The organism is Algibacter sp. AS12, assembly GCF_046736315.1.
Classification (GTDB): domain Bacteria; phylum Bacteroidota; class Bacteroidia; order Flavobacteriales; family Flavobacteriaceae; genus Algibacter_B; species Algibacter_B amylolyticus.
Genome location: NZ_CP151841.1, coordinates 590,858 through 706,200, shown reverse-complemented (window position 1 = coordinate 706,200; position 115,343 = coordinate 590,858). Strand labels below are relative to the sequence as shown.

Annotated in this window: 112 protein-coding genes, 1 other RNA gene and 2 pseudogenes (2 of these 115 running past the window's edge); 44 read left to right on the top strand and 71 right to left on the bottom strand. The window is 32.5% G+C overall.

Features of this window, described 5'->3' with window-relative positions:
• The 3 genes from AAFN75_RS03040 to AAFN75_RS03030 all read left to right on the top strand — a co-directional run.
• Positions 1-1,215: the 3' portion of a M1 family metallopeptidase gene (locus AAFN75_RS03040; protein ID WP_411808173.1), read on the top strand. The gene continues 1,050 nt to the left of window position 1, outside the view; only the last 1,215 of its 2,265 coding nucleotides appear in the window; its start codon lies off the left edge, out of view; its stop codon occupies positions 1,213-1,215.
• Between the two features lie 99 nt (positions 1,216-1,314).
• Complete coding sequence (locus tag AAFN75_RS03035) at positions 1,315-1,602, top strand: twin-arginine translocase TatA/TatE family subunit (protein WP_144116739.1); 288 nt, start codon at positions 1,315-1,317, stop codon at positions 1,600-1,602.
• Positions 1,603-1,721: 119 nt separating this feature from the next.
• Complete coding sequence (locus tag AAFN75_RS03030; protein ID WP_411808172.1) at positions 1,722-4,016, top strand: response regulator; 2,295 nt, start codon at positions 1,722-1,724, stop codon at positions 4,014-4,016.
• A 71-nt stretch (positions 4,017-4,087) separates the two neighbouring features.
• Here AAFN75_RS03030 and AAFN75_RS03025 read toward each other — a convergent pair whose 3' ends face one another.
• The 9 genes from AAFN75_RS03025 to AAFN75_RS02985 form a co-directional block, all read right to left on the bottom strand.
• Entirely contained in the window at positions 4,088-4,732 is a 645-nt protein-coding gene (locus tag AAFN75_RS03025) for an O-methyltransferase (protein ID WP_411808171.1), read from the bottom strand.
• Positions 4,732-5,814 carry an amidohydrolase family protein gene (locus AAFN75_RS03020; protein WP_144116734.1) on the bottom strand — a complete coding sequence of 361 codons (1,083 nt, stop codon included), beginning with the start codon at positions 5,812-5,814 and terminating at the stop codon, positions 4,732-4,734. Before AAFN75_RS03020 ends, AAFN75_RS03025 begins: the two co-directional genes overlap by 1 nt.
• A 43-nt stretch (positions 5,815-5,857) precedes the next feature.
• Positions 5,858-6,391: a 3-hydroxyanthranilate 3,4-dioxygenase gene (locus AAFN75_RS03015; protein ID WP_411808170.1), complete on the bottom strand. Its 534-nt coding sequence runs from the start codon at positions 6,389-6,391 to the stop codon at positions 5,858-5,860.
• A gap of 222 nt (positions 6,392-6,613) precedes the next feature.
• On the bottom strand, positions 6,614-7,396 hold the full coding sequence (locus AAFN75_RS03010; protein ID WP_411808169.1) for an SDR family oxidoreductase: 783 nt from the start codon (positions 7,394-7,396) through the stop codon (positions 6,614-6,616).
• Positions 7,397-7,427: 31 nt separating this feature from the next.
• Positions 7,428-8,867 (bottom strand): aldehyde dehydrogenase, encoded by a 1,440-nt coding sequence (locus AAFN75_RS03005; protein ID WP_411808168.1) that lies wholly within the window; start codon positions 8,865-8,867, stop codon positions 7,428-7,430.
• Positions 8,868-9,266, bottom strand: coding sequence for a RidA family protein (locus tag AAFN75_RS03000; RefSeq protein WP_411808167.1), 399 nt, complete (start codon positions 9,264-9,266; stop codon positions 8,868-8,870). It lies immediately after the preceding gene.
• A 111-nt stretch (positions 9,267-9,377) separates the two neighbouring features.
• Positions 9,378-10,778 carry an FAD-dependent oxidoreductase gene (locus tag AAFN75_RS02995; RefSeq protein ID WP_411808166.1) on the bottom strand — a complete coding sequence of 467 codons (1,401 nt, stop codon included), beginning with the start codon at positions 10,776-10,778 and terminating at the stop codon, positions 9,378-9,380.
• A gap of 99 nt (positions 10,779-10,877) precedes the next feature.
• The gene (kynU, locus tag AAFN75_RS02990; protein WP_411808165.1) at positions 10,878-12,143 is read right to left on the bottom strand and encodes a kynureninase; all 1,266 of its coding nucleotides are present in this window, start codon (positions 12,141-12,143) and stop codon (positions 10,878-10,880) included.
• A 216-nt stretch (positions 12,144-12,359) separates the two neighbouring features.
• Positions 12,360-13,001: a hypothetical protein gene (locus tag AAFN75_RS02985; RefSeq protein WP_411808164.1), complete on the bottom strand. Its 642-nt coding sequence runs from the start codon at positions 12,999-13,001 to the stop codon at positions 12,360-12,362.
• A gap of 33 nt (positions 13,002-13,034) precedes the next feature.
• Here AAFN75_RS02985 and AAFN75_RS02980 point away from each other — a divergent pair, with 33 nt between their 5' ends.
• Complete coding sequence (locus AAFN75_RS02980; protein ID WP_411808163.1) at positions 13,035-13,835, top strand: class I SAM-dependent methyltransferase; 801 nt, start codon at positions 13,035-13,037, stop codon at positions 13,833-13,835.
• Positions 13,836-13,916: 81 nt separating this feature from the next.
• Here AAFN75_RS02980 and msrA read toward each other — a convergent pair whose 3' ends face one another.
• From msrA to AAFN75_RS02965, 3 genes are all read right to left on the bottom strand, one after another.
• On the bottom strand, positions 13,917-14,573 hold the full coding sequence (gene msrA, locus AAFN75_RS02975) for a peptide-methionine (S)-S-oxide reductase MsrA (protein WP_411808162.1): 657 nt from the start codon (positions 14,571-14,573) through the stop codon (positions 13,917-13,919).
• 279 nt (positions 14,574-14,852) lie between these two features.
• Positions 14,853-15,632 (bottom strand): zinc ribbon domain-containing protein, encoded by a 780-nt coding sequence (locus AAFN75_RS02970; RefSeq protein ID WP_411808161.1) that lies wholly within the window; start codon positions 15,630-15,632, stop codon positions 14,853-14,855.
• A gap of 3 nt (positions 15,633-15,635) precedes the next feature.
• Positions 15,636-16,730: a Nif3-like dinuclear metal center hexameric protein gene (locus AAFN75_RS02965; RefSeq protein ID WP_411808160.1), complete on the bottom strand. Its 1,095-nt coding sequence runs from the start codon at positions 16,728-16,730 to the stop codon at positions 15,636-15,638.
• Between the two features lie 125 nt (positions 16,731-16,855).
• Here AAFN75_RS02965 and lpxK point away from each other — a divergent pair, with 125 nt between their 5' ends.
• Complete coding sequence (lpxK, locus tag AAFN75_RS02960) at positions 16,856-17,854, top strand: tetraacyldisaccharide 4'-kinase (protein WP_411808159.1); 999 nt, start codon at positions 16,856-16,858, stop codon at positions 17,852-17,854.
• On the opposite strand, the gene AAFN75_RS02955 is transcribed toward lpxK, so the two are convergent.
• The 6 genes from AAFN75_RS02955 to AAFN75_RS02930 all read right to left on the bottom strand — a co-directional run bounded on the left by AAFN75_RS02955 (position 17,844) and on the right by AAFN75_RS02930 (position 24,038).
• Positions 17,844-20,084, bottom strand: a complete 2,241-nt coding sequence (locus tag AAFN75_RS02955; RefSeq protein ID WP_411808158.1) for an ATP-binding protein — start codon at positions 20,082-20,084, stop codon at positions 17,844-17,846. The two genes, lpxK and AAFN75_RS02955, sit on opposite strands and share 11 nt — an antisense overlap.
• Before the next feature lie 28 nt (positions 20,085-20,112).
• Complete coding sequence (gap, locus tag AAFN75_RS02950; protein WP_144116720.1) at positions 20,113-21,129, bottom strand: type I glyceraldehyde-3-phosphate dehydrogenase; 1,017 nt, start codon at positions 21,127-21,129, stop codon at positions 20,113-20,115.
• Between the two features lie 3 nt (positions 21,130-21,132).
• On the bottom strand, positions 21,133-22,011 hold the full coding sequence (lipA, locus tag AAFN75_RS02945; protein WP_411808157.1) for a lipoyl synthase: 879 nt from the start codon (positions 22,009-22,011) through the stop codon (positions 21,133-21,135).
• A gap of 168 nt (positions 22,012-22,179) precedes the next feature.
• A complete protein-coding gene (locus tag AAFN75_RS02940) occupies positions 22,180-22,725 on the bottom strand; it encodes an RNA polymerase sigma factor (protein ID WP_411808156.1) in 546 nt (181 codons plus the stop codon).
• Complete coding sequence (locus tag AAFN75_RS02935; RefSeq protein ID WP_411808155.1) at positions 22,716-23,828, bottom strand: glycosyltransferase; 1,113 nt, start codon at positions 23,826-23,828, stop codon at positions 22,716-22,718. Before AAFN75_RS02935 ends, AAFN75_RS02940 begins: the two co-directional genes overlap by 10 nt.
• A 6-nt stretch (positions 23,829-23,834) precedes the next feature.
• On the bottom strand, positions 23,835-24,038 hold the full coding sequence (locus tag AAFN75_RS02930) for a membrane or secreted protein (RefSeq protein WP_144116716.1): 204 nt from the start codon (positions 24,036-24,038) through the stop codon (positions 23,835-23,837).
• Positions 24,039-24,190: 152 nt separating this feature from the next.
• On the opposite strand from AAFN75_RS02930, the gene aqpZ reads away from it, so the two are divergent.
• Positions 24,191-24,877 (top strand): aquaporin Z, encoded by a 687-nt coding sequence (gene aqpZ / locus AAFN75_RS02925; protein ID WP_411808154.1) that lies wholly within the window; start codon positions 24,191-24,193, stop codon positions 24,875-24,877.
• 86 nt (positions 24,878-24,963) lie between these two features.
• On the opposite strand, the gene AAFN75_RS02920 is transcribed toward aqpZ, so the two are convergent.
• From AAFN75_RS02920 to AAFN75_RS02905, 4 genes are all read right to left on the bottom strand, one after another.
• Positions 24,964-25,752 (bottom strand): anti-sigma factor domain-containing protein, encoded by a 789-nt coding sequence (locus AAFN75_RS02920; protein WP_411808153.1) that lies wholly within the window; start codon positions 25,750-25,752, stop codon positions 24,964-24,966.
• Positions 25,753-25,760: 8 nt separating this feature from the next.
• Entirely contained in the window at positions 25,761-26,294 is a 534-nt protein-coding gene (locus AAFN75_RS02915) for an RNA polymerase sigma factor (RefSeq protein WP_411808152.1), read from the bottom strand.
• A gap of 68 nt (positions 26,295-26,362) precedes the next feature.
• Positions 26,363-27,376, bottom strand: a complete 1,014-nt coding sequence (gene murB / locus AAFN75_RS02910) for a UDP-N-acetylmuramate dehydrogenase (RefSeq protein WP_411808151.1) — start codon at positions 27,374-27,376, stop codon at positions 26,363-26,365.
• Positions 27,376-28,566 (bottom strand): pyridoxal phosphate-dependent aminotransferase, encoded by a 1,191-nt coding sequence (locus tag AAFN75_RS02905; RefSeq protein WP_144116711.1) that lies wholly within the window; start codon positions 28,564-28,566, stop codon positions 27,376-27,378. Before AAFN75_RS02905 ends, murB begins: the two co-directional genes overlap by 1 nt.
• 118 nt (positions 28,567-28,684) lie before the next feature.
• Between AAFN75_RS02905 and AAFN75_RS02900 the strand changes: the two genes are divergently transcribed.
• Entirely contained in the window at positions 28,685-30,013 is a 1,329-nt protein-coding gene (locus AAFN75_RS02900; RefSeq protein WP_411808150.1) for an aspartyl protease family protein, read from the top strand.
• A 56-nt stretch (positions 30,014-30,069) separates the two neighbouring features.
• Here AAFN75_RS02900 and AAFN75_RS02895 read toward each other — a convergent pair whose 3' ends face one another.
• The gene (locus tag AAFN75_RS02895) at positions 30,070-30,486 is read right to left on the bottom strand and encodes a DUF1573 domain-containing protein (RefSeq protein ID WP_411808149.1); all 417 of its coding nucleotides are present in this window, start codon (positions 30,484-30,486) and stop codon (positions 30,070-30,072) included.
• A gap of 306 nt (positions 30,487-30,792) precedes the next feature.
• Here AAFN75_RS02895 and AAFN75_RS02890 point away from each other — a divergent pair, with 306 nt between their 5' ends.
• Positions 30,793-33,426, top strand: a complete 2,634-nt coding sequence (locus AAFN75_RS02890) for a valine--tRNA ligase (RefSeq protein WP_411808148.1) — start codon at positions 30,793-30,795, stop codon at positions 33,424-33,426.
• Between the two features lie 75 nt (positions 33,427-33,501).
• On the opposite strand, the gene AAFN75_RS02885 is transcribed toward AAFN75_RS02890, so the two are convergent.
• From AAFN75_RS02885 to rsfS, 7 genes are all read right to left on the bottom strand, one after another.
• Positions 33,502-34,599, bottom strand: a complete 1,098-nt coding sequence (locus AAFN75_RS02885; protein ID WP_411808147.1) for a hypothetical protein — start codon at positions 34,597-34,599, stop codon at positions 33,502-33,504.
• Between the two features lie 70 nt (positions 34,600-34,669).
• Positions 34,670-34,936, bottom strand: coding sequence for an acyl-CoA-binding protein (locus AAFN75_RS02880; protein WP_144116707.1), 267 nt, complete (start codon positions 34,934-34,936; stop codon positions 34,670-34,672).
• Positions 34,929-35,585 (bottom strand): phosphatidylserine decarboxylase family protein, encoded by a 657-nt coding sequence (locus AAFN75_RS02875; RefSeq protein WP_411808146.1) that lies wholly within the window; start codon positions 35,583-35,585, stop codon positions 34,929-34,931. Before AAFN75_RS02875 ends, AAFN75_RS02880 begins: the two co-directional genes overlap by 8 nt.
• Entirely contained in the window at positions 35,575-36,396 is an 822-nt protein-coding gene (locus tag AAFN75_RS02870; protein ID WP_144116705.1) for a phosphatidate cytidylyltransferase, read from the bottom strand. The genes AAFN75_RS02875 and AAFN75_RS02870 overlap by 11 nt, the downstream gene beginning before the upstream one ends.
• 1 nt (position 36,397) lies before the next feature.
• Positions 36,398-37,006 carry an LUD domain-containing protein gene (locus AAFN75_RS02865; protein ID WP_144116704.1) on the bottom strand — a complete coding sequence of 203 codons (609 nt, stop codon included), beginning with the start codon at positions 37,004-37,006 and terminating at the stop codon, positions 36,398-36,400.
• A 121-nt stretch (positions 37,007-37,127) separates the two neighbouring features.
• Complete coding sequence (gene ftsH / locus AAFN75_RS02860) at positions 37,128-39,092, bottom strand: ATP-dependent zinc metalloprotease FtsH (protein WP_411808145.1); 1,965 nt, start codon at positions 39,090-39,092, stop codon at positions 37,128-37,130.
• Positions 39,093-39,101: 9 nt separating this feature from the next.
• Positions 39,102-39,473 (bottom strand): ribosome silencing factor, encoded by a 372-nt coding sequence (rsfS, locus tag AAFN75_RS02855; protein WP_092851508.1) that lies wholly within the window; start codon positions 39,471-39,473, stop codon positions 39,102-39,104.
• A 94-nt stretch (positions 39,474-39,567) separates the two neighbouring features.
• On the opposite strand from rsfS, the gene AAFN75_RS02850 reads away from it, so the two are divergent.
• Entirely contained in the window at positions 39,568-40,299 is a 732-nt protein-coding gene (locus AAFN75_RS02850; RefSeq protein WP_411808144.1) for a biotin--[acetyl-CoA-carboxylase] ligase, read from the top strand.
• Here AAFN75_RS02850 and AAFN75_RS02845 read toward each other — a convergent pair.
• Together AAFN75_RS02845 and pyrE are read right to left on the bottom strand one after the other, a co-directional pair.
• The gene (locus AAFN75_RS02845) at positions 40,296-40,691 is read right to left on the bottom strand and encodes an SRPBCC family protein (RefSeq protein WP_411808143.1); all 396 of its coding nucleotides are present in this window, start codon (positions 40,689-40,691) and stop codon (positions 40,296-40,298) included. The genes AAFN75_RS02850 and AAFN75_RS02845 overlap by 4 nt on opposite strands.
• 72 nt (positions 40,692-40,763) lie before the next feature.
• Positions 40,764-41,408: an orotate phosphoribosyltransferase gene (pyrE, locus tag AAFN75_RS02840; RefSeq protein WP_411808142.1), complete on the bottom strand. Its 645-nt coding sequence runs from the start codon at positions 41,406-41,408 to the stop codon at positions 40,764-40,766.
• A gap of 132 nt (positions 41,409-41,540) precedes the next feature.
• Between pyrE and AAFN75_RS02835 the strand changes: the two genes are divergently transcribed.
• The 4 genes from AAFN75_RS02835 to AAFN75_RS02820 all read left to right on the top strand — a co-directional run bounded on the left by AAFN75_RS02835 (position 41,541) and on the right by AAFN75_RS02820 (position 45,322).
• Positions 41,541-42,122: an NUDIX hydrolase gene (locus AAFN75_RS02835; RefSeq protein ID WP_411808141.1), complete on the top strand. Its 582-nt coding sequence runs from the start codon at positions 41,541-41,543 to the stop codon at positions 42,120-42,122.
• Between the two features lie 124 nt (positions 42,123-42,246).
• The gene (locus AAFN75_RS02830; RefSeq protein WP_411808140.1) at positions 42,247-42,618 is read left to right on the top strand and encodes a hypothetical protein; all 372 of its coding nucleotides are present in this window, start codon (positions 42,247-42,249) and stop codon (positions 42,616-42,618) included.
• Between the two features lie 99 nt (positions 42,619-42,717).
• Positions 42,718-44,382: a SulP family inorganic anion transporter gene (locus tag AAFN75_RS02825; RefSeq protein WP_144116696.1), complete on the top strand. Its 1,665-nt coding sequence runs from the start codon at positions 42,718-42,720 to the stop codon at positions 44,380-44,382.
• 313 nt (positions 44,383-44,695) lie between these two features.
• Complete coding sequence (locus tag AAFN75_RS02820) at positions 44,696-45,322, top strand: LysE family transporter (protein ID WP_411808139.1); 627 nt, start codon at positions 44,696-44,698, stop codon at positions 45,320-45,322.
• Between the two features lie 96 nt (positions 45,323-45,418).
• Here the strand turns inward: AAFN75_RS02820 and AAFN75_RS02815 are convergent, their stop codons facing one another.
• The 5 genes from AAFN75_RS02815 to AAFN75_RS02795 form a co-directional block, all read right to left on the bottom strand.
• On the bottom strand, positions 45,419-45,865 hold the full coding sequence (locus AAFN75_RS02815) for a HEAT repeat domain-containing protein (protein WP_411808138.1): 447 nt from the start codon (positions 45,863-45,865) through the stop codon (positions 45,419-45,421).
• A 195-nt stretch (positions 45,866-46,060) separates the two neighbouring features.
• Positions 46,061-47,599, bottom strand: coding sequence for a phospholipase D family protein (locus tag AAFN75_RS02810; RefSeq protein WP_411808137.1), 1,539 nt, complete (start codon positions 47,597-47,599; stop codon positions 46,061-46,063).
• Between the two features lie 8 nt (positions 47,600-47,607).
• Positions 47,608-48,066, bottom strand: a complete 459-nt coding sequence (gene coaD, locus AAFN75_RS02805; RefSeq protein ID WP_411808136.1) for a pantetheine-phosphate adenylyltransferase — start codon at positions 48,064-48,066, stop codon at positions 47,608-47,610.
• Positions 48,067-48,106: 40 nt separating this feature from the next.
• The gene (locus AAFN75_RS02800) at positions 48,107-48,712 is read right to left on the bottom strand and encodes a hypothetical protein (protein ID WP_411808135.1); all 606 of its coding nucleotides are present in this window, start codon (positions 48,710-48,712) and stop codon (positions 48,107-48,109) included.
• Positions 48,713-48,770: 58 nt separating this feature from the next.
• Entirely contained in the window at positions 48,771-49,751 is a 981-nt protein-coding gene (locus tag AAFN75_RS02795; RefSeq protein ID WP_411808134.1) for a D-alanine--D-alanine ligase, read from the bottom strand.
• A gap of 432 nt (positions 49,752-50,183) precedes the next feature.
• Between AAFN75_RS02795 and AAFN75_RS02790 the strand changes: the two genes are divergently transcribed.
• Positions 50,184-50,741, top strand: coding sequence for a PASTA domain-containing protein (locus AAFN75_RS02790; protein WP_411808133.1), 558 nt, complete (start codon positions 50,184-50,186; stop codon positions 50,739-50,741).
• Positions 50,742-50,743: 2 nt separating this feature from the next.
• Positions 50,744-51,778 (top strand): RluA family pseudouridine synthase, encoded by a 1,035-nt coding sequence (locus tag AAFN75_RS02785; protein ID WP_411808132.1) that lies wholly within the window; start codon positions 50,744-50,746, stop codon positions 51,776-51,778.
• A gap of 340 nt (positions 51,779-52,118) precedes the next feature.
• On the opposite strand, the gene AAFN75_RS02780 is transcribed toward AAFN75_RS02785, so the two are convergent.
• From AAFN75_RS02780 to AAFN75_RS02765, 4 genes are read right to left on the bottom strand one after another with little or no spacing between them, the layout of a single operon-like run.
• Entirely contained in the window at positions 52,119-53,087 is a 969-nt protein-coding gene (locus AAFN75_RS02780; RefSeq protein WP_411808131.1) for a serine hydrolase domain-containing protein, read from the bottom strand.
• Positions 53,056-53,298, bottom strand: coding sequence for a hypothetical protein (locus AAFN75_RS02775; RefSeq protein WP_411808130.1), 243 nt, complete (start codon positions 53,296-53,298; stop codon positions 53,056-53,058). The genes AAFN75_RS02780 and AAFN75_RS02775 overlap by 32 nt, the downstream gene beginning before the upstream one ends.
• A gap of 22 nt (positions 53,299-53,320) precedes the next feature.
• A complete protein-coding gene (locus AAFN75_RS02770) occupies positions 53,321-53,755 on the bottom strand; it encodes an RbsD/FucU domain-containing protein (RefSeq protein ID WP_411808129.1) in 435 nt (144 codons plus the stop codon).
• Between the two features lie 59 nt (positions 53,756-53,814).
• Positions 53,815-54,531, bottom strand: a complete 717-nt coding sequence (locus tag AAFN75_RS02765; RefSeq protein ID WP_411808128.1) for a 3-ketoacyl-ACP reductase — start codon at positions 54,529-54,531, stop codon at positions 53,815-53,817.
• Positions 54,532-54,699: 168 nt separating this feature from the next.
• On the opposite strand from AAFN75_RS02765, the gene yaaA reads away from it, so the two are divergent.
• Complete coding sequence (gene yaaA, locus AAFN75_RS02760; protein WP_411808127.1) at positions 54,700-55,458, top strand: peroxide stress protein YaaA; 759 nt, start codon at positions 54,700-54,702, stop codon at positions 55,456-55,458.
• 51 nt (positions 55,459-55,509) lie between these two features.
• Positions 55,510-56,235, top strand: coding sequence for a hypothetical protein (locus AAFN75_RS02755; RefSeq protein WP_411808126.1), 726 nt, complete (start codon positions 55,510-55,512; stop codon positions 56,233-56,235).
• Between the two features lie 103 nt (positions 56,236-56,338).
• Here AAFN75_RS02755 and AAFN75_RS02750 read toward each other — a convergent pair whose 3' ends face one another.
• Positions 56,339-59,044, bottom strand: coding sequence for a chondroitinase-B domain-containing protein (locus AAFN75_RS02750; RefSeq protein WP_411808125.1), 2,706 nt, complete (start codon positions 59,042-59,044; stop codon positions 56,339-56,341).
• Between the two features lie 134 nt (positions 59,045-59,178).
• Positions 59,179-59,313: a 30S ribosomal protein THX gene (locus AAFN75_RS02745; RefSeq protein WP_144116681.1), complete on the bottom strand. Its 135-nt coding sequence runs from the start codon at positions 59,311-59,313 to the stop codon at positions 59,179-59,181.
• Between the two features lie 102 nt (positions 59,314-59,415).
• Here AAFN75_RS02745 and AAFN75_RS02740 point away from each other — a divergent pair.
• The 4 genes and pseudogenes from AAFN75_RS02740 (at position 59,416) to AAFN75_RS02725 (ending at position 61,939) form a co-directional block, all read left to right on the top strand.
• Positions 59,416-60,096 (top strand): annotated as a pseudogene (locus tag AAFN75_RS02740) (uracil-DNA glycosylase family protein).
• Between the two features lie 126 nt (positions 60,097-60,222).
• Complete coding sequence (locus tag AAFN75_RS02735; protein ID WP_411808124.1) at positions 60,223-61,494, top strand: DEAD/DEAH box helicase; 1,272 nt, start codon at positions 60,223-60,225, stop codon at positions 61,492-61,494.
• A gap of 5 nt (positions 61,495-61,499) precedes the next feature.
• The gene (locus AAFN75_RS02730; protein ID WP_144116677.1) at positions 61,500-61,715 is read left to right on the top strand and encodes a DUF6500 family protein; all 216 of its coding nucleotides are present in this window, start codon (positions 61,500-61,502) and stop codon (positions 61,713-61,715) included.
• On the top strand, positions 61,715-61,939 hold the full coding sequence (locus AAFN75_RS02725) for a VF530 family DNA-binding protein (protein ID WP_411808123.1): 225 nt from the start codon (positions 61,715-61,717) through the stop codon (positions 61,937-61,939). The genes AAFN75_RS02730 and AAFN75_RS02725 overlap by 1 nt, the downstream gene beginning before the upstream one ends.
• 1 nt (position 61,940) lies before the next feature.
• On the opposite strand, the gene AAFN75_RS02720 is transcribed toward AAFN75_RS02725, so the two are convergent.
• The 12 genes and pseudogenes from AAFN75_RS02720 to AAFN75_RS02665 all read right to left on the bottom strand — a co-directional run bounded on the left by AAFN75_RS02720 (position 61,941) and on the right by AAFN75_RS02665 (position 72,197).
• The gene (locus AAFN75_RS02720) at positions 61,941-62,603 is read right to left on the bottom strand and encodes a hypothetical protein (RefSeq protein ID WP_411808122.1); all 663 of its coding nucleotides are present in this window, start codon (positions 62,601-62,603) and stop codon (positions 61,941-61,943) included.
• Positions 62,604-62,716: 113 nt separating this feature from the next.
• Positions 62,717-63,037, bottom strand: coding sequence for a hypothetical protein (locus tag AAFN75_RS02715; protein ID WP_411808121.1), 321 nt, complete (start codon positions 63,035-63,037; stop codon positions 62,717-62,719).
• Positions 63,038-63,115: 78 nt separating this feature from the next.
• On the bottom strand, positions 63,116-63,565 hold the full coding sequence (locus AAFN75_RS02710; protein WP_411808120.1) for a tRNA (cytidine(34)-2'-O)-methyltransferase: 450 nt from the start codon (positions 63,563-63,565) through the stop codon (positions 63,116-63,118).
• Positions 63,565-64,851 carry an NAD(P)/FAD-dependent oxidoreductase gene (locus AAFN75_RS02705; protein WP_411808119.1) on the bottom strand — a complete coding sequence of 429 codons (1,287 nt, stop codon included), beginning with the start codon at positions 64,849-64,851 and terminating at the stop codon, positions 63,565-63,567. Before AAFN75_RS02705 ends, AAFN75_RS02710 begins: the two co-directional genes overlap by 1 nt.
• Before the next feature lie 96 nt (positions 64,852-64,947).
• Entirely contained in the window at positions 64,948-65,169 is a 222-nt protein-coding gene (locus AAFN75_RS02700; protein ID WP_411808118.1) for a hypothetical protein, read from the bottom strand.
• 6 nt (positions 65,170-65,175) lie between these two features.
• The gene (gene trpA, locus AAFN75_RS02695) at positions 65,176-65,940 is read right to left on the bottom strand and encodes a tryptophan synthase subunit alpha (protein ID WP_411808117.1); all 765 of its coding nucleotides are present in this window, start codon (positions 65,938-65,940) and stop codon (positions 65,176-65,178) included.
• A 119-nt stretch (positions 65,941-66,059) separates the two neighbouring features.
• Positions 66,060-67,241 carry a tryptophan synthase subunit beta gene (trpB, locus tag AAFN75_RS02690; protein ID WP_411809265.1) on the bottom strand — a complete coding sequence of 394 codons (1,182 nt, stop codon included), beginning with the start codon at positions 67,239-67,241 and terminating at the stop codon, positions 66,060-66,062.
• Positions 67,242-67,292: 51 nt separating this feature from the next.
• Positions 67,293-67,868 (bottom strand): annotated as a pseudogene (locus tag AAFN75_RS02685) (phosphoribosylanthranilate isomerase); the annotation flags it as partial.
• 17 nt (positions 67,869-67,885) lie between these two features.
• Positions 67,886-68,671: an indole-3-glycerol phosphate synthase TrpC gene (gene trpC, locus AAFN75_RS02680; protein WP_411808116.1), complete on the bottom strand. Its 786-nt coding sequence runs from the start codon at positions 68,669-68,671 to the stop codon at positions 67,886-67,888.
• Between the two features lie 76 nt (positions 68,672-68,747).
• Positions 68,748-69,740: an anthranilate phosphoribosyltransferase gene (gene trpD / locus AAFN75_RS02675; protein WP_411808115.1), complete on the bottom strand. Its 993-nt coding sequence runs from the start codon at positions 69,738-69,740 to the stop codon at positions 68,748-68,750.
• A gap of 77 nt (positions 69,741-69,817) precedes the next feature.
• Positions 69,818-70,384 carry an anthranilate synthase component II gene (locus AAFN75_RS02670; RefSeq protein ID WP_411808114.1) on the bottom strand — a complete coding sequence of 189 codons (567 nt, stop codon included), beginning with the start codon at positions 70,382-70,384 and terminating at the stop codon, positions 69,818-69,820.
• A 406-nt stretch (positions 70,385-70,790) separates the two neighbouring features.
• Positions 70,791-72,197 carry an anthranilate synthase component I family protein gene (locus tag AAFN75_RS02665; RefSeq protein WP_411808113.1) on the bottom strand — a complete coding sequence of 469 codons (1,407 nt, stop codon included), beginning with the start codon at positions 72,195-72,197 and terminating at the stop codon, positions 70,791-70,793.
• 264 nt (positions 72,198-72,461) lie between these two features.
• Between AAFN75_RS02665 and AAFN75_RS02660 the strand changes: the two genes are divergently transcribed.
• The 7 genes from AAFN75_RS02660 (at position 72,462) to AAFN75_RS02630 (ending at position 76,643) form a co-directional block, all read left to right on the top strand.
• Positions 72,462-73,007, top strand: coding sequence for a TlpA disulfide reductase family protein (locus tag AAFN75_RS02660; protein WP_411808112.1), 546 nt, complete (start codon positions 72,462-72,464; stop codon positions 73,005-73,007).
• Positions 73,008-73,015: 8 nt separating this feature from the next.
• Complete coding sequence (locus AAFN75_RS02655; protein WP_411808111.1) at positions 73,016-73,633, top strand: thioredoxin family protein; 618 nt, start codon at positions 73,016-73,018, stop codon at positions 73,631-73,633.
• Positions 73,634-73,738: 105 nt separating this feature from the next.
• On the top strand, positions 73,739-74,053 hold the full coding sequence (locus AAFN75_RS02650) for a rhodanese-like domain-containing protein (protein ID WP_411808110.1): 315 nt from the start codon (positions 73,739-73,741) through the stop codon (positions 74,051-74,053).
• Positions 74,054-74,068: 15 nt separating this feature from the next.
• Positions 74,069-74,461 (top strand): rhodanese-like domain-containing protein, encoded by a 393-nt coding sequence (locus AAFN75_RS02645; RefSeq protein WP_411808109.1) that lies wholly within the window; start codon positions 74,069-74,071, stop codon positions 74,459-74,461.
• Positions 74,462-74,630: 169 nt separating this feature from the next.
• A complete protein-coding gene (locus AAFN75_RS02640) occupies positions 74,631-74,900 on the top strand; it encodes a hypothetical protein (protein ID WP_144116661.1) in 270 nt (89 codons plus the stop codon).
• Positions 74,901-75,024: 124 nt separating this feature from the next.
• Positions 75,025-76,053 carry an XdhC family protein gene (locus AAFN75_RS02635; protein WP_411808108.1) on the top strand — a complete coding sequence of 343 codons (1,029 nt, stop codon included), beginning with the start codon at positions 75,025-75,027 and terminating at the stop codon, positions 76,051-76,053.
• Complete coding sequence (locus AAFN75_RS02630) at positions 76,053-76,643, top strand: NTP transferase domain-containing protein (protein WP_411808107.1); 591 nt, start codon at positions 76,053-76,055, stop codon at positions 76,641-76,643. The genes AAFN75_RS02635 and AAFN75_RS02630 overlap by 1 nt, the downstream gene beginning before the upstream one ends.
• A 20-nt stretch (positions 76,644-76,663) precedes the next feature.
• Here the strand turns inward: AAFN75_RS02630 and AAFN75_RS02625 are convergent, their stop codons facing one another.
• The 4 genes from AAFN75_RS02625 to AAFN75_RS02610 are packed head-to-tail and all read right to left on the bottom strand — an operon-like array spanning position 76,664 to position 79,854.
• Entirely contained in the window at positions 76,664-78,178 is a 1,515-nt protein-coding gene (locus AAFN75_RS02625) for an ATP-binding protein (protein ID WP_411808106.1), read from the bottom strand.
• 5 nt (positions 78,179-78,183) lie between these two features.
• A complete protein-coding gene (locus AAFN75_RS02620; RefSeq protein ID WP_411808105.1) occupies positions 78,184-78,672 on the bottom strand; it encodes a Rab family GTPase in 489 nt (162 codons plus the stop codon).
• Positions 78,659-79,477 carry a cell envelope biogenesis protein OmpA gene (locus AAFN75_RS02615; RefSeq protein ID WP_411808104.1) on the bottom strand — a complete coding sequence of 273 codons (819 nt, stop codon included), beginning with the start codon at positions 79,475-79,477 and terminating at the stop codon, positions 78,659-78,661. Before AAFN75_RS02615 ends, AAFN75_RS02620 begins: the two co-directional genes overlap by 14 nt.
• Before the next feature lie 14 nt (positions 79,478-79,491).
• Entirely contained in the window at positions 79,492-79,854 is a 363-nt protein-coding gene (locus tag AAFN75_RS02610) for a fructose 1,6-bisphosphatase (protein ID WP_411808103.1), read from the bottom strand.
• Between the two features lie 411 nt (positions 79,855-80,265).
• Here AAFN75_RS02610 and AAFN75_RS02605 point away from each other — a divergent pair, with 411 nt between their 5' ends.
• From AAFN75_RS02605 to AAFN75_RS02560, 10 genes are all read left to right on the top strand, one after another.
• On the top strand, positions 80,266-81,534 hold the full coding sequence (locus AAFN75_RS02605; protein ID WP_411808102.1) for a tyrosine-type recombinase/integrase: 1,269 nt from the start codon (positions 80,266-80,268) through the stop codon (positions 81,532-81,534).
• 1 nt (position 81,535) lies between these two features.
• On the top strand, positions 81,536-82,582 hold the full coding sequence (locus tag AAFN75_RS02600) for a hypothetical protein (protein ID WP_411808101.1): 1,047 nt from the start codon (positions 81,536-81,538) through the stop codon (positions 82,580-82,582).
• Positions 82,583-82,691: 109 nt separating this feature from the next.
• Entirely contained in the window at positions 82,692-82,976 is a 285-nt protein-coding gene (locus AAFN75_RS02595) for a helix-turn-helix domain-containing protein (protein ID WP_411808100.1), read from the top strand.
• A 74-nt stretch (positions 82,977-83,050) separates the two neighbouring features.
• Positions 83,051-84,532, top strand: a complete 1,482-nt coding sequence (locus AAFN75_RS02590) for a hypothetical protein (protein WP_411808099.1) — start codon at positions 83,051-83,053, stop codon at positions 84,530-84,532.
• 132 nt (positions 84,533-84,664) lie between these two features.
• Positions 84,665-85,003, top strand: a complete 339-nt coding sequence (locus AAFN75_RS02585; RefSeq protein ID WP_411808098.1) for a hypothetical protein — start codon at positions 84,665-84,667, stop codon at positions 85,001-85,003.
• Positions 85,004-85,018: 15 nt separating this feature from the next.
• Positions 85,019-85,243: a hypothetical protein gene (locus AAFN75_RS02580; RefSeq protein ID WP_411808097.1), complete on the top strand. Its 225-nt coding sequence runs from the start codon at positions 85,019-85,021 to the stop codon at positions 85,241-85,243.
• Positions 85,244-85,855: 612 nt separating this feature from the next.
• Positions 85,856-88,711 (top strand): DEAD/DEAH box helicase family protein, encoded by a 2,856-nt coding sequence (locus AAFN75_RS02575; RefSeq protein ID WP_411808096.1) that lies wholly within the window; start codon positions 85,856-85,858, stop codon positions 88,709-88,711.
• A complete protein-coding gene (locus tag AAFN75_RS02570) occupies positions 88,711-90,231 on the top strand; it encodes a restriction endonuclease subunit S (RefSeq protein ID WP_411808095.1) in 1,521 nt (506 codons plus the stop codon). The genes AAFN75_RS02575 and AAFN75_RS02570 overlap by 1 nt, the downstream gene beginning before the upstream one ends.
• Positions 90,228-93,596: an SMEK domain-containing protein gene (locus AAFN75_RS02565; protein WP_411808094.1), complete on the top strand. Its 3,369-nt coding sequence runs from the start codon at positions 90,228-90,230 to the stop codon at positions 93,594-93,596. Before AAFN75_RS02570 ends, AAFN75_RS02565 begins: the two co-directional genes overlap by 4 nt.
• Positions 93,597-95,120, top strand: a complete 1,524-nt coding sequence (locus tag AAFN75_RS02560) for an N-6 DNA methylase (RefSeq protein ID WP_411808093.1) — start codon at positions 93,597-93,599, stop codon at positions 95,118-95,120. It begins immediately after the preceding gene.
• 95 nt (positions 95,121-95,215) lie between these two features.
• Here the strand turns inward: AAFN75_RS02560 and avs4 are convergent, their stop codons facing one another.
• The 3 genes from avs4 to ssrA form a co-directional block, all read right to left on the bottom strand.
• Positions 95,216-99,904 carry an AVAST type 4 anti-phage nuclease Avs4 gene (gene avs4 / locus AAFN75_RS02555; protein WP_411808092.1) on the bottom strand — a complete coding sequence of 1,563 codons (4,689 nt, stop codon included), beginning with the start codon at positions 99,902-99,904 and terminating at the stop codon, positions 95,216-95,218.
• Between the two features lie 158 nt (positions 99,905-100,062).
• The gene (locus AAFN75_RS02550) at positions 100,063-101,082 is read right to left on the bottom strand and encodes a hypothetical protein (RefSeq protein ID WP_411808091.1); all 1,020 of its coding nucleotides are present in this window, start codon (positions 101,080-101,082) and stop codon (positions 100,063-100,065) included.
• A 569-nt stretch (positions 101,083-101,651) separates the two neighbouring features.
• Positions 101,652-102,046, bottom strand: a transfer-messenger RNA (tmRNA) gene (ssrA, locus tag AAFN75_RS02545).
• A 277-nt stretch (positions 102,047-102,323) separates the two neighbouring features.
• Between ssrA and AAFN75_RS02540 the strand changes: the two genes are divergently transcribed.
• Positions 102,324-103,529 carry an NAD(P)-dependent oxidoreductase gene (locus tag AAFN75_RS02540; protein WP_411809264.1) on the top strand — a complete coding sequence of 402 codons (1,206 nt, stop codon included), beginning with the start codon at positions 102,324-102,326 and terminating at the stop codon, positions 103,527-103,529.
• Here the strand turns inward: AAFN75_RS02540 and AAFN75_RS02535 are convergent.
• From AAFN75_RS02535 to AAFN75_RS02515, 5 genes are all read right to left on the bottom strand, one after another.
• On the bottom strand, positions 103,508-104,077 hold the full coding sequence (locus tag AAFN75_RS02535; RefSeq protein ID WP_411808090.1) for a DUF1361 domain-containing protein: 570 nt from the start codon (positions 104,075-104,077) through the stop codon (positions 103,508-103,510). The two genes, AAFN75_RS02540 and AAFN75_RS02535, sit on opposite strands and share 22 nt — an antisense overlap.
• 83 nt (positions 104,078-104,160) lie before the next feature.
• Entirely contained in the window at positions 104,161-104,538 is a 378-nt protein-coding gene (locus AAFN75_RS02530; RefSeq protein WP_411808089.1) for a DUF2809 domain-containing protein, read from the bottom strand.
• Positions 104,539-104,970: 432 nt separating this feature from the next.
• On the bottom strand, positions 104,971-106,341 hold the full coding sequence (gene creD / locus AAFN75_RS02525) for a cell envelope integrity protein CreD (protein ID WP_411808088.1): 1,371 nt from the start codon (positions 106,339-106,341) through the stop codon (positions 104,971-104,973).
• 53 nt (positions 106,342-106,394) lie between these two features.
• Positions 106,395-106,688 carry a winged helix-turn-helix domain-containing protein gene (locus AAFN75_RS02520; RefSeq protein ID WP_411808087.1) on the bottom strand — a complete coding sequence of 98 codons (294 nt, stop codon included), beginning with the start codon at positions 106,686-106,688 and terminating at the stop codon, positions 106,395-106,397.
• Between the two features lie 73 nt (positions 106,689-106,761).
• A complete protein-coding gene (locus tag AAFN75_RS02515) occupies positions 106,762-107,373 on the bottom strand; it encodes a hypothetical protein (protein ID WP_411808086.1) in 612 nt (203 codons plus the stop codon).
• 91 nt (positions 107,374-107,464) lie between these two features.
• Here AAFN75_RS02515 and AAFN75_RS02510 point away from each other — a divergent pair, with 91 nt between their 5' ends.
• Entirely contained in the window at positions 107,465-107,833 is a 369-nt protein-coding gene (locus AAFN75_RS02510; protein ID WP_411808085.1) for a DUF1801 domain-containing protein, read from the top strand.
• Positions 107,834-107,906: 73 nt separating this feature from the next.
• A complete protein-coding gene (locus AAFN75_RS02505; protein ID WP_411808084.1) occupies positions 107,907-108,374 on the top strand; it encodes a hypothetical protein in 468 nt (155 codons plus the stop codon).
• Between the two features lie 129 nt (positions 108,375-108,503).
• Here the strand turns inward: AAFN75_RS02505 and AAFN75_RS02500 are convergent, their stop codons facing one another.
• From AAFN75_RS02500 to AAFN75_RS02485, 4 genes are all read right to left on the bottom strand, one after another.
• The gene (locus tag AAFN75_RS02500; RefSeq protein ID WP_411808083.1) at positions 108,504-108,698 is read right to left on the bottom strand and encodes a CDGSH iron-sulfur domain-containing protein; all 195 of its coding nucleotides are present in this window, start codon (positions 108,696-108,698) and stop codon (positions 108,504-108,506) included.
• A 135-nt stretch (positions 108,699-108,833) separates the two neighbouring features.
• Positions 108,834-109,694: a hypothetical protein gene (locus tag AAFN75_RS02495; RefSeq protein WP_411808082.1), complete on the bottom strand. Its 861-nt coding sequence runs from the start codon at positions 109,692-109,694 to the stop codon at positions 108,834-108,836.
• Positions 109,695-109,707: 13 nt separating this feature from the next.
• Entirely contained in the window at positions 109,708-110,526 is an 819-nt protein-coding gene (kdsA, locus tag AAFN75_RS02490; protein ID WP_411808081.1) for a 3-deoxy-8-phosphooctulonate synthase, read from the bottom strand.
• A 206-nt stretch (positions 110,527-110,732) separates the two neighbouring features.
• Positions 110,733-111,092, bottom strand: a complete 360-nt coding sequence (locus AAFN75_RS02485; RefSeq protein WP_411808080.1) for a hypothetical protein — start codon at positions 111,090-111,092, stop codon at positions 110,733-110,735.
• A gap of 175 nt (positions 111,093-111,267) precedes the next feature.
• Between AAFN75_RS02485 and typA the strand changes: the two genes are divergently transcribed.
• From typA to AAFN75_RS02470, 3 genes are all read left to right on the top strand, one after another.
• Positions 111,268-113,067 (top strand): translational GTPase TypA, encoded by a 1,800-nt coding sequence (typA, locus tag AAFN75_RS02480; RefSeq protein WP_411808079.1) that lies wholly within the window; start codon positions 111,268-111,270, stop codon positions 113,065-113,067.
• A 368-nt stretch (positions 113,068-113,435) separates the two neighbouring features.
• Positions 113,436-114,737: an O-antigen translocase gene (locus AAFN75_RS02475; RefSeq protein ID WP_411808078.1), complete on the top strand. Its 1,302-nt coding sequence runs from the start codon at positions 113,436-113,438 to the stop codon at positions 114,735-114,737.
• Between the two features lie 50 nt (positions 114,738-114,787).
• On the top strand, positions 114,788-115,343 hold the beginning of the coding sequence (locus tag AAFN75_RS02470; RefSeq protein ID WP_411808077.1) for an O-antigen translocase. The gene runs 752 nt beyond the window's last position; 556 of the gene's 1,308 nt are visible here — the first part of the coding sequence; the start codon lies at positions 114,788-114,790; the stop codon falls past the right edge of the window.

Here is a 115,343-nt window from a genome sequence, read left to right as displayed (position 1 = left end):
ATTTCGCTTTATCCAAAAGAAGGAAACCCATTATGGGAGGAGCATTCTACACGTGTGGTTGCTAATACTTTAGAAGAGTATTCCAAACTAACTTTCGATTATCCTTATAGTAAAGCTATATCTGTACATTCAGAAAGACAAGGTATGGAATATCCAATGATTTGTTTTAACTACGGAAGACCAGATCCTGATGGAAGTTATTCTGAACGATTAAAAAGAGGTATGATAGGTGTTATTACTCATGAGGTAGGACACAACTTCTTTCCTATGATTGTAAATAGTGATGAGCGCCAATGGACTTGGATGGACGAAGGTTTAAATTCGTTTGTTGAAACGCTTGCAGAATTAGATTACGATCCTAATTTTATAACAGGAAACCTACCTAAAGATATTGTAGATTACATGGGAGGAGATCAAAGTCATATTTCTCCAATAATGTCTCATGGCGATTATGTATATCAATTTGGTCCAAATGCCTATACTAAACCGGCAGCAGGTTTATACATGTTAAGACAAACTATAATGGGGCCAGAATTGTTCGATTATGCTTTTAGAACCTATTCGCAACGTTGGATGTTTAAACACCCAACACCTGCAGATTTTTTCAGAACCATGGAAGATGCTTCGGCAATGGATTTAGATTGGTTTTGGAGAGGTTGGTTCTACACTACAGATTATACAGATATTGGAGTTAAAGAAGTTAAGCAGTTTTACTTAACCGATAAGCCAACAGAAACGGCTAAAGAAACAGCTAAAAAGTATAATATGAATCTAGACGATTTTAAAGATCGTTTAGTGTATTATGCAGAAGCTGAAAATGGAGATATACCTCAAGATGCAAAAGGCGTATCGGATTTTAAATTTTTAACAGACTATATTGCTAGCTTGCCAGAAGCTGAAAAAGCAAAGTTGAATTCAGCAGCACCTAAGTATTTTTACGAAGTTGTGTTTGAGAAACCAGGAGGGTTAGTAATGCCTATTATTTTAAATATTACTTATGAAGATGGAACAACCGAAAGAAAAACGTATCCTGCACAAATTTGGAGGTATAATGATAAGGAGGTTAGTAAAGTGTTTAAAACAAACAAGCGTATTACGGGCTTAGCTATTGATCCAGACCTAGAAACGGCGGATGTTGATACATCTAATAATTCTTGGCCTAGAAAAGCTGAGGATAATAAATTTGATGCTTTTAAGAATAAAGTAAATAATTAATAGAAATTAATTTTTGTGTAAGCCGATTTTTTTTAAAATCGGCTTTTTTATTCCATAAATTTTAAATGGAATAATAAAACAACTTAGTATATTTGTGCTGTGATATTACAAGTAACATTCTTATTTATTAGCGGCGGGGAAATAGCATTTATCCTGTTTATCGCCATTATGGTTTTTGGGGCAGATAAGTTGCCCGAAATAGCTCGTGGCTTAGGTCAAGGTATGCGAACCCTTAAGGATGCCACTAACGATATAAAGCATGAAATAACAAAAACAGCGGAAAAAAGCGGAATCGACACAAGTATTACTAAGGATGTTAAAAAGGAATTGGATAAAGTCAAAGAAGATTTAGAAGATTTTACAGGTTCAGTAAAACGAAAATTTTAGTATTTTGTCGATTAGGAGCACGCGTTTCATCGTGTTTTATTGTTGGTTTAACGAGTTTTTAAGCTATATGGTACATTTAGGGGTATCTTGAAAATCCCAAATCGTTAATGTATTTGAAAATGAAAAAAAGCCTATTATTGTTTTTTTGTTCGCTTACTTTTTTGACGTATAGTCAAAATGAAAGGGAGGCTATAAAGCAAATTGACAGTATTAACTCTTCAGCTTTAAAATCTTATAATGAAAGTAAAATAGTTAAAGCGTTTAACGGCTTTAATATAGCAAAAAAGATAGCAGATTCCATTAACGATAATTATGGTATAGCCATTTCTAATTTAAATTTAGGAAATATATACCGCTTAATGCATGAAAATGCAAATGCTAAAGATTCTTACTCGTCTATGTTAAAAGCCGCTAAGGCTATAAAAGACAACTATTTAATAGCCAACGCTTATTTAAATTTGGCTACACTTACCAAAGATGAAAACGAATCGCAAACAACTATTGATTTATTTAAAAATGCTTTAGACCATATCTCTAAAAACCAATATTTGGCTAATGAGAATTATAACCTAAGTCAATATGAAAACTTATTGGTTAAAATACGAATAGGTCTAGCCGAATTCTACATAGAAAATGATTTCCTAGAGGAAGCCCAAGTCAATCTTTTACGTGCTGAGGATATTATTAATAAGGAGACGTTTTCTAATAATTATCAAACAGGTTACTTCAATTACATTTACGGCGTTCATTTTTTTAAAAAGGAACTTTATAATAATGCGAACGAAAAGTTTAACAAAGCCATTGATTTTCTAAACAGTGAGCATGCTACGAACGATGATACTTCGTTGCTTTTAAGTAAGATTTATAAAAGTTTATCACTTTCGTATTTCGCCACAGATAGCGAAGAACAAGCGTATTTAGCATTGTTAAAATATGATGAGTTTAAAGATGAGTTTTTAAATAAAGAAAAAGTAAAAGAAAACGCTATTTATAAATCTAGGTTTTTATTAGCAACGTATAAAAATGAAGCTCAATTGGCAAATAGCGAGAAGTTATACCAATTAAAAATTGCCGATAAAGTCAAAAAAATCAACTTAATAATTATTATAGCCTTAATTTTATTATTAGCAACGTTGCTAATTTTATATAAATATTATGTAGCGAAACGTCGACTTTCAGATGTACTGAAGAAACAAAATGCTGAACTAGAAATTGCTAAAAATGATGCTTTAAAATCTTCAGAATTAAAATCTAAATTTATTTCTAACGTATCTCACGAATTAAGAACACCACTATATGGTGTTGTGGGATTAACATCCATAATGCTAGAAAATAGTAATCTAGACGAGGCTAATGTTAAATATTTAAAATCACTTAAGTATTCAGGCGATTATTTATTAAACCTAATAAACGATGTGTTGCAGGTTAGTAAAATTGAGTCTAAAAAGCTAGAAATTAATAATACGACGGTACATTTAAGATCACTTATTCAAAACGTAACAGATTCTTTTGATTATAGTTTAGGTGAGTCTAATAACCAAATGCATATTTTTATTGACGAGCGTATTCCGGAATTTATCCTATGCGATAAATTAAGGTTGTCTCAGGTTTTATTCAATTTAATTGGTAATAGTATAAAGTTTACCCAAAATGGAAATATTTCCATTAAGGCTAATTTAAAGGAAATAGATAGCGAAAATGTATTAATGGCCTTCGAGGTTGTAGATGACGGTCCAGGAATTTCTGAGGAGAAACAAGGTTCTATTTTTGATAATTTTATTCAACTAAACGAAAATTCTAATACGGGCTATCAAGGTGCAGGTTTAGGTCTTTCTATAGCTAGTAAAATTGTTAAATTATTTAATAGTACCATTGAGCTTGAAAGTGAATTAGGTGTTGGTTCAACATTCAGTTTTGTGGTAAGTTTTAAAATAGATACCAACGCTATCGAGCAAATAAAAAGTGAAAAAGATGAAGATGTTTTAACTTCTTATAGTCCGGAGAGCTTAAGAATATTAATAGCGGAGGATAATAAAATAAACCAAATTGTTACAGGTAATTTGCTCAAAAAAGAGAACTTTCAGTATGATATTGTTGAGAATGGTTTAGAGGCTTTAAAAGCATTTAAAAACAACACATACGATTTAATTTTAATGGATATTAATATGCCTTTAATGGATGGAAACGAGGCTACTTTAAAGATAAGAGAGTTTAATAATCAAATTCCAATAATAGCGTTAACGGCTTCTAGTAAAGATGAGCTAATGTTAAATAAACTCGATAAAGGTTTTGATGATATTATTACCAAACCATTTGATAATGATTTGTTCTTTAATACCATTAACAAATTAATTGAAATAAGTAAGACTAACGGTAATAATGATGGTACTCGCGTTATAAAATTTTCATCATAACACGTTGTTGTAAAAATTAAACAATAAGCTTGGGTAGCTTTTTTAATTAAATATATTTTAACTTACCACCTTTATAACTTTCTGCTAATAGTTAAACCGTCTCGAATAGGTAATAATACTGTTTCTACACGTTTATCTTCTTTTAAAAGCGCATTATACTTAATTAATTCAGGTGTAGATATGTCGTCCTTTTTAAAGGTAGTATCAAGTACTTTACCGCTCCATAATACGTTATCCGATAAAATAATACCGCCAGCATTTAACTTATCTATAATAACATTAAAATAATTAGAGTAGTTCACCTTATCGGCATCAATAAAAACCAAATCAAAAGTTGCATCAAGTTTAGGAATAATAGCTAAAGCGTTTCCTAAATGCTGTTTAATTTGATGTCCGTAATTAGATTTATCAAAATATTTCCTCTGAAAATCTACTAGTTCTTCATTAATATCAATAGTATGTAATTCTCCAGTGTTTTGCATGCCTTCAGCTAAACATAATGCCGAATACCCTGTATACGTGCCAATTTCTAAAATGTTTTTAGGGTTTACCAATTTAGAAATTATGCTTAAAATCCTGCCTTGATAATGACCACTTAACATTCTAGGTTGTAAAATTTTCTGGTAGGTTTCTCGCGTGAGTTGTTGTAGTAATTCTGGTTCGTTTTCCGAATGAGAAACAACATAATTGTCTAATTCTTCTGTTATAAAATGCATTAGCTTAAAATTCTTTTAATCAATTTTTCTTTGGCGCTTTCGTCATCACCGCACAGCCATTGTATAACGTTATTTTCCCAAATATCATCGTACTCAGTTTCATTAATAATTTTTCTATCAACAGCCAAATCTAATATTTTCCCTGGGTACGATGATTGTTTATCGCTTTCCATTTCGCCCAAGGGGTAAGGGTCATCAAGACCCATTATAACCTGTTTAGAGCCATGATTTCTAATAAGTAACTCTAATCCACCTGTATCATGCACTAGCGTATCAAAAAATATGTTTTTATGTCCTACGGCTTTTCTTGGGTGGTGTTTACCTTCAAATAAATCCGGTCTGCCATCAAAACCTTGAATACGTCTGCCTAAGTTAATTTGTGCTAACTGTCCACCATGAGCAAAACAAGTACGCATATTCGGGAATTTATCTTGGTAGCCATTAAGCGTAAAAAAATGATAAGCATCGCCACATTGGGCAAGCATCCAAATAAGGTGAAAACGCCAAGAGGTATTCTCTAATTTAATAAACTTTTCGCCATCGTAAGGGTGAACTTCAACAGCCAAATTATATTTATCTGCTAATTCAAAAATAGGCTCATTCTCCTCATCAAAAATACAACGCCATGTGCCAATAGTATCCATGTAATGCGTGGGAAGACAAAGTAATTGAAGTCCTAACTGTTCTACACAACGTTCAATTTCCCAACACGCACTTCGTATAAACGCTGGATGCACCACAAAGCCGCAAGTAAATTTACTTGGGTTTTCTTGTTGCATTTTTGCGTTAAAATCGTTTTGAAAACGCAAGGCTTTTTTCATTTCCTCAACACGTAAACCATTGCCATAAAGTTGCGATAAATTTAAAACCACAGCATGATCTAGTTTATTACGCTCCATCCATTCTAACTTTTCATCCAAGAAAAAACTGGAATCTGTAACAGGACGTTTCCAATCCTTTTGAAGCATAAATTTTCTATCCTTATCCACCCAAAAAATGCCTTTTTCACGCATAAATTCAGGAATTTGCTCCGGGTAAGGTAGTAAATGAGAATGACCGTTTATTCGTAATTTACGTTTCATGTATAGGTCCTGAGAGGTCAGGAATCTTTAAAAGTTTATAATTTTAATCAATTTTAACCTTTTGTGGCGGTTGCATAACCTCACCACAATTAGGGCAGCTTCGTTTTTCTTTATCGCCATAATATTTGTCAAATATTTTAGGCATATCGGTTTCAATATTTTCAACGGTAAAATCCTCTTCATAAAGTTTGGTTACGCAATTTTCGCAAAACCAAAGTAGCGCATCGCGCATACCTTCTGGTCGTTTGTATTCAATAACCAAACCAACAGTGTTAGCTCCACGTTGCGGAGAATGTGGAACTTTTGGAGGTAGCAAATAAATATCACCTTCCTTAATATGAACCTCCTTAGGCGTACCTTTATCAATAATTTTTAAAACAATATCACCTTCAACTTGGTAGAAAAACTCTGGCGTTTCATTATAATGATAATCCTTTCTGTTATTTGGGCCACCAACCACCATAACAATAAAATCACCATCTTTCCATACCACTTTATTTCCAACCGGCGGTTTTAAATGATGTCTGTTTTCTTCAATCCAAGCTTTAAAATTTATAGGCGATGTTAGGTTACTCATAGTTTTATGTTTTGGGCGTTACCACAAGGGTCAGGCTATCCGCTATATCTTTTTTATGTTTCACAAATATAGTATCTTATTTAAAAGCTTTAATTATAGAAAATTAACGTTTACCAAATACTCTAGAATTCATAAAAAAGGATGCCGCTTCTATCCTTAACGCAAATTCGTTACTAATATACAAACCGCTTAAATTCTATTAAAGTTATAAAGGTTAAATTATTACAAAGATTTGGTACGTCCACCATCAACAGGAACATTAACGCCATTAACATAAGCAGCAGGAGTACTAGCTAAAAAGGTAATAACGCTAGCAGTTTCTTCCGGTTTAGCAAAACGTTTAGCAGGCGTGTAATTTTTCATTATTTCAGCCATATCTTCTAAAGCACGGTTCTCAATGTTCGCTTTAATTTTAATTATTTCGTTTAAACGTTCGGTTTCTGTAAAACCAGGAAGTACGTTGTTTACTGTAATACCAAATTCAGCTACTTCGGTAGCTAAAGTTTTACTCCAATTGCCAACAGCACCTCTAATAGTATTGCTAACACCTAAACCAGGAATTGGCTCTTTTACGGAAGTTGAAATTACATTTATAATACGACCATAACCTTCCGCTTTCATAAACGGAATGGTGGCTTGAGCTATTAAATGATTGCATTTAAGATGCATAGTAAACGCATTTTCAAAAGCTTCTAAGCTGGCTGTTAAAATTTCGCCACTTCTAGGGCCTCCTGTATTGTTTATTACAATATGAAAACCGTGTTCTTTCTCAATAAATTTAATAAGTTGCTCTTGTAACTCTCGTGGGTTTAAAAAATCGGCAACAATGTAATTATGGTCTCTATGGTTTGGTAATTCTTCTAAAACGGCTTTTAATTTTTCTCTGTTTCTAGCTACAAGGGTTACGTGAACTCCTTCGTTGGCCAAAGCTATTGCAGTGGCTTTACCTATACCTTGTGTGCTTCCGCAAACTAATGCGTATTTATTATTTAATTTTAAATCCATAATTTTTATACCTTTTCCAATTTATTGGTAATTAATATTTTATACATACATTTTTAGCTTCAGTAAAAAAGCGTAACGCCTCAAAACCACCTTCGCGACCAACCCCCGATGCTTTTACACCGCCAAAAGGTGTTCTCAAATCACGCAACATCCAAGTGTTTACCCAAAAAATACCAACCTGTAATTGCTTGCTAAAATGCATGGTGCGTTTAAGATTGTTGGTCCATAGTGTTGCCGATAAACCATACTTAATTTTGTTTGCCATTTGTAAAACATCCGCTTCGGTTTTAAAAGGCATGATAGTAACTACTGGGCCAAATATTTCTTCTTGGTTAACTCTACATTCATCAGTTTTAACCTCAATAATTGTAGGTTCTAGGTAATAACCGTTTTCAAAACCTTTTACAACAACCTTATTACCACCACAAAGTATTTTTCCACCTTCAGTTTTAGCAATATCGATATAACTTAAAACTTTTTCTAAATGCGGTTTTGAAACTAAAGCGCCAATTTTTGTTGTGTTTTTAGCTGGATGCCCAACTTTAAGCGCTTTTACTTTTTCTACAAAATCTACCTTAAACGCTTCATATATAGAAGCCTCAATAAAAATTCGGCTTCCGCATAGACAAATCTGACCTTGATTTGCAAAAGATGAACTCACTGTAGTTTCAAGCATTTCATTATAATCGCAATCGGCAAAAATGATGTTTGGATTTTTACCACCCAATTCTAAAGATAGTTTTTTAAACATAGGAGCAGCAACCCTAGCTATTTGTGCTCCAGTGGCGGTGCCGCCGGTAAAAGAAATCGCTTTAATTTCAGGATGCTCAACTATCGCTTGACCGGTTGTTGTTCCTAATCCATGAACAATATTTAAAACCCCTTTAGGTAAACCTGCTTCATTACAAATTTCTCCTAGTAAATAGGCGGTCATAGGTGTAACTTCGCTAGGTTTTGCTACTACACAGTTTCCTGCCGCAATAGCTGGAGCAATTTTCCAGGTAAAAAGATAAAGCGGAAGGTTCCAAGGCGAAATACAACCTACCACTCCAATAGGCTGTCTTAAGGTGTAATTTATGGCGTTTTGTCCCGCGCTTTCATGACTTTCACTAGCAAATTGGGTGATGGCATTTCCAAAAAACCTGAAATTACTAGCTGCTCTGGGTATGTCAATAGTTTTTGCTAAACCAATAGGTTTGCCATTATCTTTACTTTCTGCTTCTGCGAAGCGTTGCAGGTTTGCTTCTAATAGCTCCGAGATTTTAATGAGTATTCTGCTGCGTGCTTCAAGGGTTGTTTGCGACCATTGTTTAAAGGCGGTTTTGGCACTTTGATAAGCCTTTTCTACATCTGCTTTTGATGAGTTGGGGATTTTACCGTAAACTTCTCCATCTGACGGACAATAGTTGTCTATCCAATCTTTTGAGATTGGATTCTCCAACTTGCCGTTTATGAAGTTTTGGATGTTCATCTATAACTTTTTATAAGCCACTACCTTAATCTCAACTAGCAAATCAGGGTGCGGTAATTGATGCACCGCTACGGTAGTTCGTGTTGGTCCTGTTGTAGTATCAAAAAATTCGGCATATGCTTTATTGTAATCTGCAAAATCATTCATATTAACTAAAAAAGAAGTAATATCAACCACATCTTTTAAAGTGGCACCTTCATTAGCTAAATTCTTTTCAATATTCTTTAAAACTTCTCGAGTTTGAATTTCAGCATTTAATCGTTTGGTTCCCATTTCGTCTATAATATCAACACCTGCAATGGTATTGTCTGCTCTTCGCGAACTAGTTCCAGATACGAATATAAAATCGCCAACACGTTTTGTATGCGGATATGCTCCTCTTGGTGTTACTTTACTCATGGTAAAAAGTCCCTATTAACCTCCCCAAAGAGAGAAACTCAACGTGGGAATTTGAGTTTTTGTTATTTAAAGCCAACTGTTCCTTTTTTTTAGGAAGGGTAGGCTTTCTGTTTATGTTAACCCAGCTATTCTATCATCTTCAAGAATAGCTTCGGTTTCTTGCTTTACTCGATTTAAAACGAGCTTTAAATCGTCATTGCTAGTAATTAAGCCATCGGTTAGTAAATTTAAAATAGCTTTGTCTTGTGCTCGTCCTTTTAACATAGCTTCTCTGTAACCTATATGTTCATTAAAAGTTACTAAAGAGTATTTTGAAGCATATTCATTTGGAAATTCTTTTTCTAAGGCCATTTCTAATTTACGCTTTTCTTGAAATATGGCCTGATTAACATGACCTTTCATTTCATGAAAATTATCAATGGCTAAATCTGCAATGGCATCGGTGTCTTTTTTACGGTTGCTTTCGTAAGTTTTAAAAATGGTTTCCCAATCTTTTAAATCTTGATCTAGTACTTGGTCTAGCTCCACAACATCTTCAAAGGAAGCATTCATACCTTGACCGTAAAACGGAACAATAGCATGAGCGGCATCGCCCATTAACAACGTATTGCCTTTGTAGTGCCATGGCGAACATTTTATAGTACCCAAAGGCGATGTTGGGTTAGTAAAAAAGTCCTCTAAAAGGTTTGGCATTAAAGCTAAGGCATCTGGAAATTCGTTTTGGAAAAATTCTAGAACACGTTCCTCGGTAGTTAAATTATTGAAATTGTATTGGCCTTCTTCGTAACTTAAAAATAGTGTTACGGTAAAACTGCCATCCAAATTTGGTAGTGCAATAAGCATAAAGCTACCACGAGGCCATATATGAAGGGCATTTTTATAAGTTTTAAAATCGCCATTTGGTTTTGGTAAAATACTTAATTCTTTATAACCATGGGTTAAATAAGCTTGCGAGAAACTAAACAAGAATTTTTTTCCTAAATAATAACTTTTACGCAATGCAGAACCTGCGCCATCTGTGGCTATTATAACATCGGCATCCTCAATAAATTCCTTTTTTGTAATATAATCTTTAAAAAGAGCCGTGGTATTTTCAAAATTGACAGATTTACATTTGCTGTTAAATTGAATATTTACCTTGTCATGTTTTTCGGCTTCATCTAAAAGTAAAGCATTTAAATCCCCACGTGAAATGGAATTGATGTATTCATAGTCGCGACCGCTATAATTAGATTGGAAGGTATTGCCATGTATATCATGAATCATGCGTCCATTCATAGGGATGCAAAGTGCCTTTACTCTATCTTCTAAACCAATTAATTTCATGGCTTTATTCCCGCGATCTGAAAAAGCTAAATTAATAGAGCGCCCCGCAGAAATATCTACTTTTCGTAAATCTGGGCGCATTTCGTAAACGTTTACGTTAAATCCTCTTTGTGCCAAACGTAAGGCTAGAAGTGAACCGCATAATCCGGCGCCTATAATTAATATGTTTTGTTGCGTATCTTTCATCTTTGTCATTCTCCCCTTCTCGAAAACCTTATGATTTTAGTATGTGTTGTTATTATAGGCCTCCATTATTCATTAAAATAAATAAAGGTATTAGTGCTCTTATGTTATTTCTTTCAACTTCTCAACCAATCTATATACATCTTCAAATGAATTATAAAGTGGAACAGGAGCACACCTAATAACATCGGGCTCTCTCCAGTCGCTAATTATACCAGCTTCGGTTAATTTATTATGTAACGTTTTATCTGCGTTTTTTACTTGAATAGATAGTTGGCAACCGCGTTCGTCTGGGTTACTTGGCGTAATAATTTTAATAGTGTCCTCGCCTAATTGCTTGATTAAAAACTCGAAATAGCCTGTTAATTTTTTAGATTTTTTAATGAGGTTTTCAAATCCAACTTCATTAAACATATCTAACGATGCCTTTATTGCTGCCATCGATAAAATGGGCGGGTTACTTAATTGCCAACCTTCGGCACCTGGCATTTGGTCGAACTCATCGCGCATTCTAAAACGTGTTTGCTTATTATGGCTCCACCATCCTGTAAAACGGTTTAAGTCTTTTTTGTGAGCATGACGCTCGTGAATAAAGCAACCACCTACACTTCCTGGTCCAGAATTTAAATATTTATAGGTACACCAAACGGCAAAATCTGCTCCAGAATCGTGGAGGTTTAATGCTACGTTTCCTGCACCGTGGGCGCAGTCAAAACCTACATTACAACCATGTTTATGGCCTAGGTTTGTTATGCGTTTTAAATCGAAAAACTGACCGGTATAATAGTTAACACCGCCAATCATTATAAGGGCAATTTCATCGCCTTGTTCTTTTAGAATATGTTTTAAATCCTCATAGTTTAGTAATTCTTCACCTTTTCTTGGTTTCCATAAAACAACACCTTCTTTATCATCGAACCCATGATGACGAAGTTGCGACTCTACAGCATATTTATCAGAAGGAAAAGCATCACTTTCAATAAGAATCTTGTATCGCGTTTTTGTAGGCTTGTAAAACGACACCATCATAAAGTGTAAGTTGGCTGTTAGCGTATTCATAACAATTACTTCAATAGGTTTTGCGCCTACAACTTTAGCCATACTTTCGGTTAAAAACTCATGATAGGGTAGCCATGGGGTTTTAGCCTCAAAATGTCCTTCAACGCCTAAATTAGCCCAATCCTTCAACTCTTGGTTTACGTAAGTTGAGGTTTGTTTGGGTTGCAATCCTAGTGAGTTGCCAGTCATGTAAATCCATGGATTACCTTGCTGGTCTTTAGGGATGTGGAAATGCTCTCGGTATGTTTTTAAAGCGTCGTTTTGGTCCTGTTCTATAGCGTAATTAAGACCTAGTTTGTAATCGGACAAAGTGTTTTGGTTTTGGGTTGCTAACAAAAATAAGAATTATAATGTTAGAAAAGAATAGCAAAACCAAATAGACTTAAAAAGGAAAAGCGCTTCAACCATTGGTTGAAGCGCTTTAATATATATAGACGCATATAGCGGAAAAATAACTGTTATACTTTATATACGTCATAAGTCGTAGTTTAGATGTTTTAATTACCAAAAAATATGTAATTTTTTTTACTCTTTTATAATTTCTATTTCCGATAAGGTTAAATTCCAGTCACCTTCTGCTTTTTTATGGTCCAGAGCTATTTTTATACCATTAAACTCTTGATAGTTTTCAAAGGTGTTTATAAGGCCAGCAGTAGCAGCGTTTCCTTTTCTAAAGGCCCATTCTTTAATTATAAAATCGTTATTATAATAAATGTCGTAAGCATCACCTGGTGTATAACCGCCCGTGTCTGGATAGGTAACCGTTATTTTTTTAAGCTGTTTTTTATGAATTGGAGATTCTTCGATAGTTGGTTTAGAAAGTGTAGTGTTTTGGTCCCAAACCAATTGAAACGGTATAAGCAACCAAAATTTATCATTAATAAAGGCTCTATCGGCTTTTATAAATGTACTATCTAAAGCGGTTCTGTTGTAGTTAATGCTGTCTTTCTCGGTAATTAGCGTAACATCGTTAGTTTTTGGTTTCCAAATCCAACTTCTTTTATTAAAAAAGGTAAACTGAATTTCAGAAACAGCATTCCAGTTTTCAAACCCATGTGCATTAGCTATTTTTTGAGCTATACTTATTTCTTTTATAATTTTTTCTTCCTTTTGTTTACAAGAAAGGCCAAATGTAATTAGGCAAACGGCTATTAGTAATTTTTTCATAATTTAGAGTTTTCACAAAGATATCATTTGAAGATGAGTAACTACGATAAATATTTTAATACGAATAAAAGCACCTGGAATGAAAAGGTGAAAATTCATGCTAAAAGTGATATGTATGATTTGGACGCCTTTAAAAACGGAAAATCTTCTTTAATGCCTTATGAATTAGAAGCTTTAAATGATGTAAAAGGAAAATCTCTATTGCATTTACAATGTCATTTTGGACAAGATACTATGAGCTGGAGTAGGATGGGAGCAAAGTGCATAGGTGTCGATTTGAGTGATGAGGGTATTAAACTAGCAAAACGTTTAAATGATGAATTAAAGCTTGACGCAGAATTTATTTGTTGTAATGTTTTGGATACTTCGGAATTTGTAAAAGATAAATTCGATATTGTTTATACTACTTATGGCGTTATAGGATGGTTGCCAGATTTAAAGCCTTGGGGCAAAATGATTGCTGAACGTTTAAAAAAAGGAGGCACATTTTTTATAGCTGAATTTCATCCGATAGTTTGGATGTTTGATTATCTGCATGATAGACCCGTAATGCGATATGGTTATATGCGGGACGAGGTTATTTATGAAGAATATGAAGGCACTTACGCTTACCAAAACTCAAAAATGATTAGTAAAGAGTATGGATGGAACCACGGATTAAGTGAAGTGATTAAGGCTTTAACCGATGCTGGGTTGCAAATAGAATATTTAAACGAGTTTGATGAAAGCCCTTATGATGTGTTACCAAATTTAACAAAGACGAATTCTGGTATGTTTGTAACCAAAGGTAAATTGTATCCTTTAATTTTTACTTTGAAGGCAACAAAAAGGTAGTTACTATCAAAGTAAAAAGTAGAGTTGTTTTATTTTTGAAAATATGTGTTTTAATAGCTTAAGGTTCAAATTAAAATACTATTAATGGTTCTCTTTTAAAATTTCTGGCATTTTTGCTTTAAAGCGGTTTAACCTAGGTACCGATACATTTTGTATATATGGATGGTTTGGGTGCAAGCGTTCGTAATTTTGATGATACTCTTCTGCTACCCAGAATTTTTGAAATGGATAGACTTCGGCTGCAATTTTTGCGTTTAATTTTTTGGCTAAGGCTTCTTTTTTCTTTAAAATAATTTGCTTTTGTGCTTTATTTTGGAAAAAAAGTATGGAGCGGTATTGCGACCCGCGGTCGTTTCCTTGTCCCTTTACTTGGGTTACGTTTTGCGATGCAAAATAAACATCGACTAAGGTTTCAAAACTCACAATTTTTGGATCATAAATAATTTCTACAGCTTCGGCATGTCCTGTTTTACCTGTATTGCTTGACGCATAAGTTGGGTTTTTAGTGTGTCCGCCAGAATACCCTGAAATAGATTCGTCAACACCTTTAACGCTTTCGTAAATGGCTTCTACACACCAAAAGCATCCGCTTGCGAAATAAGCTTTAGCTTTTCCGTTTTTTATAGGGACTTCAATGGGGTCTGCATTTATAATTGCTTCTTGCTTTTTTGATGTTTGTGCTGAATTTTGGCAACTAAAAAACAGGGTTAATGCTAATATTGGAATGATGTTTTTCATGAATTTTTCTTTGTTTAGACGTATAAATTTATGAAACCTTAAATGGTTTGTGTTAATGTTGTTTTAAAAATTTATTGGTATGTGCAAACTAGAAGCTATGGATTGCCAACTGCAAACTAACCCGCGTTAGGGATTGCAACGAAAAGCCCACAGCCCGACAAAGGAGGTGCGAGGACTTGTAGTGGAAAGCCCGACCCTTTGGGGTAACGTCCAAGTTATTTGGCATAAAAAAAGCCTTCAAAATTAAATGAAGGCTTAATTATGTGTATTTAAAATGACTTATAGTTTAGAAAACATTTTTGCCATTTTTGCTTTTTGCTCTTCAGCTAATTCTGCATCGACTAAAATACGTCCACTATGTTCATCTGTAATTACTTTTTTACGTGAAGCAATTTCTACCTGTACTTGTGGTGGAATGGTGAAGAATGATCCTCCAGATGCTCCTCTTTCGATGGCAACAACTGCTAATCCGTTCTTTACGTTTGTTCTAATTCTAGTATATGCTTTAACTAAGCGCTCTTCGATTTGCTTTTTGTAATCTTCAGATTTACCTATTAAAGCTTGTTCTTCTTTTTCGGTTTCGGCTAAAATAGCATCTAACTCACTCTTTTTGTGCTTTAAGTGGTTTTCACGCTCTTTTAAACGCTCTTTAGTTTCAGAAATCACTACTTTTTTCTGCTCTATTTGTGCTTTGAATTCTTTAATGTGCTTTTCAGCTAATTCAATTTCTAATTCTTGAAATTCTACTTCTTTAGTAAGAGAGTTGAATTCTCTGTTATTTCTAACGTTTTTTTGTTGCTCGCTATATTTTTTTATTAAAGCTTTAGATTCTTCGATTGAGTTTTTCTTCCCAACGATATCGTTATCTACTACTTCTAAATTAGATATAAGTTTTTCTAATCTTATGTTTAATCCAGCAACTTCATCTTCTAAATCTCGAACTTCTAAAGGAAGTTCTCCACGAACATTTCTAATTTCATCAATTCGTGAATCGATGAGTTGTAAATCGTATAAAGCTCTTAAACGCTCTTCAACAGTTACTTCTTTCTTTTTAGCCATACTTTAAAAATACTTAACAGGATTGGTATTTATCTTTGATAAAATGATTGCAAAATTAGTAATTTTTTTTGTAAGATAAGCTACTAAAAGATTTTTTGTGTATTGCTCGCTTTCGTAATGCCCAATATCTGCCAAAAGTATGGTGTTTTCGGCTGAAAAAAAATCGTGATATTTTAAATCGGCGGTTATAAAAGCATCAGCACCAGCGCTTTTAGCTGCGTTAATGGCAAAACTTCCGGAGCCGCCCAAAACCGCCACGCGTTTTATGTTTTTATTTAATAATGCGGAATGCCTTACGCATTTTGTATTCATTTTTGTTTTTAAATGGTTTAAAAACTGACTTTCGTCCATGGATTGGGCAAATTCGCCAATCATACCCATACCAATATTCTGGTTTTTGTTCTCTATGCTTGTAATTTCATAGGCTACTTCCTCGTAGGAATGGGTTTTAAACAGTGTGGATAAAATGTTGTTTTGCTGGTGTTTTGCGAAGGTTACCGTAATTTTTGTTTCGTTTTCGGTGTGGTTTTCTCCTTTTTTGCCTAGGGTTGGGTTAGCGTCTTCATTGCCTTTGTAAGTGCCTTGACCTTCTACATTAAAACTGCAATTGGAATAATTACCAATGTTACCTGCTCCAGCGTTAAACAGGGCTGTTCTTAGTTGGTCGGCTTCTTTTTTGGGCACGTAGGTGGTTAGTTTTTTTATGGTAGCGCTTTGCGGTATTAAAATGTGTTTGTTTGTGAGTTGTAATTGGTTGCAAATCATGTCGTTTACACCATGTTGTGAATTATCTAAGGCTGTATGGATACTAAAAATAGCTATATCATGTTTTATGGCTTTTAAAACTACACGCTCCACATAATTTTTGCCTGTTATTTTTTTTAAGCCTTTAAAAATAATAGGGTGGAAGCTTACAATCATGTTGCAGTTAGCCTCAATGGCCTCGTCTACAACAGCTTCGAGAGTGTCTAAGGTAACTAGTATTCCTGTTACTTTGTTGTATTTATTGCCTACTAAAAGGCCAACATTATCGAAATCTTCGGCGTAAGCTAAAGGTGCCAACGCTTCTAAATGATTTATAACGTCTTGTATAATCATATTAATTTGTGTTTAATTTCAAAGATAAAATAATTACTTTCACCTTAACTAATTATTTTTAGTGTGTTATTACATCTTCTTTGATTTAATAATTATATTTCGAGCTTAAATACAATTTCGCAGTAATGAATATTATTAGAAAATTATTATTCCCCGTTATCCCCATTTATTTTATGGTGACTTGGTTGCGAAATAAATTGTACGATTTAGGTATTAAAAAATCGAAGTCGTATAAGTTGCCTATTATTTGTGTTGGCAATTTGAGTGCAGGTGGCACAGGAAAAACACCAATGATTGAGTATTTAATTAGACTTTTAAAAGATGATTTTAAAGTTGCAACGCTAAGTCGAGGGTATAAACGTAAAACAGAAGGCTTTCAATTAGCAAATATAACAGCAACGGCAGATACTATTGGCGATGAGCCTTTTCAGTTTTATACTAAGTTTAAGGATTCTATTCTAGTTGCTGTTGATGCAGATAGGCAACATGGGATTGAAATACTGCAAAATGAAAAGCCTGATGTTATACTGCTAGATGATGCGTATCAGCACAGAAAGGTTAGTGCTGGATTTAATGTTTTATTATCTACGTATGCGAATCCTTTTTTTAAGGATATTGTTTTGCCTACTGGTAATTTAAGAGAACCAAGAGGTGGATCGAAAAGAGCCGATGTTATTATAGTTACCAAATGCCCTAAAGGTCTAAATTCAAGTGAAAAAAGTAATATTGTAAAACGTATTAGCCCTGAAACACATCAACATGTTTTTTTTAGTACTATTGATTATGCTAAATCTGTAATAGCTGCAGGTAAAACTGAATATATTGAAAACTTAGCGCCTTTTACTTTGGTTACAGGTATAGCAAATGCGAAACCATTGTTGAATTATTTGAATGAAAAAAACTTGAAGTTTGAACATTTAAATTTTAAAGATCATTATAATTTCACATTAAATGATATCGAAAATTTAGCGCAGAAAGAGGTTATAGTTACCACCGAAAAAGACTATATGAGACTGAAACAATATGATAGTTTAAAAGAGAAATTGTTTTACTTACCTATTGCGGTTAATATTGATGACGCAGATAAATTAAATACTCTAATTAAAGCCTTTGTTAAGCATTAGCTTCTGGCGCTTTATTTTTATTTGTTAAGGCGTTGTAAAGTTTTTTCTCGAACTCTTCTTGCTTAAATGGTTTAGGGATAATGTCTGTAAAACCAGCTTCGTCAAATTCTTGCATTTTATCCTCAATGGTTACTGCTGTTAAGGCAAAAATGGTAAGGTCTTTATCAAACTCTCTAACACGCTTGGTAGCTTCCATACCACTTATACCTGGCATGTGAATATCCATAAGGATAATATTATAATCATTATTACGAATTCTTTCAACGGCTTCTTCACCATTGTCCACGATATCGCATTTAAGTTCCATTTTAGTTAAAATCTTTTTGGTAATCATTTGATTGATTTTATTGTCTTCAACAACCAATATTTTTACTTTCGATAAATCTATATCGTCTGTGTTACCATTAAAATATGCCACTTTTGTTTCTTCTGCTTCTTTAATGTTTGTTTGCTCTAAAGGAATTTCAAAGTAGAATGTTGTTCCTTTCTTTAATTCACTTTTTACGTAAATTTTACCCTTTAAAATATCAATTAAACCTTTTACAATAGAAAGACCTAAGCCAGTGCCACCGTATTTACGATTAATTTGAATAGATCCTTGAGAGAAGCTTTCGAACATATGGTCTTGCTTTTCTTGACTAATACCAATACCATTATCTTCCACCTCAAAACGAAGGGTGTATATTTTGCCTTCTTCTTCAATTTTATAAACACGAATCCAGATATCTCCGTTTTTGGTGAACTTAATTGAATTACCAACTAGGTTTATTAAAATCTGAGAAATCTTTAATTGGTCGGCAATAAAGAATTCAGGAAGCTCTTTTTCGTATTCTAAATGAATTTTAACATTATTATCTAAGGCTGAATTGTTAAGCGCTAAAATAATGTTCTTTATTTTCTTTTTTAAGCTGAATGATTCAGGTTCAACATCAACTTTATTAGCTTCAATTTTATTTATTTGAAGGATATCGTTTATGAATGTTAAAAGATAATCTCCAGAAAATTTAAGTGATTTTAAATGCTGTACTTGTTCTGGCCTAGGGTTTTCGTCTAGCAACATATTACTAAGACCTGTAACTGCGTATAATGGTGTTCTAAGTTCGTGTGTTACGGTTGATAAAAAGTTTGCTTTAGTTTTTGATGCCAATTCGGCTTTTTCTTTAGCAATAATAAGTTCTCCATTTTTTTTATGAAGCATATTATTAGTTTTGAGCCTAATGTTATTGTTTTTATAAAGCGATAAGGTTAAAAGTGCTAGAATAGTAATTAAAGCAACACTTAAAATAGATATAAAAGCATTTAGGTTTTTATCGTCTTCTGCTTTTTCTAATTTTTGAACGATTTCATTGTTTTTTTCTATTTCAGCGTTAAGTCTAAATTCTGTTTTTTGAGTTCTTGAAGACTTAATTTTTGTTAGACTTCTAATAGAGTCTGATAAATGTATGTGTTCCTGTAAATAGTCTCTAGAAAGCTTATAGTTTCCTAAATTATTGTATAAATCACTAGCAATAAGTGAACCTTGATTGCTAACGTTGGTTTGTTTGTAGTGTTTTGCTATGCGAAGTCCTTCTAAAACGGCTTCCAAGGCTTTTTCGTTGTTACTTAATTTGTTGTAAACTTTAGCATGATTAATTAAGGCTTCGCTTTGTAGATTATAAAAGTCGTACTTTTTAGCCATAGCTAAGGCTTGCTCAATAATATCTCTAGCGTTTTTATAATTTTTTAGCTCGTAGTATGTTTTACCTTCTGCTAATAGTGTTTCAGCTAACTCAAGATTTAAATCTTCTTCTTGAAATTTTGATTTTGCTGCCGTGTAAGAGTCTAGTGCAGAATAGTAATCTTTTTTTGCTAAATATACATCGCCAAACGTTTTGTATGAGGTTCCAAGGTTTACATTGTCATTTATAATACGCTGGATTTCAATCGCTTTATTAAGCGATTTTATGGCGTTATCTTCTTCCTCTATTACAAGTTCAATTTTACCTTTAACGGCATAAATAATACCAAGACTTTTTTTGTTTTCGGCGTTTGTAGCTAACTCTAATGCTTTGTCTAGGTTTTTTTTAGCCTTAAAATAATTAAAATTTTCAAGCTCAAGTTTAGATTGTACAATCCAATAATTAATGTTGTTTTGTACCAATTCAGGATCCTCTTCAATAGTCTGTTGTCCACAAACAGTGATACTGAGGAGCAGGTAAAAAATGAATATAAAGTTTCTTGTTCTAGGCATTTTATGATAATAGCGCTGACAAATATAATTATTTTATCGATAAAAGACACTTTTTTGCCGATAAATTACATATTAAGTCGATAATTCTTTGTGAATACCCTGTTTCATTGTCATACCAGCCTATAATTTTTACCATATTTCCAATTACGGAGGTCATTTGCGAATCAAAAATGCAAGAGTGAGGGTTTCCAACTATATCAATAGAAACGATTGGATCTTCTGTATATTCTATAACGCCTTTATAATTTTTATTGGCAGCCAATTTAAAGGCATTATTAATATCTTCTATACTTACAGCTTTCTTTACATTAAATGTAATATCGGTTAACGAACCGTTTATAACTGGAACTCGAATACCACAACCACCAATTACATTGGAGAGTTCTGGGAAAATTTTAGTTAATGCTTTTGCTGCGCCTGTTGTTGTTGGCACTATAGATTGACTTGCGGCTCTAGCTCGTCGTAAATCTCTATGCGGTTGGTCGTGTAAACTTTGATCGGTAGTGTAGGAGTGTACCGTTGTAATATAAGCTTGATTAATACCACATAGTTTATTGATTACATCAATCATGGGTGCCGCATTATTAGTGGTGCACGATGCGTTTGATATTATGGTTTCGCTACCATCAATACTGGAATCGTTTACACCTAATACTATAGTTTTAATATCGTCTTCTAGAGGAGGTACACTTAATACAACTTGTTTAGCTCCATTAGTTATGTGATACTGCAAATCGGCAGTTGTTTTAAATTTTCCGGAAGCTTCAATTACATAATCAATATTAAATGGTTTCCAGTTAATATTACTCGGGTGGTTTTCATTTAATAGTGAAATACGTTTTTGGTTAACAATAATACAGTTTTCATCATGTGAAATATCTGCATTAAAAACACCGTGTACACTATCGTACTTAAGTAAGTGGCTTAACGTTTTAGCATCGGCTAAGTCATTTATAGCAACAACCTGAATAGTTTCATGGTTTTGTAGTAGTTTAAAAACGCGTCTACCAATTCTGCCAAAACCATTGATGGCAACATTAATCATATATTAATTTATGTGTTTTTGTGCCTTGTAAGACGACCTTACTAATGCGCTACTTTCAACATGACGGAAACCTAATTCTAATCCAATTTCTTCGTACTCCTTAAATTGATCTGGATTAATAAATTGCTTTACTGGTAAATGCTTTTTACTAGGCTGTAAGTATTGACCAATAGTAACAACATCAACATCATTGGCTTTAAGGTCGTGTAGCGTTTCAATAACTTCTTCTCTGGTTTCGCCTAAACCAAGCATAATCCCAGATTTTGTTCTGCGTTGTCCTTGTTGTTTTAAATATTTTAAAACCCCCATACTACGGTCGTATTGAGCTTGTATTCTAACCTCACGTGTTAATCTGCGTACGGTTTCAATGTTATGAGATACTACTTCTGGCGCAACGTCAATAATTCGATCAATATGTTTTTCAATTCCTTGAAAATCTGGTATAAGTGTTTCAAGTGTTGTGTTTGGGTTCATTCTTCTAACCGACTTAACAGTTTCTGACCACATTATGCTTCCCATATCCTTTAAATCATCACGATCAACACTTGTTAAAACAGCGTGTTTAATCTGCATAATTTTTATAGATCGCGCAACTTTTTCTGGCTCATCCCAATCTACCGTTTCTGGTCGGCCTGTTTTTACACCACAAAATCCGCAAGAGCGTGTGCAAACGTTTCCTAAAATCATAAATGTGGCAGTGCCTTCTCCCCAACATTCGCCCATATTTGGACAACTTCCAGAAGTACAAATAGTATTTAGGCTATATTTATCTACTAAACCTCTTAGCTCCGTATATTTTTTTCCTGTTGGAAGCTTTACACGTAACCATTTTGGTTTAGCTATTCGTTCTGGTAATATATTCGATTTTGTTTCGGTATTCATATCTCTAAAATGTAGATAGCAAAGATACAAAGTATTCTTTTAAATAGTTGCCCAACTTGGTTTGCAAACCTGTACTATTTAATTTTTTTGGGATGCTAAAAACGGTTCAAGGATTCCGTGGGCTGAGGGAGACTTTAATAAAGTTAAATAGTGATATATTTAGTTTGATTACTTTCCTCTAATTATTTCAGCTAATAGCTTTTTTGCCCTAAGTAATTTTACTTTAACATTACTCATAGGTTCATTAAGTTCGGTTGAAATTTCTTTATAAGTAAACTCTTGAAAATAGCGTAAGTTTATAATTTCTTGATAATGTGGTTTTAGCTTTTTAATGTCGCGTAGTAATTTGGCTAAATTTTGATCGGTAATTAATTTATCTTCTGCGGAAGGTGTTTCATCTAAAACCTGAAATAGTTCTCGGTTATCTTTTGAAATAACTTGAGCAATGGAGTTTTTTTCTTTTCTTAATAAGTCGATATGAATATTCTTCGATATGGTTATTAGCCATGTTTTAAAAGTATAGTTTTCATCGAAAGTATTAATTTTATCGAATGCTTTAGAGAAGGTTTGAATAGTAATATCCTCGGCATCATTTTCATTTTCTGTTCGCTTTAATTGAAAACCATAAACGTTATCCCAATAAGTATCTAATAAGTAATTAAATGCTTTTTGGTCATTTTTTTTGGCTCGCAAAATAGCTTCCTTTATTTCCAATGATTAGGTTTTGATATTATATTATTTATAAATATAGTTAATTGGGCTATAATTAAAAAGATTTCTAAAAAAGGAAGTAAAAGCAATAAATCGGTCTCTCCTAGTTTTTTTGATGCCATTCCTAAAATTATATATTGAGTTACAATTCTAAAAAGTAATAAACCCAATACAATTTGCCAATTAAATAATGGTATTAGTAAAGTTATAGCAAATAGCCAAAATAAAAAAGCTGAAACATATAAAAGTGTAAGTAACACTTTGTGCTTCATTTTATAGTGTTTGGCGGTAGATACGTGTCGCCTTTTTTGTTTAAACCAGTTTTTAAAGGTTGTTTTTGGAATGGATTCTGTAAAACTATTTTTATTAAAACTGATTGCTGTGTTTTGTGATGTTGCGATTTGGTTTATAAACAAATCGTCATCGCCAGATCTAATTTTTATATGGTTTATAAAGCCATTAGCATCAAAAAAAGCTTTTTTAGTATACGCTAAATTACGCCCTACGCCCATATATGGCAATCCCACTTTTGCAAACGAAAAATAGTTTATGGCAGTAATAAAAGTTTCAAAACGGATGAGTTTATTTAAAAACGAATTTTTAATCCAAGCATAGGAGCCATAACCCAAAACTATCGACTTTTTACTGTCAAAATGAGCTGTCATATCTCGTATCCAATATTTAGACATAGGTTTGCAATCGGCATCCGTAAATAAAAGGTAGTCGTTTTTTGAAGCTTTTATACCTAAAGTTAATGCGTATTTTTTATTTCCCCAAAAGGCTTCAATACTTTTAACATTGACGACTTTAATAATGCTATGTAAATTGGCAAAATGCTCTATAACATCCAAGGTGTTATCTGATGAAGCATCATTAATTAAAACTATTTCGAAATTTTTATAGTCTTGATTTATGATGGATGGAAGGAGTTTTTTTAAGTTTTCGGCTTCGTTTTTAGCACAAATTATAACGGAAACAGCTAAGTTTTTAGCTGTACTTTTCTTTTGTTTTAAGAACGTAAAACTTCCAAATAAAAAAAGATAAAAAATAACTTGAATAATTACTACGGCTATAAAACCGTAGAATACAAAATCAAGAAACCCCATAAAGTGTTAGGAATGTTGAGGTTCGTTACAGTCGCTATATTGGTCTGGAGTTTTTCCACAAAAACCGCAAGATTCTCCTTCTTTATTAAGCATCGGGTTTTGGCTAGCGCAAGTACCGGCAAATTTACCGTCTTTTTTAGCCCAAATTTTAATAGCTATTCCAGCTATTCCTATTCCTAAAAGTACAATGGTAATTAAAAAAAGTTTCATTGAGAGTGTAATTATTTATGCAAAGATAAGATTTTAGTTTATAGTTTTTAAAAGAATTGTCGGGTAAACTTATGTGACTATTATATATCTTAGGGTCTTATAATAAGATGTTTAAATGTTTGATTTCATTAACTAAATAAAATTTTATAATTATGAAAAAATTATTCGCAGAGTTTTTTGGAACCTTTTGGCTTGTTTTTGGAGGTTGTGGTAGTGCTATTTTTGCAGCCGGATTTCCTGAGCTAGGAATTGGTTTTGTAGGAGTGTCGTTAGCCTTTGGTCTTACTGTTTTGACTATGGCTTATGCCGTTGGTCATGTTTCTGGAGGGCATTTCAATCCTGCCGTTTCATTGGGTTTGTGGGCTGGAGGGAAATTTGAGGCTAAAGATTTATTAGGTTATATTGTTGCTCAAATTTTTGGTGCTATAGCTGCAGCAGGCGTATTATATTTAATTGTTTCCGGGAAATCTGATTTCACCGATATTGGTGGTTTTGCGGCCAATGGCTATGGCGAATTGTCTCCTGGAGGTTATGGAATGATATCGGTTTTAGTCACTGAGTTTGTGCTAACTATGTTTTTTTTACTAATTATTTTAGGAAGCACTTATCCAAGGGCGCCTAAAGGTTTTGCTGGTATGGCAATTGGCTTAGCTTTAACATTAATTCATTTAATAAGTATTCCAATTTCTAATACATCAGTTAATCCAGCTCGCTCAACAAGTCAAGCGCTATTTGCAGGAGGTGAGTTTACTAGTCAACTTTGGTTGTTTTGGATTGCGCCAATAGCGGGTGCTATAGTTGCTGGTTTAATACATAAAGCATTATTCAGTAAAGATTAGAGTAAAGAATTTAGAATTTCTTTAAAAAAGAAAGGCCTCATTTTACATTGTAAAATGAGGCTTAAATATATACAGTAAATTGTAATTTAATGCAAACTAATTTGGGCTACAGAGTTTTCGGTTGATGCTACAGCATTACCGCCTTTAGGCTCTATAGTAATACTTAAAGCAAGCGCATCCTCCATATAAGGTATGTTTCTTAATTTTCGATCTGCTTTATCCAAAATACCTAGGTTTACCATTTTACCTTGTAACTCTGCCCATATTTGGTAGCATTGTTCTTCTGGTAATTCTGGTAAAGAAACCACATCTATCATAGATGTTTTTTCTTTAGGGTTAATGTAAGCAACAGTTTTTAAGTCTTTAGCGCGCTCATTTCCTGTTATAATGTACTTTTCAGTTTCAGGGTTATTAAGCTTTAAAAGTTGTCTCATTACTTTGTCTAGCATGGCATTGTTTTTGGCAATGTCGCTTCTTAAATCTTCAATCTCTTCATCAACAACTACGGTATCGCTTTGTAGTTTTTGATTTTGATCATAAAAATAAGTAGAAGATCCAGCAAAAATTAATGCTGCAACACTAGCTGCAATACTAAGTTTAAACCATTTCTTATGCTTTTTTGGACTATTTAAATTAACAACAGGGGTATCGTCTAGCTCATCTAAAATAGAATCTAAGATGGCTTTAGGTGCTTCTACAGCATTAGCTTTAGCAACCACTTCTAGGTTGTGCTGCATCATGTTGTAGTTGTTTTCGATTTCTGGGTATCTTGCGATAAAAGACTCCACCATTTCTGCTTCTGCAGGAGTGGTTTCACCTAATAGATATTTGTCTAATAGGCCAGAACTTAAAAAAGTATTTATTTTCTCATTCATGACTTTGGTTATTGAGGATCGTAAATTTTTTTTAATTCACGTAATCCTATTTTTAATCTTGATTTTATGGTTCCCAATGGGATTTCTAATTCGTCGCTAGCTTCTTGCTGCGTCATGCCCTCAAAAAAGAGAGCGTTAATCACTATTTGGTATTTTATATCTAAGCTACTTAAATGTTTTTTTATATCCAAAACATCCTGATTTAGTTCATTGGATGTTACTTTATATACGGTTGAAGTTTCCATTTGGACTTCATTATTGGTTTTATTCTTCTGCGATCGAATTTTGTCAATAGCTGAGTTATAGGCAATTCTATATAACCAAGTAAATAGTTTTGCTTTGCTAGCATCATATTTTTTAGCATATCGCCAAATTTTAACAAATGTTTCTTGAAGCACATCTTGAGCCGTATCATCGTCTGCAATTACTTTCTTTATAACACCCAATAAGGCATCAGCATAGTTTTCATATAACAAACTAATTGCTTTCTTATCGCTATTTTGAAGTAAAGTAACTATTTGCTTTTCTATTGGTGAAATCAAGATGGTTAGTTTTTATAGTTGCTTTTAGTGGCTAAATGTTTTCTCAAAGTTAGAAATTTCTTTTTAGATTATAAGATATTTACTTCTGCTTCAATTGAAATACCAAAAATACGCATTACCGTTTTCTGGATTAATTTAGAAAGGTTTAATATATCTATACCCTTTGCTTTGCCATAATTAACAAGTACTAACGCTTGGTTTTTATGAACACCATAAGCTCCAAATGATTTGCCTTTAAAGCCTGCTTTTTCAATTAACCAACCTGCAGGAACTTTAACTTCTTCCTGTGAAATAGGATAACTTGGTATGTCTTTAAAATTTTCAAGTAACGTATTAAAATGTGTTTTAGAAATTACAGGGTTTTTAAAAAAACTTCCGCTATTACCAATCTCTTTAGGGTTTGGTAACTTACTTTCTCTAATACTTATTACAGCTTTTGAAACATCTTGTATGGTTGGTTTACTAACTTGCATTACTTCTAGTTGAGAGGTAATTGCGCCATAATTAATACTTAAGTTGTGCTGCTTTTTTGATAGTTTAAAGTTAACACTTATAATGATGAATTTTCCTTTGGCTTCTTGTTTAAAAACTGAATTTCTATAGCCAAAATTGCAATCTGCTTTGTAAAAAGACTTTATTGTTTGCGTGCTTAATTCAATGGCTTCGCAAGATTCGAAAATATCTTTTAGCTCAACCCCATAAGCACCAATGTTTTGAATAGGTGCGGTGCCAACGTTACCTGGTATTAAGGACAGGTTTTCAATACCGCCAAAATCATTATTAATACACCAAAGCACAAATTCATGCCAATTTTCGCCGGCATTGGCTTGTACTAAAACTGAATCTTCATTTTCAGAAATAATTTTTATGCCTTTTAAATTTATACGGATAACAAGACCATCAAAATCTTGGGTTAACAATATGTTGCTGCCTCCTCCTAAAATAAGTTTGTTCGGTTGGTTTTTTAAGGATAGGATATGTTTTAAATCTTCTAAATTATTAACCGAAACGAAGTGTTTTGCATGCGCATCAATACCAAAAGTATTGTATGGCTTTAATGATATGTTATTTTGTATTAGCACTAGTCCTTATAAACTTTTAAAGCTTCTTTTAAAATATAAACAGCTTTAATTAAGCTCTCCTTATTAAGTACGTAAGCAATTCTAATTTGGTTTAAGCCTGTGCCAGGTGTCGAATAAAATCCATCGGCTGGTGCAACCATTATCGTTTCATTATTTATGTGGAATTCTTCTAATAGCCATTTTGCAAAATGATCGGAATTCTTAATAGGTAACTCAACTATGCAATAAAAAGCACCTTTAGGTTTGGCTACTTTTATGCCTTCAATTTTATTAAGTTCGCTAATTAGTATATCTCTTCTACCAACATATTCTTCAATAACATCATCAAAATAACTTTGTGGCGTATCTAAAGCGGCTTCACTAGCTATTTGTGCGTAGGTTGGTGGACTTAATCTAGCTTGAGCAAACTTAAGAAATGTTTCTCTAACTAGTTTGTTTTTAGTAACCAAGCAACCAACACGTGCGCCACACATGCTGTAACGTTTTGAAACAGAATCTATAACTACTGCATGCTCATCGATATTGGTTTCTTCCATGATAGAGTGGTGTTTATGGCCATCATAAACAAATTCTCTGTAAACTTCATCTGCAACTAAGAATAAATCATGCTTAACAGCAATTTCTGCAAGTTGTTCTATTTCTTCTTTGGAATACAGGTAACCTGTTGGATTTCCTGGGTTGCAAATTAAAATAGCTTTAGTTTTAGGGGTGATTAGTTTTTCAAAAGCCTTAACCGACGGAAGTGCAAAATTATCATCTATATCACAAATTGCGGGAACTACTTTAACTCCCGAAGCTGTAGAGAATGCAATATAATTAGCGTAAAATGGTTCTGAAATAATAACTTCATCTCCCGGATCCATAGTACTGCTAAATAGGAAAAGTAAAGCTTCACTTGCTCCTGTAGTAACTATAATATCTTCATAAGTTACTTTTATATTATGGCTGTTATAATATTTTGCTAACTTTTTTCTGTAAGAGTCAGAGCCCTCAGACCTTGAATACGATAAGATTTCAATATCGTTTTGTTTAACTGCATTTAATGCAACTTCTGGTGTTTTTATATCAGGCTGACCAATATTTAAGTAGTATATGCTTTTTCCGTTTTTTACAGCTTGTTCTGCATAAGGTACAAGCTTTCGAATTGGTGAAGCAGGCATATCATGCCCTTTTTTAGATATTGTTGGCATTTATTTCTTTTTAAGCTACAAATTTTATAAAAAAAATCTTAATTTTTTAAAAAAAATAGCGGTAAATAATACTGCTAAACTAAAGATTTGTAAATTGATTATGCTATTAATCGGTTTAATGATGAATAAAAATTTTATTTTTGTAGTTTTTTTCTTTCTTTTTGAGGTTTCAAGCTATTCCCAGAATAAGTTTGTGGTTCAAAATAGAACGCAATCAGATAAAATAAAATTCAAACTAATTAATAATTTAATTGTTATACCTGTTGAAATTAACGGCGTTACACTTTCATTTCTATTAGATACTGGTGTTAGCAAACCTATAATTTTTAATTTTTTAAATGTTTCTGATACCTTAAAAATTAAAAACACCGAGACGATTATGTTAAGAGGCTTAGGAGGAGGAGAGTCTGTTGAAGCCTTAAAGTCAACTAATAATGTTTTTAAGATAGGCGATGCTATAAAATGGAATCAGGATTTATATGCCGTTTATAATAGTAATTTGAATCTTGCCCCTAGGTTAGGTTTTCCGGTTCATGGTATTATGGGGTTTGATTTGTTTAAAGATTTAATTGTCGAAATAAATTACTCCAAAGCCTATTTAATATTAACAAGCCCAGAAACGTATCAAAATAAAAAGTGTAAAAATTGCGAACAGTTTAATTTAGAGTTTTATAACGGAAAGCCTTATGTAAATGTTGAGGTTACCATAGATAATAGAAATATACCCGTAAAGCTTTTATTAGATTCTGGCGGAAGTGATGCTTTATGGCTGTTTGAAGATGATGCGCTAGGTATTAAGTGTGGAGAAAATTATTTTAACGATTTTCTTGGTCATGGTTTAAATGGTAGTGTTTATGGTAAGCGTTCTAAAATTGAAGCCTTAACGTTAAAACGTTTTGTACTTAAAAACGCAAATGTGGCTTTCCCTAACACCGAAAACATTTTTCATGCGAAACAAATAAAAGATAGAAACGGAAGTATATCTGGTAATATTTTAAAGCGCTTTAATATCATTTTTGATTACAGGAAGGCACAAATGACTCTTAAAAAAAACAATAAGTTTAAAGAGCCGTTTAGTTATAATAAAAGCGGAGTAGAACTAGCTCATGATGGTGTTAGATTAGTAAAGGAACTAAAAAGGAGCGATGCAAAATCAACCAGTAAACTACAGGTTGAGAAAGGCCAACTGGTATATTCAAATGCAGTAACTATTTCATTATTACCAACGTATTCTATAGTGGAGTTAAGAGCGGGCTCTCCAGCCGCATTAGCTGGTTTAAAAATTGGAGATGTTATTTTAAGTATAAATGGTAAAAGGAGTCATCAGTTTACATTGCAACAAATTATGCTTATGTTTTATGGTGAAGAAGGCAAAAAAATTAGGGTGGTTGTAGATAGGGATGATGAGGTTCTCAGTTTTAATTTTAAACTTAAAAATTTATTGTAAAAAAAAAGAGGCTTGAACCATTTGGATCAAGCCTCTTATATACTTTGTAGCAACTATTAGTTTTCTACAATACTTTTTTCTGTTTTGTCAAGTACACTTGCTTTACTTGTATCTACAACTAAGCCTTTAATTTTTAAGGCAACAGTTGGTGTATCTGCGTTAGACATTACAGTAATTGTTTTTCTAATAGGATTTACTCTATTAGTGTCATACTTAACTTTTATCTCACCTGTTTTTCCTGGCATAATTGGACCATCTGGTTTAGAAGGTACAGTGCAACCACAAGATGATTTAACGTTAGATATTATTAGCGGCTCATTTCCTGTATTTGTAAATTCAAATACACGTACGCCGTCCGCCCCTTTTTCTATAGTTCCATAATCGATCGTTTCCGCTTTAAACTCAATTTTTGCTTGAGCGTTTATACCAAAACTTACTAATCCGATAAATAAAATAGTAATTAATTGTTTCATGATTTTATCTTTTTTAAAGTGTTCTTAATTTTTAAAGCCTAATATTTAATTGGACGTTGTATTAATTTTAGTTCTAAAACCTTGCCAAACATACTTACTTTTACTATAATCTGCAAAAATAATAGACGTAATGCGTAAGTGTTAACATATTCAACACGGTTAAAAGTACATATAACATTTTTATATCAATGTTTAATAAGTGTTAAAATTAGTTGTTATTCAACTTTTCAATTACCACATATAGTTTTTATAGAAAAAGAAATATGAGTACTTTTGCACATCAATATTCAAAAACTATTCCAAAGCATGCAAATCCCATCAAAATATGATGCAAATCAGGTAGAAAGTAAATGGTACGACTACTGGATGAAACACAATTATTTTCATTCTACACCAGATGAAAGAGAGCCTTATACCATTGTAATTCCGCCACCAAACGTAACGGGTGTGTTACACATGGGGCACATGCTAAATAATACCATTCAGGATGTACTTATACGTCGTGCGCGTTTATTAGGTAAAAATGCATGTTGGGTACCGGGTACAGATCACGCATCTATTGCTACAGAAGCCAAGGTAGTTGCTAAGTTAAAAGAGCAAGGTATTGATAAAAATGATTTGTCTCGCGATGAGTTTTTAAAACACGCCTGGGATTGGACCGACGAGTATGGCGGTGTAATTCTAGAACAGCTTAAAAAATTAGGGTGTTCTTGTGATTGGGATAGAACAAAATTCACCATGGACGACGACATGAGTGAAGCTGTCATAAAGGTTTTTGTCGATTTATACGAAAAAGGCATGATTTATCGTGGTTACCGTATGGTTAACTGGGATCCTGAGGCTAAAACAACTTTGTCCGACGAGGAAGTAATCCATGAAGAGCGTCAGGGTAACCTTTACTATTTAGAGTATAAAATTGAAGGAAGTAAAGATACGCTAACCATTGCAACTACACGTCCTGAAACGATTTTTGGAGATACAGCAATATGTATTAACCCAGAAGATGAGCGTTTTTCTCACTTACGTGGAAAGAAAGCCATTGTGCCTATTTGTAATCGTGTTATTCCTATTATTGAAGACGAATATGTAGATGTAGAGTTTGGTACAGGATGTTTAAAAGTAACACCTGCACACGATGAAAACGATAAGAACCTTGGCGATAAGCATAAGTTAGAAGTTATTGATATTTTTAATGAAGATGCCTCTTTAAATAGCTTTGGGTTGCATTATGAAGGTAAAGATCGTTTTGTAGTTAGAAAGGAAATAGCTAAAGAATTAGAAGAAAGTGGTGTTTTAGTTAAAACTGAAACACATATAAATAAAGTAGGAACATCCGAAAGAACTAAGGCTGTTATTGAGCCACGCTTAAGCGACCAATGGTTTTTAAAAATGGAAGAGTTAGTAAAACCTGCCATTAAGTCGGTTTTAGTAGATCATGATATTAAATTGTTCCCTAAAAAGTTCGAGAATACATACCGCCATTGGATGGAAAATATTCGCGACTGGAACATTTCTCGTCAGTTAATGTGGGGGCAACAAATTCCTGCATATTTCTATGGCGACAGAAAAGAAGATTTTGTAGTGGCTGAAAGTATTGAAGTCGCTCTAGAAAAAGCAAAACAAAAAACTAATAACCAAAAACTAAAAACCAGTAACCTTACTCAAGATAAAGATGCCTTAGATACTTGGTTCTCATCTTGGTTGTGGCCAATGAGCGTTTTTGATGGTATTCGTAATCCTGAAAACGAAGAAATAAAATATTATTATCCTACTAACGATTTGGTAACAGGTCCAGATATTTTATTTTTCTGGGTGGCACGTATGATTATTGCTGGATATGAATATAAAGATGAAAAGCCTTTTCAAAATGTATACTTAACAGGTTTAGTTCGCGATAAGCAACGCCGTAAAATGAGTAAATCCTTAGGGAATTCTCCTGATGCTTTAAAACTTATAGAAGAATATGGCGCCGATGGTGTTCGTGTTGGATTATTATTAAGTTCTGCCGCAGGAAATGATTTAATGTTCGATGAAGCCCTTTGCCAACAAGGAAAAGGTTTCGGGAATAAAATTTGGAATGCTTTCCGTTTAATTCAAGGTTGGGAAATTGATGAAACTATACCGCAACCAGAAACAGCAAAAGTTGGGTTGGAGTGGTATGAAGCTAAGTTTCAAAAAGCTTTAGTTGAAATTGAAGATCATTTTAGTAAATACAGACTTAGTGATGCTTTAATGTCTATTTATAAATTAATCATGGACGATTTTTCTTCATGGTTATTAGAAATTATTAAGCCAGCTTATCAAAAACCAATTGATGCAAAAACGTATGCATCGGTAATTGAAGCTTTCGAAAATAATTTGAAAGTATTGCATCCGTTTATGCCATTCCTTTCGGAAGAAATTTGGCAGTATATTTCAGAACGTACACCAGAAGAAGCTTTAATTGTTTCTAGATGGCCAAAAGCTAAACCAATTAACGAGGCCTTAATTAACGAGTTTGAATTTGCATCTGAAGTTATTTCAGGAATCAGAAACATTCGTAAACAAAAAAATATAGCCTTTAAAGATGCTATTTCTTTTTCAGTAATAAATAATGAAAAATCAAACACCACGTTTGATGGCGTTATTGCTAAACTAGGAAATCTAGAAGGTATTGAAGCTGTTTCTGAAGCTATTGAAGGTGCATTAACCTTTAGAGTAAAATCAAATGAGTACTTTATTCCAATGGTTGGTGCTATTGATGTTGAAGCAGAAATCAAGAAATTAACCGAAGAGCTTAATTATACTGAAGGATTCTTAAAATCGGTACAAAAGAAACTTTCTAACGAGCGTTTCGTTGCCGGTGCACCAGAGCAAGTCGTAGCTAGCGAAAAGAAGAAAGAAGCAGATGCTTTAGCTAAAATAGAAACTTTAAAAACGAGTTTGGCTAGTTTAGGTTAGTAATAAGCTTATACGTAAAAACGTAATTTTATATATATTGCAAACAGCCATGGTGTTTTAAACATCATGGCTGTTTTAATTTAAAAGGCTTAGTTTTAAATCTTCTATTAAATTATAAGGTTGCTCATTAAATACACTTTTAAAATAAATTTCAAATAGTCCGCTGTGTTTTAAATTAGTTACGTTGGCATCAAAAGTATTTGGGTAGTAATAATCCCTAATTTTATTAGTAAAACCTCCTTTTCTGTACAGGTAAGAAAGCGAAGTGTTTAATACCATAATCTCTTCAAAATTATTAAAACTGGTTTTACCACGCATGTTATATAGCGCATTGTATTCTGGTAGGGCAGAGTGGGCATAATCAATATAGTTATGCAGCATTTCATGCAAAATACTTTCAACTAAACCTTCTTTTAAATAGTCCATTCTGTTTTTATTGGCGGTACTATTGCCATAAATAGGTTTGCTGCCTAAGTTTAAATGCCCTAAAATGTTTTCGCTATCAATATTTACAATAGCAATGTTTCTGTATAAATCTATAGTTTTATTGGTATCTGCATAGCCATCTAAAATCAAATACAATCTGTTTGATGCAATAGCTGAAGGGTTTTTGTTAAAACCTATCCAAATAGCTTGGTTGGTATTTAAGTAATTAAAACCAGCACTTGGCATTGGTTTTGGGCCAAACATAGTATTTTTAATTAATCGGTTATAGGCTTGGGGATATCTGTATTTTAGAATGTTAATGGCCCGCAAAGTGTAGTACACATTTTGTTGACCAACGGTATCATTTGTTTCAGTTGAAATATAAAAGTAGTCATACTTATAAACGTGAAGCTTTTTGTTTAATTCTGGAGCTTTTTGGTTAGTAATTTGGTTTTTAGAAAATAGATTTAAGGTGTTAGGATATATTAATCCTAAATAATGTAATGTCTTTTCATTAAAAGGAACCTTCATATTAGATACTAAGATGCCTTTATTTATTTGGGTTTTGATACTTGTGTTTATTTTGGTTTCAATTTCTATTTCCGAAAAGTTTTGTTGTTCAATTACTTTTGGATTTAACTCATGTAAGTTGTGGTTAGGCCATTGCTTTTCGGATAGACTTATTTTGTTTTTACACGATATTTGAAAGCATAAAATAGGGAAGAGTATGAATAGAATGTTTTTCATAATCAAGTTGTAATAAAGGAGTACAGGGTTTACTAAATTTAAAATCTAGTTTAAGAGCTAGTAAAAACTACTATTCTCTGTATAAAAAGTAATTTGTTACCAAATCAATGTAAGCTTGTTTAGCTTCATCTTCAGCAAGTCCCTTGGCCTGAAATAAAGCGTTTGTTTTAAACGCATTAATTATTTCTTTTTTGCTTTTTGGACGTCCATAGTCGTTAGTTGCTTTTTTGTAGTAAGCATATAGCTTTAAAAGCGTATCTGCAGGAAAAGGCTCTTTGTGCGCATTTACTCTTGCTACAGCTTCTTGAAATTCTATGTCTAATTTATTACTACTCATTAATTTCTGCAATGATACTTTCGCCTCCTTTAACTTTTTGGTTTAACGCTACCTTAATTTTAGTGTTTAAAGGTAAATATAAATCTACACGCGACCCAAATTTTATAAATCCAGATTCACCACCTTGAACCGCAGAGTCACCAACCTTGGCATAATTTACAATACGTTTAGCTAAAGCTCCTGCTATTTGTCTGTGTAGCACTTTACCGTATGTTTCATTTTCAACAACTACTGTGGTACGTTCGTTTTCTTCACTAGCTTTTGGGTGCCACGCTACTAGATATTTCCCAGGGTGATATTTGCTAAATACTACGTTTCCTCCAATAGGGTAACGCGTAACATGAACATTTATTGGAGACATAAATACGCTAACTTGTAATCGTTTTTCTTTAAAATATTCTTTTTCAAAAACTTCTTCAATAACAACTACTTTACCATCTACAGGTGAAATAACCTGTCCGTCATTAAGTTGTGTTAGCCTTTTTGGGTTTCTAAAAAACTGAAGAATTAGTATTAAAAACACTAATAAAACAAGCATTATAATGGTTCTTAGCCACGTAGTCTCTATAAAACTATCAGCTAATAAATAACCGCCTACAACTATAAGTAGAGTAATGACTATAATTTTATGACCTTCTTTATGAAACATAATTCAAAATTCTTAAAAATAAATATATAAATGGCGCTGCAAAAAAGATGCTGTCTAGTCTATCTAATAATCCACCATGACCAGGCATTATAACACCACTATCTTTAACGTTTGCTTGTCTTTTAAATTTAGATTCTATTAAATCGCCTAAAGTACCAAATACACTAATAATTATACTTAGTATTAACCAACTAGTAGTTCCTAATGTGTGTGTAAAGGTAGCAATAAAATAGCTTGCTACGCACGAAAAGAATAATCCTCCAAGAAATCCTTCGACAGTTTTCTTTGGAGATATGACTTCAAAAAGTTTTTGTTTGCCAAAATTTTTACCAACTAAGTAAGCAAAGGAATCGTTAACCCAAACGAGTAAAAATGTTCCTAAAACAATATTGGGGTTGTAGTTTTCGTAATGGTTAGCAATTAAAATTAAAAAAACAAAAGCACTAGACACATAAAATGTGGTTAATAAATAGCGCTTAGTAGCAAATAAAGGAATACTTCGTGTTGAAAATAAATCTTTTATTAAAAACAGGTTTACAAATATGGAAAGTACCATTAAGATTTGTACCGCTTCAGTTAAACCTTCGTGAGTATTTAACACGGGTTCCCAATACGCGAAAACACCATAGAGTAAAATAAATATGATATACGGGATATAGCTTTTTAATTGAATAAGCTTTTTAAATTCGCCTAAGCAAATAATGCCGAACACAAAGAAAAGACCAATTAAAGCTTGTTCGAAACATAAACAAATAAGTAACAATGAAACATAGATAATTCCAGAAATTGATCGTGTCAGAGTTTCTTTCATCCTATAAGTCTTCTAAAAGTAGTAGGTATAAGTTTTTCGCGCTACTTCCATAGCTTAAAAAATCTTTTTTATCTCCAGATTTAAAATGCTTTATTGTTGTAATGTTTGTTGGAATCTTTTGTTTGTTTTTAGACTTTATACCTCGTAAGCCTTCGCCAATATTATCTACAATTTGACTTGTTGTAGCGAACACAATAAAGTTAAAAGGTAGTTCAGGAAGTTTCTTTTCGAAAATTTGTTTCGATGAAATTAATAAAGATCCATCGTTAGCTATTAAGTTTTCGCAAGTTGTTAAGAAAAAAGTAGCATCACTTATTTTTTTGGTAGGGAGTAAATTAGAATTTTTAAACTTAGCTGATAATTCAGAATCTAGTAAAAGGACTTGCTCTTCTTGCCAGTCATTTTCTTCAATAATGTACTCTAAAGTTTTATAAATTTCATTTAAGTTTTCGCAATACAGAAACTTGCCGCCATTAGCCTTAAAGTTTATAGTAAACCTTTCGTCTATTGGTAGCTTAATTTCAGGCATGTATTTGCCTCTATTGTCAGATTTTAATTCTTCTTCTGATCGTGCAGATTTAGAACCAAAAATTTTTCTAAAAAGACTCATTTAATGTGTTGCTATTAACTGATATTTCGATGAGGTTCATCAAATATAAAAAATCTTAAATTAACCCTGCGATTAATTTAAGATTTTTACCAAATGCTTAACAATTTAAGATGTATGAGTGTTATTCCTCTTCGTCTTTTATGGTTTCTTTTGTGTTTAAAGCTACTTCTTTTTCGAAAGGTCGCTTTCCAAATATTTTTTCAAGGTTATCTTTAAAAATAACTTCTTTTTCTAAAAGTACTTCGGCAAGTTGTGTAAGCTTATCTTTATTAGCTTCAAGCAACTCTATAGCACGTTGGTACTGCTTTTCAATGATATCTGAAATTTCTCTATCAATTAATTCTGCAGTTTGTTCACTATATGGTTTTGAAAATCCATATTCACTCTGCCCTGAAGAATCATAATACGTAAGATTTCCAACCTTATCGCTAAGACCATAAATGGTAACCATAGCTCTAGCTTGTTTAGTTACTTTTTCTAAATCGCTTAATGCTCCTGTAGAAATCTTATTAAAAATCACCTTTTCGGCAGCACGACCACCTAAAGCAGCACACATTTCGTCTAGCATTTGCTCTGGGCGCACTATTAAACGTTCTTCTGGTAAATACCATGCAGCTCCTAAAGATCGACCACGAGGTACAATAGTTACCTTAACTAGTGGTGCAGCATGCTCTAACATCCAACTTGTAACGGCGTGTCCAGCTTCGTGGAATGCCACTGCGCGTTTTTCGCTTGGTGTTATTATTTTGTTTTTCTTTTCTAAACCTCCAATAATTCTATCTACAGCGTCTAGGAAATCTTGTTTATCAACAGCTTTTTTTCCGTTTCTGGCAGCGATTAAAGCGGCTTCATTACAAACATTTGCTATATCTGCTCCAGAGAAACCAGGAGTTTGTTTAGATAAGAAATCTAAATCTAAGTTTTTAGCCTTTTTTAAAGGACGTAAATGCACTTCAAAAATTTCTTCACGTTCGCGAACATCTGGTAAATCAACAAAAATTTGTCTGTCAAAACGACCAGCACGCATAAGTGCTTTATCTAAAATATCGGCTCTATTGGTAGCAGCAATTACAATAACATTTGTATTGGTACCGAAACCATCCATTTCGGTTAATAATTGGTTTAAAGTGTTTTCGCGCTCGTCATTACTTCCAGACATGGCGTTTTTACCTCTTGCACGACCAATAGCATCAATTTCATCAATAAAAATGATTGAAGGCGATTTTTCCTTAGCTTGTTTAAATAAATCTCTAACACGAGATGCACCAACACCAACAAACATTTCAACAAAATCTGAACCAGATAATGAGAAGAAAGGTACTTTAGCTTCACCTGCAACAGCTTTAGCTAATAGGGTTTTACCGGTTCCCGGAGGTCCTACAAGTAAGGCTCCTTTTGGAATTTTACCACCAAGAGTTGTGTATTTTTCTGGAAATTTAAGGAAGTCTACAATTTCTTGAACTTCTTCTTTAGCGCCTTCTAAACCAGCAACATCTTTAAAGCTTGTTTTAACTTCTGTATTTTGGTCAAAAAGTTTAGCCTTAGATTTTCCAATGTTGAAAATCTGTCCGCCAGCACCTCCGCCAGCACCACCAGACATTCTACGCATAATAAATATCCAAACACCTATTAATAGTATAAAAGGAAGGATACCCATTAGTAAATTGCCCCAGTCGTTTGTTTCGGTATCAAACGTTACTACAGGTTTAGTAGCTAAATCTGCGGTTTTTTCATTTAACTGATTTTCGAAATTTTGAAGATCACCAAATTCAAATCTGTAGTTTGGTAATATAGTTGCCGAAGGGATAAATGTTTGAGGTTTAGAGTTTTTGTGAATCTCCTTTTCCAAAGCATCTTTGGTTAAGTATACCTTAGCTACTCGTGTGTTTTTAATAATATCAATACGCGACACATCACCATCTTCTAAATACTTAAAAAAGTCTGAAGGCGTTGTTTTATTTGCGTCTTGATAACTTGCACCACTAAATAATTGATACCCTAAGAAAAGGGCTATTAGTATACCATAAATCCAATACGGACTAAATTTAGGCTTTTTATCTTTTAAATTTTTATTTTCGTTTGCCATTTGTTCTTTTTAGTAACTCGTTTCTATAACAGTTGTTTTTGCATCACCCCAAAGGCTTTCAATATCATAATATTCTCTAATATGTTTTTGAAATACGTGCACTACAACATTTACATAATCAATTAATACCCATTCTGCATTATCTGCACCTTCGGTATGCCAAGGATTATCTTTAAGAGTTTTACTTACTTTCTTTTGGATAGAATTTACAATAGCGTTTACCTGCGTATTTGAAGTTCCCTCGCAAATAATAAAGTAATCGCAAACCGTGTTTTCAATTTCCCTTAAATCTAGAATATTAATTTCTTTTCCTTTAACATCTTCAATCCCACTGATTATTACAGATATTAATTGGTCTGCGCTTATTTTTTCTTTCGCCATTAAATATAATTAATTTGTGCAAAGTTATTATTTTTTTAGTTCTTTATACTTTAAAATTTTCATAAGATTTTAGAGTATTGTTAATAACCTTTATATGCGTATAGTCAAACTTAATGCCATCGATTCAACTAATAACTATTTAAAAGGGTTAGGAAGTACAGGATTTATTGATGATTACACGGTAGTTACCGCAAAAAATCAAACTGAAGGAAAGGGGCAAAGAGGTTCGGTTTGGAGTTCTGAAGCTAGTAAGAACCTGATGTTTAGTGTGTTTAAAGATTTATCCAGTATGCCGTTAGAGCATCCCTTTTACATAAGTATGATAACTTCATTGGCACTTTTAAAAACTTTAAAATCGCTTGAAATTCCTAAATTAAGTGTGAAATGGCCTAACGACATTTTGTCAGCAGATAAAAAAATATGTGGCGTTTTAATTGAAAATGTCATAAAAAAGAATAAAATTAATGCTTCAATTATAGGAATTGGACTAAATGTTAATCAAACAACCTTCGAAAATTTACCTAAAGCGTCCTCATTAAAAAGAATTACAGACAAAACTTTTGATGTTGACGAAATTCTTAAGATTATGATTAGTAATCTTAAATCTTATTTTTTGATTTTAAAAGATGAAAAATATGATAGTATTAAGGAGGAATATGAAGCACAATTGTTTAGAAAAAATAAACCTTCAACATTTAAAAATGCTGAAGGCCTTATGTTTTCTGGTTTTATAAAGAGTGTTTCTGATGCTGGCTACCTTCAAGTTCTGTTAGAAGATGATGTATTGAAGGCATATGATTTAAAAGAAATTACCCTTTTGTATTAAATAGATTTTGGGATACTTGTTACCAGTGTTTCTATAAATTTTGTGATTGGGCTTTTAATCATCATTGCCATCATGGGATTAAAATCGCCATTAAAATCGAGTTTAACCTCGCTTGTTTCGGCATCTATTTGCACAATATTAGCTATTAGTGAAAAATCTATTTTTCCACCAGCAGCACCTAAAACAATTTTATTTGGAGGTATAACTTCTTTCTTTTTTAAAACAATTTCTGGCATACCGTTTAAGGCAAATAGAAATTTGTCTTCACTTAAAACTTCAAATTTGCTAATGTTTTCAGGCATTAACGTTTCAAAGTTTTTTATATCTGTTAAAAAGTTAAAAACATCTTCTGGAGATTTTTTAACGCTAATTTTCGGGGATTCTAATTTCATAATGTTGTTATTTGTAACGTTGCTTGGTTGATAATCTAAACGACTTCATAACTTAACAACGTTCGTTTTATATCAAATAGCGTTCCATTCACTAGGGTTGGTATTCCATTCAGACAACGTTTTTAGTTGTTTTTCAGAAATATAATTGGTATCTAAAGCTTCTTCAAGTAAATTATCATAATTACTTAACGTATTTAAACGTATGTTTTCTTCTTTAAAATTGGCTTCAGCTATGGCAAAACCATAAGTAAAAATAGCTACCATTCCTTTTACATTAATGTTTGCTTCTTTTAAGGCTTTAACAGCATTTAAACTGCTCTTTCCTGTGCTTATTAAATCTTCAACAACTACTACGTTTTGTCCGCTTTCTACAAATCCTTCAATTTGGTTTTTTCTACCATGTCCTTTTGCATCGGGTCTTACATATATAAAAGGCAGACCTAAATATTCTGCAACTAGCATACCTATGCCAATAGCGCCTGTAGCTACACCGGCAATAACATCGGGTTTACCATACTCTCTTTCAATATATTTACCCATAGTTTCGCGAATGTAATTTCGAATGGTAGGGAAAGATAGAACAATGCGATTATCGCAGTAAATTGGCGATTTCCATCCAGATGCCCATGTAAAAGGCTCTTGAGGACTGAGTTTTATGGCATTAATTTGCAATAAAACTTCGGCGGTTTTTTTAGCTGTGTCTTTGTCAAAAATCATAATACAAAATTACGGATAAATTTAAATTTATATCAACTGTAGGATATTAATAAAATTATTTTTTTCAACAATGGTTAAGATGTAACTAAAAATGATATTTTTACAACACCAAAATATTATACATTGCAAACCATGTACAAAATTTTTGTTGGTGACAAACCAATAATTTTAACTACCGTAGCTGAGGAGGAAACTAACTTTAAAAATTATTTACTTAAGGACGTAAATATGACTAAAGTTATAAGAAAGCTTAATAAAACAGAATTGAGAGGGGTGAGGCTCATTCATAAAAATCCGAAAAAACTATTAAAAAAGTTTTTAAAAAAACTTCCTAACGTTGTTGCTGGTGGCGGTAAAGTTTATAATGCTAATGGCGATATCCTATTTATCTATAGAAATGATAAATGGGATTTACCTAAGGGGAAAACAGAAAAAAAAGAGAGTATTGAGCAAACATCAATACGAGAAGTAGAGGAAGAAACAGGTGTTAAAGATCTCGAGATTGTTAAACAACTAGATACCACATATCATATTTTCAAGCGTAACGGTAGTTATAAAATAAAGGTTACCTATTGGTTTGAAATGAAAACCACCTACGAGGGTAAGTTAAAAGCGCAACAAAACGAAGGTATTACAAAAGTAGCTTGGTTAAATGAAGAGCTAACAAGAGAAGCTCTAAAAAATTCTTATGCAAATATTAAGTTACTAGTTTAATGGGGCATTATTTTACCAGCAGATTATTGTTGATGGACTTGTTAAGTAAAATGATTATCTTAGTAAATTTCCTATTAGCTTGTAAAGCTATGTCTTTATTTTAATACGCTTATACTATGAAGCGATGAGTATTTTTAAATTATCATTTGGCTCGATTATAATTATTCAAAATAATTTAGCAGAGGTTATCGTTAATCAAGGCGTGGTAATGGACGATACTTTGGTAGATGAATATCATAAATTTGTGCTTAACCATTTAATGGCACCTTGTGGCCTGCTGGTAAATAAAAAGAATTCTTACACATATACTTTTAGTGCTCAAAAAAGGATTGGTAATTTAAAAGAAATAGAGCACATGGCAGTAGTAACGCAAACTAGTGGAGGTGTTATGTCTACCCAAACCCTGTTAAATGTTAGTGGTTCCATTCACAAAACAACTAAGTTGTTTGAAGATCGAGAAGAAGCGCTTATTTGGCTTAAAAAGAAATTAGCCTAAACTTACGAAAACGTTATAATTTCATAAAACTAAATTATAATCCCTCTCACTTGCCTACCATTATATTAAGCGTAAATTTGCAGCTTCAAAAAAAGAATCATGACCGAATTTTTCAGAAAACGCTCTGCTAACGCAAAAAACGATATTTTAAGTGGTATCACCGTTTCTTTAGCTATGATCCCAGAGGTGGTTGCCTTTGCCTTTGTAGCTCAAATAGACCCATTAATGGCTTTGTCTGGAGCATTTATTATTGGTTTAATTACAGCTATTTTTGGAGGTAGACCAGGTTTAATTTCTGGAGCAGCTGGAGCAGTAGCAGTTATTTTTGTAAGCATGATTGCAGAAGGGCATACCAAAGGTATGTTATTAGATACACCTATCGAAAATATGGGTTTTTTCTACCTTATGGCCTGTGTTATTTTAATGGGTATCATACAAATTTTAGCAGGTGTTTTTAAGCTAGGGCGTTTTGTTCGTTTAATACCACATCCAGTAATGATGGGGTTTGTTAACGGTTTATCTATTGTTATTTTCATGGCACAGGTAAAAATGTTTTCGCATAAATCTTTACAAGTATCTCCCGAAGGAGTTAAAGAATATGTAAGTACATACATGCAAGGAGCAGAGTTATACACCATGATTGGTTTAGTGCTTTTAACCATGGGTATAATGTGGGGCTTACCAAAAATCACAAAAAAGTTACCTGCTGCATTAACAGCTATATTAGTAACCAGCCTTATAGTTATAGGTTTTAATATGGATGTTTCAACGGTAGGGTCTTATATTATTGAAGGTGGCGGAACTGGCTTAAAAGGCGAGTTTCCAACGCCTAATATCGAGCTATGGCAAAACTTACCATTTAATTTAGATACCTTAAAATTTATCGCTTTGCCAGCATTTTTGGCGGCTTCGGTTGGATTAATTGAAACATTAATGACTATGAATTTAGTCGATGATATTACCGAAACAAGAGGAAACGGAAATAAAGAATGTGTAGCACAAGGTGCAGGGAATATAGTTTCAGGATTATTTGGTGGAACCGGTGGTTGTGGTATGATTGGGCAAACTGTAATTAACATTAACGCTGGTGGTCGTGGTCGTTTATCAGGAATCATGATGGCAGTAACCTTATTATCTTTTATCCTTTTTGCCGATAAATTAATCGAAATGGTACCTATTGCAGCCTTAATAGGTGTTATGTTCATGATGGTTATTGAAACCTTTGCATGGTCGAGTTTCAGGATTTTAAAGAAAATCCCAATGTCCGATGCTGTTGTACTTATAACCGTATCTCTAGTAACTGTATTTGTCGATTTAGCCATCGCTGTATTCGTTGGTGTTATCATTTCAGCATTAGTGTTTTCTTGGGAAAACGCTAAAAAAATTAGAGCAAGAAAGCGCCTATCAGAAGATGGTAAAACAAAAACGTACGAAATCTGGGGGCCACTATTCTTTGGTTCAATTCAAGCTTTTAATGAAAAATTCGATGTTAAAAATGATCCAGATCATATCGAAATAGATTTTGTAGAGTCTCGAGTAAGTGATCATTCCGCCCTCGAAGCCATTTTCAATATCGTTAACAAATACGAAGCCGCAGGCAAAACCATCAAGTTAAAACACCTAAGCGAAGACTGTAAAATATTGCTTTACAAATCAAGCCCTAAGTTTAGAGAAGTTATTATCGAAGATGTCGATGATCCTCGCTACCACTTAGCTGCAAACCCAGAAGCATTCCCAAAAGGACTTTCGGAATATAAGTTTTAATGGACGTTTCGCTACAGGTAATTTCTATCTTTTAATGATGTCAATAAGTGGGGCGTTACCGCAAGGGTCGGGCTTTCACTACTCGCTCCCTCCTAAAAAGTCGGGGAGCTCAAACAGGTCGTTCAATCCCTAACGCAACTAGTCCGCAGTTGTCAGTTTTCAGTAACAAGTCATTTTTGTGTCTAGAAAGTGTTACACAACGCCAATTCAAAAAATAGCTTAACTTAAAACTAATCCTATCGGGTTAAACTTAACCTTAAACGGGTCAATTTTTTATAGTCTTAAGTCGTTACTTTGCTTTAAGATATAAATTATGGCTTTTTTTACGTGCTTATTTTTTGGATTTATAATTGCCTCTTCGGGCAGTGTTACACCTAGTTTTCTAAATCTAACAGTAGTTAAGTTTAGTTTAAAAAGCGGTAGAAAATCGGCTTTTTATTTAATAGGTGGTTTCGCTACAGTTTTATTTTTTCAAGCTAATATAGGAGCCTATTTTTCAAGCGTTTTAATGAAAAACTCCCAATACATAACCTTTATTCAAAAAATTGGAACAGGTATACTTATACTATTGTCTCTCAATTTTTTCAGATTGTATTTTACGTCTAACAAACAGGTTAAGAAAGTAAAAATAGAAAAGTCTAAAGCATACATGCATGGTATAGGTATGTCGCTATTAAATACGTTTGCAATTCCATTTTATTTTACATCCATTTCTTTATTAATAGGGTTGGGGTATTTTGAGTATTCGTTGCAAAATAGCTTTTACTTTTCCATAGGTTCTACCATAGGCTCATTTACATTGTATGCGTTGTACGCTACTGTAGCAAGTAAAATTGAACATAAGCTTACTTTTATAGCCACTAAAATGGATTTTATATTAGGATGTTTAACGGGTGTTGTAGGTATTGGTAATCTTATTTATCTCATATATTTTAAATAAAATACATTCAGACCTAAAACTTAAAACGCACTATCAAGAACCTACATTAAAATGTAAGAGCTGCATATTAATTACCTAATACTACTATCTAACACGTCATCTTATAGGCTTTTTTAATTGTTCTTTAACCCGATCAAACGATTCTTTGCTTGTACGTCTCCAACGATAAATGGTGTGTTTTACATGTTTGTTTGCTTCGTATTTAGCACGTTTTTCTCGAATTTCATTTACCCAATTAAAACGCTTTCTAACTATGGTTTTAATAAGCTCATCGTTAGGGGAAATACGCTCTAAAGCATTTAAACAAGCCAGCGAAACATTTTGTACTTTATCATTAATGCAATTTAATAGCGCCGGAATTGAACAAGGTTTTGCTATTTGCTCTAAAGCTTCAGCAGCTAATTTTCTTGTTTTAAAGTTGCCATTCGTTAAAGCATACTCCAATTTATCTGTATCCTCACAATCCATCCAAAAGCTAATTGCTTTTTGAGACGGTTGAATCAGTTTCAGTTTAAAAAGAAAATATGTAAAGTTGTGTAGCATGGTTTCTTATATGGTTTGTTTACTTATTAGTATGCAATATCTGAGAAATGTTACATTTTGGAGTTGGAAGCTAGAAGTTGAGCAGTTGATGGAATAAAAATAGAATAAAGAGAAAAGAAGTCAAATAGGATATTTATAATATATCCATAAACGACCTAAAACTGAAAACTGAAAACTGTGACTGTAAACTGAGGTTTACAATATCGAATTAGGAATCACTCTTCGCGTCCAAGTTTTTAAACGTTTATAATTACTAACCTCAGAATCCGGATTAAAATCTAAAGTCGTTTCCCAAGAGTTTTCAGGTTTAAATTCTATGTTCATGCCTTTTAAAACACCTTCCGATATCTTTTTAGATTCTACAACTACAATACATTCCGTATTTAAATTAGCACTTCTTGGATCTAAATTAAAAGTGCCAATAACTGTAGTTTCACCATCAATAACCATCGATTTGGCATGTAGTCCAAAAATAGGGGCATACTCTAATGTGGCTTGCAGTTCTCCAGTCATGATTTTTTTACGTTCTTCGGCATCTGGTTTAAATTCAAATATTCTAACACCAGTTTTTAGCAAATCTTTTCTGTTGGATTGGTAGCCGCTAAAGGCTTCCACATTATCCGTGCTAGATAAGCTATTGGTAAGTATTCTAATGTTTACTCCACGATTTACGGCAGCTTTAAATAACGCTCTGGAGGTTTTCGAGGTAATTAAATACGGCGTTTGAATATCTATGGAAGATTTAGCATTTTTAACCAAATCTATAAGTGCCGATGTAGAAATACCGCCACCACTTAAACCGCTTTCGCCATCATTTTTCCCTGGTAAATCTGAAATAAAACGAAGCTGATCCAGCCAAACTAAATCGCCAGAGTTTTTAATAGTATTGAAAGTTTCGGGTAAATTTTCAATACGTGTTCTAACTTGTGGCCAAAAATTTTCTGGGTTGCAGGCATATTCATGAAGATTATCAAACCTGTTTTCCTCAAGTATGTTTTCAGGAATGTCCTTAATTACATTTGTAACATCTATACTTAATTCGCTATTCCAAAAGGTTTCAAAAGATGTTTTTACTGTTTTTGTTTCTTTTCCTATTAATAGGATATCTCTATCTCTAAAATTATATTCGTGGTCGTAATCAAAATACTCATCAGCTATATTTCGGCCTCCAGTAATAACCACCTTATCATCAACAATAAATGTTTTGTTGTGCATGCGTTGGTTGGCGGCTTTGAAATCTGTTGCAAATTTCCCTATTTTCTGAAAAATGTTTTTACCTAAGTTTACGCCAGGGTTATATATTTTAACCGATATGTTTGGATGAGAATTAAAGGTTAAAATGTCTTGGGCATCAGCTTCAACCATAATATCATCAACCAGAATGCGGACTTGAACGCCTCTGTCGGCAGCTTTAATTAAATAGTCGCAAGCAATTAAACCTACATTATCTGTCGAGAATATAAAGTATTGAATATCGATAGTTTTTTCGGCATATTCGGTTAACCACGCTCTAGCTACCATGGAGCCGCTGCCATCTTCAAGCACATAAGCGCCCGTTTTGTCTTGCATAATAGGAGCAAATTCTGCTAATGCTTTGGACAGCGATAGGCTATCGTTCCGTTGGAGTTTAGAACAAAAATCGGTTTTTGTTGTATCGGTTTTCTTGTTGTTACAAGACGTTAAAACAATTACAACGACTAATAAATAGTATTTTAATTTTAAAAAGACATTCATGTAACGGGTTATGGCTTTACACGAACACTATCGGGGACCAACTTGGTATAATCGCCGTTATTTCTAATAACGTCTCGCACAATAGACGATGCTATAAACGAAGTTCTTGCTGCGGTTAAAAGAAACACGGTTTCAATGGTAGATAAATGTCTGTTTGTGTGAGCAATAGCTTTCTCGAACTCAAAATCGGCAGGATTTCGTAATCCTCTTAAAATAAATTCTGCACCTATTTCGTGGCAAAAATCTACTGTTAAACCTTTGTATGTAACAACTTTAACTTTAGGCTCGTCTTTAAAAGTTTCCTCAATAAAGCGTTTTCGATCATCTAATGAGAACATATACTTTTTATCGGCATTTACACCAATGGCTACAATAACTTCATCAAAAAGTGTGACACCGCGTGTAATAATATCTACGTGTCCTAAGGTTAAAGGATCAAAGGACCCAGGAAATAAAGCTCGTTTCATAAAATTGCTTTTAGTCATTCCCGCAAAGGCGGAATTCTTTTTAATCTCTATCTATGTTATAAATAGTTTTCTCTGTATATAAAGATACTATTTCTTCTTTTGTGTAGCCATCAATTAAATCGCCGTAATTTTCAGCCTTATCAATTTTATTAATTCCACTTCGTTTATCAATTTCGTAATTATTAAATATAACATAAACACTATCGTTAGTTACACCAGTTACTTTCATGGTAGTATATTGCCCTTTTGTTTCTGATAACACAGAATACACATCGCCAATTGATGGATCTTTAACGTAATTTGCTTCGTCATCTTTGTGTTTAGAGGTCGAATATGTAAAATAAGCTATAATTAATAAAATAATAGCCAAACCACTAAAATGTAAAATTGGAATACCGGTATGTTTTTCGGTTTCGAATTTGCGTTGTATTTGCTCTGGAAGCTCTTTTAATTTAAACGTACGTTTACACGAATTACACTCTAATACGTTTACTTTACCCATTGGGAAAATTGGTATCCAATAAATGTAAGCGTATTTGCCAAACACACTATATGTCATCGATGTTTGGGTTTGACAATTAGGACAAGTAACATTTGGTAATTGACCATCTTTTAATCTGGAGGAATTTGTGCCGTAAAAAATCATGAGTTTTAGTTATATTAAATTAATTATTTATTGTTGTTTTCCTCCTGTTATAAAGGGGTTAAGAATGGCTTTTTAGGGCTTCCTCTATGGCGCTATCAAACAAATCGGCTAGTGATATATTTGCCGCGGCTGCTTGTTGTGGTAAAATACTCTCTCTTGTTAATCCAGGAATAGTATTCATTTCTAATAAGTGAGGCTCACCGTCTTTAAATATAAATTCGCTTCGGCTAAAGCCTTTCATTTTTAAAACTTCGTAAACTTTTTTAGCCTCTTTGGTTACTTTTTCTTCTTGTTCGGGTGTTAATCGAGCAGGTGTAATTTCTTGAGATTTACCAAGGTATTTGGCTTCGTAGTCGAAAAAATCATTTTCTGAAACGATTTCTGTAATTGGTAATACTTTGGTTTCGCCTTTATAAGTAATAACACCAACCGAAACCTCTGTACCTTCAAGAAAGGATTCAATAATTATTTCGTTATCTTCTTTAAAGGCCACATCTATGGCGTTTTGTAAATCTTCCTTATTATGCACTTTTGATACTCCAAAGCTGCTCCCAGCTTTATTGGCTTTTACAAAACAAGGTAGTCCCACTTTTGCAACAATAGCTTCTGGATTAATAGTATCGCCAAGGTTTACATAAAACGATTCGGCTGTTTTTATACCGTAAGGTTTTAAAACGCTTAAACAATCGCGCTTATTAAAAGTTATACCGGCTTGATACATATCGCAGCTGGTATGTGGTATGTTTAGTAGTTTGAAATAGCCTTGCATATAGCCATCTTCTCCTGGTGAGCCATGAATGGCATTAAAAACACAATCGAAGGTAATTTTAAAAGTGTCTACGTTAATAGAGAAATCGTTTTTGTCGATTGGGAATTCTTCGTTTTCGTCGTTAACGTAAACCCATTTGTCTTTAAAAATATGTATGCGATAGGCTTTGTATTTTGATTTGTCTAGCGTTTCGTAAACTACATTTCCGCTGGTTAAAGAGATTTTGTATTCGCTAGAATACCCACCCATAATTATGGCGATGTTTTTCATATATAGTATTTTGTTATTCCCTTCTAGAAGGGAGTCTCTTTTTTATGTCTTTCTTATTTTATTTGTTGTTAACACAATCTTTAGCTTTAATGTTTAACTTATAAACCACGCCCGCGTTAGGGATTGCAGCGGAAAGCCCATAGCCCGACGGTAGGAGGTGCGAGGACTTGAAACCTTTCGACTTCGCTCAAGACAGGCTTCAAGCCAGACCCTTGCGGTAACGCTCAACGTATTGATAGAATTAAGATAAAATATCGAAATCTATTGAAGCTGCATAACATTAAAAAAACTAATTTTGTGAACTTACAACCAAAAACTAATAATAAAACGTACTTATTTTGAGTTACTATTAGTTAAGCTAAAATATCATATATATTGCAAAAGAAAAAACAGTTCTGTTTTTATATATTTGCCTAATCGAAAATTCTATACATGAGCATTATAAAATTTATAACCAGTAAAACTTTTTTGAAACAACTTTTACTCGCTGTAGTAGCTGTAGTAGTCTTGTGTTTTATCATGTTAAAATGGTTAAATATTACTACTAATCATGGCGATTTTGAAACCGTGCCTCAGCTTACTGGTAAATCCATTGGTGTGGCAGAAATGGAATTGAAGGATAATAATTTGGTAATGAAAATTCAGGATTCGGCAAATTACAACCCGGATTACCCTAAGTTTTCGGTTATTGAGCAAGATCCGCAAGTAGGAACACAAGTGAAAAAAGACAGAAAAATTTACATTACGCTTAACCCATCTGGCTACAGAAAAATGAACATACCAGAGGGATTAATAGATAAAACATTTAGACAGGTTAAACCAAATTTAGAGGCCTTAGGGTTTAAAATTGGTAAAATAACTTATGTTGATAATATTGGAAAAGACATGGTTTTAAAGCTTAGTCACAAAGGAAAAACACTTAATGCTGGCGATAAATTAGCCAAAACTTCGGTTATAGATTTAGTGCTTGGTAATGGAAACCGACCGTAACTATGGACGACTATACACCACAATTACCAGACGAAAACGATCTTTACGAACATCATGCATTTACTGTAGATAAAGGGCAAACGCCCCTTCGTATTGATAAATACTTAATGAATTTTGTTGAAAACGCTACGCGAAATAAAATACAAGCGGCTGCCAAAGAAGGAAGCATTTTTGTTAACGATGTGGCTGTTAAAGCAAACTACAAAGTAAAACCCCTAGATAAAATTAGAGTATTGTTATCGCACCCACCATTTGAGAATTTATTGGTAGGTGAGGACATTGATATTGATGTAATTTATGAGGACGACGACCTGTTGGTTGTTAATAAAGAGGCTGGCATTGTTGTGCATCCAGGACATGGTAATTACTCGGGGACGCTTATAAATGCTTTAATATACAGATTCGATAATTTACCAAACAACTCTAGCGAACGCCCAGGATTAGTGCACCGTATTGATAAGGATACAAGTGGACTTTTAGTGGTTGCTAAAACCGAAAAAGCCATGGCACATTTATCGGCGCAGTTTGCTAATAAAACTAGCGAGCGCGAATATGTTGCCATTGTTTGGGGTAACATGAGCGAAAATGAAGGCACTATAGAGGGCAATATTGGTCGCCATCCTAAAAACAGACTACAAAATACTGTGTTTTTTGATGATGAGGCCGATAAAGGCAAACCAGCTGTTACCCACTACAAAGTTATAGAGCGTTTAGGCTACGTAACCTTGGTATCCTGTAAATTAGAAACTGGTCGTACGCACCAAATACGTGTACACATGAAACACATTGGGCATACGCTGTTTAACGATGCGCGTTATGGTGGCGAAAAAATATTAAAAGGCACAACATTCACTAAATACAAACAGTTTGTAGATAATTGTTTTAAGATATTACCAAGACAAGCATTACATGCCAAAACATTAGGTTTCGAGCACCCCACAACGGGAGAATTTATGCGTTTTGAAACTCCAGTACCAGAAGATATGCAACAGTGTATCGAGAAATGGCGTAATTATACTAAAAACCAAGATTTATAATCGTTCTGTAATTCCTGTTAAGGTAGGAATCTCATCAAATTATTTTATATAGTTGTCACTTCGAGTGTCCCCATTTTTTTATCGGGATGTTTCGAGATTAGGACGTTACCGCACCCTTCAACTTCGATCAGGCCAGGCGGTCGGGCTTTACACTATATCTTTTTTTGCCATATATGGCAGCAAAAAAAGGATGCCGTTACAATCCCTAACGCGGGTGAGTTTATTGTTGTAATTATGTGGGGCTATAGGGCGTTTATATTTCAGCGCTTTTTAATAGGGAATTGTTTCAAACTAGTAATAGTCTAGAAAAACACTTGCTTTTAGACTTTTTTAAACCCCATTATTTAATCTTAAGAGCCGGAAGTATTCTGTCTTGTAAAACGCTCCAAGTTGATTTTTTAGGTTTACTATTAATATTCCAACAATTAAAAATAATTATTAAGTTATGTTCTGGTACCATCATTAAATATTGGCCTCCATATCCATTGCCTGCATAAATACGTGTTTTACCATGAACAGAATATTCTGGAATCCACCACTGATAGCCATATCCCATGTCTCGTCGCCATTTAGGTTTTACATTCTTAAGTATAGGGCTTGTCGATGTAGTAACCCAACTTTCAGATACAATTTGTGTGTCATTCCATTTTCCCTTATTTAAAAGCATTGAACCAATTTTAGCTAAATCTTCTGCTTTTAAATATAAACCTCCTTCTGTGTCAATTTCTCCATCAGGTGTTTCTTTCCAATAGTGGTCTGTAATACCGAGTGGCTTAAATAGTTTTTCCTCTGCCCATAGGTCTATGCGCTTGTTCGTAATAGTTCTAACTATTTTACCTAAAAGCACGGTTGCTCCACCATTATATACAAATTTAGTTCCTGGTGTGGCCTCTATGGGCTTGCCTAAAACATACTCAATCCAATTATCGCTCGATTCTAGCCTAAAACAGTCGTTTGTTGTATCGTTATGGTCGGTCTCTTCATTCCATTGTAATCCGCTTCTCATCGTCAATAAATCTTCTATAGATATATTTTGTTTGCGTTCATCTTTAAGGACAATTTTATTGCCAATTATCAAAGGCATTGCTTTGCTACTAACATTATATTCCTTATTTAAATCCAACGCAATACCTAAAAGAATAGAGGTGATACTTTTGGTTACAGATTGAAGCGTGTGCAATTCACTGTTTTTGTAGTAAGGATGCCAATCTGTATTGTTGAAATTGTATTGATGATTTGTTGTGCCGTATTTTTTAACTATGGTTTCATAGTCTTGCTCATAATTTAAAGTCTGCCAATACCGAGTCATTTTGAATAATCATAAAGCGGTCTATTAACCCATAATCGCCGTTGTTTATTTCTAAATTGATGGAATCAATAACAGCAGAAAAGACCTTTTGGGAAGTTGTTTTTTGTGTGTCTATTATAGATTTTTTGTTTTTTGAATTACATCCAATTAACGTAGCTATAAGCAATATCAAAAACAATCGTTTTCTAGTTTTAGTTAGTATTGCTTTCATAGTTTTTTGTGTTAGTTACATATTAAAAGTTACTTTCCTCCGCCATTTTTACAACACCAACAGTTAATATTAAATTAGCAAAACGACGCTGTTCGCCTGTTTGAATAATTAAAGTGGTATTAACATCTCTAATTTTATCGTAAAAAGCCCAACGTTCCATTTCGTCCCAAGTTACGTCTCCTAAAACTTGTTTATATGCATCGTGTATTTCTGCGCTAGCTTCGGCTGGCTTTTCCATAACGATGGCGCCTTGTACTGGGCAAACTTCTAGTATGCCCTCAAGAACGGTAAGGGCATCTAATAAACCAGGTTTAAAATTAAGGTGTACGGTTGTTGAGTTGGGACCAGCCATAGCGCCAACAGGTAAATTACCGTCTGCAATTACTACTTGAGCAAAATGACCTGATCGCGCCAACGCTTCCATAATGGTTGGATGTATTACTGGTGTTTTTAGCATAATTTTATTTTAAAATACTAGTTTTTAATTTGTGTTCGTTAAATAAAATACCACTCTAATTAAGGGTTAGTAGACCATAAAGAAGCCCCTTTTAACATGGCTCTTCTAGGTAATTTTAAACTAGCTACAATTAATTCGGCAAAATCTTCAGGTTGCAAAACCTTTTCTTCGTTACCATCGGTTATTCCTAAATCTAGGGCCATATCTGTTGCAATGGTGCTTGGTGTTAAAGTACACACGCGAATATTGTTTTTACGAACTTCTTTCATTAAAGATTCAGACATCCCAATTACAGCAAATTTAGAAGCTGAATATGCCGACGTTTGCGCATTACCGGTTAAACCAGCTGTTGATGATACATTTACAATATCACCTTCATTTTTTTCTATTAAATGTGGCAATACTTCTTTGGTAACATAATACATACCCATAACATTTACTTGAATGATTTGAGTCCAATCTTCAACTTTCATGTCGTTAAAAGTTCCAAAAGCAGCAATACCTGCATTGTTTACTAAAATATCTACAGAGCCTAAGTCTGTTATAAGTTTCTTGATTCCTTTTTGTACAACTTGGTAATTGCTAACATCAAAAACCGCGTAAGTGGCATTAATACCTAAAGCTTTTAATTCTGTTACTGTTTCTTTTAAGGTGTTTTCATTTCGGCCTGTAATAGAGACATCTACGCCTTCTTTAGCTAAAGCAATAGCTGTTGCTTTTCCTAGTCCTCTGCTGCCACCTGTAATAATTGCTTTTTTTCCTTTTATAACTTCCATAATATTTTCTTAAGTTTTAAGTAAAGATAAAAACATCAATTCTATTTATAGTCGTATCATAAATAATTTTAAGACTAAAACTTTTAAGTGAATTAGTAGTTGTAAATTTGAAAAGGAAGAAAAATTGAGAGTTCTGCTTATAGCAGAAATAAAAAAATAGCATTAATCATGAAATTAGTATTATCACCAGCAAAGTCTTTAAATTTTGAGAGTCCGTTACCAACGGCAAAACATACAACGCCAGAATTTTTAAATCAATCCGAACGGTTAAATAAACTACTTAAAACCAAATCGGCTAAAAGTTTGTCTAAGCTTATGAGTATTTCTGATGCTTTAGGACAGTTAAATTACGAGCGTAATCAAGATTGGGAAAGCCCTTTTACTCCAGAAAATGCACGACCAGCAGTGTATGCTTTTAACGGCGATGTGTACCGAGGTTTAGATGCCTACACCATTCCGGAAGAAAAATTAGAAACCCTACAAAGTACAGTGCGCATACTATCAGGTTTATATGGTGTTTTAAAACCTACAGATTTAATGCAGCCATATAGATTAGAAATGGGTACAAAATTAAAAGTGGGTCAAAATAAGAACCTTTATGAGTTTTGGAAAAAAGACATTACAAAAGCCTTAAATGAAGAGCTTGAAGACGATGAACTGTTCTTAAATTTAGCGAGTACCGAGTATTTTAAAGCTATAGATACCAAAACATTAAAAGTACCTGTTATATCGGCCAATTTTAAAGATTTTAAAAATGGTAAGTATAAAATTATTTCATTTTTTGCAAAGGAAGCTCGTGGTGCTATGGCGCGTTATATTGTAGATACTAATGCACAAACCTTAGACGATTTAAAAGGCTTTAATTATATGGATTACGGTTTTAGCGATGAGCTATCTAAAGCTAACGATTTAGTTTTTACAAGGTAGTTTTAGTAAAACGATGACACAGCAATCCAATTTTATAACTTTAATAATTTAATGTATTACTACTTAATAATTGCACTTCAAGCGTATTGTTTATACCATCTCTATACCAATAGGAATGCTTTTTATTGGTGGTTTATTATTCTGTTTTTAGGACCTATTGGTTGTGCGATCTATTTACTAACCCAAGTTTATAATAAGCGTGATGCCGAAAAAATAACTAAAAATCTGACTCATGTAATTAATCCTTCAAAAAAGGTTACGGATTTAGAAAATCGATTAGATTTTTCAGATTCTTATCAAAACCGTGTAAATCTGGCTGATGCATATTTAGAAATTAAAGATTTTGATAAGGCAATTGCGCAATACCAAGAAGCTCTAAAGGATACATCTCAAAATAATTCTTACGTTACCAAGCAACTTATTGAAGCGTATTTTAATATTCAGGATTTTAATCAGGTTGTTTTTTATGCTGAAACCATTAAAAATCATACCGAATTTAAAAAATCTAGAACACAGTTTTTATACGGATTAGCCTTAGAGCGATTAGGCAAATTAGAAGTCGCCGAAGCTAATTTAAGAACTATTGATATTAGATATTCCTTTTATGAAGAGCGCCTAATATTAGCCGAATTTTTGATAAGTAATCAAAAAACAGAGGATGCTAAAGAGATTTTGAAAGATATTTCTACCGAGTCTAGTCACATGACAAAACAAAACCAAAGACTTTATAGAGCAACGATTCTAGAGGTTGAGAAGCTATTAAAAGAATTGCAATAACGATCTTAAAAATAAATAAACCCCTTAAAAATAGTTTTACTATTATTTAAGGGGTTTTAGGTTTAGTATAATGTATTACGAGGAATTGGTAATACAATATGTGTTATTTTGAAACTACAATTTTTCTTGAAGCCTGTGTACCATTTTCATCTTTAATAGTTAATAAATAAAGTCCATTTACCAATGATGAAATATTAACTTCTATTTTAGAATCTGAATGTTTTAAAGATTGTTCTAAAACTTTTCTACCTTGTATACTGTAAATACTTAGCGATGTTATTGTAGCGTTTAAATGCTCTATTTTAATGCTGTTTTTAGCAGGATTAGGATATATATTTAGATTGCTCAGTTGGTTATCATTCACAGATAAACTCTCTGAGCCATAAAATTCTATTTCTCCAATAGCGTTCCATTGACTTTTTCGTGTATCGCCTGTGCTATTAAATCTTCCAAAGCCTATTAGTTTAATATATTGAGCTTCAGTATCAACTTCATAAGTATTAAAATCTGTAGTACCCGTTGCCGTTAATAATAAATCGGTAGAAGTTGGTAATACCATTGTGAAGTCAGAATCTTCGGTTCCTGTTGTCGATACCCAAATTTGATATCCAAATGAATCAGATTTATTAGTCGTAGTAAATTGAATCAAATCAAGGCTGTGAATACTACTTAAATCATAAATTATATATTCGCCGTCACCTTTATAATCTTCTGGTAAAACAGCACCATCATCTGCAGCCCAAACGGTACCGTTATCTTTATCTAAAGTGTTTTTAGCATAATTAAATTTAGAAGTTCCGTTAACTTCTTCTTTTGAAAATGAATGAACAGTAACCTTATCGGTAGGAGCACCAGTTCCAGTATTAATAAGGTCGTATAAATCTGTTAATTCAGCACTTTCTTGGGTAACTGTTAACGTTCTTTCAATATCATCTCCTCCTGGATCTTGAGTAAAAGTTACCGTTCCAGTTCTACTTGTTGTGTCGGCATTTTCAGTTACTGAAATAGACACTGTAGCATTACCGGTTCCTGAATTAGTATCAATTGTTATCCAGTCATCGTTAGCGGTTGCTGTCCAACTTACATTAGCGTTTACAGTAACATCGTAACTAGCAGCATCTGGACTTAGTGGTTCTAAACTGCTAACAGTTAACGACTCTACGACTTCAATAGTACATTCACCATCAATTATACTAGCGCCGGTATAATCTATAAAACAAGCTCCAATGCCGTAACCAACCATATCATCTGTTGTTGGTTCATAGGCGCCCATATTTGCTCCTTTTCCTTCGGCCCCACTTCCTGAAAACGTAAAAGTTTCATTATTTACATTTGCCATAATTCCCGTTTCTTCAGAGAAACCAGAGTTTGTTTCTCCTAATGTTGTGCCGTTATAAACGTTTCCTGTATAAGTTAATGTTGAACCAATGTTTGAATAAGAAGTAGGTTCGTCACCAGAAATTACAGGTGATACATTAGGGTTACCCGCTGCAAAATAAATTAAATTATTTGCTACTGTTCCCTTTACATCATTATTGTTATCTGTATTAACATTATAAAACAATGGGGAATTCGTGTTAATAATCGTATTATTAGAAAGCACGATGTTTTCGGTTTTTTGATACCCGTTTGAAACATTATCAGTCGAACAATCTACATCAGCATTGGCACCACCACCAATAAATGTAATACCATTATTCCATTTAGCATTGTTACCAACAGTTATGCAATCTTGAATGTAATTATTAGTTATGGCATGATTACTATCAGAAATTCTAATGCCACCTGTGCCATCCACATCTTCGCCTAAAAAGTAGTTGCCATCAACTGTTGCATTAGAGCCATGTCTAAGTACCAAAGAACCTCTGCATCTTCTAAAGGTATTATTAGTGTAGGTATTGCCTTTACTTTTATTGGTTATTATTTCATTTTCACCATCAGACTGTACAAAATAGTTGTTGCTTACAACGGCATCACTATTAACCATTTGATATGAGCTGGTTCCTATACGTATTGTTTCGCTATCGCCAGCGTTAGACAGCTCGTCGCCATTAGCTTTTCTTCCATATTTTTCTGTCATTTTTTCGAAATTATAGAAGTAATTATTCATTATAGTATGACCAACTACAGCACAACTGTTGTTAATTTCTGGCTCGCCATCAGGTACTACGGGAAATGCATTATATGAATACTCACCAAGTACTATGGCTCCTGCACTCACTTTATTCATAAATGAACAGTTAATTACTGTGTTGTATGTGCCGTATAAAACAATCCATCTATGTTTTGTGATTTGCTCATCAGCTAAATCTTCTGCTAACTCACTTGGTTCAATGCCTAATCCATCAATAACACAATTCTGTATTGTACTATGGTGTGCATAATCATTACCATTTCTAAATTCAATAAAGTTGCTAGCACCATAACCACCTTTCCAGTGAAATCCATCTACAATTAAATATTCGCCAGTTGCAATTTTTTCACCTGTTGTATTATCAGATTCGCCACCAATAGTTAATCGTGGCCCACCTGTAAATATTACACCACCTGGCGTTTCTGCTCTAAAAGTAACTGGGTTTTCAGCGGTACCAGACCCAAGAAATCTCATACGTTCATCCGTTGTATAAGTACCGTTTTTTAATATAATAACATCTCCGGGTTGGTATATTACATTCCTAAGATCCTCGGGGTTATCAATATTATAAGTGGTTTGAGAAAATACATGGTTACAGAATAATAATAATGTAAAAATGCAAGTTTTGAAGACATGCCCTTTAAATAAGGTGTTTTTAATTTGAAAAGTTTTCATTTAGTATAGTTTTATATTGTTTATTTGATTGGTAAACCAATTTGGTTTACCAAAAATATAATAAAAAACAGAACTAAAAAATTTTACCGATAAATGGCTTATTTTTTGTTTAAACTACCAAAGTGTTTTAAAATTTATTTTGCTTCGGCCTTAGCTCCAATGCTAATTTTATTTTCAACAGATTGTTTCTTTTTAATTCGTGGTCGTCTTGCGCCAAAAGTACCTCTGTTTATTTTACCTCGTTTTGTTTTTTTATCTCCTTTTCCCATAATAATTTAAGTTTTATTTATTCCCACAAAGCAGGGAATCTCATTATCTTTATCTAACTATTTTAATATAGCCATTTTAAAGCAGAAATACAAGTTAAATAGATGTTCATTCATAAGCACCCCTACAAACCATTTATTGAAAAAGATACTACAAAATTGATAGTTGGCACCTTACCACCTCCTAGATTTTCAACCGGAGATCTTTTAGAAAAGGATGTCGATTTTTGCTACGGAAGTTATTATAATTCCCTTTGGCTATTTATCGATAAAATCCATAATCTAGGTTTGCGATACGATAGTTCGATGAAGGCTATTGAACAACGAAAAGCATTTTTAAAAAAGCATAAAATTGGCGTTTGTGATATTGTGGCTAGTGCAGAACGCGAAAAAGTTGATGCTTCAGATTTAGGCGTGACAAATATTAAACTTCGCGATATTGTTGGTTACTTAAAAAAATATCCAAATATTAATACACTGTTGTTTACAGGTGGGAATAGTAAAAACGGACCCGAATATTTTTTCCGAAGGCATTTAAAGACTTATAATTTAAAGTTAGATGTAGTTGAAAATGAAGTGCCACGAATTCATGAATTTGTCATGCCGAATAACCAACAGGATGCTGTTAATGGTAAACGTATTATTAAAACGGTTTCGTTAACATCAAGTTCTGGAGCAGCAAATATTTCAATAAGTAGAATACCGCTTTACTAACAGTTAAAGGCTAAAAATCCGGAGTTTAATACCTTCGATTTTAGAGTGATGCAGTATAGTGAGTTTTTTTGAGAGGTGAATTGAAAGTTAGCGAGAAAATTAGCTGTACCTTTGTGCCTTAATAATAAGAAGGAGGTAAAATACATTTATGTTTTGTTATCTCAAATGCCCAATAATGGGTCTTCATAAAAACACTATATGTCATTTCAATCTTTAGGCTTATCCGTAGCCTTGCTAAAAGCAATTAGCAAAAAAGGATACACAACCCCAAGTCCAATTCAACAAAAAGCAATTCCTCCAGTTTTAGAAGGGCACGATGTATTAGCATCTGCACAAACAGGAACCGGAAAAACAGCTGGTTTTACATTACCATTGTTACATATACTTTCTGAAAATCCGAAAGAAAAATATAGACCCATTCGTGCTTTAATATTAACACCAACAAGAGAGTTAGCGGCACAAGTTTATGCTAATGTTAGAGAATATAGTGAGTTTTTAAACTTACGTAGTGCTGTAATTTTTGGTGGCGTAAACCAAAAACCACAAGCAGCAACTATTCGTCAAGGTGTCGATGTTTTAGTTGCAACTCCAGGACGTTTGTTAGATTTACAAAGTCAAGGTATTATATCGCTTAAACGCGTAGAAATATTTGTTTTAGATGAAGCAGATAGAATGCTTGACATGGGATTTTTAAGAGATATTGAAAAGGTTATTAAATCTATGCCTGAAAAGCGTCAGAATTTGATGTTTTCGGCTACGTTTTCAAAGGATATTAAGAAATTAGCACATGGTATTTTAAACCATCCTGTGCAAGTTGAAGCTACTCCAGAGAATACAACAGTTGAAGCTATTTCACAAAAAGTATATCGTGTTGCCAAAGGCTTAAAAACAGGTTTAATTATTAAGTTAATTTCCGATGGAAATTGGAAACAAGTTTTGGTTTTTAACAGAACAAAACATGGTGCCAATAAGCTTTGTGAAAAGATGATTAAATCTGGAATAACAGCAGCAGCTATTCATGGAAATAAAAGTCAAGGTGCAAGAACAAAAGCATTGGCGGGTTTTAAAAGTGGTCGAGTACGTGTTTTAGTTGCAACAGATATTGCAGCACGTGGATTAGACATTCCGTTATTACCGCACGTTATTAATTTTGAATTGCCTAATATTTCTGAGGATTATGTACACCGTATTGGAAGAACGGGTAGAGCAGGGGCGAAAGGTGAAGCTATATCCTTAGTAAGTGCCGATGAAACTAGTTTTTTAAGAGATATTGAAAAGCTTATTGATATGAAATTGCCAGTGCAAATTGTAGAAGGTTTCGAACCCGACCCAAATGCATCAACGCAGCCTATAAAACAAGGTCAAGGGCGTCAAAATAGAAAACCTAGAAATAACAATTCTGGTGGTTCTAATAAAAACTCAGGTAGAAGTAATAAGTCTAGAAGCAGCAATAGCGCAAGACGTAAATAGTATACATGAACAAGATTCTTAAAGATAAAATCATAGAAGTTTGCGACAAAAAAATTGCCTCGAAAGGAGACGGTGTTGGCGTATCCTTCTATGCTTTTTTCAAGAATAAAAATGATAACCCAGAACTATTAATGGAAGCTGCAACATGGTGGATTAAAACCCATAAATTAGACCATTTTGAAAAGGCCGTTAAAATTAAAAAATTAGTTGAAAATTTATAATGGAATCGCAACCAAATAATCCGCTTCATGGTATAAAGCTAGAACAAATTATTAATGATTTGGTCGAGCATTACGGATGGGAATATATGGGAACTGTTGTGAAAATTAAATGTTTTACAGATAATCCTACTGTAAAATCTAGCTTAAAATTTTTACGCAGAATGCCTTGGGCTAGAACTAAGGTTGAGAATATGTATTTAAAAATGCTTAAGAACAGGAGGTAATCTACTCATCTTCTTCAGGTTCAAAATCGATAATTTTAGCATCAAATTCAGCTTCAATAAACTCATCTCTACTTATCCAATATTCTGAGGTTATTAAAATATAGCCGTTTTCAGTGGTAGGTTTTAAATCCCATGCGATGTGTTCAGCTTCATCAAATGCTTCTTTACCTGCAAGCCGGTCTTCAAACAAACGTTTAATGACGTTACTTTTTGCAAGTGAAACACTAAGAGCTTTTAAAGCAACCTCTTTAGAAACTTCTTTGTTGGGTGTAATTTCAAACTCTATAATAGTTGCTTTAGCATTCGGAAATGTTCCATTATACGCCTTATGAAGTAGTTGGTTTACGTTAAATAATTCATGATGAAATGAAATATCTGCGTATTCTTCAGAAATTTTGTCTAGTAACATTTCATGAGAAATTTGTTCAATTTGATTGTCGCTTAATCGTTCCTGAAATTTATAATTTAGTAGGATAGCCGCAGCTTCGTTAGGCTCAAAATCTGAAATGGCCATGGCTAATAAATCATTTAAATCTTCAGGTTTCGAGTTTACAGCATCCGGAAAATCTAAGCGGTCCAGTAACTGAATAATATCATGATTACTCCAAGCATCTTTTAACTCATCTACAGTTTTTACACTATTAATAATGATATGATATTTCATAATTTCTAATTTGGTTTTAGTAAATGTAGTTTAAATAGTAATACCTTAATGTACTAAAAATAAAAAGGCTCAAGTTATAACTTGAGCCTTTTTATTGTTTTAAATGTTTAAAACTAATCTTGTTTTTTCTTGTTCTTGCCTTTACCTTTTCCTTTGCTTTTTCCCCAGTTCTCTTTTAGTTCTACTAAAGTTACCGCACCATCTTTATCGGCATCTAATTTGGCATATTGTTTTTCTAATTTTTCAGCAGGAATTTCGTTTTTTCTTTTTGCTGAAGTGAATTCTTCTAAAGAAATTGAACCATTTGCATCAGCATCAAACCTTTTAAGCATTTTTTCAAAGTTAGGTTCCTTTTTCTCTTGAGCAGACATAGTTAAAGAAAAACCAAATAACCCTAGTGCTAACACTCCTAATTTTACTGTATTTAATTTCATTTTTTTAATTTTTTTATTTGTTTAGTAATAGTACTGTCAAATTAGACTAAAAAAAATAAAAAAGGTTTAATAAGCCGTTTAAATATTTTTCAAACCTTCGTAAACAGTAATACTAACCGCATTGGCTAAATTTAAGCTTCTAATATGCTCGCTATATAGTGGGATTTTAAAAAGCTGTTTTTTATGTTTTTCAATTAGTGATTTAGGTAAGCCAACAGATTCTTTTCCAAATATTAAAAACATATCATCTTCGAAAGGAATATCCCAATGATTTTTAGAGCCGTGGCTAGACAAAAACGCCATGGTTTTATCTTTATTGATCTCAAAGAATTCATCAATATTGTCGTAGTAAGTGACCGATAAATGTTGCCAATAATCTAATCCTGCACGTTTTAAACGCGCATCAGTAATCTCAAAACCAAAAGGCTTAACTAAATGCAAGTGCGATCCAGAAGCTAATGCTAAACGGCCAATGTTTCCTGTGTTATTAGGTATTTCTGGTTCTATTAAAACAATGTTTAGTGGCATTATTCTGTTTTGGTTTTAACCTTTACTTTTGTAGCAGCAGGTTTCATTATAATTCTTAAAGTACTGTCGTTATTAAAATAACTAATCATCCAGTTCATGAAAATAAGTAGCTTATTTTTAATGCTTAAAATTAGCATTAAGTGAATAAACATCCATGTAAACCAAGCTAATCTACCTTGAAAACTAAATTTAGGTAAATCTACTACAGCCTTACGTTTACCTATAGTTGCCATAGAGCCTTTGTCCTTATACTCAAAGTCTTTCATTGGTTTACCTTCGCTTAATTTAGATAGGTTTTTAGCTAAAACCTCCGCCTGTTGTAACGCTACACCGGCAACTTGCGGATGCCCGTGTTCGTAATTTGGTGTGCTCATAAAAGCAATGTCTCCTAAGGCATAAACCTGCTTTAAACCTTCAACTTCGCTATGTCTATTTACAATTAATCTGTTACCACGAGTTATACATTGTTCCGGGAAACCTTTTATAATATTACCGGTTACTCCTGCTGCCCAAATAACATTTTTAGAGTTAATGGTTTCACCAGAATTAAGAGTCACTACAGAGCCGTCATAATCGCTTACAAACGTATTAGTTTTTACGTTAACACCTAATTCTTCAAGGTATTCTTGCGACATTTTCTGCGAGCCTTCGCTCATAGGGCTTAAGGTATTTGGACTACCTTCAAGCAGAAAAATTTTAAGTTTAGAGAAATCTTTATCCGGGTAATCTTTAGGTAAAATGTTATGCTTCATTTCTGCTAAAGCACCTGCCAATTCGACTCCAGTTGCGCCACCACCAACAATTACAAAATTCAATAAAGTTTGAAGTTTGTTTGGGTCTGTGGTGTTTAAAGCATCTTCAAAAGTTTGAAGAATTCTATTTCTAAGCTGTATGGCTTCAGGAATAGTTTTCATGGGGTAGGCAAATTTCTTTATACTCTTATTGCCAAAATAGTTTGTAGTACAACCTATGGAAATTACTAAATGATCGTAATTAAAATCACCTATTGGTGTGTTTACAAATTGGTCTTCAAAATTAATTTCAGTAACCTTTGTAATTCTAATACGTACATTTTTGGCCTTCTGAAATACCTTTCTTAACGGAAACGAAATACTAGCGGGTTCCAATCTAGCAGTAGCCACTTGATACATTAAAGGTTGAAACTGGTGGTAGTTTTGCTTATCAATTAGCCACACCTCATAATTGGGGTGGTTCATTAAATCTTGAGCAAGCCTTAAGCCTGCAAATCCAGCACCAATTATTACAATTTTTTCCGGTTGTATCATTTTTATTTTAATATAGATTCAACAAAGTTATTTATATTACTAACTCTTCTTTTCAAGGTGTTATTAAGTATTTCTAATTCTAGTAAAACCTTATTACTAGGATGCTTCTTTTAATAGTTTTAAAGCAATTATCCACAATAAAAATAAAAAAGGAAATCCATGCATTAGTAAATCAAACCAATCTTTAATCTCCATACCATGTGCTCCTCCAAAAACCCATTTTAACTTTCCCCAAACATGTGGTTCCGGATAAAAAGGGGCTAGCCCCAAAGTAAGACAAAGTAGTATGGCAATTCTAAGATCCTTAAGTGGTTTCAAATAGGTTTAATTTAAAATTGATTTTACAAATGTATCTATGCTGTCAACACCATTATTAGTAACATGTTTTACAAAAGCACTGCCAATAATAGCTCCTTTGGCATATTGCGTGGCCTGTGTAAATGTTTCGTTATTACTAATACCAAAACCAATAACCTGTGGATTTTTTAGGCTCATTTTACCAATACGTTCAAAATATTCCGTTTGCACGCTTCCAAAACCAGATTGTGCTCCGGTAGTACTCGCGCTACTCACCATATAAATAAATCCGTTAGATATAGAATCTATATAATGAATACGCTCATCGCTAGTTTGCGGTGTAATTAAAAATACATTTATAAGGCCGTATTTTTCAAAAATGGCTTGATATTCTTCATGGTAAACATCAACAGGTAAATCCGGAATAATTAAACCATCAATACCAATTTCTTGGCATTTTTTGCAAAAAGCTTCAACCCCATATTGAAACATTGGGTTAAAGTATCCCATAATAATTAAGGGAATATTTACTGTTTTTCTAATGTCTTTTAGCTGTTCAAAAAGCACTTCGGTGGTCATGCCGTTTTTTAAAGCAGCTGTAGAACTTGCTTGAATAGTTGGTCCATCGGCCAATGGGTCGCTAAACGGTAGGCCAATTTCAATCATATCGACACCGTTTTTTTCTAAATTCTCGATAATAGTTGCGGTATCGTCAATGTTCGGATATCCAGCTGTAAAATATATAGACAGTAACTTCTTGTCTTCGGCTAATTTGGTTTGAATACGCTTCATTTTAATTAATTTTTTGGGCGTTACCACAAGGGTCGGGCTTTCACTACTCGCTCCCTCCTAAAAAGTCGGGGAGCTCAAACATGCCGTTCAATCCCTAACGCGGTAATAACGTCATCTATTTATATTTTAAAATATTCTATATAGTTGTTTAAATCTTTATCACCACGACCAGATAAACTAACTACAACAACATCGTTTGGTTTAAATTTTCTCTGTTCAAAAATGGCTAAAGCATGCGAACTTTCAATAGCCGGAATAATACCTTCTAATTTACAAAGTTCTAACCCAGCATTCATAGCATCTTCATCTGTAATAGCCATAAATTCTGCACGTCCTGTTTTTGCTAAATGTGCATGCATTGGGCCAACACCAGGATAATCTAATCCTGCCGAAATAGAATACGGTTCTGTAATTTGTCCATCTTTAGTTTGCATTAACAAGGTTTTACAACCATGAATAATACCTTCTTTACCTAAAACCGATGTTGCAGCACTTTCGCCAGAATCTACACCTAAACCTGCAGCTTCAACGGCTATAATACCAACTTCTGGTTCGTGTAAATAATGGTAATAGGTTCCTGCAGCATTGCTACCACCACCAATACAAGCCACTAAATAATCAGGGTTTTCATTACCAGTTTGTTCTTTTAATTGCCATTTAATTTCTTCTGAAATTACCGACTGAAACCTAGTAACCATATCAGGATATGGGTGCGGACCAATAGCCGAACCAATAATATAATGTGTATCCACAGGGTTATTAATCCAATCGCGAATAGCTTCGTTGGTAGCATCTTTTAACGTGCGGCTTCCCGATAATGCTGGTACTACTTTTGCGCCTAACATTTTCATTCTAGCCACATTTGGTGCTTGTCTAGCAATATCTATTTCGCCCATGTAAACAATACACTCTAAGCCCATTAAAGCACAAACAGTAGCTGTTGCAACACCATGTTGTCCAGCGCCAGTTTCGGCAATAATACGGTGTTTGCCTAAGCGTTTGGCCATTAAAATTTGACCAATAGTATTATTAATTTTATGAGCACCAGTGTGGTTTAAGTCTTCACGTTTTAAATATATTTTGGTGTTATATTTTTCCGAAAGACGTTTAGCAAAATAGAGCGGACTTGGGCGACCAACATAATCTTTTAAAAGTTGATCGAACTCCTTAATAAAATCGGGTTCTGCCATAACTTTTAAATAGTTTTGACGTAACTCTTCTACATTTGGATATAGCATTTCTGGTATAAATGCACCTCCAAATTCGCCGTAATAGCCTTTTTCGTTTACGTTATAATTCATAACATGTTCTTTTTTATAATCTAATACCTCGCTGAGGTTCTTTTTAAAAGCTTTTAATGCTTCAATGTTTTTTAATCCGGGTTCAATTTCAAACTTACTGTTTACATCCAAAGCATAACAGTATTTTGATGCTTTGCTATTTGTAAACTGTTTAATATCCTCTATTTCTTCTAAACCAATACCACCACTTAAAAAGAAGGGTTTTGTTGATGGGTAATGGTTTAGTAAATTCCAATCGAAAGTATAGCCGTTTCCTCCCGGGTGTTTTCCTTTTGTATCGAATAAAAAGAAATCGCAAACCGCTTCATAAGGCTTTAGTCTTTCAAAGTTGAATTCGTCTTTTACCGAAAACACTTTTATTATTTGGAATTTTTCAGATTTAAGTGTACTACAATATTCAGGAGATTCGTTGCCGTGTAATTGAACAGCTTGTAAGTTGTGCTTGTTTATTTTATCTATTACAAATTCCAATGTGGCATCAACAAAAACCCCTGTTTTTTTGATAGCTTCGTCTATTTCAGGAATACTTTCACTATTAAAGTTTCTCGCAGATTTTTCATAAAATATAAATCCAAGATAATCTGGTTGCAATGCTGCAACTTGTTTGATATTATCTTGATATTTCATGCCGCAAATCTTTAAGTTCATTGTTCTAAAGATTTAATGAATTCGGTTGCACTTGCTCCAGGGTTATCTGTTTTCATAAAGTTTTCTCCAATTAAAAAACCTTGATACCCATAAGGTTGTAATTCTTTTATAGCCTCAATATTGCTTATACCACTTTCCGATACTTTTACAAAATCGTCTGGTATAAGGCCGCTTAAACTTTTACTCGTGTCTAAACTAACATCGAAGGTTTTTAAGTTTCTGTTATTAACACCAAGCATGTCTAAACTTGGCATAATGGATTTATGGAACTCTTCTTCGTTATGCACTTCCAAAAGTACATCTAGATGTAAACTTTTAGCAAACTCAGAGAATTGTTTAATTTCATCTCTAGATAAAATAGCTGCAATAAGTAGAATAACATCTGCGCCGTAAGCCTTAGCTTCTAGCATTTGATATTCGTCTATTATAAATTCCTTTCTTAGCAATGGTAAGTTACAACTTGCTCTTGCTGTTAATAAATCGTCTAGCGAACCGCCAAAATACTTGCCGTCGGTTAAAACAGACATGCCGCAAACACCTGCATCTTGATAGCCTTTTGCTACATCTTGCACATTTAAACTGTTATTAATTACAGATTTAGATGGCGAACGACGTTTATGTTCTGCTATAATTCCAGATTTACTGTTGCGTAGGTTGTTTGCTAAAGATACAGTTTGTCTTTCAAATAAAACAGATTGTTCTAATTGAGAGATTGGAATTAGGCTTTTGCGAAGCTCTACTTCTTTGCGTTTATCTATTGTTATTTTATCTAAAATATTCATGTTGTAGTCTTCAGTATTCAGTCTTCAGTCCTCCGTGAGCAAACTACTAGCTGAGGACTGTGAACTGTGAACTTTTTTATTTACTTAACTCAATCAATTTATCTAAACTCGTTTTAGCTTTGCCAGAAAACAGAGATTCTTTTGCAATTTCAAAACCTGCTTGATGCGAAATTTGTTTTGAAGTAGCAATGGCTAATCCTGCATTGGCACAAACGACGTTGTTTTGTGCTTCGGTTCCTTTCCCGCTAATGATATCAACAAATATGTTTGCTGCATCTGTTATGGTATCGCCACCAAAAATGGCTTCTTGTTTTATTTTTGCAACCCCTAAATCTTCGGGAGAGAAAAGCTTTTCGGTATGATTTGAAATAATTTTTGCTTTTCCTGTTAACGATATCTCATCGTAACCATCTAAAGCATAAACAATATTATAGTTGCTATCTGTGTTTTGATATAAAAAACTATATAGCCTTAAAACCTCTAAGTTAAAAACACCTAGTACGTGGTTTTTAGGAAACGATGGATTAACCAAAGGACCTAGTATATTAAAAAACGTTTTTACACCTAATTCTCTTCGTATTGGTGCTACGTTTTTCATGGCTGGATGAAATAATGGTGCGTGTAATATGCAAATTCCTGCGTGGTCTAAACAACGTTTTAGGAAATCTTCGTTATTAGAAAATTTTACACCTAAATGCTCCATAACATTGGATGATCCGGATGTTGATGATACACCGTAATTACCGTGTTTAGATACATGAACTCCTGCGCCGGCAGTTATAAAAGAGGATAGGGTAGAGATGTTAAAGGTGTTTTTACCATCGCCACCTGTTCCTACTATATCTATGGCATTAAAATCGGAAAGATTTATTGGTAAACATAGTTCTAGTAAGGCGTTTCTAAAACCTTTTAACTCTTGTATAGTAATACTTCGCATCATGAAAACCGATAGAAAACATGTTATTTGGCTAGGGTTATACATATCGTTGGATATGTTAACGATAACTTGTTTAGCTTCTTCGCTTGAGATGGTTTCGTGATTTATTAATCTTTTGAGTATATCTTTCATTTTCCTTCATTCCTGCGAAGGCAGGAATCTATTATTTAATTATACTTTTTCAATCGAGTAAGCACTGTTTACTGACACTAATTATTTACCCAGTTTTCTAATATATTTTTACCATCTGGTGTTAAAACAGATTCTGGATGGTATTGCACACCTCTTACATCGAAAATTTTATGTCTTAAAGACATCACTTGTCCGTTTGCATCAAATGAGGTGGCTTCTAAACTTTCTGGTAATTCTGGATTTACCACCCAAGAATGGTAACGGCCTACTTCGATATTTTTATCTAAGCCTTTAAAAATATATTCGTCATCGACACTAATGGTAACATTAGTGGCTACACCATGATACACATCGTCTAGATTTATAAGTGAACCACCAAAGACTTCGCCAATGGCTTGCTGACCTAAACATACACCTAAAATACTTTTTGTTGGTGCATATTTTTCTATGATAGCTTTCAGTAAACCGGCTTCGTCTGGAATTCCAGGACCTGGCGACAATACAATTTTATTGAAAGCCTCGACATCTTCTAAAGCTAATTTGTCGTTTCTTACTACGGTTACATTACAGTTTAAATCTTCTAGGTAATGTACCAGATTGTATGTGAAACTGTCGTAATTGTCTATAACTAATACTTTTTTCATCTTTTTGTCATTCCTGCGTAGGCAGGAATCTATTTTTAGTTAATCTTTTTATACTTCTGTTCATTTTGTCTTGATACAAAACGAACCAAAAAAATCAAGATCAAGCCGAGGAATTTTTCAGTAAAAACTGAAAACCAATTTGAAAACTCCGCGTCGAACTACGTTCTCCTGTTCTCGGAGCTTTTCTTCATCTATTCTACCTCTTGACGATCAATTCTCTGAATTGAAAGAGGACTTGATTTCTATTAAATTATTTTTATTTTCCAACTTGTTTTCAAACCTTTCTAACTTCTAACTTCTAACTTCTAACTTGCGTTAGGGATTGCAGCGGCATCCTTTTTTTGCTGCCATAAATGGCAAAAAAAAATATAGCGTAAAGCCCGACCCTTGCGGTAACGCCTTGATTTTAAATATCTTCGGCTAATTTAATAGCTTTAGTTAATGCGCCTAATTTATTATATACTTCTTGCAGCTCGTTTTCTTGATTGGATTTTGATACCAATCCTGCACCTGCTTGCCAGTTTAATTTATAGTCTTTACTTAAAAAGGTACGAATCATTATGGCGTGGTTAAAATTACCATCGAAATCCATAAAACCAATGGCGCCACCGTAGTAGCCTCGGCTTGTTTTTTCGTAATCTTCAATAAGTTGCATCGCTCTATGTTTTGGCGCGCCGCTTAGGGTTCCTGCTGGAAAGGTATCGGCAACGACCTGCATGGTTGATGTTTCCTTGTGTTTTTGCCCTGTTACTTTACTTACCAAATGGATGACGTGCGAGAAAAACTGAACTTCGCGATAGGTTACCACTTTAACTTTACTACCGTGGCGACTTAAATCGTTTCGTGCTAAATCGACTAACATAACGTGTTCTGCGTTTTCTTTGTCGTCGTTTTTAAGTTTTTCGGCTAAAATTTCATCTTCATGCTCATCGCCTGTGCGTTTAAAGGTTCCTGCAATGGGGTGAATTTCGGCTAGCCCATCATCGACAATGAGTTGTGCTTCTGGCGAGCTTCCGAATATTTTAAAATCGCCATAATCGAAATAGAATAGGTAAGGCGATGGGTTTATGCTTCGTAAGGCGCGGTAAATATTAAAATCGTCGCCCGTAAATTCTTGAGAAAAACGTCTTGATAATACCAATTGAAACACATCTCCGCGTTGGCAGTGTTTTCTTGCTATTTCAACTTGATTTCTAAATTCATCGTCGGTTAAATTAGATTTTATATCGCCTTTTACATTAAAATTATAGGATGCAAAATTTTGAATGTTGATAAGCTTATCTATTTCATCGATATTATTCTCGGTGTCTTCATAACAATGCGCAAAAATATAGGCTTCGTTTTTAAAGTGGTTTATGGCTATGATGTTTTTGTAAACGGCATAGTACATGTCTGGAATAACCACCGAATCGTCTTTTCTACTAATTTGAACATCTTCGAAATACCGAACAGCATCGTAAGCGGTGTAACCAAAAATACCGTTGTTTATAAACTTGAAATCTTCGTCGGTTTTGGTATCGAATTTTTTAGTAAACTTATGGATTTCGTCGGCTACATTAACATCCTTAGTAATGTTTAAAGTTGTGGTGCTGCCGTCTGGAAATGTTTCTGAAATCACTTCATTTTCCACCTTAATTGTAGCAATAGGATTAAAACAAATGTATGAGAAGTTTTTATGACTTCTATGGTAATCGCCACTTTCTAATAAAATACTATTTGGGTATTTATCGCGTATTTTATAATATACCGTTACTGGTGTAATGGTATCTGTTAAGATGCGTTTGTGATGGGTATAAAGACTGAATTTTTTCATTTGTTTTTATATAAAAAAAGGCTTGTCGTGAATGACAAGCCTTTTGAATATTTTAATTTTTAAATATACTAGGGATTTACTTCACGAAGATTAGTTTCGAAAGCACCACCACCAAGTATTATTTAAAATTGAGTTCATTTTATTGTTTTAATTGGTTCAAATATAAAGATGAAAATAGTTTTACACAAAACTTTGAATCGTTTTTTACATAAAAGTTTGTTAAACTAGAAGAAATGCAAAGAAGTATTAATTAATTTTATACTTATGAAGCTAAACGTATTAATTATTGTCATTCTTTTAATGACAGGTTGCAAGGAAAATAGTAAAACTACGCCGGTAAATGAAGAAAATACTAAGGACGTTACAAACCATACAGTTAACACTGCCGATGTTGAACTTGAAATTTATGATTTTGCAGGTTTTGAAAAAAATTTAAATAAAAAAGACAATAAAACTTATGTCGTTAATTTTTGGGCCACTTGGTGCGCACCATGTGTTAAGGAGCTGCCTTATTTTGAAAAGTTAAATACGGAATACAAGAATAAAAATGTTGAGGTGATTTTGGTGAGTTTAGATTTTCCGCATATGTATGATAAAAAACTGAAGCCTTTTATTAAAGAGAAAGCTTTAAAATCGAAAGTTATTGTTTTGGATGATCCCGACATGAATACTTGGATTCCTAAGGTGGATATAAGTTGGTCCGGTTCCATTCCTGCAACAGTTATTTATAAGAATGAAACTAGTAAGTTTTATGAGCAATCGTTTAACTACGAAGAATTAGAAAAAGAAGTTAATCAATTTTTAAATTAAGATATAATATGAAAAAGTTAATAAAATTAGTTCCGGCAGCAATTCTTATGCTTTTTATAAGTGCATTTACTTTAAACAATACAACTAGTAATGGTTATGGTATTGGTGATGTAGCCGAAGATTTTTCGTTGAAAAATATTGATGGTAATATGGTGTCTTTGGCAGATTATAAAGATGCTAAAGGCTTTATAGTAACTTTTACTTGTAACACTTGCCCATTTGCAGTGATGTATGAAGAAAGGATACAAGCCTTAAATGAAAAATATGCACCTAAAGGCTATCCTGTAATAGCTATTATGCCAAATAACCCAAATACAAAACCCGGAGATGCTTTACCAGAAATGAAAAAAAGAGCAGAAAAGAAGGGCTTTACTTTTCCTTATTTAATGGATGAAGGTCAACATGTATATCCAAAATTTGGAGCTACTAAAACACCACATATTTATGTGCTTGAGAAAACTAATAAAGGTAATGTAGTAAAGTATATTGGCGCTATTGATGATAACCATAGTGATGCATCGGCAGTAAAAGTAAAGTTTGTTGAAAACGCAGTTGATGCCTTGTTAGAAGGTAAAGACGTTGAGCAAAAAGTAACGAAAGCTATTGGTTGTGGAATTAAAGTATAATGAATACTAATTTTAAAAGGAATCCGAAGTGTAATACTTCGGATTTTTTTTCGTCTATACGTTTAGTTATATTAATTTTGTATAACATCAATATTTAAATAAAACATGGAAGATTTAACACAAGAAGAATGGGTAGAGCAATTAGCAAAAGATGATAATGCTGTTGTGCTGGATGTAAGAACGGACGCCGAAGTGGCTGATGGAATTATTGAAAACGCCATTCATATAGATATTTATAAAGGTCAGGAATTTATTAATGAAATTGAAGCCCTTGACAAGAGTAAAAATTACTACGTGTACTGTCGCTCTGGAAATAGAAGCGGACAAGCATGTCAAATTATGGAGCAACTAGGTTTTGAAAATGCATATAACCTTGAAGGTGGTATGTTGGAATGGACTGGCGATGTAGTTGATTTGTAATTTATTGTTGGTTTTATGAAGCAATTTTTAATATTTAAGCTTTTTGTTTTAAGTCTAATTTTTACTTGTTGCCAATCGCAACCAGGTGCCAATTCTATTAAATTAACACCACAAGTATTTCAAGATTCTTTAAATCAAAAACCAGTTCAATTAATAGATGTTAGAACTGCAAACGAGTTTAATACGGGACATATTGATAACGCTTTAAATTTTGATTTTAAATCGGATGAATTTAAAAAATCTATTGCGGTATTAGATACTAGTAAGTCCGTTTTTATTTATTGTCGTTCTGGTAAACGAAGTGCAAAAAGTGTTGCCACTTTTAAAGCCTTAGGTTTTAAAAATATTTACGAATTGGAAGGCGGAATTAGTCATTGGAGTAAGATAAATAATACATTAGATAAATAGTAAACTAAGCCTTAATAGCGTGTAAACAAGGTGTGTTTCGACGGTATTTTGCTCTTTCAACTACTTTTTAAGTACTTTGTCTTTTTAATTTTCACAAAAATATATAATTGTGTAATTTTAAATAAAGTTTACCTTTTTAGTATTAATAGCAATTTAAAATATTCACGCAATGGAAAACGGTTATATCATATTAGGACTGATAGCACTACTGTTTTTAAGTATTTATGGTTTTTCTTATCTTTCTGTAGCCAGAGAGAAAATGAACCAGAAAAAACAACAACAGAAAGAGTTAGAAAAAGCACAACTTAGGCGTCAAGCTCGAATTAAAAATCAAGAGTTAATCGACGAGCGCGTAAGAAAATTTAACGAAAGAAAAGAAGAGATTCAACATGAGTTAATGTTGTTAAAAAAGATGAAAGAAAAGCAAAAAGTAAGTTAAGTATTTTTATCATCTAGAAAAGCTCCAATGTTTTAAACATTGGAGCTTTTTTTTTAACATTGATTTAGGTTTCTGTGGTATAAATAGCTATTTAATATTAAAATTCTTTTTCTATCTTAGTTGAATGACGCACGAATTAAAACTTATAGTCCAAGAAGCTAGAAAGAACCAAGTATTTGGCAATAAAAATGTTCTTGCTACGGTGGTGGATTTAGATGGTTCTTCTTATAGGCGGCCTGGTGTTAGAATGTTGTTGTCAAGCAACGGTGCCATGGTTGGCGCAGTTAGTGGCGGTTGTGTAGAAAAGGAAGTACAGCGTGGTGCTCAATCTGTTTTTAAAACAGGAGTTTCTAAAATGATGACCTACGATGGACGTTACCGCTTAGGTTGCGAAGGTGTGCTATATATCCTTTTAGAAACTTTTGAAGTTTCAGATGAATTTTACACAATATTTAATAGAAAATTAGAAGCGCGAGAATCTATGACTCTATCTTCTTTTTACGAAAAAAAAGATGGTGTTGAGGGTGATTTTTACTCTGTACTTGCTTTTGGTGAACATACAAAATTTAGGTTTTCATCTGTTAAGCGTGTTTCAATGGTTAAACACGCATTAAAAGTATTTAAGCAAACTCTATTACCCTGTTTTAAGTTGCTAATTATTGGTGGCGGACACGATGCTGTTAAGCTGTGTAAAGCAGCAGCGCTTTTGGGTTGGGATATACATGTTATATCTTCAATGAAAGACCCAAAGACGCTTAGCGATTTTCCAGGAGCTGTTGCGGTAACCTCTAATACTCCCGAAAATTTTGATACGAGCACTCTAGATACAAATAGTGCTGTTGTTTTAATGACTCATAATTTTGCTCAAGATTTAAGTTATTTAATAAAACTGCAACATTGCAAGTTGCCATATATTGGTGTTTTAGGATCTGCCAAAAGACGTAATCAACTTCAAAATGATTTATTCGAATATATCCCAGAATTAAAAGAAACATTTGCAAATAGCATTTATAGTCCTGCAGGATTAAATATTGGTGCTATTACGCCAGAGGAAATTTCAATATCTATTTTATCTGAAATTTTAGCTACCATTAGAAATAAAAAAGCAACTAGCCTTAAAACCATATCTGGTAAAATACATACCCAGTTGTAATGGATATTGCATTGGTAATATTGGCAGCAGGACAAGGTTCTAGAATGGGTGGTATAAAGCAATTACTCCCTTATAAAAACTCAACCTTATTACAGTATGTTATTAAACAAACTTTAGTTTCAAATGCTGGTCATGTAAGCTGTGTGCTTGGAGCTAATGCACAAGTTTTAGAAAAGGCATTAACGGGTAGTAATGTTACGATTATTAATAACCCAAAATGGGAACTCGGTTTAAGTTCTAGTATATCTGTAGCTGTTAGTTATCTTAAAACGCTAAAGCGGTTGCCTGAAGGTGTTTTGCTTTTGCTGGCGGACCAACCGCAGGTAGAATCAAACTATATTAATGAAATTATTGACTGTTTTAAAAATAACAAAGGAAAAATAGTGGCATCTAATTACGAGAATGGAAAAGGCGTTCCTGCATTATTTCCAGCTGTATATTACGATGAGCTTATAACTTTGAAAGGCGATAAGGGAGCTAAGCTATTTTTAATGAAAAATGATGAAAGCGTAATTGGTTTAACGCCGAATTCTAAAACTATATTGTTTGATGTTGATACCCCTGAAGATTACAAAAAGCTGCGTCTTTAAACGCTGGAGGAATGTTATGGTTATTTAAGGTTATTGTAGATTTTTTCTAAAATAATGGTTTCGTCAAAAGGTTTAGTAACAACATCATTTATTTTGGCCTGTTTAAAGCTTTTTAAATCCTCTTTAAAGGCTTGTGTAGATAAAACAATAATAGGTGTTTTTTTATATTCTCTTGAAAGATTTCTAACCGAAGCAGCTAAGTCCATTGCAGAAAAATCTTGAATGGTATTAGCTAATAAAATTAAATCGACATCTTTATTTATAATATTTGATACCAATTCTTCACCTTTAGAAATAATATTAATGTAAAAATGACCAGTTGCAGCTAATATTTTTAAAATAGTAAGTTGTATTAATTCTGAATCTTCAACTAATAAAATATGGTACTTCTTGTTTAATTTAGGTACTTGGTATTTTAATAATTCTTCTTTTATGCTTTCGCTATGGTTTGAAAGCTTAAAACTAAGGTTGAATATAAATTTTGATCCTGCGTTAACTTCACTCTCAACATTAATGTTGCCTTGCATTTCAGAAATTAAATACTTTACTATAGATAGGCCTAAGCCAATACGCTTATCGTTACGCGCAGCAGAATCTAAATGGTTAAACCTTTCAAAAATAGTATCGATTTTTGATGCTTCAATACCAATACCAGTATCAATAACTTCAAAGTGAATATTCGCTTTTTTAGCACGAACATAATTTAACGACACATTTAAAGTGATGCTTCCTGCATGCGTGTTGTTAATAGCATTGGTAATTAAATTAGCAATGATTTGCTTTAATCTATATTGGTCTCCTTTTACATATTCAGGCAGTCCTTCACGAAGGTTAAAAACAAACTCTAAACCTTTATTATTTGCTAAAATTTTAAAACCAGATATAATATCATTTAACAGTTTACTAAAGTCGAAAACTTTCTCGTTTAAGCTTAATTTACCAGATTCAATTTTCGAAATGTCTAGTATATCTTCAATTCTAGTTTTTAAATCTTTATTTGCAGATTGAATGATATCCAAGTAGTTTTTTTGATCGGCACTCAAATTACTATTAATAAGTAAATCGCTAAAAATAATGGATGCCGTTATAGGATTTCTTAGTTGATGGCTAAAGTTTGCTATAAAGTTGTTTTTAAAGGTTTCTTTTTCTAGTAAATACTCGTTTTTTAACTCTAAAACCTGAGAGTTTATAATGGATTCGTTTCTAGTTTGGGCAGTAAGTTGGTAGTTGTTATAGTGTTTTGTTAAATTCTCTAAAATAACAAGGTTTTCGTTTTTGTTTTGAGAAATAATGGTAATATCAGCGATAAGAATTTCATTTTCGAAATCGAGATTAATACATGAAAACTCAAAAGTTTCATCATTCCCTTGAAGTAAACCGCTTAATATTTCAAAAAACGGGTGGCACTCTTGTAAAAGCGATTTGGGTTGCACCGTAAAAAGATTATTATCCGTTTCTAGGACAGCTCCAAAATCATCTACTAAAATGTATTGAAAATTGTTCTGGTGATATTTTTTTTTATACGCTTCTAGCATGGCCCTTACATTAACTCTTTAGCTAATTTAGAAAAAAGAGATTCAACCCTACTACCATTTTTAGCACTTACAAATAAATCGACCAAATCATCAAATTTACCGTTGTATTGCGCTAAATATTCTTTATTAACTAAGTCTACTTTATTTCCTACAACTTTTAGGGGAGTCTTTGAGTAATTTTCATGCAGGTATTTAACTTCATTTTTTAAGTTTTCAAAGGTCGATGGTCTAGATAGGTCAAAAACGTAAATAAAGGCATGTGTACCTAGTAAATAAGATACTCTAGTTTTTTTTATATCATCTTGCCCTTCTAAATCCCAGATTATAAAGGAAACAGATTCGTCTTCAGCTATTTCTATAGTTTTTTTAGAAATATGAACACCTATAGTAACTTTATAATCTTCGGAGAATGTGTTTTCAACAAAACGTCTAATTAAAGATGTTTTTCCTACCCCAAAATGACCTATTAAAACAATTTTTTTAGATGTTATCATTGTTAAAGAAATCTTCTAGTTTTTGGGTTATTAATTCTTTGTTATTCAAAATATCGGACACTTTTTGTTTACTTGTAAAATCTAGTATTTTATCTTCTAATTTGTCTTGGTAAATAATGTTATATGCTCCAGATATAACCACTGCAATATAAAAAGAAGAAAAATTTTGGAGATGAATATGGTAAAGGTCGTAATCTATATGTTGTAAGTTCTGGCTTTCTTTTTTAAAGGCATCTTCAACAAAACTTTTAATGGCGGTTAGCATACCGGCAACCATATCTTCATCTGTTGTTTTGTTTTTAGAAAATTCTGCTAAAACAATACCAGACCCTTTCTCAATAATAATAACTTGCTCTATTTTAGTGTTGCTTAGTTCTTGTAGTATTAAATCGGATTCATTAACACCAGATGCTTTAGACTTCGCTTTTCTAAAAATACCTTTAAAAGAAAATGTGTTATTAACCTGTGTATTAATCTTATCGGATAATAACTTCATTTCATGCTGTATGTAGCGCTTTATCATTTTTCCTATAATAGGGAAAAGAGCTTCTACAACGTCATCTTGCGAGTTTTTAATTTCTTCCTTTAAAGTTTTGGTAATGGTTGGTCCTAAGGTTTTAGGAATTTCCTTTATAAAATTGTTTAGCTTGTCATCAATGATTGGATTTACCTTACTAGATAGTTTTTCCTTTTCATTAATAGTTTTTTCAAGACTTTTAATTTTTTTTTCAATAGATGAAGTAAACTCCCGCTCGTCTGTAAGCAGAATATCTTTAATGATACTTAGTTTTTCATCTTGATTCATTAGTGCAGTATTGTTTAGTCACTAATTTTCTCTCCCAATTTAATAAAAAGCTCACTTAGTAATTTTCGGTTTACTTTTTTATCATCAAGATTGTCTAGCTTATCTTCAACAGATTTTTCTAGATCAGAAATTCTAATATTAATATCTGTACTTAAGGTATCTATATTCTGTAAAATTTCAGATTCTACAGCACTCATTAAGTTTTGTAGTTCCTCTTTTTTAGCAATAATATCAGCTTTTAAAGCTTCAAATTCCGAATTGTATGCCTGAATGTTTTCACCAAAAATAAGTTCTTTAATGGCGTCAATTTTTGAATTAGCAGAATTAAGTTTGCCATTCAAATTTTCCGGAGTCTCATCTTTTACTTGTTCTTTCATTTTGCAGTAGTATTAACCTATAATACACAAAAGTAGTCTAAAAAACACAAAATTTGATATGTTTTTTGTTTTTTTAAGTCTTTAAACATGTAGCCCTTTATAGGGCTAAAAGGTAGTAAGTTAGCAAAAAAAAGGATATTAAGAAATCGTGGTGTTGTGTACTTATATCTAATTAAGACTTTCTTTTAAAAAAAAAGAGGACCATTGTTAATTTAATTTAGCAGTCCTCTTTTTTAATTGTGGAGTCGGAGACTATTGGTTTTAACATACTTTAACATAATACATTTTAGCTCAAACATCATGAAAGCCTTTGTTTTAAAGGTATTTTTTGTTTAATTATAAAAATGAATTATATTTGATTATAACATTATTGTCAACTATTTTGTCAACTGTATTGTCAACTGTAATTTTATGAAACATTCGTTTTTTTTAAAAGAACCACAAAAAAGAATAGGTAATAAACCAACCTTGATTTTATTCACTTGCCATTTTAATAGTGAAAAAAAGAAGTTCGTTTATTCAACTGGAGAACATATAAGGCCAATACATTGGAACTTTGAAGAAAACCGACCAAAATTAAAAGGAATACAAAAGGATGCTAATTCTAAGTCTATACAAACCCAATTAGATAGGTATTCCAATAAGTTTAATGAAACGGAAGGCTTATACACCAAAATAAACGAAAATTTCACGGTTAAAGTTCTTAAAGATGCTTTTGATGAAGAGTTTAAGAAAGTTTCAACTAAAAAAAATCATTTCTTTGATGTTTATGATGCCTTTACAGAAGAAAAGAAAAAAAGAAAGGAATGGAAACCAGCAACGGTAAAAAGGTATAAGAATATTAAAAATCATTTAGAGGAATTTGAGAAAAAGAAAAAGTATAAACTTACCTTCAGTAAAATAAATAGTAAGTTCTATACTGAATTTATAGATTACTGCTACACCACTTTAGACCATAACACCAATACGTTTTCCAGAAATATAGGTTTGTTTAAAACATTTATGTTCTGGGCTGTAAAGGAAAAATATACTTACAATGAAGTCTTTAAGGAGTTTGTGAAGCCAGAGCGTGTGATAACTAAAGAAATTGCATTGACTATTGACCAGGTTAAAACAATTTTTGAGTTTCAGCCAAAAAGTAAGGCTTTAGAGCGTGTTAAAGACATATTTGTTTTTCAATGTTTAACCGGGCTTCGATATGGGGAATTAAAACTTGTTAATGAAAGAACCATTGTTAATAATTCTTTAGTTATTCAAGAAGAGAAGGATGTTACCAAAGAAACCAGAGAAGTGCCTTTATTTGAAATATCCAATTACATTTTAAAAAAATACGATTATAAACTACCGTTACTGAGTAACCAAAAACAAAATGAGTTTATAAAAGATGTGTTTGAAGCTGCTAAATTTACTTTTGATGTAGAGTACAGCAGAACCAAAAACAAAATGCAGGAAACAAAGGTAAAACCATTTAACAAGCGTATTTCAACCCACACAGCCCGCAGAACTTTTGTAACGATTATGAAGAAAAAAGGCATTGCAGATAAAACCATTATGAACATGACTGGCCATAGGGATTTAAAAACCTTCAATACCTATTACAAAGTTGACAACATAGCAAAAGTAGATGCGGTTAATTTGGCCTTTGGCAGTATGGAATTACCTAAACTTAAAAAAGCGTAAAATGGAGAATATTATTGATGATTTAAAATTCATTGGATTATTTTCAAAACAATCAATATGGAAAATAAATCAACCTTTAATAAATAAATTATTACAAAAGAATATAATTGTAAAAGATGTTGAATATACTGTCGGAATGACCCAGTTAAACCTTGTTCCAGGGAATTGTAATAGGTTATGTTTTCCTTTGTGTTATGAAGGTGTATTTTACAAGCTAAGCGATCCTTTTTTTAGAGAATTATTTTTACAGATGGAATGGCATGTTAAAACTGCAATTGGTTCTTATGAAAATGAAATTGAAGAAATATTCTTTGAAATTGAATCATTTTTTAATACTGATAAAAAAATAAAATTCCTAAAAAGAAAATACAGGAAATATTACCCTAAAAATGAATATACATTATACTCCTTATATATTAATGATAATAAATGGAAAGAATGGGTTCTGCAAGAATTTTCAAATTCTCCAACGATATTAAAATTGTATTTAACAGGTAAAAAAGATGATTGGCTTACTTTTATAATTTATAATAATAAAGAATGTTTGCAAAAAGATTGCGTTTTTACATTAATGAGTAAATGGGGTAAGTTTCATAAAACTCAAAATATATTACACCTAATCAACAATAAAATCAAAGAACTAGAAAACGAAGTTGACACTACACAAAACACTACAAATAAAAATAAATCTACTCCCAATAAAACTCAATATACAAAAACTTTAAGAGAATTATTTAGTAACCCAAAAGAGGAGTATGATAGTGTTTTAAAGCTATTGATTAAAAACAATATTATTTCAGAAACTAAGAACGGATTAGAAATTATTGTTCCTGAAAAATATACACCAAAAAAAGGGCGACAAGCTTTTATTTGTGCCATTGGGTTGCAATTAAAAGAGAAAATGTATTTAAAATTTTGCACTGATGTTGACATTGTTAGAGCTTTTAATAATACGTTTTGTAATGTCAATATTTCTAAGCAAAACTATGACTCCTTGAAAATTTCAAATAAAATGGATGAATATATAAACCACTTTAGTTTTTTATAGTGTATTTGTCCTAATTTCTTTTGACTGTTTGACTGGTCAAGAATGGTCAAATAATTAATTTATACTTCTCTAATAGGTTTGCGGTATCGTTTAACAAAAACAATATCGTATGGCAAAAATTATTCAAATTAAAGAAATTACAGAAGACGAACTCTTTGGTCGTTTTGAAACCCTTATTGATAAAAAATTAGCAATTCTCACCAGCGTAGATAAAAACGTAAAATTATCAATCAAAAGTACAGCTGAAGAATTGGAGGTTGCTGAATTAACAGTCCACAACTACATAAAAAAAGGCATACTTCCAGCATTTAAAATTGGACGCAGGGTGTTTATAAAAAGAGAAGACCTTGACGAAGCATTAAAAGAAGTGAAATCATTAAAATACAAACGATAAAACAAATAAACCCTATTGTATTACCAGTACAATAGGGTTTTAATATTGTTTGTATATATAACACCCACAAACAGATGACGCAATATAATAAAAAATATAAAAAAAGTAGTGATTCGTCGGTCATAAAAAACAACTATTCATCACAAGAAATACCCCTTAATGAGTACATATTTACTACTGAAACCAGAGGTAATGGGGCTACATCAATAAAATTTGAGTATACTAAAACACTAAACTTTCTCCACAGCAGGGGCTACAGAGCTTTTAACAACGAGTTGATTTGTATTGTTGACAATATAGCTAAGGTTGTTTCAAGAGAAGATATTTTCAAATTTTTATTAAACCACATAGAATATACTTTTAAGGACGATAGTATTACCAATGCTTTTTATAAGGATGGGGAGAGTTTAATAATAAAAAAAGAAGGGTTGTTGCTTGGCATAAAAGAAGCTGAGAGAGAGCCTTTAAGAGATGATGCTAGCAACTGTTTTATAGCGTATAAAAATGGAGTTGTTAAAACTAGTAAATCAAAAATCGAGATCTTAAAATATTCTGAATTAGAATGTTTTGTATGGGAAGAACAGATAATAGACAGAAATTTTGAGTTTATCTCTTACTACGATATTAGCCCGAATGTGTATGATAAATGTTTAAGGAACTCAACAAATAACAGTGACCATTTTAAAAGTGTCATTTCTGCAATTGGGTATTTAGTACATAATTACAAAGACCAGCGCCTTACTAAAGCAATTATCATTAATGATGAAAATTTAGAAGAAGAAAATGAAAGGGGTGGTAGTGGAAAGGGGCTAATTGTAAAAGCTATAAGTAAGGTAAGACCTGTATTGATAATTAATGGAAAAAATGCGGATCCAATAAATGACCGTTTTTTTCTTCAAGGTGTAACGCAAAGAACCTGTGTAATTTCAATAGATGACCCAAAAAGGAATATGAATTTTGAATCGTATTTCTCATACTTAACAGAAGGTATGACTGTTGAAGAAAAGCACAAAAAATCCAAATTCATTCCTTTTAAATATAGCCCTAAGTTTTCGTTTACAACCAACTATACAGTTAAAGGGGATTCCTCAAGTCATAGAAGGAGGAGGTTCGACATTTTTATTAATGGTTATTACAGTAGCGAACATACTCCGGACAAAGATTTTGGTCATGAGTTTTTTGAAGATTGGGATAAATCTGAATGGAATAAATTTGACTTCTTCATTGCTAAGTGCGCACAAACATTTCTTAAAAAAGGATTGGTTTCTTACGATAGTCACGAATTGAAACTTAAAAAATTGAGAAATGAAACTTCCGCAGATTTTTATGATTTAATGGAGAACCATTATAACCAACATAAAATACAGTATTCGTTTTCTGAAGTAAGGGCAAAATTGGTTTCTACCTATGGTAATAAATATGAGTTTGTAAATAAAGATTACAAATTAATAAGCCGTTGGATAAGTATGTATGCCAACTATAAGGGGTTTGGGCTAGTAACAGACCGAAAAAGCGAGGGAATATGGTTCTGGTTTGTCATAGATAAGAATGATTAAAAATGTACATCATGTATGTTATTTCATAATAATGCGTATAAAAAAAATAAAAGAAGAGAATATATTTTTTAGAAATACATACATCACATACATAGTGTCACTTTAAAATAGTAATTGTTAAAAATTAATGAAATGAACCAAAGAGATAAAAATCTAAGGAGAAAAATAATTATTAGTAAAACTCAAACAGAGTTTAAAAATATGAAAGCTGATGACCCTTTCATGGACGCAGTATCAATCTGGATTAAATTTAAAGAAAGTAAGAATATAATCCCTATCTATTTTTCTTGTACGCTACAAAGTTTGCCAAACGACTATTTGTTAGAGGGCATTATTACACGCTCTTTAAAGTACACTTCTGATAAGTATAAAACGGATAATTCTTTAAGTATTTTAAACATAAATCTAAAGACCAAAATAAACACAGATAAACGTGGTAGAATAATATTTATAGATGCAACAAAAAAGTAACTTAATTTTTTTAAAATGGAACAACTGATTTTTAAAATAAAAACTAAAAAAGAACAACCAAAAAAGTGGCATAGTGGTGTTGTGCAGAATGTACATGAAGATTATTTGTTTGAATTGGTAGAAAGGGAAATAATTTATGAATACAAACCCACCAGTAAGCTGGATAAAGAAAAACTTATAGCCTCGCTAAAAAGTTATTTTTTAAAGGAATTAAAGGCTTTTTCGGTAACCGTTGAATAGGTGCATATTATAAAAAATCCATTGGGACCAAAATGACAATCTTAAAAAGTATTCCGCAATACCTATTGGATTTTCTTAAAGTCTTTATAAATGACAGCTCATTCTTCAGAGAATTACAAGAATTGACTTTCAATGAAAAAAAATGTCATTGATGTAATGATAAAAAATATTTGGTGTGGTTTATTTATAAACACCACACAAAACACCCATATACCAAGTTAAATACCACATAAAACGTCCAAAACCACACCCAATGCACCATAACATTGGTGCACTCAATTAATAATACCACACCAATATACCCAACATTTGTGTGTTTTGCTTGTAATACTCCCGACAATACCCACAACCACACCGCATTTTAACATAATACACCCGCAATACCCAAGTAATCGAATGTTCAAGGTCATAAAACACCACACAAAAACACACCACCCACCACCACAATATATAATAACTGTTATTAAGGTTTAATTAGATTCGAACAATAGTTTTTTGTTGCACCAAATACTAACTCAATATCAAGTAGTTGTTTTTTTACAAGAAATTTATCAGATTAGCTAGAAAATATGTAATTTGCTTAGCTAAAACTAAAAAAGTTTATTTCAATTAATGTCTGATAATATCAACCAAAATCCTGAACAAATAGCTCGTGATAAAATTGACGAAATGCTACGTGAAGCTGGGTGGTTAGTTCAGTCTAAAAAGAAAGTTGACTTATCTGCTGGAAAAGGAGTTGCAGTTCGTGAATACCAAACTGATGTTGGACCTGCCGACTATGTTCTGTTCGTAAACCGAAAACCTGTCGGAATTATAGAAGCTAAACGTGAGGACGAAGGACACAGACTTACAGTTGTTGAGGAACAATCCTCAAACTACGCAAACGCAAAACTAAAATACTTAAACAACGACCCTTTACCTTTCGTTTATGAAAGTACAGGAACAATAACAAGATTTACAGATTACAGAGACCCAAAACCAAGAGGTAGAAATGTTTTTAGTTTTCATAAACCAGAAACAATTGCAGAATGGTTAAAAAAAGGGCAACCTCTTCGAGAAAGATTGTTGTCAATTCCTGCACTAGATGAAACAGGACTTCGTCCTGCTCAAATTGTTGCAGTTAATAATTTGGAACATTCTTTTAAAAAGAACAGACCAAAAGCCTTAATCCAAATGGCAACTGGAGCTGGAAAAACATTTACAGCTGCAACATTTGTGTATCGTTTGCTAAAACACGCAGATGCAAAACGTATTCTGTTTTTGGTTGACACCAAGAACCTTGGCGAGCAAGCGGAACAGGAATTTATGACTTTTCAGCCAAATGATGATAACCGAAAATTCACAGAACTTTACAATGTTCAGCGTTTATCATCAAGTTATATTGCTTCAGATAGTCAAGTTTGTATTTCAACCATACAACGCCTCTACTCTATTTTAAGAGGCGAAGAATTAGAAGAAAGTGCGGAAGAAGAAAATCCAAATGAAAATTCGTGGATTCAGAAAAAAACAGCACAACAAAAAGCAGTTCCCGTTGAGTACACACCAAAAGTACCGATTGAACAATTTGATTTTATTGTAATAGATGAAGCTCACCGTTCTATTTATAACTTATGGAAACAAGTATTAGATTATTTTGATGCTTTCTTAATTGGTTTAACAGCAACACCAGACAAAAGAACCTTTGGTTTTTTTAATGAAAATGTAGTTAGTCAATATACGTATGAAGAATCTGTGACAGATGGCGTAAATGTGCCTTATGATGTGTACAATATCGAAACTGATATTTCGCAAAATGGTGCAATGATAGAATCTGGTTGGTTTGTAGATAGAAGAGATAAACTAACACGTAAAAAACGTTGGCAACAAGAAGATGAAGATACCGATTACAAACGCAACGATTTAGACAAAAAAGTTGTTAATCCTAGTCAAATTAGAAACATAATTCGAGAATATAAAAGAGCATTAAAAACAACTATTTTCCCAAAAAGAATTGACGAAAATGGAGATTACGAAGTGCCAAAAACATTAGTATTTGCAAAAACAGATAGTCACGCAGACGATATTATTAAAATAATTCGCGAAGAATTTGACGAAGGAAACGACTTTTGTAAAAAGGTAACTTACAAAGTAAAACAAGACAAAAAAGATAAAAACGGTATTATAATTGAAAAAGGAGAAGACCCAAAATCTATATTAAACCGTTTTAGAAATTCTTATTATCCACGTATTGCAGTTACCGTAGATATGATTGCGACTGGAACAGATGTAAAACCTTTGGAAGTTTTGTTGTTTATGCGAGATGTAAGAAGCGTCAACTATTTTGAGCAAATGAAAGGTCGTGGTACACGAACAATTAATAAAGACACCTTACAATTAATATCTAAAACAGCCAAAAGCAAAACGCATTTCGTTATTGTAGATGCTGTTGGTGCTACCAAATCTAAAAAGACAGATAGCAGACCCTTAGAGCGTAAACCGTCTGTGGCAATGAAAGACTTATTGGGCGCAGTAACAATCGGAGTTGCTGACGAAGATTTGTTTTTATCATTAGCAAATCGTTTAATCAGATTAGAAAAGCAAATCACAGAAAAGGAAAAAGACAGGTTGTTAGCCTTTTCTGGTGGTAAAAACTTAAAACAAATAACCAAAGAATTAATTACAGCATTCGACCAAGACGAAATTGAAACCAAAGCACAAATTGAGATTGACAAAATTTCTGTACAAAACCAAACACCTGCTTTAATCGAAGATGCAAAAAAGAATGCTCAAGAGCAATTGATTTTAGAAGCAAGTAAAACTTTTAACGGAGAATTAAATGGCTATTTAGATAATGTACGTAAACAACACGAACAAATTATTGATAGTGTAAACATAGATACAGTTACAAAAAGTGAATGGGAAACAACTTCTGTAGATAAAGCAACGGAGATTGTAAAAGATTTTACAGAATATTTAGAAGCCAACAAAGACGAAATTAAAGCTTTGAGTATTTTTTATAACCAACCTTTTAACCGTAGAAATATTACATTTAAAATGATAAAAGATGTGATGGAAAAACTACATTTAGAAAATCCATTATTAGCACCAGATTATGTTTGGGATGCTTATTCTACTTTAGAAGAAGTAAAAAGCAAACAACCCAAAGACGAGCTAACTGCTTTGGTATCTCTAATTAGAAGAGCTTGTGGAATAGATAGTGAATTAAAAGCCTACGACAGCACAATTGAAGCTAACTTTAATAAATGGATTTTTAAACAACACACAGGACAACACAATCGTTTTTCACAAGAACAATTAGATTGGTTACGAATGATAAAAGACCACGTTGTTAGTAGTTACCATATAGAAATAGACGATTTAGATTATACACCTTTTGATGCCAAAGGCGGAAAAGGAAAAATGCACCAATTATTTGGTAACCAAATGAATGAAATTATTAACGAACTCAATGAAGTACTAGCAGCATAATGAAAGAAGATTGGATAGAAGCTGAGTTAGGAGAAGTATTTGAAACCGTTACAGGAAATACACCTTCAAAAAAAGACAAAGACAATTATGGTTCTGAAATACCATTTATAAAACCACCTCAAATAAATAATAATTTTCTTAAAACTTCGACTGAATTTTTAAGTGTAAAAGGGAAAATAAAAGCACGAATTTTGCCAATAAACTCTGTTTTAGCTACCTGTATTGGTAATTTAGGAAGAATTGGAATTAACAAAGCGGAAGTTGCTTTTAATCAGCAAATAAATGCTATAAAACCAATTTCTGGTATTGAACCAAAATATACATTTTACCAAGCCCAATCTGTTAGTTTTAGAAATCAGTTGGAAAAATTAAGTACTTCTACTACTGTTGCATTAGTGAATAAAACGAGTTTTAATTCTGTAAAATTCAAAATTGCGCCTTTACCAATTCAAAAAACAATTGTAAAGAAAATAGAGGAGCTTTTTAGCAGTTTAGATAGCGGAATTGCCGACCTTAAAAAAGCACAATACCAATTAGTAATTTACAGGCAAGCTGTTTTAAAAAAGGCTTTTGAGGGAGAATTGACAAAAGAATGGCGAGAAAAACAAGCCAATTTACCTACTTCTGAAAAATTATTAAAACAAATAAAAGAAGAACGTCAAAAACATTATGAAACTCAAGTAAGCAATTGGAAAGAAGCAATTAAAGAATGGGAGAAAAGTGACAAAACTGGTAAGAAGCCTTCTCGCATTTCAAAGCCTAAAAATTTTCCAGAAGTAAAACTTGAAGAAGTTGAAAATTATGATTCCATACCAAATAGTTGGTTTTGGACAAGATTTGGAACTATAACATATAAAATTGGAGATATAGACCATAAAATGCCAAAAACAGTTGAAAAAGGAATGCCTTATGTATCAACTGGAAATATAGGTAAAGATGGTAAAATTGATTTTGATAAAGCGAAACAGATATCAAGAGTTGATTTTTATAGATTAGCACTAAAGATAAAACCAGAAAAAGGAGATATTATTTTTCCTAGATACGGAACAATTGGTAGAAATATATTAATTGATTATGACAAAGAATTTTTGGTATCATACTCTTGTGCTATTATTAAGAATATAACTAAAATTATGGACGAAAAATTTGCATTGTATTATTCTTTATCGCCTGTAATCAAAAGAGAAATAAATAGATATGTTGTAGAAACAACACAAGCAAATATTGGTATAGCCTCAATAGAAAGCTTCGTTTATCCTCTATGTTCAAAACAAGAACAGCACCAAATAGTTTTAGAAATAGAGAGCCGTTTATCGGTTTGTGACAAGGTAGAAGAAAGTATTAAAGAAAGTTTGCAAAAAGCCCAAGCCTTACGCCAAAGCATCCTTAAAAAAGCATTTGAGGGTAAATTACTAAATGAAAATGAAATTGCTAAATGTAAAGCAGATAAGGATTATGAACCTGCTAGTGTTTTGTTGGAGAAGATAAAAAAAAGAAATAATCAAATAACAGTAGTATGAATAGAATAGTTACACAAGATAAAATAGCACAATCATTAGCTGTATTTGCGTCTAAGATTAGTATTCTAAGTGCCAATAATGAATTTTCTTGGAATTCATTAGCTGAAAATATTTTTATTCCTTTTTTGAATTTGGCTCTTGATGGCAATTTTGTAAATGAAAATATCGAAACATTCAAAAACTCACCATCAATTGATTTAACTGATAAAAATAAAAGAATTTCAGTTCAAGTAACTTCTAGTGGTAATTTTGCAAAAGTCAAATCTACACTTGAGAAATTTTTTGACAATTCTTTTGAAGACGATTTTGAAAGTTTGTATTTTTTAATTTTAAAAGATAAAAAAGGATTTAATATTTCATTAGACCAAAAAGAACAATTAAGTAATATTATTCAAGATAGAATTGTTTTCGACTCAGATAAACACATTCTTGATTTTGGTAAACTCTACACTTTAAGTACTAGAATAAATCTAGATGATTTAATAGATATAAACTCTAATTTAGAAAAAGAGCTCGGTAATTTAAGCAACGAATTAATTAAGAATAGTCCAGCAGTTATAGTTTTGTTTGATGATGAAATCGTTGAAACAGCTTATTTAATTATTAAAGGGCTTTTGGAGAGAGATTTAAGAATAAGGTATTATTCCGATGCCCTCGAAAAATTAATCAATGACAAAGGTTTAGAATTAAAGTATTGTCAAAGATTATATGATATTAGTGCTAAAAGTAGTGCTACATTAATTTTATCTACTAAAGAATATGTAGAAAAAATTGAAAAAAATCAAATTCCTAATTTGGAGTTGGAAACACTTAAAAACCCGCATTTAAAACATATACTAATTAAATTTGATCACAATTCGACATTTAGAAATTTTGATTGGATATCCCCCACAATAAGAAGGGGTAATGTTAATAATCTAAATTTTATTTTAAATTATGCGAGCAATGAATTACATAAAGTTAATAAAGTAATAGAAATTCAGGATTATTCTGATTTTGAAACAATAATTAAGCTCTATGATACAAAGGCGTCATTTGGTCCAGTAATTAGCGTTAGAGATTCTAAAACCAAAATAGGTTATAAGCTACTATCCTCAACCAATAATTTGATGGGTATTAATACAAATTATTTGTTTATATCTAAAGGAAGTTTATTAAAACCAACCGCTCTACAATTTTATAGGGAGAATCCAAGCTTAAAGCCAAAAAAAGATAGTATTATACTTTTTCTTCCAAAAGAAAGGGGTCAGGTTAGATTAGAAGAAAGAATTACTAATGCTCAAAAAGCTTTTAAAGCAAAAAAAACTTTTTATTTAGATGAGTTTATTAGTAAACATGTAGCTAATGATATAACTGTGCAAGATCCAAACACAAAATTTAGCTCAACTAATAATTTTATTGAACCAGAATTAAAAGCTATAGAAGGAGAGTTGTCAGATTTTGACCAAATTGAAAACTGGATATTATCAGAATTTGATCCAATTTTAATAATAACTGGTGGTGGCGGAATTGGTAAAACTACACTCGCTCGTGAAATTGCAGATAGATATTATCAAATTAACACAAATGCTAAAATTGTTTTTATAGAAGCATCTAACCCTCAAGTAATAAACAACCTAATTAGACTTTCCGAATCAAAAAAAATAGATTTATATGATTTTTATTCAGCAATGGATACAAATTCTAACATAAGTCGAGATTTATTTCGGGTAACTATAGATAACGGAAACTTACTTCTAATAATTGATGGTTTGGACGAAGTTTTTTCTCGAATTCCAGACTTTGATGTAGAATTTTTTATAAAAAGTGTCAGCAATGATTTTGTAAAACAAATTGGTGTTGGAAAAGTACTTCTAACTTGTAGAACATATTTTTGGAAGGAACAAATTTCTAAGGAAAACAGCATAAATCACTTTGAAATCGAACCCTTTAATTTGGATCATGCTAATCAATTTTACACTAGAAAATTTAATGACTCAAAAAAAATAAAAAAGGCGATAACACTATTAGCTGAATTAGATATTGAAAAAAGCGACGGTCAAAAGTTTTTACCTTTCGTAGTTGATATAGTAGGTGAAATTATTGATTCAGAAAATGACATACTAGTTGAGCACGAAGAAATTAATTTAAACTATTTAGACACAAGAGAGCAAAATGATTTTATTGTATATCGTTTACTTAAACGTGAAAAAATCAAGATAGGAATTGATATAGTTGATCAAATAGAATTTATGATTCATTTGGCTGTATTTTACCAAGGCTCGATTAAAAAAAATGAAATAAATAGATTAAAAACAACTGGTCTAAAATTCAATATTGACGATAAAAAAATTGAATCATTAAAATCACATCCTCTAATTAATGTAGGCGATAATCAAATTGGATTTAAATATGATTTTTTCGAATTGTTTTTTAAAACAATTTATTTATCTGAATTCATTTCTATTGAAAGTCATGAAATACTTAGTAAACAAGTCATTGATATTTTATTGCAAGAAGGAAAATTTGGATCAAGTTTGTTTTATGAGGTTGCTAAAAGAGTACATTTAAACTGGAGTGAGAATGAAATATTAAAAATTTCAGACCTGATAGAATCTGTAAATGATTTTGATTTTATAGATTATAAGGAGCCCCAAATTGTTAAGCATCAGGTCAAGTCTTCTTTATTTGCTTTGGCTTTAATGATTAACCAAATTCATTACAATAATCAAACTTCTACAAATACAATATTATTAAAATTAATGTTTGGTTCGAACAATATTATTAAAGGTTTATCATTAGTAAACTTTGGGATTCTTGACGGTAATATAAAATTTGATTTTTCTGATATTAGATTAGAAAATTCATATTTTGATTCTTATGATTCTTTTTGGGAATGTAAGTTTAATGATGAGACTACTTTTGTTGATTCTACTTTCTTTAATATGTCTGATTATTCTAGATCCAATTCGCGTGGTATAAAAATGAGCAATTTTGTAAATCCAAGACATGATACCTCTTTTGAAAACTATTTTCATGAGCAAATGCAAGGAGCAATTTCACTAAGAAGCAATATTGCGAACAGTTTGGTAAAATATTTTAAAATATTTTATACTTATGGTGCTATTCATAATAAAGACAATAAATCAACAATTCATGCTCAGTATCATTCAAAATATAAAAAAAACTTACCTATTGATGTAATTGAGAAGGTTTTAGTTCAGTTCAATTTATTAAAAATAGCTTTTGATAAAACAAGAAGAGAGGATGTTGCATCTTTAAGTTATGACTTTAGGGAAGACATCTTCAAATTTATTCATGAAGGAGTTGAATCGAATAAAATGAAAAAAGCAATTGATTTAATGCTTCAAATAATAAATAATTAAATGACAGATTCAAGTATAATATCAAAAATATGGAACCTCGCAAACGTGCTTCGTGATGATGGAGTAGGTTATGGAGATTATTTAGAGCAAATCACCTATTTGCTATTCTTAAAAATGGCAGATGAATTAAATAAACCACCTTATAACAAAGGTTTGGTTTTTCCTAAATTAAAAGATGTTGAAGGAAATGAAGTTGCAGATGCAGAAATTGCCAATTGGGAAACTTTATCTAGCAAACGTGGTGCAGAGTTAGAATCTTTTTACAGCCAATTATTGCGTACACTTTCCACAGAAAAAGGAACGCTTGGGCAGATATTTACAAAGAGCCAAAATAAAATACAAGACCCAGCCAAATTGCTCAAAGTAATCAATCTAATTGATAAAGAAGATTGGTCAATGATGGGAGCAGATATAAAAGGTAAAATCTACGAAGGACTTTTAGAGAAAAACGCAGAAGACACCAAAAGTGGAGCTGGACAATACTTTACACCAAGAGCATTGATAAAAACTATGGTAGCGTGTATTCAACCCAAACCAACGAAAACCATTGTTGACCCAGCGTGTGGAACAGGTGGTTTCTTTTTAGCTGCTTACGATTGGATTGTAGCCAACAATAAATTAGACAGAGAAGAAAAGGAATTTTTAAAGAACAAAACCTTTTTTGGAAACGAGATAGTTGCTGGTACGCGTAGATTGTGTTTAATGAACATGTATTTGCACAATATTGGAGAAATAGACGGTGAATCGTTTATAAACCCTAATGACGCTCTAATTGCAGATGATGGAGAACGCTATGATTATGTATTAGCAAATCCACCTTTTGGCAAAAAAAGCAGTATGACGTTTACCAACGAACAAGGAGAAATTGTAAAAGAAGATTTAAGTTATAATCGTCAAGATTTTTGGGAAACTACTTCCAATAAGCAACTAAATTTTTTACAACATATAAAAACGCAATTAAAAATAAATGGAGAAGCGGCTGTTGTGCTTCCTGATAATATTTTATTTGAAGGTGGCGCTGGCGAAGAGGTTAGAAAGCAACTAATGTTAACAGCAGATTTGCATACAATTTTGAGATTGCCAACTGGTATATTCTATGCTCAAGGAGTTAAAGCAAATGTATTGTTTTTCAAAAACAAGCCAGCTAGTAAAGAAGCTTGGACAAAGGACATTTGGTTTTATGATTACAGAACAAACGTACATCACACGCCAAAGAAAAGTCCAATGCGTCAAGAGCATTTAAAAGAGTTTGTAGAATTGTATAATGGCAAGAACATTAACAAACGAAAAGAAACTTGGAGCGAAGAAAATGAAGAAGGAAGATGGCGAAAATACACGTATGATGAAATCATTGCGAGAGACAAAACGAGTTTAGATATTTTTTGGCTGAAAGATAAAAGCTTGACCGATTTAGATAATCTTCCAGACCCAGATGTTTTAGCAAATGAAATCATTGAAAACATCGAATCTGGTTTAAATAGTTTCAAAGAAATAATGGAAACGCTAAATGGAGAAACGGAATAGGGACATTAGCTTATAAGATATGAAGTTAATTTATTTTTTTCTTTAGTTTTTATGTTTTTATAGCTCAGTGATTTTTTTATAGCGGTTGTTTTTTATTATAAGATACTCTCTCTCAATAAATATCCGTGTATAGAACCTCTCTCAATCATAAATTCAAGTATCGGAATAACTTTGTTTTTTAATCTTATTTCCTCCCTAATTTTTTGTTTGTTAATGAAAATAAACTTTCTCATAAATCGCTCTAAATAAATTAAAGTATGCGCTTCTAAGTCTTCAAGTTTTAGCAGGCTATTGGTTGATGCAATATTGTAAACCCAATCAATACCTTCAGTTTTAAAATGACTTCCAATTGTATCTAATACTCTCGTAATTGAATATAAAACAGAAGGAATATTCCCTATATCTTTAGATGCATTTGCATAAAGAGATAAGCTATCCATTTTTAAACTATGCCATTCTTCAATTCCATCATTCCACCAACGCCATGCTAAAAAATAGTTTATAATTACTTGTTTTAAATAGTAATTACGAGAGTATGTACATATTGATATAATTTTTGGATATAAACAATTCCAAACATACCAAAATTGCTCATATCTGTTTAATTTGTTTTCTGCTGAAACAAATTCACCTATGAGAGACGCTACTTCCTCTGTGGCCTCAAAGGAATTAATAATAGGATTAAGATATAAATCAATTTCTTCTGTTTTTCTAAGTAAAATAAAAGTTGCTAGTTTCTTGAAAATTTGATTTCGTAATGAGTAGATTTTAGTATTATCTCCATATTCTCTATCATAGTCTCTTCTGTCCATCAATAAACGAGAAGCTAACAAGGGTAAAGTTTTAGTGATAATCTCTAAATGAATACTGTCTTTTGTATTAGAAGGTATCAATTGATATACAATTTCTAAATCATGTATATCTAATAAGTCGATATCTGCAATATCAAATAACAATTTTGAGAAGGAAAAATCCGTTGTTTTTTTATCAAATTCTTCTAGTATTGAACTTTTAGATATTCCTCTTCCAAAGCTTCTTTCTTTTCTTTTTTTAGATTCTATGCTTTTATAAATGGGTATAAGTTTTATATAACCCAAAAATATTGCTTGAGCTACTTTAGGGTTTTCTTCCCATAATTTTGATACATGGATTGATTCAATCACATAATCGCATATTCTTTTGTAGTTACCGATAGGTGATTTATCAAATAATGCCATAAGCATAAGTGAAAGATAGTCTTCTTTTTTATTTGGTAATTCTTGGATTAATTTAGTTATAGCATGCAAAGAAGCTTCAACTCCATCACTTATTTGATAGTTGTATTCATCAGAAAACAATCTGGATATTGATGAAAGAATAATATTTTCGCAAAAATGTTTGTCTTCCTTTGATAGTATTTTAGAATGTTCAATTATTAATTTTGAACAAACAAAAGATGGAATATCACTATCTAGTCTAAATATCCTTTTGCCTAATTTAAGTTCTTTAATTAGCTGTTTAGTTTCAACAAGAGCCTGCTGCGGATCGGTTTCATATTTTTCATATTTATTTTCACCTGAGCTATGTATAAAATTAGCCCATAATTTTAGAGGTGTATATTTGATTTCTTCGTTAATTTTACTAACGGTATCTTCACTATTCTTCCTTATTTTTTCTGGTAATTCTTTAGGTGAAAATTCTACTAAAAGATTATTGTTTTCTTGTTCAGTAACTTTTGATTTGAGATTTCTTCTATCCATTCTAGATAAAACTAGAATTAAATAATCGTCAGAAATGGAACTTTCTGAATACAAAATTTTATGAGTATCAATTATATTATAAATTTTATTTATGAAATTTGTATTTTCTTCTGGAGTAAATCCTCTTACACCATTAAATTGGTACATAAGGCATAAGCTTTCTAAACTTGTTTTTCGATGTTCGTATTCTGATGATTTTATTCTCTCATCTGTGTAAAGTGCATCTCTAAGCTTGTCTAATCCGTATCCAATAGAAGTCGTTGATTTTATATGAAATTCAGATGAACATCTAATTAAATCGAACCTAAAGAGTTCTATGGTTTTAAATAAAATTAATGATGTTTCATGAAATTTATCTGGAAATGCTAATGTTAAACTACAGATTAAAGAAGTTAAGGAAGCTGATTTTGATTCGGTAAGAATTTTTAAAACAATAAGCCGTAATTCTTTGGGTTTTAAAACTTCTGCAAATTCTAAAAGAGTTTTTTCAAGAGCCATATGGATACATTGCAATATACTTGGCCCTGAAATTCCTCTATACAAATCCCATAATGATGCATTTACATATTGTTCAATAAAATCTCCATCTATTTCTAGTTTTATTTCTAATAAATCACCATTTCCATATGATGAATTTTTATAGTGTGCAACTGCTTTATTAGTAAATCGAATTATGAAATCTAGTGTTTTCCAAAAGTCACTTTGAAGTAACCAATATATTGGTGTTTGATTCGCACTTGCTGGAAAATAATCAAAACTATGATGTCGAGTTATTAAACCATATTTGTTTTCAATACTATCTCTATCATATCCAAAATCATCGAGTTTTTTTTCTCGTTTTTGCCAAAATATATTGCATAAATCAATAACTGATAAAGGAAGTACATTTATTACTTGCTTTGCTAAGTAAGGTTTTACTAAAATTTTTAAGCATAGACCATGATAAGGATCATTATGATTTAGCCACTTATTTTTTAAAACTTTATCGAAAGTTTCTTTTAATTCTAACTTTATCTCGTTTGCTGCATTAAAAACTACTTTTAATAAATTTTCTTCAGCCTTGTCATGAATTAAAAAGTTTTGTTCGATTTCGGTTCTCTGAATAACACTTAGTGCTAGTAAACCTGAGTATTTTGTAGTTTTACCATTTTTATTATAATTACACCAATCTGTTAAAAGAGGTAAAACTAGGTTTAGGTTGTCATCAAAAAATTCAGTTTTATATTTATAAATAAACGCAATGACCTCTTGCCAACCTTTCCCTTTAGGTTTTATAATATCAATACTGTCAAATGCAGAAATATCAGTGCAAGCTATCCTTAGAAGAAATAAAACTCTTTTTAAGATTTGGAATTCCTTTGCTATAATCTCATTTTCAAAAAACTTAAAGAACGACTTTGAATATTCTGAAAGCAATACTGAAATTAATAACTCATCTTTCCAAAATTGAGTGATTGAATTTTCGCTAAAGGCGTCCTTGATAAAATTTTCAATTTCTTGGCTGTTTTCAGATAATTGATCGGATAGCCATAACCTGAATGCTCTTCGTATTGGTAAAGAATTTCCTATTTCATCAAAAAATAGTTTAATATCGGTGTAATTTGCATAATTACGAGAAACAATTTTGTCTAAAGACCATTCTTCATAGATGTCATGGGTAATGAAATATCCGTTATGAATATCATCATACCCAAGTATTTCATCTTGCTTTAATTTAAATAATGCAGATGGAGGTAAATCTTCAGCATTTATATAAAAGCGACCAGTAGCGCATCTTTTTTTTACAATATGTATTAAGCATCTTTCTCTTTCAATATGTAGATTATCTTTTTGGATAAGATTGTTTTGAATTCTTTTTTTCCAGAGTAAATTAATAAAGGATTTAAGATTGCTTTTTTTATCAATATTTGAATAAAATTGAGCATAATCATTAAGGTAAAATAGATTTCTAAGCCTTTCAATAAATTTTTGATTTTCGGGTAATGAGAAATCAAAATCTTCAGAAATTGATTTTAGTTCATCAATACTTATTAAAGGAATGTCGTGAACAACGAATGATAATTGGTAATTCTCTTTAATATGAAATGTTAAATCATTGAGATAAGAATAACGAGTGGTAAATATTATATTCCATCCAGCTTCATTTAACTTTTTTATTAAAGTATTTAAAATATCGCCATTTGTGATTTCGGCAAGTTTTTCAGCCGAATCAATCACAAATATTTTAATAGACTCGTTTTGATAAGCATTAATGAACTGTGCAAAGGAATAATTGTTGTCGTATTTAAATAAATCATTGACGTGATTAACATTTAATTCGGTTGCCTTAACAATGCAGATGGGAATTTTTCTGTTTTGAATACTATAAAATTCTTTAAAAAGAGCAGTTTTTCCACAACCTCCTTCACCAGAAATAATAATATTTCCTTTCTTATTTGAAGCTTTTATGATTTTTTCAATAATCTTACTTCTGTCAATCTTTATTTTTTTATCACCGAAAGGTATTTCTGTTTGAATTGCTTGTAAAATATTTTTATTATGATTTTTAATTTCATCAATCAATTTTCCCTCATTTGGTTCCAGGCTAAAAAAATCTTTATAGATGTATTTATTTTCAGGTAGCGCTAGTTGAAGTTCAAAATGGCTTGGTACACGCCAGACTATTTCTAATTTTAGCTTTTTAGCTTCAAACTCAATATCGATATGATATTTTGATTTTTTTTGTCCTGTTTTTGTGCTTTCAGAGAATTCCTGATTTAAATAGAAAAGAATCTTACTTAGTTTTGGATTTTCTCTTTTAGCTTTCTTAATTGACGAAATTATTTCTGATTTTTTACCTGAAAGTGGAACTGTATAATATTTTGCTTGGAACCCATAATGTTCTCCATCTTTTTCCAGCGGTTCTGTTTCGATTCCAGTTTGGTTTTTAAAACGAAATAATCCGATTCTATTATTCAATTCCGCACAGAAAAGCAGATAAGACATTTCTTCAAAGGCCCATTGTTCTCTTTTATCATATTTTAAACCAAAAATATTCCAATTCATATTTCACTTAATTCATCTTTTATTATTATCCGGAATGTTTGAATTTACTGCCTACGTGTTTCTTTAGTTTGCATTAAATAATTTCATATAGAAAAGAAGGGGCTAGGCTTGTGTTTCTCATAGGATACGGTGTTGGTTACAGTTGTTTTTAGGTTAAATTAAATTTCTGAAATAGTATAATTAATTGACATTCCGTTTTCAGAGTCTTGATTTAATTCTACCGTTAAGAAATCATTTGAACCAACAACTTCAATATATCCAATACTATAATTTTCATTTTCTGTTACGAAATAATAAGGTGTACTTCCATCTTTATATTCGCCTTGATAAACTTTTGTAAAATTGATAACTATATCTTTATAATTTTTGTTTTTGACAATTAGTATGCCTGGATTATTATTTGATTTTAAGGAAATGAAATGAGGATTATTTATGTTTGGTTCATTCATTTTTTCTTTTCCAATTACACCATTTTTCTTGTTTTTTATGGTTACGGTAAAAGCCCTTACGTTCTTGTTGAATGAAACTTTCGGATAACCCATAACTTCATAGAAATTTTTTTCCTCTTCTACGATTTTATTGTTGGAATGAGGTTCCGATTTTTCTTTATTTTCTGCATACAATTTATTAAAGGTTTCAGATATTCGACTTTTGGAATAACTATCATCGGTACAGATTTCGCATATTTTATAATTGTTTTTCTTTGCTCTCTTTATATCTATTTTTGAAATTTCTGCTTCGCAATTTCCAAGTCCATTACATTTCAAGTTTGTGTGATATGCATAAGCATCATCGCTTATACAAACAAAAACTGAAGTGAATTCAGTATTACTTTCAAGGAAAGTATTTAATTTCGACGGGAACTCCAATGAAATACGCATTTCACCATAATTAAATCGAATTTTGTTTCCTCCAAAAGTCTCGTAGTTATAGGCTATATTTTCATTTGGGTCAGTGCAGAATTTATATTTAAAAATAGCATTGTTCTGAATTTCGTGAATTATGGATAAGAATTCGCTGTCTGTTTTAAAGTCGAATGTGGCATTTACTCCAGTAGTCTTATGAAATTTTATGTATTTACTGTCTCCCTTACCATGAAAGTACGGTAATTCTTCCTTTCCGCCTGTAAAATAATCTCCACTATTTAGTAAACGTACTTTTAAGCTTTCGGATGTCAAACTTAAATCATTGTATGTTATTTCTTGACTGAATATTAAATTCGAAACTATAAAGGTTAATATGAATGCGAAATGTTTTATCATAATTATTGCCAACATAAAATATATAAAAAGTAAAGGATTTACTAACCCACTACCTTCTGATTTTACCTTAGCCAATTTAGTGAATATAAATTTAAAATGTAGGAGAAATATTTATTTACTAAATTGGCGACTGTGCTTTTGTATATAGTCTTTTGGAAGAACAAAATCCCATGTTTTTTATAGACATCCTTACATGGTTGGTTATTTAAGTAATTTCAACCCTCTATTTTAATTAACTTTTTTCAATCTTTTATTTTCTATTTCAAGATCTATTTTGCATTTCTTTTATTTCTTCTTTAGATTTTTTAATTTACCTTTTTTGTTTATTATTAGTCCATCCTGATATTTCAAGTGTGCTAAAGTAATATTGTACAAGGAAAGTAATAAAGAAGAAGATATTGAAAAAGAATTTAAAATAAATTCTGTCAACTATTTTGTCAACCAAAAAAACAAACCCTCATAAACATTGGTATTATGAGGGTTTGTAGTGGAGTCGGAGAGAATCGAACTCTCGTCCAAACAAGTAACCAAAGAGCTTTCTACACGTTTATTCTTTTCTTGGTTTTTCGATTATAAGCTGGTTAAAGACAACCCACTTATAACTTAGCTTCTTTAGTTTCGTAAAAGCATCAAAGCACTACTTAAACTATATTGACATTTACGATGCCTCAAAATGGAACGCCGTCAATCAAGGCTTTCCGGAGACATAAAGCATGTACACCTTGTGTACCTAGGCTAATTCTACTATAATTCGAATTATGCTGCTAAAGCGTAGTTATTCTCGCCGTTTAAAATTTGGTCTAGCCTTTAACGTGTTTCAATGCCATTACACGACGTGCTTACCGTTCAATTAATCTCGCTGTCAAAACCAGTCGACCCCAATTTAAATAAAATAGTAAATGTTGTCACTTCGAGTGGCCCGAATTTATTTCGGGTTGTATCGAGAAGTGGGCGTTACCCAAAAGGGTCGGGCTCTCGGCAGTCGCTTTTTTGTGTTGCATAGGTGCAACAACACAAAAAGAGCTTCAACAAAGCCTCCATCCCTAACGCGGGCAGCAAAGTTATCAAAAAACTTTGTATACCACTTCAAAACTAGTACATTTAGTTCAAAATTTATACCAAAGCAATCCCTGTCAGTAAAAAATCAACATATGAGTATCACTTTTGCCATTATAAAAGAGCGTAAAAATCCACCAGATCGTCGTGTGGTGTTTTCACCAGCCAAATTAGTACAAGCTAAAACCCAATTTCCCAATGCTACTTTTAAGGTGGAAAGCTCAGATATTCGTGTGTTTTCAGATCAAGAATATAAAAATGCAGGGTTCGAGGTAACTAGTAATGTTTCAGATTGCAATGTCATGCTAGGTGTAAAAGAAGTCCCAATCGATGCCTTAATACCAAACAAAAAATACTTTTTCTTCTCGCATACCATAAAAAAGCAACCCTATAACCGTAAGCTATTAAAAGCCGTATTAGAAAAAAATATAGAACTTTACGACCACGAAACCATAGTTAGCAATAAAGGGTTTCGTTTAATAGGTTTTGGGCGTTATGCAGGAATTGTTGGTGCTTATAATGGTTTTAGAGCTTGGGGGTTAAAATACAATACCTGGAATTTACCCAAAGCAGGCCCATTACCAAATCAAGCCGCATTAATAAACGAGCTCAATAATTTACAAATACCAAACATAAAAATACTATTAACCGGAAGCGGAAAAGTAGCTAACGGCGCTCAAGAAATGCTAGACGCTATGCATATTAAAAGTGTTTCTGTGCAAGACTATTTAAATAACACCTTTAACGAGCCAGTATATTGTAAAATCGATGTGTTAGACTATAACAAGCGTAAAGACGGACAGGTAATTAATAATCAAGATTTTTTCGATAATCCGCAGGAGTACGTTTCAGATTTTATGCGATTTGCTAAAGTAACCCAGTATTACATAGCCGGACATTTTTACGGAGATGGTGCACCATATCTGTATACTAGAAGCGATGTAAAATCGGCAGATTTTAACATAAAAGTAGTAGCCGATATAAGTTGCGATGTCGATGGGCCAGTAGCAACAACATTAAAAGCATCAACCATTGCAGATCCTATTTATGGCTACGATCCAGACACCGAATCCGAAATAGATTATAAATACGATAACGCCATAACCGTAATGGCAGTCGATAATTTACCATGCGAACTTCCGCAAGATGCCAGTGAAGGTTTTGGCGAGATGTTTTTAAAACACGTTATTCCAGCCTTTTTTAATAACGATGCCGATGGTATTCTTAAACGTGCCAAAATTACCGAAAACGGAAAGTTAACCGAGCGCTTTTCATATTTACAAGATTATGTTGATGGGTTGGAGTAAAACGTTTTAAAAGCCCAATTCCCGAGCCATAAAAAAGCACCAAAAAGTATAGTAAATAACCAGGCTTCTTGGTGGTTAAATGGTTTTATAGAAATTTGTAAAATATCTATAAACAGAACTTTTGGGTTACTTATAATTTCCCAAGAATTATAGCGTAAAAACCGACCTAAATACACGCCAAATCCTGAGAGGAAAATGGTAGTTGAGCTTATGTATTTTGCCGTCTTTTTATTTGTTAGGTTTAGTAGCATGGTTTTCATGTCGTTAATAGACAAATAGAAAAGCAAGATACCGGTTAATGCAAAGGCCATAATTACCAAAATATCCAACCATAGCAAATGGGTGGTACTTACTTTTAAATGTAGTAAATCGGTTATTATGTATGGCGCGTTGGGTAAAAAAAGCAGCCATATACAAAACCAAAGTATAAACACATATTTATTAAGCTTGGGAAGGCTTACTAAATATGTGGTTATGGCAAATGGTATAACGGCTAAAAATAAATTCCATACTAAAAACAAGTAGAAAAAAGAGTAGGTTAACTTCATTCTAATCATGAGTAGAAAAATGCTAAATAGTATGGAAATGCTAACTAAAGCAAATGTTTTAAATCGGGACAAAAAGAGCTGTTTTATGTAATCCATAGTTTGTAAACTTTATATTCTAAAATTATTACGGTTATTATACCAAGTGAATAAGCCACTAAATCTGAAATTTGAAACGTACTGCCTAAAATGAGATTGGCTAGTTGGTTGTTATGCAAATTAAATAGTTCGAGAAAATTGGTGAGTTGCAAAAACTCGACGGTAAATGCTATAGCTAAAACTATTACTGCAATTTTAAAATGATGACCTTCTATAAAGGTTTTAAAAAAACAGTAAAGTAAGATAACACATAAAAAATCGCCAAAGGTATGCCTAATAAAACCTGTTTTTAGGTAAATGGCTATAAGCGTTTCTATTGTAAACAAGAGTATAGTTAGTAGTAAATATGTTTTGTTGAGTTTCATAGATGTGATTTATATTCCGGATAAAATGACTAGCGCATAAATTAGAGCTATTGGAAGGTTTAGTATAATTATACCGATAGTTTTAAGTATTTCTAAGTGATACTTTTGGTTTCCTATCATTTTAAACGAGAGAATAATTTGTAATATAATGTTAGTAATAAACGCAACGATTGTATAAATTAAACCATAGTAAAGTAAGTCTTAATAGGATTTAAGATAGAGTTGCAATGCAAACAAAATCGTACCTATGGCAAAGCTTAATACTGCAATGGTTTTACTGGTTGTTATCAAGTTTTTCATGTTGTTGGGTTTTGCGTTAGCGATTGAAACGGCATCCTTTTTTGAGGTACGAGAAAAAGATATAGTGTAAAGCGCGACCCCTCCCGATAACTATCGGGATCGGGGTAACGCCCACATACTAATTTATATCAATTAACCGTTGTGCCAATCTATTTTTCGAGATACAAACATAACGATGGCTAGTATTAGGAATAAGCCAATGCTGCCAACTAATAAGGCGTAGTTTTCTAATTGAATGATAACGTAAATAAAGGCGTAAAGTCCTGTTAACGATAGCCCAATAAATAGTGGGAACTTAAAGGTTTTTAAAATGGATTTTGAATATAAAGTGATTAGTACAATTACCGATGTGCCTGCAATTACATAGGCTTTTAGGAAATTACTGTGCTCCGATATGGATACTAATAGCGTGTAAAACATGGTTAATGCTAGCCCAATCATTAAATACTGGAAGGGGTGAATGTTTATTTTACTTAGCGTTTGGATAAGGAAGAAAACTAAAAAAGTAAGCCCGATAACTAGAAAACCGTATTTAGCAGAGCGTTCGCTTTTTTGGTATTCGTCTACCATGACCATAAACTTTGTTCCGAAAGCAAATTGACTTAGTTTAGGAATGCTCTTTAAGTGTTGTTGCGAGAAGGCTCTGTTTATATGAAGTATTTTCCAATCGGCTTTAAAACCGTCTTTTGTAATGCTTTTTGTTTCGTCGTTCGGAAGGTAGTTTCCCATAAAGCTTGGGTCTGCCCAATTGGAATTCATATGCATGGTTGTGGTTTTTCCTATGGGAATTAACTCTATTTGGCGGCTACCATTAAAGGTCATGGAGAAGCTAAAAGGCATATTTTTTGTTTTTAATAGCGTTTCGTTTTTAATTAGCGCAGATTCTAATACATCGAGACGGCTGTTGTTATTTTGATTAAAATTGGTTTCGAAACTGTATGCTTTGTCTTCTAACTTTATTTGTACTTCGCTTTTTATGCCTTTTAAGTTAGAGGTTTTAATAATTATAGAAGAGTCGTTCCAAACAACATCTTCCTGTTTTATGCCTTTTGCCGTTAAATCTACAGGAATATAGTTTCCTGTAAAGTCCATTGTAGTAGTAAATACAGCCGACTCAAAGTTGCCTCGTTTTAAAGTTTTTGAATTTACATCTACTGTAGCGTTGAGGTGTTCTGGAAATATATAGGCATACTTAATATGCGTTTGTGTTTCTTTAAAATAGGTTTTAGTTTTTTCGTTAAAGGTTTTGGTTTCACTGTATGTTTTATAAGGGAGTTTTAAAACTGGACCGTAAACTAAAACATCGTTTCCCCATTTTTTATTTATTTCGTTTACCACATCTTTTTGCCTAAAGGCTCTTTCGTTTATTAAACTATTAATGTATGATAATGGGACTAATAAGATTATAACGAGAAACCCGACCATGAGCATTCTTGCCGTTATTGAAGTTTTAAGCCAATGCCCAAATTTGTTTTGCTGCAGATTATTGTTTTGTGTTTCCATTTGATTTTATTTTAAAGTACTTTGAAATTCAAAGTAAAGTGGTAAAAAAAATTTTACTGTTTGTTTATTAATTTTTCTAGTGCGCTAATATGCTTTTTAAATTCTACTCTGCCCAAATTTGTGGTAGAGTATCGGGTGTTTGGTTTTCTGCCAATAAATTGTTTTTCTACTTTAATGTATTCGGCTTTTTCTAGAGCTTTGGTGTGGCTAGCCAAATTACCATCAGTAGCTTCTAAAAGTTCTTTTAGCATTTTAAAATCGGCATATTCGTTTACCATTAAAATAGACATAATGCCTAATCTAATACGATGATCGAATGCTTTATTTATGTTGGTTATTATACTCATATTATTTCCTGCTAAGGCAGGAATCTAATTAATTTTAGGTTCAAAGTTACTGAATACTGCGACTACACACCACTTACTTATTAATATCATACTTAAAATGCATCCACGTACCATAAATAATATGCATAACTCCAAAGCCTAATACCCAAAGCCAAAAACCATAACCCGGATACAGTGCCGCAATTAGTCCTAAAGCTATTTGTATAAACCCTAAATATTGGATGTCGCCAATACTATATTTTGATGCGTTTACAAGTGCTAAACCATAAAAAATAAGCATTAAACCACCTGTATGGCCATATTTACCTTGGCTAAGTATAATTATAATATAAAGCCCACCAGCAACCATAGGAATTAAAAAATTGTATACCAGCCTTTTTGAGGTGGCATCCCAAATTTTGGCTCCGTGTTTTTTAGCTTTTTGGGTTGTTAATATAATTCCTGTAACGATACTTAAAAATGCTACCATGAGTAATATAAATAAGCAAATTCTAAATATAGTGCCATCTAAAATTAAATAACCTCTTACCGATGTGGTTACTAGCCAATAGGCCACAGCAGCTCCAATTAGAGCATAAATACCTGCAAGTATGCCCGATAACCCACTAAGAGAAATAAAACGAGATGATTTATTCATCATGTTTTTAATCTCGCTTATGTCTTTTAGATAATCTTTTGATTCCATATAAAAGTACTTTGAATTGCAAAGTAAATAATAATTTTTGACTTTTGCTTTATAAACTTTTGTTAAAGTTTATAATTAATTAAATTTACGAATGAATCCAGCGGAAGACTATATCCTAAATCAGCCAGAACCTTATCGTTCCATCTTAATGCATATTCAAGTGATTATAGAACATGCTATTCCTGAGGTTGAGCTAAAATATAAATGGCGAATTCCTTGTTATTATTTAGGTGAAACTCCCTTGTGTTATTTAAATGCGAGTCATAAAAAACAATTTGTCGATGTTGGGTTTTGGCATTCGGCATACCTCGATAAATTTGATGCTTATTTGGTTAGCGAAAACCGCAAGGTGGTTAAATCGCTGCGCTATAAATCTCTAGAAGATATTGATGATACCATATTTATTGCCATTCTAGAAGAAGCAAAAAAGCAAAAAGGAAAATCGTTTTACAATAAGTAAATAAACGCCTTTAAATACTATAATGACGGCTTTCAAAATAATACATTTGGCTCCAAATCTATAAATACGTAATATGAATAAATTTTTTTTAGGCTGTTTTTTGGCCTTCAGTTTTTTTAGTTGTTCTAGTGATGATGGTAATGATAGTGGTGTTAAAAATGAAATATTAACAGGTACTGTTGAGGGAAAACCATTCACTTTTGTTGGTGGAAAAGCCTTCGATACTTCGTTTAATAATGAAACATTACTTTCTGTTAATTTAACAAATGAGCGTGCAGATTGTAGTAGTACTATTTTTGATTATGGTTTAAGTATTAGTGTTGATGTACCTAAAGCGGTAGGAACTTATAACGATGTTAATATAGTTACTAAAGATAATGATAGTCAAGATCCGCCATTTAATAGTATAGGCCAAACTGTAGAGATTACTGCTATTAGTGCTACCGAAATATCAGGAAAAATGAAGCTTAATAGAGAAGCTAGCACTATTGCAGAAGCGAGTATTTTTGAAGGAACTTTTACTGTGCCAGTATGTGAGTAAATATAATTAGCAGTCTTTGCTAAATAAAAAAAGCGTTAGTTTCAAAATATGAAACTAACGCTTTTTTTATTTAATGTTGTATTGGTTTAGTTATGAGAACCATCGCAATACGGCGGGTTTTTAGTTAGTTTACAGGTACAAAGGTGAGCTGTTTTTTCTTCTTCTACCGAAAAAAATTAAAGGTGTTGTTGCCTTTGCTGTTTTATGAGCACCATTGCAAAACGGTTGGTTCTCGCTATGTCCGCATGTGCACCATGCATAATTTTTATTCGCTTCTAAATCGCATTTAACAGGAGCGGCGCCTCCTCGTGTATTATTTTCCATAGTATTTGTTTTAGTGACACGTAAAATACTATTTTAAACAAACTAATAGTGCCTTTAGTTAGAGAACACGGGTAGTTAATAACGATTCTAAATTATTTTGAAGGGATGATTTTAGTTATTTGTTGTTTAAGTCTTTTATATCCTGAAAATACCTCCAAAAGCAATAACACGTTGTAAATAAAGGAAGTGTTGCGATGCGCTTTCGGCAGTATTGCTTGTAGTACGAATATCTGGCATGTTAATATAACCACCTTTTAAATCGAGTTGCATAAAGAAATGCTTAAAAAAGGTGAAGTTAAGTCCCGCATGCATAGAAATACCATAGCCGGCTAAATGAAACTCATCGTATCTGTCTTTTTGTAATAGTGTTGTATTTGTTTTTGGATATAGAATACCACCAGCTAAACCTTCGGTTATGTTTATTTGAAATTTATCGGTGTTTTGGATATTGAAAAGTTTTGAAATATCGTCATATCTAGAAAATTCGGTATAGATGTAATTTAGACCATTTGTGTGTTCGAACATTAAAAAATCTTCGGAAATAAAGGTTTCATCGTTATTGTAAGTACCATTAAACTGCGAACCTGTTTCGGTGACAGGTATATTTATGTAACCATCTACGGTTTGGTTTCTGTTTCTGCGCATGACATATTTCATATGGTCTAAACCTAAGGAAACGGTGTATTTATCTGATATAAAATAACCTATTTTAGCATTGGTTTGCGGTATGGTAATTCGTGTTGGGTTTAAATAATCGATATGCCAACCTTTAGGTTTGTCTTTTGCAGCGACATCTTTTATAGTGAAATTGTAATCTTCACCTTTAAAATGAATATCTGATCTGGAGAAGGATTCTCTGTTTCCGCCCCAACTAACAAAGAATTTACCTTTATTGGATGCTGTATATTTTACGGGTTGAGTGTCTTGTGCTACTAGGTTAAGTGAAAGCAAAAATAAAGCTAAACCTAAATAAGGTTTTAATATTTGGAATGTCATAATTGGGGAACTATTAAAGAGAATTTACCGTTTTTCTGATGGCTACTAGGTTGCTTAATAATTTTTCTAAATTATCTAAATGTAGCATATTGGCACCATCGCTTTTTGCATTTGCAGGGTCGAAGTGCGTTTCTATAAATAAACCATCTACATTATTTACAATACCAGCTCTGGCAATAGTTTCTATCATATTTGGGCGTCCGCCAGTTACTCCAGCCGATTGATTAGGTTGTTGTAGTGAATGGGTAACATCTAAAACGGTAGGTGCCATTTCTTGCATAGTTGGAATACCACGGAAATCGACAATCATGTCTTGATACCCAAACATGGTACCTCTATCGGTAATCCAAGCTTTGTTGCTGCCAGCGTCTTTTACTTTTTGTACGGCGTGCTTCATGGCCTCGGGACTCATGAATTGTCCTTTTTTTAAGTTGACTACTTTACCCGTTTTTGCTGCTGCAACGACAAGATCGGTTTGGCGTACTAAAAATGCTGGGATTTGAAGCACTTCAACATATTCCGCTGCTTTGATTGCATCTGAAACTTCGTGGATATCGGTTACTGTAGGAACATCGAAAGTTTCGGATACTTTTCTAAGAATTTTTAAGGCCTTTTCGTCTCCAATACCGGTAAAACTATCTATGCGGCTACGGTTTGCTTTTTTAAAACTGCCTTTAAAAATATAAGGGATTTCTAGTTTATTGGTGATGGTAATTACTTTTTCGGCTATACGCATTGCCATATCTTCGCCTTCAATGGCACATGGACCACATAATAGAAAAAAGTTATTGGAATTTGTATGTTTTATTTTTGGTACCTCGCTAAGTTGCATGTGCTATAAAATTTAGGTTGCAAAGTTACGAAAAGGAGTTTTAATAAAACACTACTGTTTTGGGTTTTGATTATTGCAGGCAGAGACGCCCGCGTTAGGGATTGAACGGCCTGTTTAAGCTCCCCGACCTTAGGAGGGAGCGAGTAGTGAAAGCCCGACCCTGTGGGTAACGCCCAACTTATTGTATTACTGTAAAAAACCTGGTTTTAAACGCTTTTTGCTAAACTGTTTTTTATAATCCAGAGTGCCATAGCCAAACTTGCGAAAATAAATAGACCGCCGTAAACCATAAATTGCTTTATTGGGTAAGAAACGGACACAATTTGAAGCATATCTGATACGAAAGCTAAAATAAAATACGACGAAATGCACACAAATGTGATTCCTAATGTGAAATTTAATTTTTTACTTGGCTTTAATATTTGCCATAAAAATGGAATACCAAATAATAGAATTGGATATGCTGTTAAACCTTCGGTACGATTTACTACGGTAAACCAATACGCTGTAATGGTAATAAAATATAGGTATGGAAAGAGTTTTGTATAATTGGATATGCTTTTCATAATTCTGTTTTTTTAGAGGGATTGTACTATAATAAACGGAAAAATTAGGAAATTAGTTTTTTGAAATTATGATTATAACATATAATTAACTTTTTATGCTAGTAAAATGTTAAATTAAATAGATTTAAAATTAAATATAGCGTACCTTTGCAGGCTTAAAATAAGGCACTATAATATGGCTACTATTAAAAACATTGCAATTATTGCACACGTTGACCACGGTAAAACTACGTTGGTTGATAAAATTATGTATCACTGTCAATTGTTTCGTGAAAACGAAAACACCGGTGATTTAATTCTTGATAATAATGATTTAGAGCGTGAAAGAGGTATTACAATTACTTCTAAAAACGTATCTGTTGTTTATAAAGGAACAAAAATTAATATTATTGATACACCAGGTCACGCCGATTTTGGAGGTGAAGTTGAACGTGTATTAAACATGGCCGATGGTGTTGTGTTATTGGTTGATGCTTTTGAAGGGCCTATGCCACAAACGCGTTTTGTATTACAAAAAGCGATCGATTTAGGTTTAAAACCATGTGTGGTTGTAAACAAAGTTGATAAAGAAAACTGTACGCCTGATGAGGTACATGAAAAAGTTTTCGATTTAATGTTTGAACTAGGTGCTGAAGAGTGGCAGTTAGATTTTCCAACAGTTTACGGTTCGGCTAAGAATAACTGGATGAGTGACGATTGGAGAAATGAAACTGACAATATTGAGCCATTACTAGATATGGTTATTGAGCACGTTCCGGCTCCTGTATTTCCAGAAGGTACAACGCAAATGTTAATTACATCTTTAGATTTCTCTTCTTTTACAGGTCGTATTGCGATTGGTAGAGTACAAAGAGGAACTATAGTTGAAGGACAACAAATTGCTTTAGTTAAACGTGACGGAAGTATTGTAAAAAGTAGAATTAAAGAAGTCTTTATTTTTGAAGGTCTTGGACGTAAAAAAGTAGATAGTGTTCAAACAGGAGATATTTGCGCTCTTGTTGGTGTTGAAGGTTTTGAAATTGGAGATACTGTTTCTGATTTAGAAAACCCTGAAGGATTAAAATCTATTGCTATTGATGAGCCTACAATGAGTATGTTGTTTACAATTAACGATTCGCCTTTCTTCGGTAAAGATGGAAAGTTTGTAACATCTCGTCATATTAAAGATCGTTTAGAAAAAGAATTAGAGAAAAACTTAGCACTTAAACTAGGTGAAACTGGTAGTGCAGATAAATTCATGGTTTTTGGTCGTGGTGTATTACACTTATCGGTTTTAATTGAAACTATGCGTCGTGAAGGTTATGAGCTTCAAATTGGACAACCACAGGTAATCATTAAAGAAATTGATGGTGTTAAATGTGAGCCTATTGAAGAGTTAACTATTGACCTTCCTGAAACTGTTTCTGGAAGAGCTGTAGAGTTTGTAACTTTACGTAAAGGTGAAATGCTAAGTATGGAAGCTAAAGGAGATCGTATGATTTGCGAATTCTTAATTCCTTCGCGTGGTATTATTGGTTTACGTAACCAATTACTAACGGCAACTGCAGGTGAGGCTATTATGGCACACCGTTTTAAAGAATACCAACCCTTAAAAGGTGCTATTCCAGGACGTATTTCGGGATCTTTAGTATCTATGGAAAACGGAACAGCAATTCCTTATTCTATTGATAAATTACAAGATCGTGGTAAGTTTTTCGTAGAGCCAGGTGAGAATATATATGAAGGCCAAGTAATTGGTGAAAACTCTCGTCAGGATGATATGAATATTAACATTACTAAGGCTAAAAAGCAAAGTAATGTACGTTCTTCTGGAGCAGATGATAAAGCGAAAATTGTACCAGCAATTAAATTCTCTTTAGAAGAAGCTTTAGAATATATCCAAAAAGATGAATACGTAGAGGTTACACCAAATCACTTACGTTTACGTAAAATTTGGTTATCTGAAGTAGACCGTAAAAGAAACAAGTCTATATAAATTTAGAAACGCTTTTACATTTAGCAGGGTTACATTCATATTTTATTAAACCTGTAAATAAATTACAAAAGGTAAACACCCAAGGTGTTTACCTTTTGTGTTTTACAGCAGTTTGGTTTAGTAATTATCATAGCTTTATTAAAAGTCACTTTAAACTACGGTTAGTTGTAATTACCTTGAGTAAAACACGTTGAATGAGGCGTTTTTAGTAATAAAAGCTAGGTTTTATAAATTAAACTTTTAAACCTTAAATGATTTTGTATATTTGGTTAGCTCTTATTAACACAAAACATAATTGGTTCTTTAAAACGTTTATATAATTTAAACGCATTTTGGTGGGTCAAATAAAAAAGGTAATTATCTATTAATTGGGAAAATTAATACAATATATAAACGATAAGGTTTTAGTCAAGATTGCCTCATTGCAAAGTGCCTCGGTATTTACTAGAATACTAGGAGGGATATTAACTTCAAAAGCTATTGCTGTTTTTATTGGTGCCGAAGGTTTAGCCTTAATAGGTAATTTACGAAATTTTGTTAGTGCTTTTCAAACAGTGGCGACCTTAGGTTTTTATAAGGGGATAGTTAAATACATAGCAGAATTTAAAGAAGACACCTTAAACCTTAGTAGAACACTTTCTACGAGCTATTACATGGGTTTTATTGCTACCGTAATGGTTTCTTTCTTTTGTTATTTTAAAGCAGAATGGATAAATACTATAATTTTTCCAACATATAATGATTATGCTTATGTAATTCGAATTTTTGCTATAGTGATTCCTTTTTATTCGCTTAATATGTTTTCCTTTTCTATAATGAATGGGTTTTCAAAATATAAAATTCTAATTATAATTAATATTATTGGTCAGGTGCTAGGCGTCGCCATAGCCTTACTATTAATTTTTCAGAATAAAATTGATGGTGCCTTAATATCGGTTGTTATAGCAGAATCGCTTATATTTTTAATAACGCTAGTTGGTATTATTAATAGAAAGAGTTTAATAAGCCAGATTAAGCTAAGTAATGTAAGTTTGGGCGTATTAAAAAAGCTGAGTCCTTACTCGTTAATGGGTTTGTTTACAGCGGTTTTAATGCCTTTTGTTACTATCGCTATTAGGTCCTATATTATTGATAATTTAGGATATAAAGACGCAGGTTTTTGGGAGGCTATGACAAGAATATCAGACTATTATTTAATGTTTGTAAGCTCCTTAATTGTATTATATCTTTTACCTAGATTTACCGAAATTAATGGTTTTAAAGCCTTTAAGAAGGAAGTGTTAAGTTTTTATAAAACGATAATACCTATTATGCTGGTTGGTTTATTACTTATTTATGTGTTAAGGCATTTTATTGTTTTAATTGTTTTTTCTATTGAGTTTACACCTGTGGAAGATTTGTTTTTCTGGCAACTTTTAGGTGATTTTGTTAAGATATTATCTATTGTTATTGCTTATCAGTTTTTAGCTAAAAAAATGTTTTGGCATTATATTTTAACCGAAGCTTTTCTTGTAATTATATTATATACCACTAGTGTATATTTTATTGATTTATACGACAATGTTGAAGGAGCGGTAATTGCACATTTTGTGAGTTACCTTATGTACTATGGTATTATACTTCTTATTTTTGGTAGTTCTCTTTTTGGTATAGAAAGTGAAAAGGAGTAACGAATTAAGTATCTAAAACCCTATTATCACGAATTTTACTTCATTTAAGAATGAATTTTAAATTATATAACTTCTCACGGCTGTTTAAGGCTTCCTACTTTAACGCGGTAATTGTATTTGTAAAAGTTATATGTGGTTTAGTTATATCTAAAACAGTGGCGGTATTTATGGGGCCGTCAGGCTTAGCTTTGTTAGGAAATTTGAAAAGTTTCACAGAAACAGCTATCAGTTTTACTTCCGTTGGTTATCAAAATGGTACGATTCGTTATATCTCAGAATTTAGTAAAGACAAAAGCCAACAAAATAGAATTACAACAACAGTTTTACAATTAAGTCTATGCTTTTCTCTAATTATAGGTGTTTTACTATGGTTTTTTTCAAATTATTGGAGCCTTGTTCTATTCAAATCTTTAGACTACACGTATGTGCCTAAACTTTTAGCTTTCGGTTTACCGTTTCTATCTTTCAATTTAATAACGATCTATATTCTTAACGGATTAGAAAAATTTAAAAAGTTAGTTGTTATCAATTCTGTTTTAAATATAACCCAGATGATAGTTGTTGTTTATTTGGTAATTAACTTTAATTTGAAAGGAGGTTTAATAG

What these genes read in the sequence shown, in the direction of transcription:
- AAFN75_RS02510 (WP_411808085.1), top strand. Translation starts at nt 107,465, where the DNA reads ATGAATCCAGCGGAAGACTATATCCTAAATCAGCCAGAACCTTATCGT.
- AAFN75_RS02815 (WP_411808138.1), bottom strand. Translation starts at nt 45,865, where the DNA reads ATGCTACACAACTTTACATATTTTCTTTTTAAACTGAAACTGATTCAA.
- trpD (WP_411808115.1), bottom strand. Translation starts at nt 69,740, where the DNA reads ATGAAAGATATACTCAAAAGATTAATAAATCACGAAACCATCTCAAGC.
- ftsH (WP_411808145.1), bottom strand. Translation starts at nt 39,092, where the DNA reads ATGGCAAACGAAAATAAAAATTTAAAAGATAAAAAGCCTAAATTTAGT.
- AAFN75_RS02535 (WP_411808090.1), bottom strand. Translation starts at nt 104,077, where the DNA reads ATGAAGTTAACCTACTCTTTTTTCTACTTGTTTTTAGTATGGAATTTA.
- AAFN75_RS02905 (WP_144116711.1), bottom strand. Translation starts at nt 28,566, where the DNA reads ATGCCAACAATATCTAAAAAAGGGCATGATATGCCTGCTTCACCAATT.
- AAFN75_RS02895 (WP_411808149.1), bottom strand. Translation starts at nt 30,486, where the DNA reads ATGAAACAATTAATTACTATTTTATTTATCGGATTAGTAAGTTTTGGT.
- AAFN75_RS02660 (WP_411808112.1), top strand. Translation starts at nt 72,462, where the DNA reads ATGAAGCTAAACGTATTAATTATTGTCATTCTTTTAATGACAGGTTGC.
- lipA (WP_411808157.1), bottom strand. Translation starts at nt 22,011, where the DNA reads ATGAATACCGAAACAAAATCGAATATATTACCAGAACGAATAGCTAAA.
- AAFN75_RS02485 (WP_411808080.1), bottom strand. Translation starts at nt 111,092, where the DNA reads ATGAAAAGCATATCCAATTATACAAAACTCTTTCCATACCTATATTTT.
- AAFN75_RS02830 (WP_411808140.1), top strand. Translation starts at nt 42,247, where the DNA reads ATGAGTATTTTTAAATTATCATTTGGCTCGATTATAATTATTCAAAAT.
- trpA (WP_411808117.1), bottom strand. Translation starts at nt 65,940, where the DNA reads ATGAAGCGTATTCAAACCAAATTAGCCGAAGACAAGAAGTTACTGTCT.
- AAFN75_RS03020 (WP_144116734.1), bottom strand. Translation starts at nt 5,814, where the DNA reads ATGAAACGTAAATTACGAATAAACGGTCATTCTCATTTACTACCTTAC.
- AAFN75_RS03000 (WP_411808167.1), bottom strand. Translation starts at nt 9,266, where the DNA reads ATGAGTAAAGTAACACCAAGAGGAGCATATCCGCATACAAAACGTGTT.
- gap (WP_144116720.1), bottom strand. Translation starts at nt 21,129, where the DNA reads ATGATTAATGTTGCCATCAATGGTTTTGGCAGAATTGGTAGACGCGTT.
- AAFN75_RS02875 (WP_411808146.1), bottom strand. Translation starts at nt 35,585, where the DNA reads ATGTTTCATAAAGAAGGTCATAAAATTATAGTCATTACTCTACTTATA.
- AAFN75_RS02870 (WP_144116705.1), bottom strand. Translation starts at nt 36,396, where the DNA reads ATGAAAGAAACTCTGACACGATCAATTTCTGGAATTATCTATGTTTCA.
- AAFN75_RS02985 (WP_411808164.1), bottom strand. Translation starts at nt 13,001, where the DNA reads ATGAAAAAATTACTAATAGCCGTTTGCCTAATTACATTTGGCCTTTCT.
- AAFN75_RS02970 (WP_411808161.1), bottom strand. Translation starts at nt 15,632, where the DNA reads ATGGCTAAAAAGAAAGAAGTAACTGTTGAAGAGCGTTTAAGAGCTTTA.
- AAFN75_RS02705 (WP_411808119.1), bottom strand. Translation starts at nt 64,851, where the DNA reads ATGATACAACCGGAAAAAATTGTAATAATTGGTGCTGGATTTGCAGGC.
- AAFN75_RS02620 (WP_411808105.1), bottom strand. Translation starts at nt 78,672, where the DNA reads ATGATAACATCTAAAAAAATTGTTTTAATAGGTCATTTTGGGGTAGGA.
- AAFN75_RS02885 (WP_411808147.1), bottom strand. Translation starts at nt 34,599, where the DNA reads ATGAAAAACATTCTATTCATACTCTTCCCTATTTTATGCTTTCAAATA.
- rsfS (WP_092851508.1), bottom strand. Translation starts at nt 39,473, where the DNA reads ATGGCGAAAGAAAAAATAAGCGCAGACCAATTAATATCTGTAATAATC.
- AAFN75_RS02645 (WP_411808109.1), top strand. Translation starts at nt 74,069, where the DNA reads ATGAAGCAATTTTTAATATTTAAGCTTTTTGTTTTAAGTCTAATTTTT.
- AAFN75_RS02835 (WP_411808141.1), top strand. Translation starts at nt 41,541, where the DNA reads ATGTACAAAATTTTTGTTGGTGACAAACCAATAATTTTAACTACCGTA.
- AAFN75_RS02670 (WP_411808114.1), bottom strand. Translation starts at nt 70,384, where the DNA reads ATGAAAAAAGTATTAGTTATAGACAATTACGACAGTTTCACATACAAT.
- AAFN75_RS03030 (WP_411808172.1), top strand. Translation starts at nt 1,722, where the DNA reads ATGAAAAAAAGCCTATTATTGTTTTTTTGTTCGCTTACTTTTTTGACG.
- lpxK (WP_411808159.1), top strand. Translation starts at nt 16,856, where the DNA reads ATGAATATTATTAGAAAATTATTATTCCCCGTTATCCCCATTTATTTT.
- AAFN75_RS02560 (WP_411808093.1), top strand. Translation starts at nt 93,597, where the DNA reads ATGACAGATTCAAGTATAATATCAAAAATATGGAACCTCGCAAACGTG.
- trpC (WP_411808116.1), bottom strand. Translation starts at nt 68,671, where the DNA reads ATGAATATTTTAGATAAAATAACAATAGATAAACGCAAAGAAGTAGAG.
- AAFN75_RS03010 (WP_411808169.1), bottom strand. Translation starts at nt 7,396, where the DNA reads ATGGATTTAAAATTAAATAATAAATACGCATTAGTTTGCGGAAGCACA.
- AAFN75_RS02640 (WP_144116661.1), top strand. Translation starts at nt 74,631, where the DNA reads ATGGAAAACGGTTATATCATATTAGGACTGATAGCACTACTGTTTTTA.
- AAFN75_RS02825 (WP_144116696.1), top strand. Translation starts at nt 42,718, where the DNA reads ATGACCGAATTTTTCAGAAAACGCTCTGCTAACGCAAAAAACGATATT.
- AAFN75_RS02730 (WP_144116677.1), top strand. Translation starts at nt 61,500, where the DNA reads ATGAACAAGATTCTTAAAGATAAAATCATAGAAGTTTGCGACAAAAAA.
- AAFN75_RS02580 (WP_411808097.1), top strand. Translation starts at nt 85,019, where the DNA reads ATGGAACAACTGATTTTTAAAATAAAAACTAAAAAAGAACAACCAAAA.
- AAFN75_RS02615 (WP_411808104.1), bottom strand. Translation starts at nt 79,477, where the DNA reads ATGAATCAAGATGAAAAACTAAGTATCATTAAAGATATTCTGCTTACA.
- AAFN75_RS02980 (WP_411808163.1), top strand. Translation starts at nt 13,035, where the DNA reads ATGAGTAACTACGATAAATATTTTAATACGAATAAAAGCACCTGGAAT.
- AAFN75_RS02810 (WP_411808137.1), bottom strand. Translation starts at nt 47,599, where the DNA reads ATGAATGTCTTTTTAAAATTAAAATACTATTTATTAGTCGTTGTAATT.
- typA (WP_411808079.1), top strand. Translation starts at nt 111,268, where the DNA reads ATGGCTACTATTAAAAACATTGCAATTATTGCACACGTTGACCACGGT.
- AAFN75_RS02735 (WP_411808124.1), top strand. Translation starts at nt 60,223, where the DNA reads ATGTCATTTCAATCTTTAGGCTTATCCGTAGCCTTGCTAAAAGCAATT.
- AAFN75_RS02790 (WP_411808133.1), top strand. Translation starts at nt 50,184, where the DNA reads ATGAGCATTATAAAATTTATAACCAGTAAAACTTTTTTGAAACAACTT.
- AAFN75_RS02800 (WP_411808135.1), bottom strand. Translation starts at nt 48,712, where the DNA reads ATGATTTTTTACGGCACAAATTCCTCCAGATTAAAAGATGGTCAATTA.
- AAFN75_RS02495 (WP_411808082.1), bottom strand. Translation starts at nt 109,694, where the DNA reads ATGACATTCCAAATATTAAAACCTTATTTAGGTTTAGCTTTATTTTTG.
- AAFN75_RS02720 (WP_411808122.1), bottom strand. Translation starts at nt 62,603, where the DNA reads ATGAAATATCATATCATTATTAATAGTGTAAAAACTGTAGATGAGTTA.
- AAFN75_RS02590 (WP_411808099.1), top strand. Translation starts at nt 83,051, where the DNA reads ATGACGCAATATAATAAAAAATATAAAAAAAGTAGTGATTCGTCGGTC.
- AAFN75_RS02995 (WP_411808166.1), bottom strand. Translation starts at nt 10,778, where the DNA reads ATGAAAGATACGCAACAAAACATATTAATTATAGGCGCCGGATTATGC.
- AAFN75_RS03025 (WP_411808171.1), bottom strand. Translation starts at nt 4,732, where the DNA reads ATGCATTTTATAACAGAAGAATTAGACAATTATGTTGTTTCTCATTCG.
- AAFN75_RS02865 (WP_144116704.1), bottom strand. Translation starts at nt 37,006, where the DNA reads ATGAGTCTTTTTAGAAAAATTTTTGGTTCTAAATCTGCACGATCAGAA.
- AAFN75_RS02935 (WP_411808155.1), bottom strand. Translation starts at nt 23,828, where the DNA reads ATGGGGTTTCTTGATTTTGTATTCTACGGTTTTATAGCCGTAGTAATT.
- AAFN75_RS02605 (WP_411808102.1), top strand. Translation starts at nt 80,266, where the DNA reads ATGAAACATTCGTTTTTTTTAAAAGAACCACAAAAAAGAATAGGTAAT.
- AAFN75_RS02920 (WP_411808153.1), bottom strand. Translation starts at nt 25,752, where the DNA reads ATGAATGAGAAAATAAATACTTTTTTAAGTTCTGGCCTATTAGACAAA.
- AAFN75_RS02635 (WP_411808108.1), top strand. Translation starts at nt 75,025, where the DNA reads ATGACGCACGAATTAAAACTTATAGTCCAAGAAGCTAGAAAGAACCAA.
- aqpZ (WP_411808154.1), top strand. Translation starts at nt 24,191, where the DNA reads ATGAAAAAATTATTCGCAGAGTTTTTTGGAACCTTTTGGCTTGTTTTT.
- AAFN75_RS02780 (WP_411808131.1), bottom strand. Translation starts at nt 53,087, where the DNA reads ATGACTCGGTATTGGCAGACTTTAAATTATGAGCAAGACTATGAAACC.
- avs4 (WP_411808092.1), bottom strand. Translation starts at nt 99,904, where the DNA reads ATGAATTGGAATATTTTTGGTTTAAAATATGATAAAAGAGAACAATGG.
- AAFN75_RS02725 (WP_411808123.1), top strand. Translation starts at nt 61,715, where the DNA reads ATGGAATCGCAACCAAATAATCCGCTTCATGGTATAAAGCTAGAACAA.
- AAFN75_RS02880 (WP_144116707.1), bottom strand. Translation starts at nt 34,936, where the DNA reads ATGAGTAGTAATAAATTAGACATAGAATTTCAAGAAGCTGTAGCAAGA.
- AAFN75_RS02955 (WP_411808158.1), bottom strand. Translation starts at nt 20,084, where the DNA reads ATGCCTAGAACAAGAAACTTTATATTCATTTTTTACCTGCTCCTCAGT.
- AAFN75_RS02785 (WP_411808132.1), top strand. Translation starts at nt 50,744, where the DNA reads ATGGACGACTATACACCACAATTACCAGACGAAAACGATCTTTACGAA.
- AAFN75_RS02745 (WP_144116681.1), bottom strand. Translation starts at nt 59,313, where the DNA reads ATGGGAAAAGGAGATAAAAAAACAAAACGAGGTAAAATAAACAGAGGT.
- kdsA (WP_411808081.1), bottom strand. Translation starts at nt 110,526, where the DNA reads ATGCAACTTAGCGAGGTACCAAAAATAAAACATACAAATTCCAATAAC.
- AAFN75_RS02890 (WP_411808148.1), top strand. Translation starts at nt 30,793, where the DNA reads ATGCAAATCCCATCAAAATATGATGCAAATCAGGTAGAAAGTAAATGG.
- yaaA (WP_411808127.1), top strand. Translation starts at nt 54,700, where the DNA reads ATGAAATTAGTATTATCACCAGCAAAGTCTTTAAATTTTGAGAGTCCG.
- AAFN75_RS02775 (WP_411808130.1), bottom strand. Translation starts at nt 53,298, where the DNA reads ATGAAAGCAATACTAACTAAAACTAGAAAACGATTGTTTTTGATATTG.
- AAFN75_RS02575 (WP_411808096.1), top strand. Translation starts at nt 85,856, where the DNA reads ATGTCTGATAATATCAACCAAAATCCTGAACAAATAGCTCGTGATAAA.
- trpB (WP_411809265.1), bottom strand. Translation starts at nt 67,241, where the DNA reads ATGAATTATAACGTAAACGAAAAAGGCTATTACGGCGAATTTGGAGGT.
- AAFN75_RS02710 (WP_411808120.1), bottom strand. Translation starts at nt 63,565, where the DNA reads ATGCCACTAAACATTGTTTTAATAGAACCAGAAATACCTAATAACACA.
- AAFN75_RS03005 (WP_411808168.1), bottom strand. Translation starts at nt 8,867, where the DNA reads ATGAACATCCAAAACTTCATAAACGGCAAGTTGGAGAATCCAATCTCA.
- AAFN75_RS02625 (WP_411808106.1), bottom strand. Translation starts at nt 78,178, where the DNA reads ATGCTAGAAGCGTATAAAAAAAAATATCACCAGAACAATTTTCAATAC.
- AAFN75_RS02765 (WP_411808128.1), bottom strand. Translation starts at nt 54,531, where the DNA reads ATGGAAGTTATAAAAGGAAAAAAAGCAATTATTACAGGTGGCAGCAGA.
- AAFN75_RS02755 (WP_411808126.1), top strand. Translation starts at nt 55,510, where the DNA reads ATGTATTACTACTTAATAATTGCACTTCAAGCGTATTGTTTATACCAT.
- AAFN75_RS02585 (WP_411808098.1), top strand. Translation starts at nt 84,665, where the DNA reads ATGAACCAAAGAGATAAAAATCTAAGGAGAAAAATAATTATTAGTAAA.
- AAFN75_RS02845 (WP_411808143.1), bottom strand. Translation starts at nt 40,691, where the DNA reads ATGAAATTAGAATCCCCGAAAATTAGCGTTAAAAAATCTCCAGAAGAT.
- AAFN75_RS02715 (WP_411808121.1), bottom strand. Translation starts at nt 63,037, where the DNA reads ATGAAATTAAATACAGTAAAATTAGGAGTGTTAGCACTAGGGTTATTT.
- msrA (WP_411808162.1), bottom strand. Translation starts at nt 14,573, where the DNA reads ATGAAAAACATCATTCCAATATTAGCATTAACCCTGTTTTTTAGTTGC.
- AAFN75_RS02795 (WP_411808134.1), bottom strand. Translation starts at nt 49,751, where the DNA reads ATGAAAAACATCGCCATAATTATGGGTGGGTATTCTAGCGAATACAAA.
- AAFN75_RS02570 (WP_411808095.1), top strand. Translation starts at nt 88,711, where the DNA reads ATGAAAGAAGATTGGATAGAAGCTGAGTTAGGAGAAGTATTTGAAACC.
- AAFN75_RS02930 (WP_144116716.1), bottom strand. Translation starts at nt 24,038, where the DNA reads ATGAAACTTTTTTTAATTACCATTGTACTTTTAGGAATAGGAATAGCT.
- AAFN75_RS02665 (WP_411808113.1), bottom strand. Translation starts at nt 72,197, where the DNA reads ATGAAAAAATTCAGTCTTTATACCCATCACAAACGCATCTTAACAGAT.
- AAFN75_RS02820 (WP_411808139.1), top strand. Translation starts at nt 44,696, where the DNA reads ATGGCTTTTTTTACGTGCTTATTTTTTGGATTTATAATTGCCTCTTCG.
- AAFN75_RS02750 (WP_411808125.1), bottom strand. Translation starts at nt 59,044, where the DNA reads ATGAAAACTTTTCAAATTAAAAACACCTTATTTAAAGGGCATGTCTTC.
- AAFN75_RS02530 (WP_411808089.1), bottom strand. Translation starts at nt 104,538, where the DNA reads ATGAAACTCAACAAAACATATTTACTACTAACTATACTCTTGTTTACA.
- AAFN75_RS02850 (WP_411808144.1), top strand. Translation starts at nt 39,568, where the DNA reads ATGCGTATAGTCAAACTTAATGCCATCGATTCAACTAATAACTATTTA.
- AAFN75_RS02595 (WP_411808100.1), top strand. Translation starts at nt 82,692, where the DNA reads ATGGCAAAAATTATTCAAATTAAAGAAATTACAGAAGACGAACTCTTT.
- coaD (WP_411808136.1), bottom strand. Translation starts at nt 48,066, where the DNA reads ATGAAACGAGCTTTATTTCCTGGGTCCTTTGATCCTTTAACCTTAGGA.
- AAFN75_RS02600 (WP_411808101.1), top strand. Translation starts at nt 81,536, where the DNA reads ATGGAGAATATTATTGATGATTTAAAATTCATTGGATTATTTTCAAAA.
- AAFN75_RS02520 (WP_411808087.1), bottom strand. Translation starts at nt 106,688, where the DNA reads ATGAGTATAATAACCAACATAAATAAAGCATTCGATCATCGTATTAGA.
- AAFN75_RS02770 (WP_411808129.1), bottom strand. Translation starts at nt 53,755, where the DNA reads ATGCTAAAAACACCAGTAATACATCCAACCATTATGGAAGCGTTGGCG.
- AAFN75_RS02900 (WP_411808150.1), top strand. Translation starts at nt 28,685, where the DNA reads ATGATGAATAAAAATTTTATTTTTGTAGTTTTTTTCTTTCTTTTTGAG.
- AAFN75_RS02515 (WP_411808086.1), bottom strand. Translation starts at nt 107,373, where the DNA reads ATGGAATCAAAAGATTATCTAAAAGACATAAGCGAGATTAAAAACATG.
- AAFN75_RS02565 (WP_411808094.1), top strand. Translation starts at nt 90,228, where the DNA reads ATGAATAGAATAGTTACACAAGATAAAATAGCACAATCATTAGCTGTA.
- pyrE (WP_411808142.1), bottom strand. Translation starts at nt 41,408, where the DNA reads ATGATTTTTGACAAAGACACAGCTAAAAAAACCGCCGAAGTTTTATTG.
- AAFN75_RS02650 (WP_411808110.1), top strand. Translation starts at nt 73,739, where the DNA reads ATGGAAGATTTAACACAAGAAGAATGGGTAGAGCAATTAGCAAAAGAT.
- AAFN75_RS02505 (WP_411808084.1), top strand. Translation starts at nt 107,907, where the DNA reads ATGAATAAATTTTTTTTAGGCTGTTTTTTGGCCTTCAGTTTTTTTAGT.
- AAFN75_RS02965 (WP_411808160.1), bottom strand. Translation starts at nt 16,730, where the DNA reads ATGATTATACAAGACGTTATAAATCATTTAGAAGCGTTGGCACCTTTA.
- creD (WP_411808088.1), bottom strand. Translation starts at nt 106,341, where the DNA reads ATGGAAACACAAAACAATAATCTGCAGCAAAACAAATTTGGGCATTGG.
- AAFN75_RS02500 (WP_411808083.1), bottom strand. Translation starts at nt 108,698, where the DNA reads ATGGAAAATAATACACGAGGAGGCGCCGCTCCTGTTAAATGCGATTTA.
- AAFN75_RS02655 (WP_411808111.1), top strand. Translation starts at nt 73,016, where the DNA reads ATGAAAAAGTTAATAAAATTAGTTCCGGCAGCAATTCTTATGCTTTTT.
- AAFN75_RS02630 (WP_411808107.1), top strand. Translation starts at nt 76,053, where the DNA reads ATGGATATTGCATTGGTAATATTGGCAGCAGGACAAGGTTCTAGAATG.
- AAFN75_RS03015 (WP_411808170.1), bottom strand. Translation starts at nt 6,391, where the DNA reads ATGAGTAACCTAACATCGCCTATAAATTTTAAAGCTTGGATTGAAGAA.
- AAFN75_RS02610 (WP_411808103.1), bottom strand. Translation starts at nt 79,854, where the DNA reads ATGAAAGAACAAGTAAAAGATGAGACTCCGGAAAATTTGAATGGCAAA.